Raw genomic sequence first — 115343 nt, 5'->3', positions numbered from 1 at the left:
GAGGACCTGCCGGGGCAACCGGTGGAGGTCATCGCACAGGTGCTCGCGACGAGCGCGGCGGGTGCCGCGCCGAGGCCGGCGCTCGACGGCAGCGAAGCGCTGTATGTGATCTTCACCTCGGGCACCACCGGCGAACCCAAGGGCGTGGTGATCGAGAGCCGCTCCCTGAGCAACCTCGTGGACTGGCACAACCGGCGCTTCGAGATGGACCAACGGAGCCGCACCACCCTGATGGCCGGCGTCGGCTTCGACGTTTGCCAATGGGAAATCTGGTCCACCCTGTGCGCAGGCGCCTGCCTCCACCTGGTGCCCGACGAGGTGCGCCCAGACCCGGCGGCGCTGCTGGCATTCTTCGCCGAGCAGCGGATCAGCCATGCCTTCGCGCCTACCGTGATGGTCCCTGCGCTGGTGGAGCAACCCGCTCCGCCGTCGCTGGCGCTGCGCTACCTGTTCTGCGCCGGGGAAAAACTGCCGCCGGTCGCAACCGGCGGGCTGCCCTATACCGTGGTGGATTACTACGGCCCGACCGAAGCCACGGTCTTCGCCACCTGCCGCATCGTCGACGCCGAAGCTCATCGGCGGCCCGCCTCGATCGGCACGCCCATCGACGGTTGCGAGGCATTCATTCTCGACGCCGACGACCGGCCTTGCCATGGCGACCGGCCCGGCGAGCTGAACCTGGCGGGCGTCTGCCTGGCGCGCGAATACCTGCGCGACCCGGACATGACCGCCAGGCGCTTCCACTACTCGCAGGCACTGCGGCGCCGGCTCTATCGTACCGGCGACAAGGCCCGCTGGCTGGCCGACGGCAGCCTGCAGTTCCTCGGTCGGCTGGACGATCAGGTGAAGATCCGCGGCCACCGCGTCGAACTCGGCGACGTCGAAGCCGCGCTGCTGCGCCAGCCGGCGATCCATGGCGCGGTGGTGCTGGCGCATGCCGACCCACGCTGCGGTAGCCAGCAATTGAGCGCCTTCGTGGTCCCCCGCCAGCGGGGCGGCGATGCCAGGGCCGTGCTCGCCGCCATCAAGACCGCCCTGCGCCAGGAACTGCCCGACTACATGCTGCCCAGCCGCTATCTGTCGCTGGACAGCCTGCCGACCACGGTCAACGGCAAGATCGACCGCCAGGCCCTGCGTCGACGCCTGGAGGAACAATGCCAGGAACGACTCGACGAGCAACGCTTCGGCACCCCCGGCGAACTGCAAGTGGCCCTGGCCTGGCAGGAAGTGCTGGGGCATACCGACTTCGGCCTGGACGACAGCTTCTTCGAGGTCGGCGGCCATTCCCTGCTGGCCGCCGCCCTGGTGCGCGAACTGAGCCGACGCTTCGGCAACCGTGCCTACATCCACGACATCTACCGCACCCCGAGCGTGCGCCAACTGGCGGCCAGCCTGGCGCGGCGCGCCGGCGAAGCGCCGCCGGCGCTGGACAGCGAACCGGCCCAGGAGCTGCAACGGGACGTGCGCCTGCCCGCCGACGTGGATTTCAGCCGGCCCATGGACACCGCCCAATTGCTGGCGCCACGGCACATCCTGCTCACCGGCGCCAGCGGGCTGATGGGCGCCCACCTGCTCGCCGAGCTGCTGGCCAGCCGCGAGGCCGACCTGCATTGTCCGGTCCGTGCGCAAAACGACGCCCATGCCCTCGAACGCCTGCGCCAGGCCGCCCGGCAGCACCGCATCGAACTCGCCGAGACGGACTGGCGACGGGTCAGGGCCTACGCCGCCGACCTCGCAGAACCAGGTTTCGGACTACCGGCGGAAACCTATCGCGAGCTGGCCGGCAGCGTCGACCAGGTCTTCCATTCCGCCAGCGCGGTGAACTTCATCCAGCCATACAGCTACATGAAGCGCGACAACGTCGAGGGGCTCGGCCAGGTCCTGCGCTTCTGCGCCAGCGGCCGCTGCAAGCCGCTGATGCTGCTGTCGAGCATCTCGGTGTACAGCTGGGGCCACCTGCATACCGGCAAGCGCCTGATGCGCGAGGACGACGACATCGACCAGAACCTGCCGGCGGTGGTCACCGACATGGGCTACGTGCGCAGCAAATGGGTGATGGAAAAGATCGCCGACCTCGCCGCCGAACGCGGCCTGCCGCTGATGACCTTCCGCCTCGGCTACGCCACCTGCCACAGCCGTACCGGCGCCTACGCCGACTACCAGTGGTGGAGCCGGCTGGCGCGGACCTGCCTGGAGTACCGGGCCGTGCCGCTCCTGCGCGAGCTGCGCGAGGGCCTGACCACGGTGGACTACATGGTAGAGGCGATCAGCGTCATCGCCCGCCAGCCTTCGGCGCTGGGCAAGAAATTCAACCTGGTGCCGAGCATTCCGCGCTGCCTGACCCTGGACGAGTTCTTCGGCCGTCTCGGGCGACGCGCCGGGCGTCCCCTTCGGCAGATGCCGTTCGACGACTGGGTAAGTCTCTGGGAAGACAATCGCGACGCCCCGCTCTATCCCCTGCTGAGCATGTTCCGCGACAACATGTACGCCGGCCGCAGCACCGTCGAGTTGTACCAGGACACCTATCTCTGGGACTGCACCAACGTCGAGGAACACCTGCGCGGGAGCGCCGTGCGCGAGCCGGAGTTCGACGACCGCCTGCTCGACCTGTACCTCGCCGGCCTGGGCGGCAGCGCCATGCGGTAAGGTCGAGGCCGCCGCGGCCGGTCGCCGCGGCGGTTACCGCAGCGGGACGCGCTTGGGTATCCTGTCCGCTTTATCGCCCGGAGAACCTCATGCACAACGTTCTGATCGTCGGCGCCTCGCGCGGCATCGGCCTGGGACTGGCGGATGCCTTCCTGCAACGCGGCGCACAGGTATTCGCCGTCGCCCGGCGACCGCAAGGCTCTCCCGGGCTACAGGCACTGGCGGAGCGGGCCGGGGAGCGCTTGCAAGCGGTGACCGGCGACCTCAACCAACACGATTGCGCCGAACGCATTGGCGAGATGCTGGGCGAGCGGCGGATCGATCGCCTGATCGTCAACGCCGGCATCTACGGCCCGCAGCAACAGGATGTGGCGGAAATCGACGCCGAGCAGACCGCCCAGCTATTCCTGACCAACGCCATCGCGCCGCTGCGCCTGGCCAGGGCACTGTCCGGCCGGGTTAGCCGGGGTGGCGTGGTGGCGTTCATGAGTTCGCAGATGGCCAGCCTGGCGCTGGGCCTGTCGGCCACGATGCCGCTCTACGGCGCCAGCAAGGCGGCGCTGAACAGCCTGGTACGCAGCTGGGAGGGCGAGTTCGAGGAGTTGCCGTTCAGCCTGTTGCTCCTGCATCCCGGCTGGGTGCGTACCGAAATGGGCGGCGACAGCGCGCCGCTGAGCGTCGAGGAAAGCGCCGCCGGACTGGTCGCGGCGGTGGAGGATGCCGCGGGCGTGAATGCCTGTCGCTTCGTCGATTATCGGAACCAGCCGCTGCCCTGGTGAAGCGGGCCGATCCGTCAGGGCATCCGGCAATAGCCCTCGGCCGCATACCTGATGAGGTCGGCATCGCGCTTGATGCCGAGCTTCTTCATGGCACTGACCTTCTGCGTACTGATGGTCTGCACGCTGCGATGCGAGCGCTCGGCGATTTCGGTGATGGTCAGTCCGGAGCCGAACAGACGGACGATTTCCGCCTCCCGGGGCGTCAGCCGTTCGTTGTGCGAGGAAAGCACCTGGTTGACGAAGATGTCCCTGATCGACGGCGAGAAATACTGGTTTCGCGAATAGGCCGCGCTCACCGCCGCCAGCAGGTGACTGGTCGAGTCGGACTTGCTGAGGATGCAATTGATACCCTGCTTGAGAATGGCCCGGATAAGGCCCGGATTGTTCAGCATGGTAAAGACAACCAATTGCAGATGCGGATAACGTCGCCGCAGCAATGACAACAATGCCAGTCCATCGCCATATTTCCCGCCCGGCATCGTATAGTCGACGATAACGACATCGCAGTCGCCTTCGTCGAGCCGGCCGATCAACTCGGTAGAATTGGAAACTTGACCGAGCATCTCCAAAGAACCGCACTGACTCAGTTCGTAGGAAATACCCAGCGAAATGGCGGGATGATCATCCGCAACCATTACGCGAATGCGATGTAGGGACATCCTTGCGTCTCCTTAAGCGGTACACGGCAGGCGAAAGCGTTACCAGGAAACCTGTGGTCTCGGTCATGCCTGCCGCAGGCAGGCGGCCGCCGCTCGGCCGGCAAGGAGGAAAGCGCGGTCCGGAATCCGCCGACGCCACTGCCCCGGTTCAAAGTGAACATGTGTATTTTCTAGTGAAACCGACGATATTTAATATAGTAAAACTACTATTTTTTCGCCTCGTAAACTAACAACAAAGACACTTGAAACAGCCCCCGAAAAACGTCTACGTAGACACTTATGAAAAACGATGAAATACGAAACGGACAAGCCAGAGCAGCAAAAAGTTTGAAAAAAGAGTTCCGCGACAAGCTGAAACTATCGCCTGGAAAATAGCGTTCGTTTATTTGCGCGAAATCCTACCGAGGAAACTTGCATATCCCTCAGAAAGCCTTCGCCCATACGCAATATCGGTATTCCGTGTGCGGGAATGGCATGTGCGCACGAGACCCAGGACGAGCAGCGGAGCGATATGCAGAGCGCCTTCGGCGATCTGCAACCACTGGAGGTGAGGGGCCGAGCCTTCGCGAGGGCTGGCGCGAAAGCGGCCGACGGCGCTTCCCGAGGCGGGGCGGGAAACGCCGGGGAAAGAGCGGCGGCGCCGCTCAGGGGAAGGTAAACGTGAACTCGGCGGCGCCGTCGGCGACCCCGGCCTTCAATTCGCCCTCCGCGCCGATACGGATGTAGGCGGCACTCAGCGGGAGGTCGGCGCTGTCGCCGACACGCCGCATCGGGTAGGGCGTGCCGTCGAAACGTATCCGCTGCTGGTCCAGGCCGTTCTTCACGACGATGCCGAACCCCGCCGCGCCGCCGCTCTTCAAGCTGAGGATCGTCGGGTCCGCTTGCTGCGCCGAGACATACTTGTCGCGGAAAGCGATTTCCGGCTTGGCCAGCGCCGCACACTCGCTGAGAGAGATATCGAAGGAGCGCTCCGTGGAGGTGTCGTTGACCCGCGGGAAGTTCTTCAACGCGACGCTACCCAGTTTGACGTTGATTTCCCGTCCCACCTCGACCTTGCATTTCTTCGGGATCGGCGGCGGCGGGGGACCGCCGCCGATCCCGATGGAGGCCGGGCCGATCAGCGAATAGGGCTTTCGGCAAACCCCGGTGGGGTAGTTGTCCGCAGGCACCGCCAGGACGCTGCCGATGGACGCTTCGCCCTTCAGCCTGTCCACCGCCCAGAGATTCAGGGTGGCGCTGCCGGATACGCTGGTTACCTTCAGGTCGCCGGCAGGCAACTCGCCGGGGTCGACCGTCAGGACCAGTTCCTGTAGGTAGTCGCTGGTCGTGCTTCCGGAAAAGCTCGTGACTCGCTTGTCCAGCGCATGGGGCTGGTTGTCGACCGGAATCACCCGCTTGACGCCGTCCTGGGCATCCACCGAGATCCGATAGCCGATGCCTTTGACGTCGGACGCCACCGTGCCGTAAGGCCCCGGAAAGCCCACCCCGGACCAGTTCCCCCCGATGACCAGCTCATGCGCCTCCTGGGAAGCCTGGGGCTTGTAGTTCAGGAACAGGCTCACCGGCCTGGCGAACAGCACCGTGCCTTTCGCCGTGCCGCTGGTCAGCTCGTTCACCACACGCCAGGGCAAGCCTTTGCCATTGCCGAACGAGCAGTTCAGGGCGACCTCGTTCAGGGCCCAGGCCTGGCCGCCGGTCAGGCAGCAGAGGCCGAGAACGAGCGCCTGCCGAGCCTGCGCGCCAGGCCGGCGGCGCAGGGAAACGCGGCCGGGAAATAACCTCATGCTCATGGAACTCTCCAAGATTGCGCCTGCGGAAGAGGGCCACACTCCAGGCGAGAGCGGCCCCGGCCGGGAAGGGAGGTCCGCCAGGGACCTCCCCTGCCGGCCTTACCAGATGTTGCCGTAGTCGATACCGGCAGGCGGCAGGAGCGCCGCCTCGCCGATCACGTAGTTGCCGCCCAGGACCCCATGGTTCTCGCCGACCTGCGCACCGTAGATCTGGCCGTAATGGGACTGAGGCTTGAAGTCGATCTTGCCGCTGACGCCGGAGTACTCGATCGATCCCAGGTTGACGCCGGCCAGCCCGCCCATGGAGACGTAGTAGTCGCCACTGACGGTGCCTTCCGACATGGACGAAACGATGCGTCCCTGGATCTGGTTCTCGCCGACCAGGCCGCCGATGCGGCTGCGCCCGCCGCTGTTGACGGTACTGCTGCTGCGCGCCGACAGGATCGAACCGGCGTTGCTGCCGACCAGGCCGCCAACCGACGCACTCGCAGCGGCGCTGACCCTGCCGCTGGCATCCACGTTGACCAGTTCGCCGCCGTTGTGGCCGACGAGCCCGCCCACCAGACTGTTGAACCCGCCGCTCACGTCGCCGCGCGAGATCGCATGGGCGACGGAACCGCCGAGGTTGTGTCCAATCAGCCCGCCGACGCGACTGTTGCTGCCGCCGCTGACCTTGCCCGTCGCCTCGGCGGTCTCGATGGCGCTCTGGCTATTGTTGCCGACCAGCCCGCCCAGATCCGCGCCGCCCTGGTCCGTGACGCTGCCGCTGGCTTTCAGGTTTCCGAGCATGCCGTTGCCTTCTGCCTTGCCGATCAGCCCGCCGGTCGCCAGGCCGCCCTTGCTGTACACCGACCCGCTCGCCTGCGAGCGGAATATCTCGCCGCCGGAACTCAGGCCGACCAGCCCGCCGGTATTCCCCGCGCCGCCGGCCTCCACCTGGCCGCTGGCGCTACTATCGGAGACGTGGCCGAACATGTTGTAGCCGACCAGGCCGCCGACGTTCAGGCCGGGCCGGTAGGTCTCGACCTTCCCCTGGCTGCCGGACGCCCTGATCGTGGCCTTCGCATTCAGTCCGACCAGGCCGCCGACGCCGCCCAGGCTGTTGCGCTCGGTGGACTGTGCAGCCACATGGACGTTGCTGTGGGCGTTCTCGATGACCGCCTCCGGCCCCCAGGCGGTGGTGAAGTTCTCCCCCACCAGACCGCCGACCGCCGTGCTCGCCGCATAACCGGTGACGCCGCCGCTGACGGATGCGTTCGTGATCTGCCCGTTGATATTGCGCCCGACCAGGCCGCCCAGTGCGTTGGAGCGCAGTCGGCTGCCGACGACCGAGACCCCGCTGGCGCTGACGTTGGCGATACGCCCGCTGTTGATCCCGACCAGGGCGCCGAGCGAAGACGGACCGGAGCCGTAGGTGTTATCGGATACCCGCAGGTTGTTCAGTTTCAGGTTGCTCAGGGTGCCCGAGGAGCGGGCGAACAGCCCGACATTCGGCCCGGTGTTGCTGATCGAGAGATTGCCGATGCTGTTGCCGAGACCGTCCAGGGTGCCGCTGAAGACGCCGGCGGGCCCGCCGATGGACTGCAGTGCCGTGCAGTAATAGCTGCCGCCCAGGATATTGCCGCCGAGCACGTACAGGCCGTCCAGGTTCTTGTTGATCGCCTGCAACTGCGCCAGGTTCTGCACCACCGTGTAGTAATAGCCACCGGAGACGTAGGTCGCGTTGGCCCCGGCCAGGGAGACCGACGCCGTGCCGTTCACCCGGTGGCCTTCGCCGGCATCCATGGCCAGCGCGCTGCCAGCCCCGCCGAGAACGATCTTGTCATTGATATCGATAGCGCCTTCGGCCTTCAGCTCCAGCCCAGCCTTGGCGCCACTGGCATTCAGCCTGCCATTCAGCGTCAGGTCGGCCGCGGAGCCCAGCCCCAGCCGGTTGCCCGATGCCCAGCTCACCGAGCCGTCGAGGTCCAGGTCGCCCTTGGTCGAAACCAGTTCGATATTGGTGCTCGCCAGGTTCCGCGACAGGGTGTCGGCATGAACGGTGACGCCATCCGACACCGCCGACGGGCGCACGTCGATCTTGTCGGCGGCAATCTTCCAGGTGCCGTTGAGGCCATTGCTGGCGAGCGTGTTCACCTGGGTGCCCAGGGCCACTTCCACCGCCTGCCCCCGGACCTCGACCGTGCCGCCGTGCCCTGGTCCGTTCAGCGCATTGGCGGACAAGGCTCCTCCCACCATGACCTTGCCGTCCGGGCCGCCATCGAGCACGATCCGCCCGTTACTGCCGCGCAGCGAGCGGGCCTCGATGGCACCCTGGGTGTTCACCACCGTGTTGAGCAGCGCATTGGCGGTCCTGGCCGCCATCAGGACTCGCCCCCCGTCGGCCTTGAGCAGGCCGCCGTTGCTTGCCAGCGCATTGGCGACCCCGGCGTCGACGCGGATGTCGAGCAGCTTGTTGCCGTCGAAATTCAGCGTCAGGTCGCTGCCCGCGCCGAGCCCGACACCGCCCATCTGCGCCAGGACCGTCCCGCGGTTGTCGACCTGCGCGCCCAGCAGGGCGATGCTGCCGCCTTCTGCCGCGGTGATGGCGCCCCCGTGGTTGAGGACACCGTTGGTAGAGGGCCCCGTGAAACGGTATCTGGAGGAGTTGCCGTTGAACTCGGCATCCGTGATGTCCAGCGTGGAAGCCACCAGGCCGCCGACATTGACCTGGGCGCCGCGACCGAAGAGCACGCCGTTGGGGTTGACCAGGAAGACCTGGCCGTTGGCATCGATCCGACCCTGGATATCGCTGGCCTTGGTGCCGATCACCCGATTCAGGGCGATCGAGCTACTGCTCGGCTGGTTGAAGATCACCCGCTCGCCGGCGGCAACGCTGAAGGAATCCCAGTTGGCGATGAGCTTGTCGACCTTCTGGTTGACCGACAGGCTGTTGCCGCCCGACAGGTGTATCTCCCCGTTCGCGCTCCCGCCGACCACCGTTCCCCCGCTTGGCAGCGCATAGGCCGGAGCCAGGGCCGTGGCGCCCAGCAGGGCCAGGGCGGAGGCGATCGCCGCCTTGGCGCCGGCGGGCTTGCCGCGCCTGCGACTGCCTTCGCTGACGACGTTCCAGCAGCCCTGGGATACGTTCCAGACCAGTGCATAGCATTTGTTCATGTGCTTCCTTCCTCCAGTGAAACCCCGCGACCTATTCGCAGGGCCGTGCTACGGCAGGAGCCCAACTCCCCGGGCCCTGCCGAACTCCTACGGGTATCTCTCTGCCGGCGCGTCGCCGCGCTCGATCTGGCCGTCATCCCCCACCGCATCGAAATGGACCCGCGCCGCCTCGCCGGGCACGGCCGGCAGACTCAACGGGGTAAGGGCGAAAGGCGGCAGGGTGACGCTGCCGAGGGACATGGCGAGGTCGCCCTCGCCCAGCTCCAGGCGCACCAGGGAAACGTGATAGGGACTGCGGTTGTCCGCCTCCAGCAGCGCCCGCTGCCCCGGCCGTACCGCCGGACGCAGGCGCCAGACGACCTGGCGCGCGGCGGCTCGCGGATCGCCGGCCAGACCCTGCGGACGGAACAGGAGCTTCATCCGCAGGCGGTAGCTCACCAGCAGCAGGTTGCCGCTGCCGTCCTCCCGCCCCGGCACCTCCAGCAGGTTGACCCAGAACAGCGATTCCCGGTCGTCCGGCAGCGGCTCGCCGGTATGGCGAAGCTGGAGCGCCTGGGTCTCCTGCGGGTCCATACGCAACAGCGGCGGCGACAGGATGAACGGCACCGTGACAGCGCTCGGGTCCGCCGTCTCGTCGCCGCGATCGAGCCAGGCCTGGACCAGGGCCGGGCGCGTCCCGACGTTACCGACGCGGATCGTCAGCGCGGAAACGCCCGCCGGATAGATGAAACGGGTCCCGATCACGGACAGCGAGGCGGAGGCATCGGCCACCAGCGCCACCAGCAGGACCCAGGCCGTGCCGCATCGTCCCAGGCCGACGCCGGTCACAGCGTGCGCTCCCGGTCGGCGGCCGACGCCGGGCGACATGCCAGTTGCAGGACGGGAGGCGTCGTCTCGCGCGGGCCCAGCGCATAGTCGACCAGGCACTGCTGCTGCGGCTCGTTGCCCCAGCGCACCCGAACCGAGCCGCGATCCTGCTCGACCCGCAGCACCAGGCGGCTGCCCTGGCCGACGGCGCCCACCGACTGCCCGCTGTGGGCATCGAGCACTTCCGCGGCGAACGGCAGGGGCTCGCCGCTGGGCATCCGGCTATCCACTAGCAAGGGCCTTGCCACCCGCGTCGGATAGTCGAGGCGCACCACCGCTCCGGCGGTGGGCGCCACGTTGCGCGAACTGGACCTCAGTTCGATCTCGTCGGCCATGCCGTTGGGGTCGAGGTCGACGCTGTTCAACTGGTAGGGCAGCAGGTTGGGAATCACCGCATAGCCGTGGCGGTCGATCCGGCTTCCCGCGTAGCCGGCAGCCGCGCCCCTGGCATTTGGCGCGTGGACCAGGCCGATCGTCTCGCCCAGGGTTTGTGCCGCGGTGATCCCGCCGCTGTGCGCGACCAGGCCCCCCGCGGCCTTGACCGACAACTGCCGATAGCCAGGTCCCTGCGAGAGGCTGGAGCCGAGTTCGACCTGCGGCAGTCGATAGTCGAGGCTGGCGCTCTTCGAGGTCTGCCGGCTGTCGCGGTCATGGGAGGCCGACAGCGAGTAGGAGGCCTCGCCACGCTTGCCCAGCATGCCGGAAACCCCGCTGGTGAGCTGGGTTCCGCTGTTGCTGTCGCGGGTCAGGTAGCTGCTCAGGGTCGGCGACCCGCGTCCCGCGCCGCCGAGCGGAATGGACAGGTTCAGGCTGAACAGCGTGCTGGTCTCGCCGCGCCTGTCACCGCTGGAAAAGCCTTCGTAGTGGCTGCGCAGGCGTTGCGCGGAAATGGAGTAGCTGAGGTCGCGCCACTGGTTGCTGTAGCCGACGGAGAAGTTGACCGCCCGCCCGCCGCCGCTCCAGTAGCGCTGCGAGGAGCCGTTCAGGTACAGGTTGCCGCCGTTGCCCAGTTGCTGGCTGATGTTGGCGTCGAGACGATTGCGCAAGCGCGAGAACGACTCCAGCGGCTCGCCTCGCTCTACCCGGTCCTGCATGAAGGCCGCGTCGCGCAGGCCGAGATAGCCGCCGGTGGAGTAGCGATAGGCGAGCAGCGAAAAGTTGGTGCCGGTGTTCGGCAGGTTCTTGCTGTAGGCGAGGCGGTAACTGGAGCCGCTAAGGCGGTCGCCGCCGGGAACCTCGGTACGCGCCAGCGTCACGTCACCGGAGAATCCGCCCACCGGCGTGTTCAGCGCCGCGCCCATCAATCCGGACATGTAGCTGCCGGTGAAGGCCCCGCCCGCGTATGCGGTGACGTCGTTGCCCAGGCCGCGCTGGTAGACGCCCTGCAGCATGTTCGGCCGACGCTCCAGGCTGGGATCATTGAGCCGCCCGGCCGTCAGGCTGTAGCGCGTGGTTCCGGGGCGCAGCAGTTGCACGGTGGTGGCGAACGGCACGATGAAACTGCGGACTTCCCCGCTGGCTTCGGTCACCCGCACTTCCAGGTCCCCGCCATAGCTGGCGGTCTGCAGTTCGTCGAGAGCGAACGCCCCGGGTGCCACCGTGGTTTCGTAGATGAGGTAGCCGCGCTGGTAGACCGATACCCGCGCATTGGTACTGGCGGTCCCACGGACCACCGGAGCGTAGTAGCGCAGCGAATCCGGCAGCATCCGGTCATCGCTGGAAAGCTGCACTCCACGGAAGGACACCGCATCGAAGAACTCGCTGCTGGTGGAGTTTTCTCCCAGCAATAACTGCGCACGCCAGGCCGGCAGGTCGGTCTGCACATAGGTTGCGCTACGCTGGTAATGGCTGCCCATGCGGCGCGACCAGGTGGCCGTGCCGTTGTGGCGCAGGCGCGCCCGCCCGAAATTGAAGCCGGCGTTCATCCCGGCATAGCCGCTGGTGGCGCTCCTGCCGTGGTTTTCCCTGACGTGGAGATTGCTGTTGTAGTTGAGCAAGGCGGCGGAAATGCCGCTGTCCCAGCTCGCCGGATCGACATAGGTCTTCGAAGAATCCAGGCTCAGGTAATAGCTGGGCACCGAGACATAGACCGACTGCTCGGCGATATCGAGCTTGACCCGGGCCCCCGGCACATAGCGCTCGAGCGGGTCGCAGTGCAAACCTTCGGGCAGAGGATCGCGAGCCGAGGAACGGTCCTGGCCACGCGCGCTCTTCTCCAGGTCGATGCCCGCCCGCTCCAGCAGGCCCCGGTCGTAGCAGAAGACCGCGCTTTCCCGCCCCGGCTGGCGGCGCAGCTCGACTTCCTCGACGCCACGCCATCGGCTGTTGAGCAGCAGGTCGAGGCGATAGCGGCCTGGCTCGATGACGTCGCCGCGCTCGAAACGCGACGTATCGATCGAGCGTCCGCCCGGCCCCAGGGCCAGCATCTGCGCGTCGAAGACGATCCGCCGCGACGGTGCGTCCAACCCGCCGGCCGGTGACGCAACGGCCACCGCGGGCGCCTGCGGCTGTTTCGCCGGTGCTCCCGCCCTGGCCTCCTTCGCTTTCGCCCCGGCTACGCCGGCGGCGCCGACGGAGGACCAGGACTGGCAGGAGGACAGCGAAGGAAACAGTGCCAGCAGACAGGCGAATCGCAGGGAACGAACGGCGATCCCTCCCTGTATCGCCATTCGCAACAGGGCGACCTGCCCACCGTAAGCGGGAGCGGACAAGCACCTATGAAGAGAAACTTTGGGCATATGTAATCCCTGCAGCGATTTTAAAATCGCCGCTCATATGTCGGGCCGTAAGTAGAAAGCGGGGAAACGGAGGGGTTATTTGCCGAGTGCCCTATCGAGGGTATTGCGGCCACCGTAATCGTTGATGACTTCGTATCTGACGGAAGCGGCTTCCATGTTCTTCGGATTTCCCTGCCAGTCGAACTCCTTCGTCGAGAATGGCGCGACCATTCCCTTTCCCACGGACATGACACGGCCATCGACAATCAATTCGACGCTGGCGAACGAAACGTAGTAAGGCGTCGGATTATTTACCTGTACTACGGTCTTTTTTCCTGCTCCCCCTGACTCCAGAAACTTCCATTGAAGTTTCCCGGCAGCCGAATCGACACTCTTCAACTGGCTGGGTCGAAAGAAGAGTTTGAAGCGCGAACGAAAGGAAAACTGCAATGCATTGTTTTCGTCTTCGTCCCTGGGCGGAACTTCCAGGATATTCAGCCAGAACAGCGATTCGCGATCCGTCGGCAACGGGGCCTTCAGGTAGGCGATGCGCAATACGGCGCCGCCATTGGGGTCCACTCGCGTCACGGCCGGCGTGACACTGAAGGGAACCTGCAGTTCCTCGGGGGGAACGTCCTGCCGGCCATCGTCGATCCAGGCTTGCGCCAGCACGGGAGTGCCGGAGGTATTGCTGACCCGCAAGGTGACCTCGCGCTCGCTGGCCGGAAAGACGACGCGAGTGCCCTGTGCGATCAGCCCGGCGTGAGCCGTTCCGACGCACAGGGCGATGGCCACGGCGCTTGCCGCCACGAAAGAATGAAAACGATGCATTAGCGGCGCCATGGCCTCACCTCTTCGTCCGTCGACCGCCGCTTACTCGTACGCCAGGAGGTAGCGGATATGGGACAGGCCGGTACCCGCGATCACGGTCTTCTCGGTGGACACATAGGAGGCCTTGTACTTCAGGGTCGCCGTGTTCTTGTCGATGGTTGCCTTCTGCGGGGCGGCCTCGACCAAGCCCAGCGGGATCTTCGTGGTGTTGGCCGCCGAATTGTTGAAGATCTGGATCTGCACGCCCTTGGCTTTCGACGGCCCCATCAGCATCAGGTTGCCGCTGATACGGTCGACGTTGGTGACCGTATCGAAGGCGATGGAAACCTTCTTGTCATTGGTGCAGCCGGCACCGGAGAGGACCAGGTCGAACTCCTGGAAAGTGGAGTTGGTTCCGACGGCGGTGAAATGGGTCGGCGCCACGATACCCAGGTCGACGTTGGTGACGTTGCCCGCACCCGGCGCCTGACCGTTGATATCGCACGCGACGTCGGTGATGTTGCCCGAGAAGTTGACGATCCCATCGACCGCATGGGCCACGGGGGACATCAGCGCGAGAAGGGTGCCCGACGCAACGAGGGGCGCAAGAATTGCACGTTTGAACTTGTTCATCTGATTTCCTTTGGAGTTGTGGAACATCCTGGCTGCTCCCTGAAGAGCCGATGCAGTACGAACCGGCCAAGGTAGCCAAGCCTTTGCGCGCAACCGGGACGGCCGCCTAGAGCGCCTCCGACCATTACGCGACAGCCGAAGATTGCGCCCTGATAAACGCAGACCCAAATACTAGAAAGAAAGACAGGATTTAAAAATAATAATCATACGAAAACATATGTAGTCCATTTCCGATAACAGCCAATAGGTACATAAGAATACATTCAGAAAATACTTATAGAAGAACAGGAACCCATTAACTAAAAAACAAAAAAAGAAGAAACGAAAACTCATCTAAGACTTCATCTTCGATAACTTTCCCTTCGCCGCTCCGTACTATTTCCGTGGCATATCGACCTATCAACCATCCGGTCGATATCGGGATACTCGAAGACAGGCCAGCATGGGTTTCCCACGACGAGGAGAACCCTATGTCCGCCCACTCGCATTCCGGATGGATCACCGTCGGCGCCCTGGCCGACGGCTTCGCCCCGGACAACCACGTCCTTCCCGCCTGCGGCGATCTCGCCGGGCTCGAACGGGTCCTGCACTTCGCCAACGGCTGGGTCATCGAACATGCCTTCGACTCGCAGCGCCTGCGCTGGCGCCTGGCCGACGGCAGTGCCAGCGGCGAGTCGGACTACCGCGCCAGTTCACTGCGGGAAAACCTTTACCTGGTGGATTTCCTCAAGCAGGAAAACGGCCGGCCGGTCTCGGTCAGCCTGGTGCTGGACTTCGACAACCAGGCGTTCACCGCGGTGCTCGGCCATCTGCCCGACCGCACGGCCTGCGAACAGGGTCTGTTCTCCCGGGCCCTGGCCGGCCGGGAACTGACCGGCGTGAAGGCCGAGTTCCTGCATGGCAGCCTCGACCGCCCGTGGCAGCCCGACGCCTGCCCGCACGTCCCCAGCGACGAGTTGGTCGGCTTGCGCAACCGCTACGTCTACAGCGCCAGCGAGGCCTACGAACACGTCTACCTCAATCCCGCCTTCTACACCTGGCAATGCCTGCGCGGCGCCGAGCGAGGGCTGGCCGATACCGACCGCTGCCACTGCTACCGACTGGCCGAACGCCTGTACCTGTTCGTCTGGCGCGAGAAGATCGTGCCGACCCTCGGCGTGCTGCTGATCGACCTGGAAGCCGGGCGCACCGACGGCAAGATCTTCGGCTACCAGGACGACGACTTCGCCACCCCGGTTAACTTCCCGGTCGGCGCCCTGGCCCAGGTGCTCACCCAGACCCGCCACGACCTGTGAGGACGCCCATGGACACCACCTTCGGCCTCGACCTGGCCCGCGTCGAAGCGCTGTTCAAGCGCGAGCTGCGACGCTTCGACGAACTGCATCCGCGCTCCGCCCAGGCCTACCGGGAAAACCGCCGCCACTGGCTGTACGGCGCACCGTTGCACTGGATGCAACAGTGGCCGGGCAACTGCCCGCTGCTGGTGAAGGAGGCCCAGGGCGCGCGCGTCACCGACATCGACGGCCAGCAGTACGTCGACTTCGCCCTCGGCGATAGCGGCGCCATGTTCGGCCACGCCCAACCGGCGGTGGCCGACGCCATCGCCCGCCAGGCGCGGCGCGGCTCGACCCTGATGCTGCCGACCGAGGACAGCCTGTGGGTCGGCGCCGAACTGGCGCGGCGCTTCGGCCTGCCCTATTGGCAGGTGACCACCTCGGCCACCGACGCCAACCGTTTCGTCCTGCGCCTGTGCCGGATGCTCAGCGGACGTGACAAGGTGGTGGTGTTCAACTGCAACTACCACGGCAGCGTCGACGAATCGCAGGTGGAATTCGACGCCGCCGGGCGCATGGTTCCGCGCGCGGGCGTTCACCCCAATGGCGTACGCCACGACGCCACCACCCGCCTGGTGGAGTTCAACGACCTCGACGCGCTGGAGGCCGCCCTCGCCCATGGCGACGTCGCCGCGGTGCTCACCGAACCCTTCATGACCAACGTCGGCATGGTCCCGCCGGCCGAAGGCTTCCACGCCGGCCTGCGCGAACTGACCCGCCGCCACGACGTGGCGCTGATCATCGACGAGACCCACACCATCTCCTGCGGTCCCGCCGGCTATAGCGGCGCGCATGGCCTCGAGCCGGACTTCTTCGTCCTCGGCAAATGCATCGCCGGCGGCATTCCCAGCGCCGTCTGGGGATGCAGCCAGGCGCAGGCGGAGCGGATCTGGGCGGTACTGCCGCACTTCCGACCGGGGCAGGCGATCAACCATTTCGGCTTTGGCGGCACCCTGGCCGGCAACGCGCTGCAACTGGCGGCGATGCGCGCGACCTTCGCCGAAGTGATGACGGAGGACGCCTATCGGCACATGTTCCAGCTCGCCGCGCAGCTCGAGGCGGGCGTCCGCGCGACGCTCGAGGAACTGCGCCTGCCCTGGCACGTGACGCGCATCGGCGCGCGCGTCGAGTACCTGTTCATGACCCACGCCCCGCGCAACGGCGGCGAGGCCCACCACGCACGCAACGGCCTGGTCGAGGCCTGCCTGCACCTCTACCTGCTCAACCGCGGCGTGCTCTTGACGCCATTCCACAACATGGCGCTGACCTGCCCGGCGACCCGCGCGGAGGACGTCGAACTGCACGACCGCCTGCTCCGCGATTGCCTGGGCGAACTGCTGGAGCGCCCATCGTGAGGCGCTTGGAGAACCGCGTCGCACTGGTCACCGGCGCCGGCCAGGGCATCGGCCGGGCCATCGCCGAATGCTTCGCCGCCGAAGGCGCCAGGGTTCTGCTGGCGACGCGTACCGCCAGCCGCGGCCAGGCCGTCCTGGAGGCGATCCGCCTGGGCGGAGGCACGGCCGAACTGCTGGCCGTCGACCTGAGCGAGTACGACGCCGCGAGACGAGCGGTGAGCGCGACCCTGGAGCGCTTCGGCCAGTTGGACATCCTCCTGCACAACGCCGCTGCCTTTCCCCAGTGCGCCCTCGCGGAACTGGACGAAGGCACCCTGGAACGGACCCTGGCGGTGAACCTGAAAAGCTGCTTCCGGCTGACCCAGGCCGCCCTTCCCGCCCTGCGCCGCAGCGTGGCCGGGCGCGTCCTGGTGACCTCCTCGGTGACCGGCCCGCGCACGGCGATCCCTGGACTCTCGCACTATGCGGCGAGCAAGGCCGGGGTCAACGGTTTCATCCGCGCCGCCGCGCTGGAGCTGGCCGGCGACGGCATCACCGTCAACGGCGTCGAGCCCGGCCTGGTCGCGACTCCGGCGCTGGGCAGCCTCGGCGACGCCGCCGCGCTGGCCGCGCACATCCCCCTCGGGCGTGTCGGCCAGCCGCTGGACATCGCCCAAGCCATGCTCTTCCTCGCCTCCGACGAGGCGAGCTACATCACCGGGCAGACCCTGGTTGTGGATGGCGGCGCGTTGCTGCCGGAGAACGGCGGGCTGGCCTGAAGCCGCTGGCGTTCGCCCTCTCCCTCCAGAGAGAGCGCCTTCCGACGTATCCGGCAAACACTTCCGCCGGCTCCGGTAGGGCGAATAACCGCTCGCGGTTATCCGCCAGGCGAGGTCCGGCATCTCGCTGAACATCCCGGCAGGCCTCGATGCAGCCGCCCCCAACTGGCGCTCGCCCTACCCCACGGACAAGGGCCGACCATTTGCCGGGCGATTATCGAAAGCCCCTGCAAAATGGATGAATAAGAATGACTCTCAGCAGGTTAGTATCGGAAATCCCCAACCGAGAGGATTCGCTTCATGTTCCGCTCCACCTCCCATGTCCGTACCGAATCGGCCGCACGCTACGTCAATCGCCTGTGCAAGCACTGGGGCCACAAGTTCGAAGTCGAACTCACTCCCGAGCGCGGCTTCATCGACTTCGGCGACTCCAACTGCGAGCTGCTCGCCCACCCCGACCATGTCCTGATGATTCTCAACAGCCCCGACGAGGACAGCCTCGCCCACATGCAGAACGTGGTCGCCGATCACCTGCAACGCATGGCCAACAGCGAAAGCCTGGAGATTGCCTGGCAGCCCGCCGAAAGCTGAACGCGCCGCCACCCGGCCGCCCTTCGCGGCCGGGCGCCGGGCGTCACGCGGGGCCATGGAAAGTGCAATTCATTCCCCGGAAAAGCCATTCAGCTCGCTCCGCCCCCGTCCCATCATCCCCTCCAGGCGCTCTCGCGCAGATAACAACAATGACTGGAGACGATGATGAAACCCGAAGATTTCCGTGCCTCTGCCACCCGTCCGTTCACCGGCGAGGAGTACCTCGCCAGCCTGCGCGACGACCGTGAGATCTACATCTACGGCGACCGCGTCAAGGACGTCACCAGCCACCCCGCCTTCCGCAACGCGGCCGCCTCCATGGCCCGGCTCTACGACGCCCTGCACGATCCGCAGAGCAAGGAAAAGCTCTGCTGGGAGACCGATACCGGCAACGGCGGCTATACCCACAAGTTCTTCCGCTACGCGCGCAGCGCCGACGAACTGCGCCAGCAGCGCGACGCCATCGCCGAGTGGTCGCGGCTGACCTACGGCTGGATGGGCCGCACCCCGGACTACAAGGCCGCCTTCGGCAGCGCCCTCGGCGCCAACCCGGGCTTCTACGGGCGTTTCGAGGACAACGCGAAAACCTGGTACAAGCGCATCCAGGAAGCCTGCCTGTACCTCAACCATGCCATCGTCAACCCGCCGATCGACCGCGACAAGCCGGTGGACCAGGTCAAGGACGTGTTCATCTCGGTGGACGAGGAAGTCGACGGCGGCATCGTCGTCAGCGGCGCCAAGGTGGTCGCCACGAATTCCGCGCTGACCCACTACAACTTCGTCGGCCAGGGTTCGGCGCAACTGCTCGGCGACAACACCGACTTCGCCCTGATGTTCATCGCGCCGATGAACACCCCCGGCATGAAGCTGATCTGCCGCCCCTCCTACGAACTGGTGGCGGGTATCGCCGGATCGCCGTTCGACTACCCGCTGTCCAGCCGTTTCGACGAGAACGACGCGATCCTGGTGATGGACAAGGTGTTCATCCCCTGGGAGAACGTACTGATCTACCGCGACTTCGAACGCTGCAAGCAGTGGTTCCCCCAGGGCGGCTTCGGCCGGCTGTTCCCGATGCAGGGCTGCACCCGCCTGGCGGTCAAGCTCGACTTCATCACCGGCGCCCTCTACAAGGCCCTGCAATGCACCGGCTCCCTGGAGTTCCGCGGCGTGCAGGCGCAGGTCGGCGAAGTGGTGGCCTGGCGCAACCTGTTCTGGTCGCTGACCGACGCCATGTACGGCAACGCCAGCGAATGGCACAGCGGCGCCTTCCTGCCCAGCGCCGAGGCCCTGCAGGCCTACCGCGTGCTGGCGCCGCAGGCCTACCCGGAGATCAAGAAGACCATCGAGCAGGTGGTCGCCAGCGGCCTGATCTACCTGCCCTCCGGCGTTCGCGACCTGCACAATCCGCAACTCGACAAGTACCTCTCCACCTATTGCCGCGGCTCCGGCGGCATGGGCCACCGGGAGCGGATCAAGATCCTCAAGCTGCTCTGGGACGCCATCGGCAGCGAGTTCGGCGGCCGCCACGAGCTGTACGAGATCAACTACGCCGGCAGCCAGGACGAGATCCGCATGCAGGCCCTGCGCCAGGCGATTGGCAGCGGGGCGATGAAGGGCATGCTCGGCATGGTCGAGCAGTGCATGGGCGACTACGACGAGAACGGCTGGACCGTGCCGCACCTGCACAACCCGGACGACATCAACGTGCTCGACCGCATCCGCCAATGACGCCCGCGTCGCCTCCGGAGGTTATCCCCATGTCCCAGCTCGAACCCAGGCAACAAGCCTTCCGCAACGCCATGGCGCATCTTTCGGCGGCGGTCAACGTGATCACCAGCAACGGCCCGGCCGGACGCTGCGGGATCACCGCCACCGCGGTCTGCTCGGTCACCGACAGCCCGCCGACGCTGATGCTCTGCATCAACCGCAACAGCGAGATGAACACGGTGTTCAAGGCCAACGGTCGACTCTGCGTGAACGTCCTCAGCGGCGAACACGAAGAGGTGGCCCGCCACTTCGCCGGCATGACCGAGGTCCCGATGGAACGCCGCTTCGCCCTCCACGACTGGCGCGAGGGCCTCGCCGGGTTGCCGGTGCTGCACGGCGCCCTGGCTAACCTGCAGGGACGCATCGCCGAGGTCCAGGAGATCGGCACCCACTCGGTGCTGTTGCTGGAACTGGAGGACATCCAGGTCCTCGAACAGGGCGACGGCCTGGTCTACTTCAGCCGCAGCTTCCATCGCCTGCAATGCCCCCGGCGGGCGGCCTGAACGGCGCCTCCAGGAATCCTCCGCCAGCGTTTCGCAGCCGCCGCCGAGAACCCGGCCAGGCCCTCAGCGGCGGTGCGCCGGTGGGATCGAGTAGGTGCCGACCACATGGGCGACCGGTTCCGCGTCGCCTTCGGAGAACAGCGAGACCTCGCCCATCGCCAGGGTCTTGCCGACCTTCATCAGGCGGCACTCGGCGACCACCCGGCGGTCCGCCGCCGGACGCCGCAGGAAGTTGATGGTCAGGCTGGTGGTCACCGCCAGCGGGACGATGCCGATCTCGCCCAGTACCGCCACGTACAGCGCGACATCGGCGATGGCCATCAGGGTCGGCCCGGAGACCGTGCCGCCGGGGCGCAGGTCGCTGGCGTCGACCGCCTGCCAGACCGTGGCGCTACGCTCGCCGACGGCTTCGACCACGACCCGGGTCTGGGGAAATTCGCGCTGGATGAAACGGGCGATCTGCTCTTTCTTGTCGGTCACGGAACGGGTCCTTGGCAGTAGGAGGAGGAAAGGTACGGTAGTCGGGTCTAGCGGCCACGCGTCTCGCTCGGCGTCATCCCGTAGCGCGCCTTGAAGGCCCGGGCGAAATGCGCCTGGCTGGAGAAGCCGTGGCGATAGGCGACCTCGGCGACATCCAGGCGCCGGCCCTGGGGCGAAGCGAGCAACTGGCGGGCCCGCTCCAGGCGCCGCTCCTGCAGGTAGCGCCCGGGCGAGCTGCCTTCCTGGGCGAACAGCCGCGCCAGGTGCCGGCTGGAGACGCCAGTGGCGGCGGCCACCCGCTCGCAGCTCAGGGCGGGTTCGTCGAGGTGCTGCTGGATGTACTGCTTGGCCGCCAGCAGGTAGGACGCGCCCAGGGCGCTGGCACGGTGCTCGCCGGCATGGTCGCTGATGATGCTCGCCAGCAGGTCGTAGGCTTCCTCCTGGTAGCGCTCGGCATCTTCGCCATGGGGGCTGTCGAGGAAATCCCGGGTACGCTCGCCGAGGGTCCGCACCAGCAGGCGCTGCACCGGGCTTTCCGCGCCGATCTTCAGCGGTCCCTTGAAGTCGCGCAGGCAGCGCTCGGCGAAATCGTCCTGGGGAATGTCGAAGATGAACTGCCGCATCGGTCCGGAAAAACCGAACAGGTAGGGCTTGTCGGTCCGGTAGATAACCAGCTCGCCCGGTTGCAGGAGGTTGCAGCCGTTGTCCTGGTAGAAGAACGACTGGCTGCCCTGCACCAGGGAGACGAAGATCGACTCCTTGGGCACTGCGCGGATCATCGAGCGGTCGCGCTCCACCACGTGCTCGTTGCCGCCGATGCGGGCCAGCCGCAGGCGTTCGAGGCAGAGGTTGTCCTGGGTCGCGGCGAAGCCGGCCTGGGAATACGACGAACATTTCAGGCCAACCAGGATGGAAGCGTTGTAGTCCTCCCAGAACGCCAGCCGCTGCTCCAGGGGAATGTCCTGGGTGCTGGCCCGCCGGGTTTCGAGCAAGGCATGTGCGGGCATTTTTATTCTTCTCGTCGAACGCTGCGTGGACCTCCCGGACCTCAGGCAAGGCCTCCGGGGCCAGGCGCCGGGCCGCTCCGCCGACCTGTCGCGGTCGGTCGGCGAGGCGCCTGGCACCCCGTCATTAACATCTGAATCCTTTCCTCCGTCAATCGCCCTCCAGCCGGCTCCGACGCTGGGCAGGCCAGCTTGGCGGCGCGTCGCGGGTCGCGCCAGGCCATGTCCGAAAAGCGCAAGCTTCCTGGCCGCCAGGGTCAAACCCGGAGGCCCGCCCATGGCTAGAGTCGGCTCGACGATAACAACGACAGAGGCCGCCCCATGCCCGAACTCGCCACCCGTGAATTCTGGAAAGACCTGCAACCGATTCCCGACTGCTTCAAGCCGGACGCCAAGCCCGAGGTCTACCTGCGCAACGCGCCGACCGAGGACGAGCGCCTCTACGTGCCCTTCACCGAGACCGTGAAGTCGCGTCCGCTGTGGATCTCGCCAAGCGAAAACCGCTGGTGCGACATCCTGATGGCGACGAGCGCCGGCCTGGTCAACCGCCACTACCACCCGCACGAGGTGTTCGCCTACACCATCAGCGGCAAGTGGGGCTACCTGGAGCACGACTGGACCGCCACCGCCGGCGACTTCGTCTACGAGACGCCCGGCGAGGGCCACACCCTGGTGGCCTACGAGCACGAGCAGCCGATGCGTGCATTCTTCATCGTCAAGGGACCGCTGGTCTGGCTCGACGAGAAGGGCAACGCGGACGGCATCTTCGACGTCCACGACTACATCGCGATGTGCCGTGAGCACTACGACAAGATCGGCGTCGGCGCCGCCTACATCGACTCCCTGTTCCGCTGACCCCGGGCGCGCGCCGCCCTGGCGGACGCGCGCCTCCCCGCCGGCCGGCCCGCCCGGCCTGGAGACCGACATGGCGCATAACAACAATTCCGCCAGTTACGAAAACGTCCTGCTCTGCGTGCTGTTCCTGACCTTCGGCTTCGTCTTCTTCGACCGCCTGGCGCTGTCCTTCCTGTTTCCCTTCATGGAACAGGAGCTGCAACTGAGCAACAGCCACCTGGGCATGCTCTCCTCGGTGCTGGCCCTGGCCTGGGCGGTATCCGGCGCGCTGGTCGGCGCCTGGTCCGACCGCCGCGGGCAGCGCAAGCCGCTGCTGATCGTGGCGGTGATCCTGTTCTCGCTGTGCTCGGCGCTGTCCGGGCTGGTCGGCGGCTTCCTCAGCCTGCTGCTGTTCCGTGGCATCATGGGCCTGGCCGAGGGGCCGATCCTGCCGCTCTCGCAATCGCTGATGGTCGAGGCCTCCTCGCCGCATCGCCGCGGCCTCAACATGGGCCTGCTACAGGGCTCGGCGGCCGGCCTGCTCGGCGCGGTGATCGGCCCGCCGCTGCTGGTGGCCCTGGCCGAAGCCCTCGGCTGGCGTCACGCCTTCATCGTCTCGTTGCTGCCGGGCCTGCTGATCGCCTGGCTGATCTGGCGCCATGTGCGTCCCGACCCGCCCCGTGCGCAGCGCCCGGCGCCGCGCGCAGAAGAAGCGAAAGGCAAGCGCCTGGCACTGCTGAAGAGCCGCAACATCCTGCTCTGCACCCTGATCAGTTGCGTATTCGTCACCTGGTTCATCGTGCTGATTTCCTTTACCCCGACCTTCCTGGTCAACGCCCGCGGCTTCAGCCCGGCGACCATGGGCAGGCTGATGAGCTGCCTGGGCGTCGCCTGGGTGGTCTGGGGCTTCGCCGTACCGGCGATATCCGATCGCATCGGCCGTCGACCGACCCTGGTGGCGTTCTCCCTGCTCGCCGCGTGTTGCCCGCTGGCGCTGCTTTATGCGCCGAACGCGACCAGCCTCGGCCTGCTGTTGCTGCTGACCTACACCGGGCTCGGCTGCTTCACCCTGTTCATGGCGACCATCCCGGCGGAGACCGTCTCGCGCGGCGTCATCGCCACCGCCCTCGGCCTGATCATGGGCCTCGGCGAACTGGTCGGCGGTTTCCTCGCGCCGACCGTGGCCGGCTTCGCCGCCGACCGCTTCGGCCTGTCCGTCGTCATGTGGATGTCCTGCGGCGGCGCCCTGCTCGCCGCGTTCCTCTCGCTGTTCCTGCGCGAAACCGCGCCCGCCGTGCTGGCGCGCCAGCGCAGCGCGCCTACCTCCGTCCTGCAAGGAAACCAACCATGAAAGCACTGCGCTGGCACGCTGCCCGCGACCTCCGCCTGAGCGAACTGGAACGCCAGGCGCCGCGGCCCGGCGAAGTCGAACTGGAAGTCGCCTACTGCGGCATCTGCGGCAGCGACCTGCACGAATACCAGAGCGGCCCGCACTCGATTCCCCAGGCCGAGGCGCACCCGCTGTCCGGTTGCCGCGCGCCGCTGACCCTCGGCCATGAGTTCTGCGGCGTGGTCGCCGCGCTCGGCCCTGGCGTGGAGGGACTGCGCATCGGCGACCGCGTCGCGGTGGAGCCGGAATACCGCTGCGGCGAATGCCGCTACTGCCGGGAAGGCCGCTACAACCTCTGCGAGTCGATGGGCTTCATCGGCCTGATGGGCGACGGCGGCTTCGCCGAGCGCGCGCGGGTGCCGGCCTACATGCTGCACCGCCTGCCGGACGCGGTGGGCTTCCGCCAGGCCGCCGTGCTCGAACCGGCCGCCGTGGCCCTGCACGCGCTGCGCCGCAGCAGCCTGGCGCCGGGCCAGCGCTGCGCGGTGTTCGGGCTCGGCCCGATCGGCCTGCTGCTGGTGATGCTCGCCCGCCTGCGCGGAATCGAGGACATCGTCGCGATCGACGTCAGTCCCGAGCGCCTCGCCCTGGCCGGGGAGTTCGGCGCCAGCCGGGCGCTCGACGCCCGCGACGGCGACACGGCGGCGCGCCTGCGCGAGGGCGGCGCGCTCGACTGCGCCTTCGAGGCCGCCGGCAGCCAGGCCAGCCTCGACGCCGCCCTGGCCAGCCTGCGCAAGGGTGGCGAGCTGGTGCTGGTGAGCCTGATGGGCGAGGTCCGGCTGGACGCCTTCGACCTGGTCAACCGCGAACTGCGCCTGCTCGGCAGCGTCGGCTACCGCGACGCCTACCCGGAGCTGATCGCCCTGCTCGCCGACGGCCGCCTCGACCTGGCCCGCGCAGTGACCCGCAGCGTGCCCCTGGAGCAGGCCGTCGAGCACGGTTTCGAGGCCCTGCTGCGCGACAAGTCGCAGGTCAAGGTGCTGGTCAATCCCAACCCGGCCCTGGCCGACGCCTGAAGGAACGATCGCCGATGGTTTTCCAACACGATATCTACGCCGGCCAGCAGGTGCTGGTCACTGGCGGCAGCTCCGGCATCGGCGCGGCCATCGCCATGCAGTTCGCCGAACTCGGCGCCGAAGTCGTCGCCCTCGGCCTGGACGCCGACGGCGTGCACGCACCGCGTCATCCGCGGATTCGCCGGGGAGAACTGGACATCACCGACAGCCAGCGCCTGCAACGGCTGTTCGAAGCGCTGCCGCGCCTGGATGTGCTGGTGAACAACGCCGGCATCAGCCGCGACCGCGAGGAATACGACCTGGCTACCTTCGAACGGGTGCTGCGCCTCAACCTGAGCGCCGCCATGCTCGCCAGCCAACTGGCCCGGCCGCTGCTGGCGCAGCGCGGCGGCAGCATCCTCAACATCGCCTCGATGTACAGCACCTTCGGTTCCGCCGACCGCCCGGCCTACAGCGCCAGCAAGGGCGCCATCGTCCAGCTCACCCGTTCCCTGGCCTGCGAGTATGCCGCCGAGCGCATCCGGGTCAACGCCATCGCCCCCGGCTGGATCGACACGCCGCTGGGCGCCGGGCTCAAGGCCGACGTCGAGGCCACCCGCCGGATCATGCAGCGCACGCCGCTGGCGCGCTGGGGCGAGGCGCCCGAGGTGGCCAGCGCCGCGGCCTTCCTCTGCGGTCCCGGCGCCAGCTTCGTCACCGGCGCCGTGCTGGCGGTGGACGGCGGCTATCTCTGCGCCTGAGCCGCCTTCGCTCCGGATGCACCTGTCCGCTTGGGGCGGACAGCGATTCGCACGACAGAACAACAACAAGACGAGTGCCTTGCCATGAAAACCCTCCGCACCTTGCCGGCGCTGCTCTGCGCCGGTTTCCTCGGTCTCTCCGCGCAGGCCGCCGAAGACAGCCGCAGCGGCCCGCTGGCCGGGTTCGGCGAACGACTCCAGCGCCACGGCGTGAAGACCCACGCGCAGTTCTGGAGCCTGTCGCTGAAGAACCTCGACACCGGCCCGCGCCAGCACAGCTTCGGCAACAGCGGCGACCTGTTCCTCGGCGCCGACCTCGACCTCGCCACCCTCGCCGGCCTGGACGGCGCCTCGCTGCACATCGAGGAAACCCTGTTCATCCTCGACCGCGGCACCGGTCAGCCCACCGGGCCGAGCTGGCAGGGCGCGGTGGGCAGCTACTTCGGCGGCGCGCCGCTGCACAACGACATCGGCGCCAACCAGCTGAGCCTGCTCACCTGGCAGCAGCAGTGGCTGGGCGGACGCCTCGACAGCCATCTCGGACGGACCAATGCGCGGCGCTATTTCCTGATCTACAACTGCGAGACCGTGGTCACCTGCAACGACCCGATCATCGACGCCTCCACCGGCATCCTGCCGCCGCCCTACGGCGCCTGGGGCGGCTACCTGAAGTACCGGGCGACCCCGACCCTGTACCTGCACGCCGGGGCCTTCGAGTCCAACCCGGTGGATTACCTGAAGAAGCGCCATGGCCTCGATTTCGGCACCGACGACGCCAGCGGCACCAGCCTGCTGCTGGGGATCGGCGACAAGCGCGAGGAAAGCCTCGATCCCTACCGCTCGCACTATGAACTCAACGCCTACCTGAACACCGCCAACCAGGTCGACCCGCTCACCGGCGCCAGCGACCACGGCAGCGCCGGCGGCTTCTTCAAGTTCCAGCAGCTGTTCTGGCGCGCCGACGGCGGCCGCCTCGATTCGCCGAGGGCGCTGGGGCTGTTCGGCTCGCTGTCGGTCTCGGCCGACGACAAGCAGCCGTTCCGTCATTTCGCCGAGCTGGGCCTGACCTACCATGCGCCCTTCGACCGCACGCGGGACAAGCTCAACCTCAAGGCCAGCTACCTGCGCCTGAACGATCACCAGTTGGAGTTCCAGCGCCAGGCGCGGATCGCCGCTGGCGGCGATGCGAAACTCGGCCAGCGCGACGTGTACGCCCTGGAAACCAATGCGCACATCGCACTGACCCCGCACATCGCGCTGGAGCCGTCGGTGCAGTACATCTTCAACCCGGACAACTACTACAACCCCGGCGCTCGCGAACTGAGCGGAGACGGTTTCGTCGTCGGCCTGCAACTGATGGTCGACATGGGCTCGCTGCTGGGGCTGTAGCGCGCCGCCTGGCAGCCTCGGTCAACCCCGCCGGCAGGCTGGGACAAGCGGCCGGGCGCGCTTCCCCGTCCAATGGAGTAGCGTCGCGCCCATGGGCGCGGGGCGAAAAAGAACGCCGGGCGAGGCCCGGCAGCACACCCAGAAAGGTGCCGACATGACTTCCACTGCCCGCCGCTCGTTCGACTACATCGTGGTCGGCGCCGGCTCCGCCGGTTGCGTCCTGGCCAACCGTCTTTCCGCCGATCCCGCCGTCTCGGTCTGCCTGGTCGAGGCCGGCCCCAGCGACCGCACGCCGCTCCCCGCCGCCTACATCCGCACGCCGGCCGGGATCATCCGCCTGATCGCCAACCCGAAGTGGAACTGGATGCATCGCTTCGCCGCCCAGCCCGGCACCGCCAACCAGCCGATCGCCTGCCCGCGCGGCAAGGTCTGGGGCGGCTCCAGCGCGATCAACGGGATGATCTACATCCGCGGCGACCGCCACGACTACGACCGCTGGGCATCCCTCGGCAACCGTGGCTGGAGCTACGACGAGCTGCTGCCGTACTTTCGCCGCTCGGAACATTTCGAGCCGGGCGAATCGCCCTGGCACGGGCGCGGCGGCGAATTGAACGTCGCCGCGCAGCGCAGCCCGGGCCCGATCAACCAGGTGTTCTTCCAGGCCGCCGAGGAAATGGGCTGGCCGTACAACGCCGACTTCAACGGCGAGCGCCAGGAAGGCATCGGCCCGTTCCACGTCACCCAGGTCAACGGCGAACGCTGTAGCGCGGCGCGCGCCTTCCTGTACCCGGCCCTGGCGCGGCCCAACCTCACCGTGCTCAGCTCGGCGCTGACCCTGCGCGTGCTACTGGAAGGTACCCGCGCCACCGGCGTGGAGATCAGCCAGGCTGGCGAGGTCGTGCAATTGCAGGCACGCCGCGAAGTGATCCTCAGCGCCGGCTCGATCAACTCGCCGCAGCTCCTGTTGCTCTCCGGCATCGGCCCGGCGGCGGAACTGGCGCGCCACGGCATCGTCCAGCGCCATGAGTTGCCTGGGGTCGGCGAGAACCTGCAGGACCACCAGGACATCGTGCTGATGTACCGCACCGAGGCCAAGCTCGGCTACGGCCTGGGCTTCTCGCCGAAGGGCTGGCTGCCGCTGCTGCGCTCGCCCTGGCAGTACCTGTTCGGCCGGCGCGGGGCGCTGACCTCGAACACCGTCGAGTCCGGTGGCTTCCTCCGCCTCGACCCGCAGGCAGAGACCCCGGAGCTGGGTCTGATCGTCGCCCCCGCGCTGAAGAACCAGCCGCAGCGCCTGGTCCCCTTCGGCCACGGGGTCAGCCTGCACGTCGCGGTGATGCACCCGCAGAGCCGCGGGCGGGTCCGCCTGAACTCGCCGGACCCGCACGACCGGCCGCTGATCGAAGCCAACTTCCTCAGCCACCCTGCCGACCTCGATACCCTGGTCCGGGGTTTCCAACTGGTCCGCAAACTGGCCGCCAGCCGCAGCTTCGCCCGTCACCTCAAGGGCGAGCTGGTACCGGGCCCGCAGGTTTCCAGCCGCGGCCAGATCGAGGCCTGGATCCGCGCCAACCTGGGCACCGTGTTCCATCCGGTGGGCACCTGCAAGATGGGCCACGACCAGCTCGCGGTGGTCGACGACCAGTTGCGCGTGCACGGCCTGCAAGGCCTGCGGGTGGCCGATGCGTCGATCATGCCGACGCTGATCACCGGCAATACCAACGCCCCGGCGATCATGATCGGCGAGAAGGCCGCCGACCTGATCCTCGGCAAGCCGGCGCCCCATGCACCGCCCGCGCGACAACCGGCCGTGCAGGCTCTGGCCGGCGCCTGACTAGCCGCCCTGGCTGCAGGCGCTGGCGTACTTGCGGTAGGCCAGCGAATGCAGCTTGCCGGCGGAGTCTAGGTAGTCCATCCGTGCATCGACGATCTCGCAGGTGGTCGACGCCTGTTCCTGGGTCGCCACCACCTTGTGCACATCCAGCGGCATGCCGTAGCGGTAGCTTTCGGTCGGTACCGGTGCGGCGGCCTGGGCGGCGAACGCGGGAAGCGCAAGCGCGGCGAGCAGGGTGGTGGCGAGCAGGGTGCGAGTCATGGGGGATCTCCTGGCGGCAGGACCGCGTCGGTGGAAGGCGACATGCCTTCGTCGAGGCCTATTCCAGGCCGCGGAGTTGTCCCGGATGTGTCGCTGGAATGCCCGATTCGTCAGCCGCTGTATCGCCGCTGCCGGCCGATACATGGCCGTACATTCGCCGCCCCGCTCCCGCCGGACGAATCGCGCCCGGCGCCATCCGTCGTCTCCCCCGTTCGCGACAGCGACAACCGGGCTTTTTTGCACGCCCCGGTATTCGCCCCGGCTCCGGATACAGTGCAATACAAACCCCGGCAGGCAAGCGCCGCGGGCGCGGATACACTGCTTGCAAGCACACCAACCGCCACGGGAGCCAGGCAATGGAGCATGTCGATCACATCCTGATCGTCGACGATGACCGCGAGATTCGCGAGCTGGTAGGCAACTACCTGAAGAAGAACGGCCTGCGCACCACCATCGTCGCCGATGGCCGGCAGATGCGCGCGTTCCTCGAAGCCAACACGGTGGACCTGATCGTCCTCGACATCATGATGCCCGGCGACGACGGCCTGCTGCTCTGCCGCGAGCTGCGCGTCGGCAAGCACAAGGCCACGCCGGTGCTGATGCTCACCGCGCGCAACGACGAGACCGACCGCATCATCGGCCTGGAGATGGGCGCCGACGACTACCTGACCAAGCCCTTCTCCGCCCGCGAACTGCTTGCCCGGATCAACGCCGTGCTGCGGCGTACGCGGATGCTGCCGCCGAACCTCACCGTGAGCGAGAGCAGCCGGCTGATCGGCTTCGGCCAGTGGCAACTGGACACCAGCGCCCGCCACCTGCTCGACGACGCCGGCACCGTGGTCGCCCTCAGCGGCGCCGAGTACCGCCTGCTGCGGGTGTTCCTCGATCATCCGCAACGGGTACTCAGTCGCGACCAGTTGCTCAACCTGACCCAGGGCCGCGAGGCGGACATCTTCGACCGTTCCATCGACCTGCTGGTCAGCCGCCTGCGCCAACGCCTCGGCGACGACGCCCGCGAACCGGAGTACATCAAGACCGTGCGCAGCGAGGGCTATGTGTTCTCGCTGCCGGTGCGACTGGTCGAGGCCCATCCATGAAGCTCGCCGTGCCGCGCCCGCGCAGCCTCGCCGCGCGCCTGGCGCTGATCCTCTTCGCCGGGCTGGTGCTGGCCTACGGGCTGTCCTTCGCCTCGCAGTTCTACGAGCGCTACCAGACCGCGAAGCACATGATGCTCGACAGCCTCGAACAGGACGTGGCGATCTCGGTAGCCATGCTCGACCGCCTGACGCCCGCCGAGCGCGAGGCCTGGCTGCCGCGCCTGGAACGACGCACCTACCGCTATCGCCTCGACGCCGGCGAGCCCGGCCAGCCGCTGGCGCTGGCCGACGCGCCGGTTGCCGCGCACTCCATCGAACGCGCCCTCGACGGTCAATACCCGCTGACCCTGCGCACGGTGGCCGACAGCCGTCCGCACTTCCAGGTCCTCCTGCGCCTGCGCGACGGCAGCCCGCTGACCATCGACGTCACGCCGGCCCCGGTGCCGCTGTCCGGCTGGCTGCCGCTGGTACTGCTGGTGCAGTTGCTCCTGCTGCTGCTCTGCACCGGCCTCGCGGTGCGCACCGCCATCGGCCCGCTGACCCGGCTGGTGAAGGCCGTGGAACATCTCGATCCGAATCGTCCGGCACAGCCTCTCGCGGAAACCGGCCCACGCGAAGTGGCGCATGCGGCGGCGGCCTTCAATGCCATGCAGGCGCGCATCGCCGACTACCTCAAGGAGCGCATGCAGTTGCTCGCGGCGATTTCCCACGACCTGCAGACGCCGATCACGCGGATGAAGCTGCGCGTCGAGTTCATGGACGCCTCCAGCGACAGGGACAAGCTGTGGAACGATCTCGAAGAGATGCAGCACCTGGTCCGCGAAGGCGTGGCCTATGCCCGCAGCATGCACGGCAGCACCGAAACCAGTTGCCGGGTGGACCTCGACGCCTTCCTCGACAGCCTGGTCTTCGACTACCAGGACAGCGGCAAGCAGGTACAACTCGACGGCCGTACCGGCGCGGTGATCGACACCCGTCCGCACGCCCTGCGCCGGGTGCTGGTGAACCTGGTCGACAATGCGCTGAAGTTCGCCGGCGCCGCGCGCCTGGAAGTGGAACGCCGTACCGATGGCGGCACGCGAATCCAGGTGCTGGACAATGGCCCGGGGATTCCCGCCGAGGAACTCGACGAGGTGCTCAAGCCCTTCTACCGGGTGGAAAACTCGCGCAATCGCGACACCGGTGGCACCGGCCTCGGCCTGGCCATCGCGCAGCAGCTGAGCCTGGCCCTCGGCGGCCGCCTGACCCTGGCCAACCGCGCCGGCGGCGGGCTTTGCGCGCGCATCGAGCTGGACCCCTGAGGCGCCCGTACAGAGCGATACATAACCGCCCTCGGCGGACACACTGCGGATAAACCCGCTTGCAACACTCCTGGCCACGGGAAGCGGCGGCACATCGCCGAGCCGCTCCCGGCAACCAGGAGCCCCACCATGACCGTCCCAACCTCTCAATCCGCCTGGCACGGCTGGCGACTGTTCGCCGTCCTCGCCGTCGCCGTGCTGTGCATGACCGCCCTCGTCCTGGCTCTCCAGGCGCAACCGGTGGAGGGCCTGCGCAGCGCCATCCGCGCCACCGCGCGCAGTTCCTTCGCGCTGTTCCTCGCCGCTTTCCTCGCGTCCTCGCTGGCGACCCTGGTGCCCGGCCCGGGGACCCGCGCGCTGCTCCGTGAAAGGCGCTATCTGGGCCTGGCCTTCGCCTTCTCCCACGCAGTACACGCCTTGCTGATCCTGGCCTACTGGAAGCTGTTCCCCGAGACATTCTGGAGCGGCCGCTCGGTCGCGGCGAACATCCCCGGCTCGATCGGCTACCTGTTCATCCTGCTGCTCACCCTCACCTCCTTCCGCACCCCGGCCCGACTGCTCGGCCCACGCGCCTGGAAAGCCCTGCACTCGACCGGCACCTGGGTGCTGGCGGGCATCTTCTGTCTGTCGTTCTTCAAACGCATCCCCATGGGCGGCTGGTACGTACTGGCGTTCGCCACGATCTTCTCCGCCATCGTCCTCAAGCTCACCGCCAAGCTCGCCGTGCGCTTGCGTCGTCGCGACGTACAGCCGGCCTGACCCATCCACCGCCCTCAACGAGACATCGATCATGCAAGCATCCGACCTGCGCGCCTGGCGCCGACCCTTCGCCCTGCTCGACCGCTGCGGCGGCTGGAGCGCCGACCTGTCCCTGCGACTGTTCCTGGCCTGGGAGTTCTTCGAGTCCGGTTGGGAAAAGTGGAACGGCGAGAACTGGTTCGGCGATATCCAGTCGGCTTTCCCCTTTCCCTTCGACCGCCTGCCCGCCGCCTTCAACTGGGAACTGTCGCTGTGGGCCGAACTGCTCGGCGCGCTGTTCCTCCTGCTCGGCCTCGGTACCCGCCTGACCGCCCTGGTGCTGATCGTCGTCACCCTGGTGGCGACCGCCGCCGTACACTGGCCGGCGGAGTGGTCGAGCCTGGCGGAACTGGCCCGCGGCTACTCGATCACCGACCACGGCTTCGGCAATTTCAAGCTCCCGGCGATCTACCTGGCGGCGCTGCTGCCGCTGCTGTTGGCGGGAGCGGGGAAGCTGAGCCTGGACCACTGGCTCGGGCGGCGCCTGGGCCTGTCCCGCTAGGATTCGGCCAGCCACGGAAAAACCCCGGAACGCGATCGCCTCCGGGGTTTTTCACAGCAAGCCAGAACCATCCCACCCACCGCGTAGGGCGAATAGCGCCAAAGGCGCTATCCGCCGATGCATCGACTCCACAAGGGCTGCGTCGTCATCCGCCCGCCCAATCGCGTTCCAGGGTTCCGAGCACGACACCCTGGGTCCGCAACGCTGCCAGCAACTCCAGCCCCGCCGCGTCGAGCGCTCCGGGCGCACTCCGCGCCTCGAGCGCCAGCGCCGCCAGGTGCTCGCGCCCGCTCAGGCGCCGTCTCGCCAGCGACTCCAGCAGGCGGTAGGCCAGCGGAGTCAGGCGCGCGGTATGCACGCGATGCGAGGAATCGCGGTGCATCAACAGCAGGGTCGGTTCCGCAGGCGCTTCGGCGAGCGCGACGTCCTCTTCGAGCCGATGCACCGGCCAGCGATAGCCCAGCGGCAGCGCCAGGCTCGACAGCAGCGGCACCCCGTCGAGCAGGTCGCCTTCACGCCGATACGGCGGATCGTCGGGCTCGGCCAGGTAGAGGCGCGTTTCGCTCCATTCGAAGTGGGCCAACTCGGCTTGCCACGCCGGCCGATACTCGCCCCGCTGCCGCAGGTAGTCGACGAAGACCCCGGCGATACGGGTGAACAGGGGGGTATGGCTTCTCTCCTCGCGATAGAACTCGCGCACCAGGCCATGCCACTGCTGCTCGCCAAGCAGCCCGCGCAAGCGTGGGAAGCCGCTGGCAAGGAGGCCTTCGATGGCGTTGTAGAACAGCTCGCGGTAGACCCGCAGGCGACGTTCTTCGATGTCCGGCGGCGGCGCATTGCCAAGCGGGTCGCGCAGGTGCCGGGCGAGGCTGAACTGCTGTTGGCGCAGGCGCTCATCCATGACGGCGTCCCTCGTCGCGTTGCCATTGGCGGATCTGCTCCACTTCCAGCAGCAGTTCGCCCAGCGGCGGATAGTTGAAGTCCCGCTCGAGCAGGGTCGGGCGCACGCCGAAGCGACGATAGGCGGCTCCGAGCAAGGCCCAGACGCCGGGCTTCACGGCGGCACCATGGGTGTCGATCTTCAGGTCCGGCGCCTCGTCGTAGTGCCCCGCCACATGGTAGGCGGCGACCCGCCCGGGCGGCAGCCGGGCGAGGAAGTCGAGGGCGTCGTAGCCGTGGTTGCAGGCGTTGACGAACAGGTTGTTGACGTCCAGCAACAGGTCGCAGTCGGCCTCGTCGAGTACCGCGTTGACGAACTCGATCTCGCTCATCTCCCGGTACGGCGCTGCATAGTAGGAAATGTTCTCCACCGCGATGCGCCGCTCCAGGCGTTCCTGCGCCTCGCGGATGCGCGCCGCGACGTGACGCACCGCGGCCTCGGTGAACGGCAGCGGCAACAGATCATAGAGATGGCCATCGTCGGAACAGTAACTGAGGTGCTCGCTGTACAACGCGACCCGGTGGCGGACGAGGAAGCGTCGGGTCTGCTCGATGAAGGCGGCATCCAGCGGTGTGGAGCCGCCGAGGGACAGCGAGAGACCGTGGCAGGTCAGTGGAAAGCGCTCCACCAGGCGCTCCAGGTCGGCACCGAAGGCACCGCCGACGCCGATCCAGTTGTCCGGCGCGCATTCGAGGAAGTCCACCGCGCCGGGCGCCATCGCCAGCAGTTGCGGAAGCAGGCCGCGCCTCAGGCCGAGGCCGGCGGCGTTGTCGATCAGGGTCATGGGATAGCTCCGGAAACGGCGACGCCCCCGCTTTCCCAGGGGAAAGAGAGGGCGCCGCCAGGGTGTGGAAAGGCTCAGTGCCGGCCTTGCTCCAGCTTGCTGAACAGCCCGGCGGGCATCGGCTTGCCGTTGGCCTCGTAGGTCTTGCGCAGGTGTTCGTAGGCCTCGGCTTCGGAAATGAAGCCGTCATGGTCGCTATCGATGCTGTCGAACTCACCGGCACGGTCCTTGGCCACCGCGAGGAACTCGGCGCGCGAGACCTTGCCATCGTGATCGGTGTCGGTTCGGGCAAAGGAGGCGTCGCCGCACTTGCCCTCCCCGCACTTGCCCTCGGCGCCGGCCTTGGCCGGGGTCTTCGCGGAGCCGCCGCTACCACACTTGCCTTCTCCGCACTTGCCTTCGCCGGCGCTCGCCGCCGCCACTTGCAGCCCCTGGCCCAGCGGCTCGACGGCGAACGCCGAACCGCCGAGCAGCATTCCCCCCACCAGTACGGCACCGAGCAGGCTGGCGGAAGTCTTTTGACGCGAATCGAAAACGGACATGCTTCTTCTCCACAGTAAACGCGGCCGGGCCGCAGGCGCGGCGCTGGTGGGCGCCGGTACGAACCGGGCGGCGGGACCTTCTGGGGTCGTCCCGGGCGCCGCGGTTCGGATGTGGCCATTTCGCCTGGGAGATGTATCGGGGGTGTATCGCCCGACACGTGGATTTGTACGCCGGAGGTATCGAAACCGCGCATGGATACAAAGCGATACGCAATCGAGCGCGGGCATGCCGACGAAGTGCCGGGCATCTCTCACTCCCGCCGGCCCATCTCGGCTACCGTTAGGAGACAGCAACCTGGCCCAGTCTCGAGGTCGAGCCCATCGTGCTGAAACGCATTCCGGTAACCCAGCTTCGCCTCGGTATGTTCGTCCAGAGCCTTTGCGGCTCGTGGCTGGACCACCCGTTCTGGAAAAGAGGTGGCTTCCTGCTCGACAGCCAGGCCGACCTGCAGCGCCTGCGCGAAAGCGCCGTGAAGGAAGTCTGGATCGATGCCAGCAAGGGCCTCGACCTCCCGGAGGAAGCGGCGGTCTCGGCCGCTGCGGTCCTGCCGGTCACCATGCCGGCCGGCCCTTCGCCGGCGCGGGTCGCCCTGGAGGAGGAAATCCGCCACGCCGCCCTGCTCTGCAGCCGTGCCAAGGCCGCCGTGGTCAGCATGTTCCGCGACGCGCGCATGGGCCAGGCCATCGATACCGCGCATGCATCGGACCTGGTGGACGAAATCTCCGCCTCGGTGCTGCGCCATCCCAACGCGCTACTCAGCCTGGTACGGCTGAAGACCTCGGATGAATACACCTACATGCATTCGGTGGCGGTCTGTGCGCTGATGATCGCCCTCGCCCGCCAGCTCGAACTGCCCGACCCGCTGGTACGCGAGGCGGGGCTGGCCGGACTGCTGCACGACATCGGCAAGATGGCGGTGCCCGATCCGATCCTGAACAAGCCCGGCAAGCTCACCGACCAGGAGTTCGGCCTGGTTCGCCGGCATCCGCAGAACGGCGCGCGGATGCTGCTCGATTGCCGCCAGGTCAGCGCCCTGGTGGTGGATGTCTGCCTGCACCACCACGAGCGCATCGACGGCACCGGCTACCCCTTCGGCCTGGCGCAGGAGCAGATCAGCCTGCTGGCGCGAATGGGCGCGGTGTGCGACGTCTACGACGCGATCACCTCCGACCGTCCCTACAAGAAGGGCTGGAACGCCGCCGAGGCGATCCGACGCATGGCCGAATGGAACGGGCACTTCGACCCGCAGGTGTTCCGCGCCTTCGTCAAGGCGGTGGGCATCTACCCGGTCGGCGCGCTGGTCAGGCTGGAAAGCGGGCGCCTCGGCGTGGTCCTCGAACAACACGGCCGCTCGCTGCTGACGCCACGGGTCAAGGTATTCTTCTCGGCCCGCTCGAAGGTGCCGATCCCGCAGCAGGTGGTAGACCTGGGTAGGGCCGGACAGACCGACCGAATCGTCGGCTTCGAGCCGGCGGAAGCCTGGAACTTCCGCAATCTCGACGAGATGTGGACGGGACTGGCCAAGTCCACGGGCTCTTATTTCGACGCGGGAACCGGAAATCCGTAGACGCCTTCCGCCGGCAAGCCGAGCACCGCTCCCGTAGGGCGCATAACGCGAAGCGTTATCCGCCGCTTCGCCGCAATCTCCGCCTGCTCCGCGTTGCTTTAAGCGCACCATCGTCGATACTGCTGGCAATCCGCCGACAGTTTTCAAGAGGCCATATGAGTCCGCTCCTGGAGACAATCGAAGAGCACAGCAGAAATGGCTGTGCTCCATCCAAAGCGTTGATTGCCCTGTGGTCCGCAGGCGCCGACCTGAGGGTTTCCCCGAGGAAGGCTGGCCGCCTATGCGAACTTGCCGTCGTTGCCGCAGCAGGGAAAGCAGGCATGCTCGAGAGCGAGATCGTTGCGGCACGCCGGGCCTATGCCGCCAGCCTGGGAGTGACGCTTAGCGGAGCGATCAGCAACGCCGACGAGCCGGTCCATATCCGCCACGCCGTCAGCAATTCCAATCACAACCCCAACGCCTCAAACCGTATCAACCTTGGGAGGGCCCGAGCGTATAAAAAAAGGCGCGAGGAAGGTGATTACTTCTTCATCGACACTTGAATCGCCTGCATAACCGTTATCTCCCCCGCGCCTCAACGGCAGCCATCTCCAGCAACCACCCCCGGAACGCCAGCATCGCGCTGGTCTCCCCCCGCGACTGCAAGCGCGTCAGCCAGTAGCTGCCGGTACTCACTTCGGTGGCGAACGGACGCCGGATGCTCTCGCTGGCCAGTTGCCGGGCAAACATCGCCGCCGGCGCCAGGGCCACGCCGACACCCTGGCGGGCCGCCTCGAGCATGGCCAGCGAGGTGTCGAAGACGATGCTCCGGGTCAGTGGCGCGTGCGCCGGCAGTCCGGCCGCCTGGAACCACAGCGGCCACTCGTCGGCGCGGTAGGAGCGCAGCAGGGTGTGCTGCAGCAGGTCGGCGGGACTGTGCAACTGGGCGGCGACCTCCGGGCAGCAGAGCACCGTCAGCGGCGCCTCGAACAACGCCAGCGCCTCGGTGCCGTGCCAGGCGCCGCCGCCGAAGCGGATCGCGTAGTCGAGCCCCTCGGCGGCGATGTCGACGCGGTTGTTGTGGGTGGACAGGCGCAGATCGATGAAGGGATGGCGCGCCTGGAAGTCCTCCAGCCGCGGCAGCAGCCAACCGACCGTGAAGGTTCCGACCGCGCCGACGGTGAGCACGTCCCGGTAGTGGCCACCCTCGAAACGTTCCAGCAGGCCGGCGATGCGGTCGAAGGAGTCACACAGCACCGGCAGCAGGCTCTCGCCCTCGTGGGTCAGCATGAGGCCGCGCGGCAGACGCTTGAACAGGGCCACGCCGAGACGCTCCTCGAGGCTCTTCACCTGGTGGCTGACCGCCGCCTGGGTCACGCACAGCTCGATGGCCGCGCGGGTGAAGCTCAGGTGCCGGGCCGAAGCTTCGAAGGCGCGCAGGGCGTTCAGCGGCAAATGGGGTCGAACCAATCTCTGCTCCAAATTTTTCTAATGGCTGCCGCGAGTATTCGTCGTTTGCCGCAAATCCTGCGCAAGCCTAGATTTTCCCCGCCCGCCGATCAAGGAGCGCTCCCGGGGCGGTTTCTCATGCAGCCAACGACAAAGGACGCCAATCCTCATGCGCGATACCAGATTCCCCTGCCTGTGCGGCATCGCCGCTTCCACACTGCTGTTCGCCACCACCCCGGCCATTGCCGGCGAGGCCCCGGCGGATCGCCTGAAGGCACTGGTCGACGCCGCCGTACAACCGGTGATGAAGGCCAATGACATTCCGGGCCTGGCCGTAGCCATCAGCCTGAAAGGAGAACCGCATTACTTCAGCTATGGGCTGGCCTCGAAAGAGGACGGCCGCCGGGTGACGCCGGAGACCCTGTTCGAGATCGGCTCGGTGAGCAAGACCTTCACCGCCACCCTCGCCGGCTATGCCCTGACCCAGGACAAGATGCGCCTCGACGACCGCGCCAGCCAGCACTGGCCGGCACTGCAGGGCAGCCGCTTCGACGGCATCAGCCTGCTCGACCTCGCGACCTATACCGCCGGCGGCTTGCCGCTGCAGTTCCCCGACTCGGTGCAGAAGGACCAGGCACAGATCCGCGACTACTACCGCCAGTGGCAGCCGACCTACGCGCCGGGCAGCCAGCGCCTCTATTCCAACCCGAGCATCGGCCTGTTCGGCTATCTCGCCGCGCGCAGCCTGGGCCAGCCGTTCGAACGGCTCATGGAGCAGCAAGTGTTCCCGGCACTGGGCCTCGAACAGACCCACCTCGACGTGCCCGAGGCGGCGCTGGCGCAGTACGCCCAGGGCTACGGCAAGGACGACCGCCCGCTACGGGTCGGTCCCGGCCCGCTGGATGCCGGAGGCTACGGGGTGAAGACCAGCGCGGCCGACCTGCTGCGCTTCGTCGATGCCAACCTGCATCCGGAGCGCCTGGACAGGCCCTGGGCGCAGGCGCTCGATGCCACCCATCGCGGTTACTACAAGGTCGGCGACATGACCCAGGGCCTGGGCTGGGAAGCCTACGACTGGCCGATCTCCCTGAAGCGCCTGCAGGCCGGCAACTCGACGCCGATGGCACTGCAACCGCACAGGATCGCCAGGCTGCCCGCGCCACAGGCGCTGGAGGGCCAGCGCCTGCTGAACAAGACCGGTTCCACCAACGGCTTCGGCGCCTACGTGGCGTTCGTCCCGGGCCGCGACCTGGGACTGGTGATCCTGGCCAACCGCAACTATCCCAATGCCGAGCGGGTGAAGATCGCCTACGCCATCCTCAGCGGCCTGGAGCAGCAGGGCAAGGTGCCGCTGAAGCGCTGAAGCGCGCTCGCGAGGGCGACGGAGCGTAGCGGCGCGGGACGCCGGTCCTGGCTATGATGGTGCCATGAGCGCTTCCCCGCCCCTCCGCCAGCCCTGCCCGCCCGGCGCCTGCGTCTGCGAACGCGAGCGCCTGGAGGCGCCCGGCGCGGACCGTCGCATCCTCCTCCTGACCCGCCAGGAAGAGCAGCGCCTGGCCGCCCGCCTGGAAGCCCTGCGCAGCCTGGAAGACCTGGAACACCTGCTGCGGCGCATGGAGGAACAACTGGGCATCCGCCTGCGGATCGCCCCGGCCTTCGGCGAGGTGCGCAGCATGCGCGGCATCCGCATGCGCTTCGAGGAGCAGCCGGGGCTCTGCCGCAAGACCCGCCAGGCGATTCCCGCCGCCATCCGCCGCGGCCTGGAGAAGCGCCCGGAAGTCGCCTACGCCCTGCTCAACGCCCACGACCTGCTGCGCGACGCCTGAAGGCACTGAACGACAGGAAGAGGATGTCGCTCAAGACCTGGGCGGGCTTCAGGAGTATCGGCGGATAACACCCATGGCGTTATTCGCCCTACAGGCCGCAGCGGATGCAGGCGAGCCCCGGGTCCGCCTGAATCCTTGGCGGGACTGGCCACCGCGCCGGGGTTCAGCTCGCCGACTCCGCCTGCACGTCGCCGAACATCGCCTGCAGGCGGAGCAGGCAGGCATCGCACAGGGTGCGCAGTTCGTCGAGGCGGATGCCGGCGAGGATTTCCATGCCGCGCAGCGGATCGGCGCGGCGCAGGGCCTGCTCCAGCTCGCTGGCACGGCCGGCCAGGGCGTTGGCGCCAACGGTGGAAGCGCTGCCCTTGATGGTATGCAGGGTCGCGGCGCTGCCCTGGACATCGCCCTCGCCGAGCTGGCGTTCGAGCTGGGCGAAGAGGTCCTGCATGTCCGGAACGAAGCGCCGCAACACCTGGACGATCAGCTCCAGGCTGCCGCCGAAACGCCCGACGATATCGCCCCGCGCCTCGACCAGTTCGCCCGCGTCCGCTGCCGTTGCCGGCGCGCCCCTGGCGCCGCTCCTGCCGAGATGACCGAGCAGGCAAAGCACCAGGCGCTCCTTGTCGATCGGCTTCGCCACATGGTCGTTCATGCCCGCCGCCAGGCAGGCTTCGCGGTCGGCCAGCGAGGCGTTGGCGGTCATGGCCAGGATCGGCAGCCCGGCGAAGCGCCCGTCGGCGCGGATTCTCCGGGTCGCCTCGAGACCATCGATATCCGGCATCTGCATGTCCATCAGCACCGCGTCGAACGGCACGCTCGCCTCCAGCACCTGCTGAACGCCCGCCAGCCCGCCGTCGGCGAGGGCCACCCGGGCGCCCTCGCTGCTCAACAGCTCGGCGGCGACCTGGCGGTTCAGCGCGTTGTCCTCCACTACCAGCAGACGCACGCCCCGCAACCGCTGGGTGCGCTCCACCGGGCGCGGCGGCGGGTTGGCCGGGGCGCCCTGTTCGCCGTGCAACGCATGCAGCACCGAGTCGGCCAGTTGCTTGGGCGTGACCGGCTTGGTGAGAAAATCGACGAAGGGCGGCGTGCTGTGGTCGCGCGCATCGGCCAGCACCTCGCGGCCATAGGCGGTGATCATGATCACCATGGGCGGTGGCAGGTCGCCCTGCAACTGGCGGATCAGTTGCGCCGCGCTGAGGCCGTCGAGATCGGGCATGCGCCAATCCATCAGCACCACGTCGTAGCGACGGCCCTCGGCCATCGCCGCCTGGACCCGCGCCACCGCCTCGCTGCCGCTGCCGACGCAGTCGGCGCGCCAGCCGAGGGCGCCGACCGTGCGTTCGAGCAGCTCGCCGGCCACCAGGTTGTCGTCCGCCACCAGCAGCCGCAGCGGTTCGCCGGCCCCGGGGCAGGCCGCACGCAGCGGTTGGTCGTGGGCGACGTCGAGGTCCAGGTCGAACCAGAACCGGCTACCGCTGCCCGGCGCGCTCTCGACCCGCAATTCACCGCCCATCAGGTCGACCAGGCGTTTGCATATGAACAGGCCGAGGCCGGTGCCGCCGAAGCGTCGCGAGGTGGACGCCTCGGCCTGGGTGAAACCTTCGAAGATGCGCTGCTGCTGTTCCGCGCTGATGCCGATGCCGGTGTCCGCCACCAGCACCCGCAGGCGCACCAGGTGGGCGTCGTGCGCCAAACGCCGCAAGCTCACCAGGACGTGCCCGCGGGCGGTGAACTTCAGTGCGTTGCCGGCCAGGTTGATGAGGATCTGCTGCAGGCGCAGGCGGTCGCCGACCACCGCGCTGGGCAGCTCGGGATCGATGTCGAAGATCACCTCGACGTCCTTGTCGCCCTGGTTGCCGGAGAGCACCACGGCCAGGTCCTGCATCAGCGGCTCCAGCTCGAAGGGGAGCATTTCCAGGACCAGTTTGCCGGCCTCGATCTTCGAGTAGTCGAGGATGTCGTTGAGCAGGCCGAGCAACGAGGTTGCCGCCGAGCTGGCCTTGTCCAGGTAGTCGCGCTGGCGTTCGTTGAGATCGGTCTGCCGGGCCAGTTGCAGCATGCCCAGCACGGCATTCATCGGCGTGCGGATCTCGTGGCTCATGTTCGCCAGGAACGACGACTTCGCCGCGCTGGCGGCGTCCGCCTGCTCCTTGGCCTCGCGCAGGCGCGCCTGCAGTTGCTGGTCGCTGGTGATATCGATATTGATCCCGGTGACCTGCAGCGGGTTGCCGTCGGCGTCGCGCTCGACCTGCGCGCCGGCCTGGATGAAGCGGATGCCGCCGTCGGGCAGCACCACGCGGAAGATCACATCGTAGTTGCCGCGCCCCTCCACCGCCGCGCGCAGGCTGGCCTCGGTGCGCTCGAGGTCTTCCGGATGCAGGCGGCTGCGCCAATGCTCGTAGACCAGGCCGCCGTCGCGCAACGCCAGCGGCTGGCCATACAGCTCGCACATGCGCTCGTTCCACTGCAGGCTGTCGTCGGCCAGGTTCCAGCGCCAGATGCCCAGGCGCGCCACGTCGGCGGCCATTTGCAACTGGTCGCGCGCCGCGGCCATCTCGCGCTCGGCGTTGCGCCATTCGGTGACATCGACGGCGATGCCCAGGTAGCCGTTGATCGCCCCAGCCTCGTCGCGCAGGACGGTAACCGAAAGCGTCACGCTGAGCGGCGAGCCGTCCTTGCGCAGATAGGTCCATTCGCGGGTCTCGGCGCCCTCCTGTTCGGCCCGCGCCACCAGCACGCGGAAACCCTCCTCGCCCAGCTCCTGGCCGCGGGCGAGCAACTCCCGCTCGCTGTGCAGCAGGGTCGGCGAGGCCTTGCCGACCACCTCGTCGGCGCGGTAGCCGAGCATCCGCTCGGCACCGAGATTGAAGCCGCTGATGATGCCGTCGCGGTCGAGGGTGATGATCGACACCTCGGACGCCGCCTGCAGCACGCTGCCGAGCAGTACGTTCAACCGACGCAGTTCGGCGGTACGCTCGGCGATCTGGTGCTCCAGGCCGGTATTGAGTTCGCGGATGCGGGCCTCGGCGGCCTTCTTCGCGGAGATGTCGCGTACGGTCTTCGAGGCGCCGACCACGCCGCCGTCCGGACCGAGGATCGGCGAGACGGTCACCGCCACATCGAGCAGGTGGCCGTCCTGGTGCCGGCGCACGGTATCGAAGCTGACCACCTGTTCTTTACGGGCGATGCGGGCGAGGATGTCGAGTTCCTCGTTCTCCTTGGATGGCGGCACCAGCAGGTCCACCACCCGCCGCCCAACCGCCTGCTCCTCGCGGTAGCCGAACAACGCCTCGGCCCCGCGATTCCAGTCGCTGATGACGCCGTCGAGGCCGACGCCGATGATGCCGTCCGCCGAATTGCCGACGATCGCCGCCAGTCGCGCCTGGGTCGCCGCCTCCCGATGCCGGCGCTGGCGGCCGAGGGCGCTGGCGTTGACCAGCGCCGCCAGCAACAGGCTGACCAGGCTGCCGGCCAGGAACAGGATGCGCGGCGAAGGCTGGTGCAGGCGCTGGACGAACAGCGGCAGTGCGCTGAACACCATCTGCCAGTGCCGACCGTAGATCTCCCGCCGCAGCATGTGGCCGAACAGGCGTTGAGCCGGCGCCGCGGCGCCGTTGACGAAGAAGGGCACGGCAGCGCCGTCGCCGGTGACGTCGCTGAGTTCGAGGTGGATCGCCGCGTTGTCGATGGGCAACCCGGCCAGCACCTCGCCGGTCAGCAGCGGCGCATAGCTCCAGCCGAAGCCTTCGAGTTCGCGCTGGGGCCCCGGTGGTGGAGTGATGCCGCTGCGGTAGATCGGCATCAGGATGAGGAACGATTGCTGGCGCAAGCCGCTGGCCTGGACCAGGGTGATCGGCCCCGTCAGGCGCACCTGCCCGGTCTCCAGGGCGGCGCGGGCGGCCTCCCGGCGATTGGCTTCCGAGGCGATGTCCAGGCCCAGCGCCTGGCCGTTGCGCGCCACCGGCTCGATGTACTGGATGACGTAGCGCTCGCCATCGTGCGGAGTCAGTTGCTGGATGCGGAACTCCGGCTGGCCGTCGGCCCGCGCCTGGCGCAGGAACCCGGCCTCGTCGGCGGCCGCCACCCGGCGGATGAAGCCGAAGCCGCGGGCGCCGGGAAACTCGCGGTCGATGTCGCGGGTCAGGCTGTAGCGGCGGAACAGTTCGCGGTCGATGTGCGCCTCGCCCGCCGTCAGCAAGGCACCGCGCACCCCACGCAAGCCATACTGGTAGAGTTCCACGCGGCGGGTCACCGCCTCGGCCAGCAGTTCCGCCTCGCGTTCCAGCGCCATCCGCGCCTGTTGCTCGTTGACCAGCGCCAGCCCCCAGGCGCCCAGCCCGGACAGCAGCAGTCCGAGCGCCAGTGTCGCGCCCGCCCAGCGGCTCAGCCTGAACTTGCTCTGTTGTACGTTCACCCGATATTCCGTCCCTGCGCCGGCCCGGCGCGGGGCAATCCCGCACTCCCTGCGCCTTTTCGTCACAGAAGACTAGATCAAGCGGGCGGATTCCTCCGCCGAATCATCCGGGCCAGTGAATGAGCACTCACAACGACGTGGTTTTCAGCGCCTCCGCGTAGCGCAGTGCGGCGAACAGGGCGAGCAGCAGGCCGGCCAGCGCCAGCGCGGCGCCGACGTTGCCGATCGAGGCCAGGCCCATGCGTTCGCTGACCACGCTGCCGAGCAGCGCGCCGGCGCCGATGCCGACGTTGTACAGGCCGGAGAACAGCGCCATGGCCACGTCGGTGGCGTCCGAGGCGAGGCGCAGGACGCGGGACTGCTGGGCCAGGCCGAAGCACATGATCGACATGCCCCAGAGCAGGCTGAGCGCCATCAGCCAGGTCGGCTGCGCGGACAGCGGCAACAGCAGCGCCAGGCTGCTGCCCAAGGCGAGGATCGCGGCCAGCAGGAAGCCTCGCGGGAAAGCCTCGCTGTAGCGGCTGAAGAGGATCGAACCGAAGATCCCGGCGCCGCCGAACAACAGCAACAGCAGGGTGGTCGCCTCGCCGCTCATCTGCGCCACCTGCTTGGCGAAGGGCTCGATGTAGCTGTAGGCGGTGAACTGGGCGCTGATCACCACCACGGTCAGCACGTACAGGCAAACCAGCGCCGGGCGTCGGAACAGCATCGGCAGGCTGCGCAGGGAACCGGAGTTCTGGCTTGGCAGCAGCGGCAGGGAGCGCGCCAGGTAGAGCAAGGTCAGCACCGAGAGTCCGGCGATGGCCATGAAGGTGGTACGCCAGCCCAGGGCCTCGCCAACCACCCGCCCCAGCGGGATGCCCAGGACCATCGCCAGGGTGGTGCCGGTGGCCAGCAGCCCTAGCGCCTTGGCCTGCTGTCCCGGCGGCGCCACGCGCACCGCCAGCGAAGCGGTGATGGCCCAGAACACCGCGTGGGCGAAGGCAATGCCGATCCGGCTGAGCATCAGCACCTGGAAGCTCCAGGCCAGCCCGGACAGCACGTGGCTGGCGATGAACAGCAGGAATACCCCGACCAGCAGCTTGCGCCGCTCGATATTGCGGGTCAGCAGCATCATCGGCAACGAGGCCAGCGACACCACCCAGGCATAGATGGTCAACATCAGGCCGACCTGCGAGGTGGGCATCTCGAAGCTGTGGCCGATGTCGCTGAGCAGGCCGACCGGGACGAACTCCGTGGTGTTGAAGATGAAGGCGGCCAGGGCCAGGGCGATCACGCTCAGCCAGCTGCCGCTGCGGGTTTCGGAGGTGCTGTCCATGGGGCGTTCGGTTCCGGAGCAGGGGGCGGACGGGCAGGTCCCGCGACCCTCGCCACGCACGACGGAAAACGCCCCGGACGCAAGGGTCCGGGGCGGCGATGTGCGTTGGATGGTCGTTATAGGTATTGGAGGGAACTGCCGAATCCCGCGATTCTACGCCGGGACGCCGTGCGCTGCACGCCCGCCCGGCGCTCCGGCGACCGTCCCGGAGCGATGGGACGGCTCCGGCAGCATCAGACAGGCCATCGTCTCGCCCCAGGGCGCGAGGCCCTGTTCGACGAAGCCGGCGTCCCGATAAAGCTGGCGGGCCACGTCGTTGTCGACGGCGTAGGCGACCATCAGGCGATCGCTGCGCCGCCTCGTCCGGCGCACGCTGGCGATGATCCGTTGCAGGGCGGCGCGGCCATGCCCCTTGCCCTGGTAGCGGCGGTCGATCATCAGGCGGTAGAGCCAGTAGTGGCCGTCGTCGGCGTCGGGGCCGTAGAGGGCGAAGCCGACCATGCGCCCGCCGTGGTGGATGCCGACCGCGCGGAACCCCGGCAGGAAGCGGCTCTGGGCCAGCGAATAGAGGTTGGAAGCGACGAAGTGCGCCTGGTGGCGGGCGACCTTCAGGTCAATGCAGGTTTCCCAGTCGTCGCGGGTGATGGTTCTGAGTTCGATCATGGATGACAGGCTCTTGGAAAAAGGAGGAAAGAAAGTCGCTAGGTACGCTGCTGGACTGTTCATACGACATGCTTCGTTCCTCCCTTCGACTGGCCGAGCATCCGGCGGAAACGCAACGATATCAGGAGAAGAGTCGATTATCCCAGCCGATGCCGGATTTTTTCGCCCATGGCTAGTGGCAGGATTTCCCCGGTGCCAGGCCGGCGACAGATAAATTCGAGATTTTCCTTGTCAGATCAGTCAGGTTCTCGCTATTACATTTAACCAAGACCCTGGAGCCAAGCCCCAGCGCACGGTTGCCTCGTCGCCCCACTCCGACGGCTGATCGCCCTCTCCCCCGGCACGCAACCTGCCCGGCGCTCCCTTATCCGGATGCGGCGGTTCTTCTACGCCGCCGCGTCCCCTGCATGGAATCGCACATGTCTCATCGCCCTGTGATCAACGCCTCGGTCAGTCCGAAAGGCACGCTGGAAACCCTCTCCCAACGCGAAGTGCAACAACTGAGCGAAACCGCCAACGGCAAGACCTACCAACTGTTCCGCCAGTGCGCCCTGGCGATCCTCAATACCGGCGCCCACAGCGACAACGCCAAGACCATCCTCGACGCCTACAAGGACTTCGAGGTGCGTATCCACCAGCAGGACCGAGGCGTGCGCCTGGAGCTGATCAACGCGCCGGCCGACGCCTTCGTCGATGGCGAGATGATCGCCAGCACCCGCGAGATGCTGTTCAGCGCCCTGCGCGACATCGTCTACACCCAGAGCGGGCTGGACAGCCAGCACGTCGACCTGGACAGCTCCCAGGGCCTCACCGACTACGTCTTCCAGCTGCTGCGCAACGCCCGTACGCTGCGCCCCGGCGTCGAGCCGAAGATCGTCGTGTGCTGGGGCGGCCACTCGATCAGCAGCGAGGAATACAAGTACACCAAGAGGGTCGGCCACGAACTCGGCCTGCGCAGCCTGGATGTCTGCACCGGCTGCGGACCGGGGGTGATGAAGGGGCCGATGAAGGGCGCCACCATCAGCCACGCCAAGCAGCGCATCGTCGGCGGCCGCTACCTGGGCCTGACCGAGCCGGGGATCATCGCCGCCGAGGCGCCGAACCCGATCGTCAACGAACTGGTGATCCTGCCGGACATCGAGAAGCGCCTGGAAGCCTTCGTCCGCGTCGGCCACGGGGTCATCATCTTCCCCGGCGGCGCCGGGACCGCGGAGGAGTTCCTCTACCTGCTGGGCATCCTCATGCACCCGGACAACCAGGACCTGCCCTTCCCGGTCATCCTCACCGGTCCCCGCAGCGCCGAAGCCTACCTGCAGCAGCTCCATGAATTCGTCGGGGCGACCCTCGGCCATGCGGCGCAGCGCCACTACCGGATCGTCATCGACGACCCGGCCGAGGTGGCCAAGCAGATGGCCCAGGGCCTGAAGGAAGTGAAGCAGTTCCGCCGCGAGCGCAACGACGCCTTCCACTTCAACTGGATGCTGAAGATCGATGAAAGCTTCCAGCGCCCGTTCGAGCCGACCCACGAGAACATGGCCAGCCTCCAGCTCAGCCGCAGCCTGCCGCCCCACGAGTTGGCGGCCAACCTGCGCCGCGCGTTTTCCGGGATCGTCGCCGGCAACGTCAAGGACAACGGCATCCGCATGATCGAGCAATACGGGCCCTACGAGATCCACGGCGACCCGGCGGTGATGCTGCCGCTGGACCGCCTGCTGCAGGCCTTCGTCAAGCAGCACCGGATGAAGCTGCCCGGCGGCGCGGCCTACGTCCCCTGCTACCGGGTGGTGCAGACCGAGGCGGCCTGAGCGCGCCCGCTCCGGCATCCCTGCGCCGCGCGCGGGGATGCCCATTTATTCCGAGCCGGGCGTACGGCTTCCTGCTACTCTTTTCCGTTCATGCCTCGAATCGCTGGCCCTGACCTCATGTCCCCATCTCCATCGCCAGCCCTCGCCGCACTCCGCGACGCCACCCGTGACCTGCACGCAGAACTGGACCGCCGTTCGCCGTTGGGCGACGACGATCTCGACGACCGCGCCTACCTCGACCATGCCGGACGCATCCTTGGCTGGCTCGAACCCCTGGAGCGCGCGCTGCGCGACAACCGCAGCGGCTGGCCGGCGGCGCTGCGGGCCGACGCGCGGCTGGTCAAGAGCACCTGGCTGGAAAGCGACCTGCTGGCCGGCGGCATGAGCCGCGCGCAGGTGGAGGCGCTACCGCGCTGCGCCGACCTGCCGAATGCGACACGGGCCGCGGAGGTCTTCGGGGTGGCCTACGTGATGGAAGGCGCGACGCTGGGCGGCGCGTATCTCTACAAACGACTAGCTCCACGCCTGCCCGGTCTGCCGCTACAGTGGTTGCAGGGCTACGGCCAGGCAACCGGGGTGCGCTGGCAGGAGTTTCTCGAACAGCTCGCCCGGCAGATCGACAGCCCCGAAGCCATCGGCCTTGCGCAGGATGCGGCACAGGCTACATTCCTTTCGTTTCGTCGATGGGTTCTCGACGAAGCCTGACTGCCTGGAGACCAGGCTGGACGATAGATGACGAGCATCACCCCGGTTACCCTGGCGAACTGCGAGGACGAACCCATCCACGTGCCTGGCGCGATCCAGCCGCACGGGGCGCTGGTCACCCTGCGCGCGGACGGCATGGTCCTCGCGGCAAGCGAGAACATCCAGGCGCTACTGGGGTTCGTCGCCTCGCCGGGTTCCTACCTGACGCAGGAGCAGGTGGGGCCGGAGGTCCTGCGCATGCTCGAAGAGGGACTGACCGGCAACGGCCCATGGTCGAACAGCGTCGAGACGCGGATCGGCGAACACCTGTTCGACGTGATCGGCCACAGCTACAAGGAAGTGTTCTACCTGGAGTTCGAGATCCGCACCGCGGACACGCTGTCGATCACCTCCTTCACCCTCAACGCCCAGCGCATCATCGCCCAGGTCCAGTTGCACAACGACACCGCCAGCCTGCTCAGCAACGTCACCGACGAACTGCGCCGGATGACCGGCTACGACCGGGTGATGGCCTACCGTTTCCGCCATGACGACTCCGGCGAGGTGGTCGCCGAGAGCCGTCGCGAAGACCTCGAAAGCTACCTGGGGCAACGCTACCCGGCCTCGGACATCCCGGCCCAGGCGCGTCGCCTGTACATCCAGAACCCGATCAGGCTGATCGCCGACGTGGCCTATACGCCGATGCGCGTGTTTCCCGCGCTGAACCCGGAGACCAACGAATCGTTCGATCTCAGCTACAGCGTGCTGCGCAGCGTTTCGCCGATCCACTGCGAATACCTGACCAACATGGGCGTGCGCGCCTCGATGAGCATCTCCATCGTGGTCGGCGGCAAGCTCTGGGGACTGTTCTCCTGCCATCACATGTCGCCCAAACTGATTCCCTACCCGGTGCGCATGTCGTTCCAGATCTTCTCCCAGGTCTGCAGCGCCATCGTCGAGCGCCTGGAGCAGGGGCGTATCGCCGAACTGCTGCGCGTGTCCACCGAGCGCAGGCTGGCCCTGGCTCGCCGCGCGCGGGACGCCGACGACCTGTTCGGCGCACTGGCCCACCCGGACGATGGCATCGCCGCACTGATTCCCTGCGACGGCGCCCTGGTCATGCTCGGCGGCCGCACCCTGAGCATCCGCGGCGACTTCGAGCGCCAGGCCGGGAATGTCCTGCAACGCCTGCAGCGCGACCCGGAACGGGACATCTACCACACCGACAACTGGCCGCAGCCCAGCGAGGACTCTCCGGACGGCGGCGACTGCTGCGGTGTGCTGGCGATCCGTTTCCACCGCCAGGAATCGGGCTGGATCTTCTGGTTCCGCCACGAGGAAGTGCACCGCATCCGCTGGGGCGGCAAGCCGGAAAAGCTGTTGACCATCGGCCCCTCCGGCCCGCGGCTGACCCCGCGCGGCTCGTTCGAGGCCTGGGAGGAAGTGGTCCGCGGCCACTCCACGCCCTGGAGCGAAACCGACCTGGCGATCGCCGAAAAGCTGCGCCTGGACCTGATGGAACTGTGCCTCAACCATGCGGCCGAGGTCGACCGCATGCGCCAGCGCCTGATCGCGGTGCTCGGCCACGACCTGCGCAACCCGTTGCAGTCGATCTCCATGGCGGCGGCCCTGCTGTCCTCCAGCGACACCCGCACCACCGAACTGCGCCAACACATTTCCGCGTCCAGCAGCCGCATGGAGCGGCTGGTCAGCCAGATCCTCGACATGAGCCGCCTGCAATCGGGCATCGGCCTCACCGTGAACCCGGTCGACACCGACGTCTCGCAACTGGTGCGGCAGATCGTCTGCGAAACCGACGTCGCCTATCCCGGCCTGGTGATCGAGATCGCCATCGACCCGCAGGTTCGTGCCGTGGTCGACCCGGACCGCTACGCCCAGGTCGCCGCCAACCTGCTGAGCAACGCCCGTCATCACGGCCTGCCCGGCCGGCCGGTGCTGGTCACCCTGACCCGCCAGGGCGACGAGGTGTGCCTGAGCGTGCTCAACGAAACCAGCGGCCTCTCCGAAGCGCAACTGGCCAACCTGTTCGAACCGTTCAAGCGCGAGTCGGCGGACAACCAGCGCAACCGCAACGGCCTCGGTATCGGCCTGTACATCTCCCAGGCCATCGCCCAGGCCCACCAGGGGCGTATCGACGTGGACTGCCGCGACGACGTCATCACCTTCTGCCTGCGCCTGCCGGTGCGCCAGGCGGAGACCGGCTCCTCGTCCTGACGACGAGGACCGTGCACAATGCAACGCTTGCAGGTATCTTCGGCAGCCATCGCCGTCTGACAGGATCGCCCCGTTCCATGCCCCGCCTCCGCCTCCGGACCGTCCTCGCCTGCCTCGCCGTGTTCTGCGCGACTCCCGCACTGGCCAGGGTCGAAGTGCATTCGCTGCAACACAAGAGCATGGGGCGGGTGCTGACGGTCCGCGTCTCGGAGGAGATCGCGCCGGGCGACTACGAGACGCTGCTCAAGGGTTTGCGCAACAATCCGGGAACCTACTCGCGTAAGCTGCTCCTGCTGAACAGCATCGGCGGCAGCGTGCCGGAGGCGATCCGCATGGGCCGCCTGCTGCGCGAATCCGGCTTCGACGCGCTGGTGCCGTCGAGCAGCGTCTGCCAAGGCACCTGCGTCTACCTGCTGGCGGCCGGCAAGCGCAAGACCGTACGCGGCTACGTCGGCCTGCACCGTCCCTACTACGCCCACGGCGACTCGCTGCACTCGCGCTCGGCCAACGGCATGCGCTACGACTCCGCCGCCTACTTCCGCGAAATGGATATCCCCAGCACCTTGGTACAGGCCATGCAAAGCACCGATCCCAAACGGATGCGCGTGCTTTCGGCGAAGGAACTGGCGCAGTACCGGCTGAACTGAACCGGCGACTCCGCGGAACGAGCGAGGGCGCGCGGTGGCGTTGGCGATAGTGGCCGATGCCGTTGTACCTCGTTTTCGTGCAACGGCAGGCCGAATCCAGTCCGGATCCGAACCGGCCCTACTCTAGAAGAACTCGTCCAATAGCCTGAAGTACGCCAGCCGTTCGCCGTCGATATCGCCGCCGTATTCGACGAGGAAGGCCTCGGCCCAGGCCGCGCCGAGTTCGGCCTCGATGTCCCGCGCGGCCAGGGCCAGGTCCTGGTGCCGGTCGGCGACGCCGAGCCGCCCGCAATCGATGAAGCCGCTGAAGCGCCGCCCCTCCGCCAGCAGATTTGGCAGGCAGGCGTCGCCATGGGCGACCACCAGGTCTTCGACCGCCGGACGCCGGTCGAGCAGCAGGCGGTACAGCTCCGTGGCGCTGCGACCGCGATGGTCGTCGTCGAAGTCCGCCTCGTCCACCAGCCCGGCCTCGACCCGCTGGCGCACGGTGTCCAGACGCCGTTCCAGGCGATGGTCGAAGGGACAGGCGGCCGGATCGAGATCGTGCAGCCGGCGCAGGGCGGCGGCCACCAGGCGCACCAGGCGCTCGGGCTCCAGCTCGCCGCGCTGCGCCAGCGCGGACAGCGTGTCCCCCGGCACTGCGCTCATCAGCAGCCATTGCCGGCCGTCGCTCTGGGTTTCGTTCAGCACCTGCGGGCAATCGATGCCGGCACCGTGCAGCCAGCGCAGGCGGGCGATTTCGGCGGGCAGCTCGGCATGTGCGGACAGCACTTCCTGCTTGACGAACAGGGTCGGCCGCCGCGCAGCCTCCAGGCGGTGGACCGTGGCCGCGGAACATCCTTCGCCCTGCCCTCGCCAGCGGTAGCCGGCAAGGTAGTCGGCCCAGGTTGAGGGAGCCTGCGGCGGCATGGAGGTGGCTGCATCATGCATGGAGAAACGCTTCCTGTTCGAGTGGGAGCGCGAGTATACCCGCCCACCCGCTCAGCGACGGGACTCCCCGTCGGCCTGTCGCTGGCGGTAAGCGCTGGGGGTAAGCCCTGCGTAACGCACGAAGAAACGACTGAAGTAGGCCGGGTCCTTGAAGCCGAGCTGGTAGCAGATCTCGTTCACCGAGCCGCCGGTGAACAGCAGCAGGCGCTTGGACTCCTGCATAAGCCGTTCGTACACCAGGCGCTTCGACGGCAGGTCGGCGATGCGCCGGCAGACGTCGTTGAGGCGCGCCTCGGTGACGCCGATGCGGCTGGCGTAGAGCGACAGCGGCCAGTGCTCGGCATAGCGCTCCTCGATCAGCGCGTTGAAGCGCTGGAAGATCTGCAGGTCTTCGTGGCGCATCGGCCGCGCAGCCACCGAATTGGCCGAGAGACGCAGCAGGCTGATCATGACCAGGCGGGTCAGCGCCAGCAGCGTCTGCTGGCGGCCGGGACGGCTGGCCATCGACTCGCTGCGCAACTGCTCGAAGAGCAGCGCCAGGCGCGCCGCCTCCTCGGCCGCGCCGCCCTCCAGGTTGCCCAGCGCCACACAGGCCGGCGCCACCTGCGGGCCGGGCGCCAGGCCCGGCTCGGCCTCGGTGAGGCTCCACACCAGTTGCTGGCGCACGGTCAGCACATGGCCATCGGCGTCCGCCTCGGTGACGAAGGCGTGCGGCACGGTCGGCGGGGTGAGGAAGAACATCGGCCCCGACTCCAGGTACTGGCGCTCGTCAAGATAGACCCGCACCGCGCCGTTCTTCACGTAGTGCACCTGGAAGAAGCGGTCGTGCCGGTGCGCCGGCATGTTGCGACCGAAGAATCCGGCCAGGTTGCCCAGCGCATCGTAGTGCACCTCGGCGTCGGCATAGCGCTGGTCGTAGACCTGCCCGATGTTGATGTTGGGGATCGGCTGGCGCTCTGGCATGGCGATCTTCTCTTTGTTGTTCTTCCCGGCTGCGCACGCAAGCCGTCGCGGGCTTCCGTATACCGCAGACGGCGCCTCTTGCCACCTCCCCGGGACGAATGGCGCAGCAACCGGGGTTGACGATCATTAACATGTTAAATATAACGTTAACACATTAACGAGTTTTCGCCAGGACGGCCCCCTCGCCGTTCGCTTATCGCGCCAGGAGACACCACCACAATGAGCCGCGCACTGAATGACGTCGCCGCCGGCACCCTGTTCGGCGTCGCGCTGAACTACAAGGGCCTGCTCGACAGCCGCCTGCCGGAGTTCCAGCAGCCGCCCTACCAGAAGCCGCCGGTGAAGCCGGTGTTGTTCATCAAGACACCGAATACCCGCAACGAGCACGACGCCCCGGTGCTCTTCCCGCGCGGCGTCGAGCGCCTGCAACCGGGCCCGGCGCTGGGCGTGGTGATCGCTCGCGACGCCAGCCGGGTGAAGGAGGAAGAGGCCATGGCGCATGTCGCCGGCTACGTGATCGTCAACGAGTTCAGCCTGCCGGAAGACAGCTACTACCGCCCGGCGGTGAAAGCCAAGTGCCGCGACGGCTTCTGCCCGTTCGGTCCGCAACTGGTGCCGACGCAGGAGATCGCCGATCCCCATGCGCTGGAGCTGAAGCTGTACGTCAACGGCGAACTGCGCCAACGCAACAACACCGCCAACCTGGTGCGCGACATCCCGCGGCTGATCGCCGAGATCAGCGAGTTCATGACCCTGCACGCCGGCGACGTGCTGATCACCGGCACCCCCGAAGGGCGCGTCGACGTGCATCCCGGCGACCGCGTCGAGGTCGAGATCGACGGCCTCGGCCGCCTCGCCAACAGCATCGTCGCGGAATGAGGAACCGACCATGAAACACGCACGCATCCGCTACCAGGGCCGGGTTCACCAGGTCACCGTGGAAGACGCCAACGCCGTCCGCCTGGCCGACGGCACCCTGCTCGCCGAGGACCGGGTGGAGTGGCTGCCGCCGGCCACCGGGAGCATGTTCGCCCTCGGCCTGAACTACGCCGACCATGCCGCCGAACTGTCGTTCAAGGCGCCCAGCGAACCGCTGGCGTTCATCAAGTCGCCGGGCACCTACACCGGCCACCGCCAGGTCAGCTGGCGTCCGGACAACGTCGACTACATGCACTACGAGTGCGAACTGGTGGCGGTGATCGGCAAGCCGGCGCGCAACGTCCGCCGCGAGGACGCCCTCGGCTACCTGGCCGGCTACACGGTGTGCAACGACTACGCGATCCGCGACTACCTGGAGAACTACTACCGGCCCAACCTGCGGGTGAAGAACCGCGACGCCACCACCCCGGTGGGGCCGTGGATCGTCGACGCGGCCGAGGTTCCCGAGCCGAACCGGCTGACCCTGCGCACCTGGGTCAACGGCGAGCTGCGCCAGGAAGGCAGCACCGCGGACATGATCTTCGACATCCCCTACCTGATCGAATACTTCTCCAGCTTCATGACCCTGCAGCCGGGCGACATGATCGCCACCGGCACACCGGAAGGCCTGTCCGACGTGGTCCCCGGCGACGAAGTGGTGGTGGAGGTGGAAGGCGTCGGTCGCCTGGTCAACCGAATCGTCAGCGAGGCCGAATTCTTCCGCGCCCGCGCACAGGAGCACGCAGAATGATCAAACACTGGATCAATGGCCGCGAGGTCGAAAGCAAGGACGTCTTCGAGAACTACAACCCGGCCACCGGCGAGCTGATCGGCGAGGTCGCCAGCGGCGGCGCGGCGGAAATCGACGCGGCGGTGGCGGCGGCCCGGGAAGCCTTCCCGAAATGGGCCAATACCCCGGCCAAGGAGCGCGCGCGCCTGATGCGCCGGCTCGGCGAGCTGATCGACCGGAACGTGCCGCACCTGGCGGAACTGGAGACCCTCGACACCGGCCTGCCGATCCACCAGACGAAGAACGTGCTGATCCCGCGCGCCTCGCACAACTTCGAGTTCTTCGCCGAAGTCTGCACGCGGATGAACGGGCACAGCTATCCGGTCGACGACCAGATGCTCAACTACACCCTGTACCAGCCGGTGGGCGTCTGTGGACTGGTCTCGCCGTGGAACGTACCGTTCATGACCGCCACCTGGAAGACCGCGCCGTGCCTGGCGCTGGGCAACACGGCGGTGCTGAAGATGTCCGAGCTGTCGCCGCTGACCGCCAACGAGCTGGGCCGCCTGGTGCACGAGGCGGGCATTCCGCCGGGGGTGTTCAACGTGGTTCAGGGCTACGGCGCCAGCGCCGGCGACGCGCTGGTCCGCCACCGCGACGTGCGCGCGGTGTCCTTCACCGGCGGCACCGCCACCGGGCGACGGATCATGGAGGCGGCCGGGATCAAGAAATACTCGATGGAACTGGGCGGCAAGTCGCCGGTGCTGGTCTTCGAAGACGCCGACCTCGAGCGGGCGCTGGACGCCGCGCTGTTCACCATCTTCTCGCTGAACGGCGAGCGCTGCACCGCCGGCAGTCGCATCTTCGTCCAGGAGAGCGTCTACCCGCAGTTCGTCGCCGAGTTCGCCGCGCGCGCCAGGCGCCTGATCGTCGGCGATCCGCAGGACCCGAAGACCCAGGTCGGCTCGATGATCACCCAGGCCCACTACGACAAGGTCACCGGCTACATCCGCATCGGCCTCGAGGAAGGCGCCACCCTGGTGGCCGGCGGCCTGGAGCGTCCGACCGGCCTGCCGGCGCACCTGAGCAAGGGGCAGTTCATCCAGCCCACGGTGTTCGCCGACGTGGACAACCGCATGCGCATCGCCCAGGAGGAGATCTTCGGCCCGGTGGTCTGCCTGATCCCGTTCAAGGACGAAGCCGAGGCGCTGCGCCTGGCCAACGACGTGGAATACGGCCTGGCCTCCTACATCTGGACCCAGGACATCGGCAAGGCCCATCGCCTGGCACGCGGCATCGAGGCCGGGATGGTCTTCATCAACAGCCAGAACGTGCGCGACCTGCGCCAGCCGTTCGGCGGGGTGAAGGCCTCGGGCACCGGACGCGAAGGCGGGGAATACAGCTTCGAGGTATTCGCCGAGATCAAGAACGTGTGTATATCCATGGGCAGCCATCACATCCCCCGCTGGGGCGTGTAGGGCGCGCTCGTTCAGAGCGGCCGCCCGAGGCCGCCAGCAGCGCCGGCGTGCAGACACAATCAGAAGAATCCGGGCGAGCCGCCAGCGGCCGCGCCCGCTGCCAGGCCCAACGGGCCACCAGGAGAATCGTCATGGGCAAAGTCGCTCTGGCTGCCAAGATCACCCACGTACCCTCGCTGTACCTGTCCGAGCTGCCCGGCCCGCGCCACGGCTGCCGCCAGCCGGCGATCGACGGGCACCGCGAGATCGGCCGGCGCTGCCGCGAACTGGGGGTCGACACCATCGTGGTGTTCGACACCCACTGGCTGGTCAACGCCGGCTACCACATCAACTGCGCGCCGCACTTCGAGGGGCTCTACACCAGCAACGAGTTGCCGCACTTCATCGCCAACATGGAGTACGGCTTCCCCGGCAACCCGGAGCTGGGCCGCATCCTCGCCGAGGGCTGCAACGCGCTCGGCGTGGAGACCCTGGCCCACGACGCCACCACCCTCGGCCCGGAGTACGGCACCCTGGTACCGATGCGCTACATGAACCAGGACCGCCACTTCAAGGTGGTCTCGGTCTCCGCCCTGTGCACCGTGCATTACCTGAACGACAGCGCGCGCCTGGGCTGGGCCATGCGCAAGGCGGTGGAAGAGCACTACGACGGCACGGTGGCGTTCCTCGCCAGCGGCTCACTGTCCCACCGCTTCGCCCAGAACGGCCAGGCGCCGGACTTCTCCGACCGCATCTGGAGCCCGTTCCTCGAGGTTCTCGATCATGAAGTCGTGCAGATGTGGCAGGAGGGCCGCTGGGCCGAGTTCTGCGGGATGCTCCCCGAGTACGCCTCCAAGGGCCATGGCGAAGGCTTCATGCACGACACCGCGATGCTCCTCGGCGCCCTCGGCTGGTCGGCCTACGACGGCAAGGCGGAGGTCGTGACGCCCTACTTCGGCTCCTCCGGCACCGGGCAGATCAACGCGGTATTCCCGGTCACCGCCCAGGACGGCTCGGCGATCCCCGCCGCCCAGGCCGGCAACCCGGCCGGCGCCAGTTGCGCCAGCCGCCTCTGAGGACGCCACCATGCCGCACTTCATCGCCGAATACACCGACAACATCGAAGCCGAAGCCGACCTGCCCGGCCTGTTCGAGAAGGTCCACGCCTGCCTCGGCGCCAGCGGCGTTTTCCCGCTCGGCGGCATCCGCAGCCGCGGCGTGCGCCTGGACACCTGGCGCATGGCCGACGGCAGGCACGACTACGCCTTCGTCCACATGACCCTGAAAGTCGGCGCCGGTCGCGACCTGGAGACTCGCCGGCAAGTCGCCGAGGCACTTTTCGAGGTGATCACCGCGCACTTCGCCGAGCTCCAGGCGCGACGCCTGCTGGCGCTGTCCTTCGAACTCACCGAACTGGACGCGGAGCTGAACTACAAGCGCAACAACGTGCATGAATTCCTGAACAACCCGGCGGACTGACCAGCCCGCCATAACGCTGCACTCACCCAGCTCGCCTCCCGGCCACCGACAGGTCGCCGGGACGTCCGGGCGCTCACAAAAAGTACAAGATCATGAGCACAGCCAGCACCCTGAACAGCACCACCCTGCCTCTCAGCGACAGCACCCACGACCGCGTCACCTGGCGGCTGATGCCGCTGCTGCTGGTGTGCTACGTCTTCGCCCATCTGGACCGCATCAACATCGGTTTCGCCAAATTGCAGATGAGCGCCGACCTGCACTTCAGCGACACCGTCTACGGTCTCGGCGCCAGGCTATTCTTCATCGCCTATGCGCTGTTCGGCCTGCCCAGCAACCTGATGCTGGAACGGATCGGCCCGCGCCGCTGGATCGCCTGCCTGATGCTGGTCTGGGGCTGTCTCTCCACCGCCATGCTGCTGGTGGAGACCGCGCGCGGCTTCTACCTGCTGCGCTTTCTCCTGGGGGTCGCCGAGGCCGGCTTCTTCCCCGGTATCCTGGTCTACCTGAACCGTTGGTTCCCGGCGCGCCGACGCGGGCAGATCACCGCCCTGTTCGCCATCGCCGTGCCCATGGCCGGGGTGATCGGCGGACCGCTTTCGGGCTGGATCCTAGAAGGCTTCCATGACGCCCTCGGACTGCGCGGCTGGCAGTGGATGTTCCTGATCGAAGGCCTGCCGGTTGTGTTGCTCGGCGTGGTGGTCTGGTGCTCGCTGCCGGAAAGCTTCGAACGGGTGACGTGGCTCAGCGACGAACAGAAGCACCTGCTGCGCGAGGAACTGGCCGGCGAGGAGCAGCGCAAGACCATCACCTCCTTCTCCGGCATCTTCAGCAATCCGCAGGTGTGGCTGCTGGTGGCGATCTATTTCGCGGTGATGCTGGCGGTGAACACCATCGCGTTCTGGATGCCGAGCCTGATTCATGGCGCCGGCATCGCCCAGGACAGCCGCATCGGCATGCTCAGCGCGGTGCCCTATCTCGCCGGCTGCGCCTTCATGATCTTCATCGGCCGTTCCTCCGACCGCCTGCGCGAGCGCCGCTGGCACCTGGGCATTCCGTTGCTGATGGCCGCCGCCGGGCTCAGCCTGGCGGCCCTGGCACCGACCAGCGCCTGGCTGGTGATGGGCGGCCTGGTGATCGCCGGGATGGGCGCCAGCGCCGCCCTGCCGATGTTCTGGCAACTGCCGCCGGCCTTCCTTTCCAGCGCCACCCTGGCCGCCGGAATCGCCCTGATCAGTTCCTTCGGCAGCATCGCCGCCTTCCTCGCGCCCTACCTGATCGGCTGGATGCGCGACACCACCCAGAGCGCCAGCCTGGCCCTGTACCTGCTGGCCATCCTCATCGCCCTCGGCGCCGGCCTGGTCCTGCGGACCCCCGCCGCCGTGGTCAACCCACGCTGAACCGAGAGACCCCGACCATGCTCGATCCCCGTCTGATCCAGGAAGCCGCCAACCGCCTCGACGCCGCCGAACGCTCGCGCCAGCAGGTAAGGCAGTTCTCCCTCGACTACCCGGACATCGCCATCGAGGACGCCTACGCCATCCAGCGCGCCTGGGTCGAGCGCAAGATCGCCGACGGGCGCGTGCTCAAGGGCCACAAGATCGGCCTGACCTCGCGCGCCATGCAGGTCTCGTCGAACATCAGCGAGCCGGACTACGGCGCCTTGCTCGACGACATGTTCTTCGAGGAGGGCAGCGACATCCCCTTCCAGCGCTTCATCGTGCCGCGGGTCGAGGTGGAGCTGGCGTTCATCCTCGGCAAGCCGCTGAAGGGACCGGGCTGCACCCTGTTCGACGTGCTCGAGGCCACCGAGTGGGTGATCCCGGCGCTGGAGATCATCGATGCGCGCATCCAGCAGGTCGACCCGCAAACGAAAGTCACGCGCAAGGTCTTCGACACCATCTCCGACAACGCCGCCAACGCCGGCGTGGTGATGGGCGGCCGGGCCGTACGGCCAGGCGATATCGACCTGCGGCGGGTACCGGCGATCCTCTACCGCAATGGCGTGATCGAGGAGTCTGGCGTCTCCGCCGCGGTGCTCAACCACCCGGCCAAGGGCGTCGCCTGGCTGGCCAACAAGCTGGCGCCCTACGGCGTCTGCCTGGAGGCCGGCCAGGTGATCCTCGGCGGCTCCTTCACCCGCCCGGTGGCGGCCGCGCCGGGGGACACCTTCCACGTCGACTACGACCTGCTCGGCAGCATCTCCTGCCGTTTCGTCTGAGGAGGCATTTCCATGGACCTGCCCGTCAATCGCTTCAAGCAACGCCTGCGCAGCGGCGAGGCGCAGATCGGCCTGTGGCTCGGCCTGGCCGATCCCTACTGCGCGGAGCTGGCCGCCAACGCCGGCTTCGACTGGCTGCTGCTGGACGGCGAGCACGCGCCCAACGACCTGCGCAGCCTGCTCGGCCAGTTGCAGGCGCTGGCGCCCTACCCCGGCCAGCCGGTGATCCGCCCGGTGCAGGGCGACACTGCGCTGATCAAGCAATTGCTCGACATCGGCGCGCAGACCCTGCTGGTACCTATGGTCGACAGCGCCGCCCAGGCCGAAGGGCTGGTGCGCGCCGTGCGCTATCCGCCGGCGGGCGTACGCGGGGTCGGCAGTGCGCTGGCCCGGGCCTCGCGCTGGAACAGCGTGGCGGAGTACCTGAACCACGCCGACGAGCAGATGTGCCTGCTGGTCCAGGTGGAAAACCTGGAGGGCCTGGCCAACCTCGACGCGATCGCCGCCGTCGAGGGCGTCGACGGCGTGTTCATCGGTCCGGCCGACCTCAGCGCAGCCATGGGCCATCGCGGCAATCCAGGCCATCCCGAGGTGCAGGCGGCCATAGAGGACGCCATCCACCGCATCCGCACGGCCGGCAAGGCCGCCGGCATCCTCTCCGCCGACGAGACACTGGCGCGGCGCTACCTGGAGCTGGGCTGCGCGTTCGTCGCGGTGGGCGTGGACACCAGCCTGCTGATGCGTTCGCTGCGCGAGCTGGCGGGGCGCTTCAAGGGCGGCGCGCCGGCGCCGTCCGCCAGTTCCTCGGTCTACGGCTGAGGGGTGCGCCCCGCTCCCGCTGCGGGAGAGGGGCCAGGTCGGCGTTGCGGCAGGTATCGGCGTCGGTCCGGGGGCGTATGCCTAGCGTCGGCGGAACAACGGTCGCGGCTCGATCGCCGAGCGGCCGTAGAGCACGCTCAAGCCCGCCAGCCCCTTGAGCGCGTCCTCGACGTTCTTGTCCTCGCGCACCGCGAAGGCATCGAAGCCGCACTGGCGCATATGGCTGAGCTGGTCGCGCAACACGTCGCCCACTGCGCGCAACTCGCCGCTCCACCCCAGGCGCACGCGCAGCAGGTAGGCCAGGCTGTAGCCACGACCGTCGCGGAAGCTGGGGAAATCGACGGCGACCAGCGGCAGCTCGGCGAAGTGCGGCAGCAAGGCCTCCACCTCATCGTCCGGCGCCAGCCAGGGCGCGGCGGCTCCGGCCTCGCCGCGGCGCTCCAGCCAGGCCGCCAGAGGCAGCAGCAACGGCCCCGGCGGCAGCGCGTCGGGCAACTCGCGCAGGAGTTGCCAGGGATCGTCGCGGCAGACCTCGGCGACGCCATCGCGCAAACGGATCAGGTTGTTCATGCCGGTTCCTCCATCCTGGCGTAGACCCGGGCCTTGAACGGCTCCAGGCCGACCCGGTTGAAGGTGTCGATGAAACGTTCCGGGCCGACCCGCAGGTCGGTGAAGGTTTCGACGATCCGTTCGATCACCGCCGGCACCTCGGCAGCGCTGAACGATGGCCCGATCACCTTGCCCAGCGCGCTGTCCTTGCCCTGGGCGCCGCCGAGGGTGACCTGGTACCACTCGCTGCCGTTCTTGTCGACGCCGAGGATGCCGATGTTGCCGATGTGGTGGTGGCCGCAGGCGTTCATGCAGCCGGAGATGTTCAGGCTAAGCTCGCCGATGTCGTGCAGGTGGTCGAGGTCCTCGAAGCGCTGCTGGATACCCTGGGCGATGGGGATCGACTTGGCGTTGGCCAGCGCGCAGTAGTCGCCGCCGGGACAGGCGATGATGTCGCTGAGCAGGCCTTGGTTAGGCGTGCCGAGGCCGGCTGCGCAGGCCTCGCGCCACAGCGCGTGGAGGTTCTCCAGGCGCACGTCGGGGAGCACCAGGTTCTGTTCGTGGGCCACACGGATCTCGCCGAAACCGTAGCGCTCGGCCCAGTCGGCGACGCGTTCCATCTGCTCCGCGGTGACGTCGCCCGGCGGCGCGCTGGCGCCGGGCTTGGTCGACAGCACCACCGAGGCGTAGCCCGGCACCTTGTGCGCCTGGACGTTGCGCGAGGCCCAGCGGGCGAAGGCCGGATCGGCCGCACGGGCGCTGCCGTAGGCCAGCTCGCCGTCGGCCGGCGGCAGGTAGCGCGGCAATACGAAGCGCTCGGCGACCCGCTGGCACTCCTCGGCAGTCAGTTGCGCCGGGCCGTCGCGCAGGTGCTGCCACTCTTCCTCCACCTCGCGGGCGAAAGCCTCGATGCCCAGCGCCTTGACCAGGATCTTGATCCGCGCCTTGTACTTGTTGTCGCGCCGGCCGTAGCGGTTGTAGACCCGCAGGATCGCCTCGACGTAGGACAACAGGTGCTGCCAGGGCAGGTCGTCGCGGATCACCTGGCCGAGCATCGGCGTGCGTCCCAGGCCGCCGCCGACCAGGACCCGCAGGCGCAACTCGCCGGCGTCGGGGTGGCGGTAAAGGTACAGGCCGATGTCGTGCATCTGCACCGCGGCGCGGTCTTCCACCGCCGAACTGAGGGCGATCTTGAACTTGCGCGGGAGGAACAGGAACTCCGGGTTCACCGTCGACCACTGGCGCAGGATCTCGGCCAGCGGCCGGGGGTCGGTCCATTCGTCCGCGGCGACCCCGGCGAAGGCTTCGGTGGTGATGTTGCGCACGCAGTTGCCGGAGGTCTGGATCGCATGCATCTGCGCGCCGGCGAGGTGTTCGAGGATGTCGCCGACCTGCTCCAGTTCGATCCAGTTGAACTGGATGTTCTGCCGCGTGGTGAAGTGCCCGTAGCCGCGGTCGTAGTGCCGGGCGACATGCGCCAGCGCGCGCAGTTGCGGCGACGAGAGGGTGCCGTAGGGAATCGCCACGCGCAGCATGTAGGCGTGCTTCTGCAGGTACAGGCCGTTCTGCAGGCGCAGCGGGAGGAACTCCTCCTCGCTCAGTTCGCCGTCGAGGCGGCGGGCGATCTGGTCGCGGAACTGCGCCACCCGCTCGCTCACCAGCGCCTGGTCGTATTCGTCGTACTGGTACATCGCAAAGCCCTCATCGACAGGGTTTCTCCACCGATGACGGGCAGGGTGGGTGGCGAAGAAACCGGGGACCGGCTGCGCCCCTGTTTCTGGCGACAGGATGGGCCGGTGTTCACTGGCACCCACTATCGCCCGCGTACAGACAGCGAAACAGCGGCAGATTCCGCCGAAAAAAACACATCAGATGGCCGACGGCGGCGAATTCGTGCCGCCTGCGACCGGTTGCCACGGGGCGCATATCTGTACTGCCCGAGGTCGCCCGGCAACCCGCGGCAATGCTGGGCCGCTGCTTTCCGGAGGCATCTGATACGGTTTTTCCCGCTCGATCTGCCGCTGTTTCGCCCATCAGCCGGTTCCTATAGTCGCAACCGCCTCTCCAGCCTGATGGGCCTACGAAAAATGAGCGAAAGAATTCCCGCGATCCAGGTCGAGCCCGCCGCACCGGCCGCTCCGTCGAAACAGCCGCCCGCGCCCGGCAAGCTGCCGTCGGCGGTGAACGGCCCGATCTACACCCGCAGCTTCACCGGTCTGTTCCGCAACTTCCGCCGCCTCGGCGGCGGCCTGCTGTTCCTGCTGTTCTTCGGCACCCTGTGGCTGAACTGGAACGGCCGCCAGGCGGTGCTCTGGGACCTGCCCGAACGCAAGTTCTACATTTTCGGCGCGACCTTCTGGCCGCAGGACTTCATCCTGCTCTCGGCGCTGCTGATCATCGCCGCCTTCGGCCTGTTCTTCATCACCGTGTTCGCCGGCCGCGTCTGGTGCGGCTATACCTGCCCGCAGAGCGTGTGGACCTGGGTGTTCATGTGGTGCGAGAAGGTCACCGAGGGCGACCGCAATGCGCGGATCAAGCTCGACCAGGGTCCGGCGAGCGCCGCCAAGCTCTTGCGCAAAACGGCCAAGCACGCGCTGTGGCTGGGTGTGAGCCTGGTCACGGCGATCACCTTCATCGGCTACTTCACTCCGGTGCGGCCGCTGGTGGCCGACCTGTTCAGCTTCCAGCTGGACCTGGAAAGCCTGTTCTGGGTGCTGTTCTTCACCGCCGCCACCTATGTCAACGCCGGCTGGCTGCGCGAGCAGGTGTGCATCCACATGTGCCCCTACTCGCGCTTCCAGAGCGTGATGTTCGACAAGGACACCCTGATCGTGTCCTACGATGCCGCCCGCGGCGAGTCCCGCGGCGCCCGCAAGAAAGGCAGCGATCCGCGCGCCCAGGGGCTCGGCGACTGCATCGACTGCCAGCAGTGCGTGCAGGTCTGCCCCACCGGCATCGACATCCGCGACGGCCTGCAGATCGCCTGCATCGGCTGCGCCGCCTGCGTCGACGCCTGCGACTCGATCATGGACAAGATGGGCTATGAACGCGGCCTGGTGCGCTACACCTCGGAACGCGCCCTGGAAGGTGGCCAGACCCGCTTCCTGCGTCCACGCCTGGTCGGCTACGCGGCGGTGATGCTGGCGATGATCGGCGCCTTCGTCGTCGCCCTTGATGCCCGCCCGCTGGCCTCGCTGGACGTGACCCGCGACCGTGGGCTGTTCCGCGAGAACGCCGCCGGGCAGATCGAGAACATCTACACCCTCAAGGTCATCAACAAGACCCAGCAGCCGCAGCGCTATCGCCTGCAACTCGACGACGCGCCGGAGTTCCGCCTGCAGGGCGAGCACACCCTGAGCCTGAAGCCCGGCGAGATCCTCGACTTCCCGGTGTCGGTGGCCTCTACCGCCGAACGCGCCAGGGCCGGCTCGCAACCGCTGGCGTTCAGCCTGCGCGGCATCGACGACCCGAGCCTGGCGGTCGGCAGCACCAGCACCTTCGTTTCGCCGGCGCGCTGAGGAGGCCGCGATGAGGCATGACAACACGGTCCCGGCGCGCATAGAGTGGGCGCCAGCGGCCGTGCCCACGGCCAGCCAGGACAGCGGCCAGGACAAGATGAAGCGCTACGAGAAATTCGCCGACGAGATTGCCGAGCTGATCCGCACCGGCGTCCTCGCCCCCGGGCAGAAGGTGCCCTCGGTACGGCACGCCAGCCGTACCTACGGGGTCAGCGCTTCCACCGTGTTCCAGGCCTACTACCTGCTGGAAAGCCGTGGGCTGATCATGGCCCGCGCACGCTCCGGCTACTTCGTCTGCCAGCACGTGCAGCGGCCGCTGCCAGAACCGGAGATCAGCCCGCGCCAGGCCGACGCCACCGAGGTCGACGTCAGCGAGCTGGTGTTCTCCGTACTCAGTTCGATCAAGGACCCGGACACCGTACCCTTCGGCTCGGCGTTCCCCAGTCCGCAACTGTTTCCCCTGCCGCGCCTGGCGCGCTCGATGGCCCACGCGGTGCGCGACATGGACCCGCAATCGGTGGTCGCCGACATGACGCCGGGCAACCATGGCCTGCGCCGGCAGATCGCCCTGCGCTACATGGTCGGCGGCCTGCTGCTGCCGGTGGAAGAACTGGTCATCAGCAACGGCGCGCTGGAGGCACTCAACCTCTGCCTGCAGGTGGTCACCCGTCCCGGCGACCTGGTGGCCATCGAGGCGCCGGCGTTCTACGCCACCCTGCAGGTGCTGGAACGGTTGAAGCTGAAGGCGGTGGAAATCCCCGTGCATCCGCGCGAAGGCATCGACCTGGAAGTGCTCGCCGACAGCCTGGAGCGCCTGCCGATCAAGGCCTGCTGGTTCATGAGCAACTTCCAGAACCCGATGGGCGCGAGCATGGACGACGAGAAGAAACGCGCCCTCGCCGAGCTGCTGGCGCGCCACCAGGTGCCGATGATCGAGGATGACGTCTACGCCGAGCTGTACTTCGGCCAGCAGGCGCCGAAACCGGTCAAGGCCTACGACCAGGAAGACCTGGTGATGCACTGCAGTTCCTTCTCCAAGAGCCTGGCGCCGGGCTACCGGGTCGGCTGGGTGGCCGGCGGACGCTACGCCGAGCAGATCGAGCGACTGAAGCTGATGACCAGCCTGTCGGCGTCGATCCCGGCCCAGGCGGCCATCGCCGACTATCTCCAGCACGGCGGCTACGACCGCCACCTGCGCAAGCTGCGCTACGCCCTGGAGACCCAGCAGAACGCCATGCTCGCGGCGGTGGCGCGTTACTTCCCCGAGCAGACCCGGGTCAGCCGTCCCAGCGGCGGCTACTTCCTCTGGCTGGAGTTGCCCGAGGCGGTCGACTCGCTGCGCCTGTTCCAACTGGCCCTGGCCCAGGGCATCAGCCTCGCCCCGGGGCCGATCTTCTCCGCCACCCGCCGCTTCGCCCATTGCGCCCGGCTCAACTACGGGCACCCGTGGAGCGCGCGGCAGGAGAAGGCGATGGAGACACTCGGGCGGATCGCCCAGTCGCTGGCGGGATGACGCCCCGCAGACGGAAAGCCACCCCGGCGTAGGGCGGATAACCGCGCGCGGTCATCCGCCATGATCGGCTCGCGTCCCCCATCCCGGTATGCGCCGCCGCCCTGCACGACCGCCTTCCCCCGCCCCATCTGATACCCAAATTCCATATCGACCTGAAGCTGTTTTACCCCCGCCCCAGCCCTTAGATTGCAGGCTCCGGCCGGCGCCCCGTCTCCCCCCTCGACGGCGGTCGCCGGCTGTTCATTTCTTTCGGGACTGTACAGATGAACAAAGCAACGACGGAACCTGCCTACAACTACAAGGTGGTTCGCCAGTTCGCCATCATGACCGTGGTATGGGGCGTGATCGGCATGGGGTTGGGCGTACTGATCGCCTCGCAACTGGTCTGGCCCCAGATGAACTTCGACCTGCCCTGGACCAGCTTCGGCCGCCTGCGGCCGCTGCATACCAACCTGGTGATCTTCGCCTTCGGCGGCTGCGCGCTGTTCGCCACCAGCTACTACACGGTGCAGCGTACCTGCCAGGTGCGACTGTTCTCCGACACCCTGGCCGCCTTCACCTTCTGGGGCTGGCAGGCGGTGGCGGTGATCCTGCTGGTCAGCCTGCCGCTGGGCAACACCACCACCAAGGAATACGCCGAGATCGAGTTCACCGGCGCGATCTGGCTGGCGATCGTCTGGGTCGCCTACGCGGTGGTGTTCTTCGGCACCCTGATCAAGCGCAAGGTCAAGCACATCTATGTCGGCAACTGGTTCTTCGGCTCGTTCATCCTGACCACCGCGATGCTGCACATCGTCAACCACATGTCGCTGCCGGTGAGCTGGTTCAAGTCCTACTCGATGTACTCCGGCGCCACCGATGCCATGGTCCAGTGGTGGTACGGGCACAACGCCGTAGGCTTCTTCCTGACCACCGGCTTCCTCGGCATGATGTACTACTTCGTGCCCAAGCAAGCCGGGCGCCCGGTCTACTCCTACCGGCTGTCCATCGTCCACTTCTGGGCGCTGATCACCCTGTACATCTGGGCCGGCCCGCACCACCTGCACTACACCGCGCTGCCGGACTGGGCGCAGTCGCTGGGCATGGTGATGTCGCTGATCCTCCTGGCGCCGAGCTGGGGCGGCATGATCAACGGCATGATGACCCTCTCCGGGGCCTGGCATAAGCTGCGCGACGACCCGATACTGCGCTTCCTGGTGGTGTCCCTGGCGTTCTACGGCATGTCCACCTTCGAAGGCCCGATGATGGCGATCAAGACCGTCAACGCCCTCTCCCACTACACCGACTGGACCATCGGCCACGTCCACGCCGGCGCCCTCGGCTGGGTCGCGATGATCACCATCGGCTCGCTCTACCACCTGATTCCCAAGGTCTACGGGGTCGAGAAGATGCACAGCGTCGGCCTGATCAATGCGCACTTCTGGCTGGCCACCATCGGCACCGTGCTGTACATCGCCTCGCTGTGGGTCAACGGCATTACCCAGGGCCTGATGTGGCGCGCGGTCAACGAGGACGGCACGCTGACCTACTCCTTCGTCGAGTCGCTGGTGGCCAGCCATCCGGGCTTCATCGTGCGCCTGGTCGGTGGCGGGTTCTTCCTCACCGGCATGCTGCTGATGAGCTACAACACCTGGCGCACGGTACGCCAGGCGCGCCCGGAAGGAATCCTCGCGGCGGCCCGCATGGCCTGAGCCGCGACAGCGCGTCCCTTCCCGAGCCTCGCCCGCCACGCTGCGGGCAAGGCTCGACAGCCGACGAGGAGAATCATCATGGAATTCAGCTGGAGCGAGATCCTGCTGGAGCTGCTGGCGGTCGCCGTGCTGTTCTTCGGCGTGCATTGGAGCCTGCGCCACGCCAAGACCCTGGACCAGGCGAGCATGCTGCCGTTCGCCGACGACGAGGAGGTGGCCCGCCGGGTCGAGCGGGAAACCGGCAGGAGCCGCACCGGCTGCGGCTGTCCCGGTCGCTGCCAGGGCGACTGCCGGCACTGGGACAAGAATTGGCCGGCATGACGCCGGCCAGTCGCTTCAGGGCTTTATCTTCTTCAGCTCGTTGAGCAGTTCCAGCAACTGCGCGAGCTTTTCCTCGCCGAACCGCTCCTGGATGCGCTGGTAGTTCTTCTCCATGTCGCCGCTCATGGAGACGAAGCACTGCTGGCCCTTTTCCGTCAGGTTCACGTAGACCCGCCGCTGGTCCTTGGGCGCCTTCCAGCGCCGGACGATGCCGTCGCGCTCCAGGCGCGCCAGCACGCCGGTCATGCTCGGGCGCAGGATGCAGGCCTGGTTGGCCAACTGGTAGCTCTCCATCTCGCCCTGCTGGCGCAGGATGCGGATCACCCGCCACTGCTGCTCGGTGAGGCCGTGCTGGTTGAGGGAGGGGCGGAAGAAACTCATCGCGGCTTCGCGAGCCTGCAACAGGGTCAGGGTCAGGGAGGGTCTTGGCGTTGACATAGGGTCCGAGCTTGGATGACTGGTTTCGAAAGTGCAGAAGAGTAGCGGAAAAAACACAGGCTGCATGCGGGTATGCAGAAGGAAATCAACGGTTTCCGCCGTGCAGGGCCAAGCCCAGCGCGAGCAGGCTGCCGACGCCGCAGACGGCCATCACCAGCGCCATCGGCAGCACGCCGGGCAGCGCCAGCCAGCCGACCGCCAGGCTGGCCAGGCAGCCGAGGCCGAACTGCCCGGACACCGCCACCGCCGAAGCCGCCCCGGCCTGTCCGGGATACAACGCCAGCAGGCTGGCGATGCAGTTGGCGCCGAGCAGGCCGGTGACGCTGACGAAGCACAGCAGGCCGGGCACCAGCGCCCACAACCCGCCCCGCTCGCCGAGCGCCGCATAGCCGAGGAGGAACAGCCCGGACACGCAGCCCAGCAGGCTGCCGGCCCGCAGCAGCGGCCGCGGACCGTGGCGGCGCACCAGGCGCGCGCTGCACCAGGTGGCGAGCATCACGCCGAGGATGTTCAGTCCGAAGAACCAGCCGAAGCGCTCCGCGCGCACGCCGAAATGCTCGATGAACACGAAGGGCGCGGCGCTGATGTAGGCGAACATCCCGGCGAACGCCAGCCCCATGCACAGCACGTAGCCCAGCGCGCGACGGTCGCCGAGCAGCCGCCCATAGGCGAGAAAGGCCTGGGCCAGGCTGCCGCCGCGGCGCTCCGGCGGGTGGCTTTCGGCGACCCGCCAGACCGCCAGCAGGCAGAGCCCGGCGAACAGCGCCAGGACCACGAACAACGCGCGCCAGCCGGCCCAGAGCATCAGGTAGCCGCCGAGCAGCGGCGCGGCCAGCGGTGCCAGCATGGTCACCATGTGCATCAATGCCAGCATCCGGGCGGCCTCGCCCAACGGATAGAGGTCGCGCACCATGGCCCGCGCCAGCACCGACGCGGCGCCGCCGCCGAGGGCCTGGAGCACCCTCAGCAGGACCAGTTGCCCCGCGCTGTCGGCCAGCGCGCAGGCCAGGCTGCTGAACAGGTACAAGGCGATACCGGCCAGCAGCACCGGGCGCCGGCCGAAACGGTCGGACAAGGGGCCGTAGAACAGCATGCCGACGCAGAAGCCGACCAGGAAGCCGCTGATGCTCCGCTGCACCTGGGCATCGCTGGCGCCGAGATCGGCGGCGATCGCCGGCAGGCTCGGCAGGTACATGTCGATCGACAGCGGGCCGAACGCCACCAGCGCCGACAACAGCAGCAACAGGCGTCGTTCGCCGCTTCCGACCTGAATCCTCGATGCACTCGCAGGCACGCTCGCCCTCCTCTTCTTCGCCTTTCGGTCCAGACGACACCGCCGTGCACGCGGATGCAAGTTCGCCGTCCGGGAAATCCTCGCGCCGCGACCTCGTTCACCCTGGCAGCGCGCGGGCCTGGCTCCTTTCGCGGGCCGACAACGTTAACAGATTAACCAAATGCGCAGAAGGCGAAAGATTCCAGGCTGGCTTCGCTCTCCAGCGCCTTACCGTCAATGCTCGATGAGCATGGAAAGGGGCAGAGGCTAGCGAAGCTTCCGGGAGGATCGCCAACACTTCATTAACAAGTTAACAATATGCTAAAACTCACCGTGCAATCGGCGTCACCCATACCTACAAGAACAACAACCAAGGGAAGAATCGATGATCACGGCATGCCCCCGCCCGTGCGCCTGGCGCAGCTATGCGCTTGGCCTCGGCCTCCTGCCCCTCGCCGCGCAAGCGGAATTCCTCGCGGACAGCAGCGCCCACCTCGACCTCCGCAACTTCTACCAGTTGCGCGACTACCGCCAGCACGATGCGCCCCAATCGCAGGCCGGCAACTGGTCGCAGGGCTTCGTCCTGCGCCTGCAATCCGGTTTCACCGACGGCCCGCTCGGCTTCGGCCTGGATGCTACCGGGCTGCTCGGCGTCAAGCTCGACTCGGGACGCGGGCGTAGCAACGATGGCACGCTGCCGTTCGGAGCGAATTCGAAGGAGCCGGTGGACGACTACAGTCACCTCGGCCTGACCGCCAAGCTGCGCTATTCGCAGACCCAGCTACAGGTCGGCATCCTCATGCCGCAACTGCCGGTGGCGTTCCGCGACGACGTGCGCCTGTTGCCGCAGACCTTCGACGGCGCGCTGCTGACCTCCAGCGAGATCGAGGGTCTCACCCTCACCGCGGGGCAATTGTGGAAGTCGCGCACTCGCGAGTCGGCCGGCAGCGACGACATGTACATCATGGGCCGCGACAAGGCCCACGCCAGCGACGAGTTCAATCTCGCCGGCGCGACCTACGCCTTCACCCCTCGGCTCAGCGCCAGCTATTACTACGGCCAGCTCAAGGACATCTACCGGCAGCACTATCTCGGCCTGCTGCACACCCTGCCGCTGGGCGAAGGGCTGTCGCTGCGCAGCGACCTGCGCTACTTCGACAGCGGCGAAGACGGCGCGGCGATCTCCGGGCCGGTGGACAATCGCAACCTCAACGCCATGCTCACCCTGCGCGCCGGCGCCCACGCCTTCGGCATCGGTGTCCAGAAGATGATCGGCAACGACGCCTTTCCGGTGCTCAACGGCTACACCACGCCCTACGTGGCCAACCTCATGGCCTACCAGACCTTCACCCGACCGCAGGAGAAATCCTGGCAACTGCGCTACGACTACGACTTCGCCGGCCTCGGCCTGCCCGGCCTGAACCTCATGACCCGCTATGTACAGGGCCGCGACATCGACCGCGGCGCCGGCCGTGCCGACGACAGCGAATGGGAGCGCAACACCGACCTGTCCTACGTGATCCAGAGCGGACCGCTGAAGAGCGTCGCCTTGAAATGGCGCAACATCACCTACCGCAGCCGCTACGGTGCGGACCTGGACGAGAACCGCTTCATCGTCAATTACACGCTAAAGCTCTGGTGAAGCGCGGCCCCTTGGGGCCGCAGGCACCTCAATCCTCGAGTCGCAGGTGCAAATGCTGCTTCTTGCCCAGGCTCAAGCGCAGCCCGTCGACCTCGCCCGCCAGCGGCGCGTCCGGATCGCTGACCGGCGTGCCGTCCAGGCGCAGGCCGCCGCCGGCGGCGAGGCGGCGGACCGCGCTGCGGGAGGGCTGGATCGCGTGTTCCAGCAGCAGGTCGGTCAGCGACAGTCCCTGCGCCAGGCGCGCGCGGGATAGCTTCATCACCGGCAGGCCGCTGTCCCGCGTACCGTCGGCGAACACCCCGCGCGCGGCATCGGCGGCGGATCGCGCGGCGTGCTCGCCGTGCGCCAGGGCGGTGGCGGCATTGGCCAGGACCACCTTCGCTTCGTTCAGCTCGGCGCCCTGCAAGGCGCCCAGGCGGCGCACCTCATCCATCGGCAGTTCGCTGAACAGGGCGAGGAAGCGACCGACGTCGCGATCATCGCAGTTGCGCCAGAACTGCCAGAAGTCGAACGGCGCCAGGCGCTCGGCGTTGAGCCATACCGCACCCTGCGCCGACTTGCCCATCTTGCGCCCGTCACTGGTGGCCAGCAGCGGCATGGTCAGGCCGAACAGCTGGGCGCCGCCCTGGCGTCGCGACAGCTCCACGCCGTTGATGATGTTCGCCCACTGGTCGGCGCCGCCGAGTTGCAGGGTGCAGCCGCGCCGGCGCGACAGTTCGACGAAATCGTAGGCCTGCAGCAGGGTGTAGCCGAACTCGAGGAACGACAGCGAATGCTCGCGGTCCAGGCGCTGCCTGATGGCGTCGAAGGTCAGCAGGCGGTTGATCGAGAAGTGCCGGCCGACCCGGTCGAGGAACTCCAGGTAGCCGACGCCGTCCAGCCATTCGGCGTTGTTCACCAGGCTGTCGTCGTGCAGTTCGACGTAGCGCGAGAAAACCCGGGCGATGCCGTCGATATTGGCCTGGATCTGCGCCTCGGTGAGGATCGGCCGGCTCGAATCGCGGAAGCTCGGATCGCCGATCCGGGTGGTCGCGCCACCGATCAGCAGCAACGGGCGGTGCCCGGCCTTCTGTAGCCAGCGCATCAGCATCAGGCCCTGCAGGTGGCCGACGTGCAGGCTGTCGGCGGTGGCGTCGAAGCCCAGGTAGGCGGTTGCCGGACCGGCGGCCAGGTGCGCGGCGAGGCCGTCGCGGTCGGTGCACTGGTGGACGAAGCCACGCTCTTCGAGCAGGGCGATCAGGTCTTGCTGATGGGTCGGGACGGACACGGGTATCTCCTTTGGCACGGTGGATGCCCGAGGAGACAGGTTGGGAGGGAGTTCACCGGACCGCCGCCTCGGGCGGTTCGGGAATGCAGCGACGCATCTACCGCCTCAATGAGGGAGCAGATAGGCGTAATAGCGCTTGAAGGTCAGGGCTGCACGATTCATGCGCGGCACTCTACGCGCCTGTGCCGGGCTGTCAAGACTGGAAAGCGCCTCGACACGAACCGAAGCACTTCCCCGCAACAGAAGCGCAGCCTGGGAAAGTTTGCCCGCCAGTTATCCGCACAAATTTATGACGCCGGTTTCTCTACTTTGAAAAACAACGCAAGACCGGACATGGACTTCAATAACTCGACCGGAAGAAACCTATCAGCAAGGCAGTTGAATTTTTTCCGAAAGCAATAATTCGATACTTTTCTGGATTGGCGCATCATCTCGTAAAAATAGCGAACCGCTTCCCAGTACCCACGAATATCAATGGATCAGCAATATCCAGATGCTTATCGCGGCATTCGAAAAAACATCGACCAATTCCACTGACAGAATATCGGCGTCATTTGCCTAGCATGGATATTCCAAGTTCACCCTATCAACTTCCCAGATTGACACTCTCGCCGGCAGATCAGTAATTTTCAGCGACCAGCCGGCAAAGTACTTTTCCAGAGCGGCTGGCAACCGATAGTCACTCTATCTTCGCAAACCGATGTTTATGCGAGAGGGCCGGCTATCGCTCAAAACTTGATTGATGAAGGAATAGCGCCATGCAACTCGCCACACTTCAGGAACTGAGCTTCGATGAAATCGACCAGGTATCGGGCGCCGGACTCTTCAGCTTCGTCGGCGATGCCATCGTCGATGTGGTCAAGGTGTCCAACGACCTGCTCAACACGTCGGTCATCTCTTCGGTCGGCAAGGTGTTCAACGCCGTCGGCCTGACCCCCATCCATCAACTGGCCGACACCCTCGGCTACGGCGTGTTCAAGGGCGTCGCCGCGGTCGGCGGCCTGCTCGGCGGCGACACCAGCCGCATCGATTACCACTACGACACTGAGTGGACCTGATCCCAGGACCTCGGCCCGCTCCCGTCGCGGAGCGGGCCTCCACCGTCGCCGGAGACCCGGACGCCCCCGGCGGCGACCTAGGACCCGGCAACCGGGAAGGGGCGACCAGCGCCCCGATCAGGAGAACCGCCATGCACGACCTCATCCAGCACGCCGACGCCTTCGTCGGCGATCCCGACCAGGAATCCGGCGGCCTGTCGCGCCGCAGCTTCCTCGGCAAGAGTGCCACGCTCGGCGCGGTCGGCCTGGTGGCCGGCTGGACCCCGGCCTTCGTCATCCAGCCCGCCGAAGCCGCCGCCAGCAGTTGTCCGGCGCCGGCAGGCTTTCCGGCCGGCCTCGAACTTTATCGGCGGGCGTTCCGCAACTGGTCGGGGGAAATCGCCGCCGACGACCTCTGGAGCTGCGCCCCGCGCACCAACGAAGAGGTTCTCGCGGTGGTCAACTGGGCCTGGCAGAACGGCTTCAAGGTGCGCCCGCGCGGCATGGGTCACAACTGGTCCCCGCTGCTGCTGAAAGGCGGCGAGAACTGCGAGAGCCGCATCGTGCTGGTGGAAACCAGCCGTTACCTGACCCGCGTACGGATCGACGCCCAAGGCGAGTTCGGCCTGTTCAGCGCGCAGACCGGCGTCACCATGGAAGCCCTGCTGAAACAACTGGAGCGGGTCAAGCTCGGCTTCGTCGCCACGCCGGCGCCGGGTGACCTGACCCTCGGCGGGGTGCTCGCCATCGACGGCCACGGCACCGGCATCCCGGCGCAGGGCGAAAGCCGCCTGCCGGGGCAGAGCTACGGCTCCCTGAGCAACAGCATCGTGGCGCTGACCGCGGTGGTCTGGGACGGCGCCGCCGGACAATACGTGCTGAAGACCTTCCGCCGCGACGATCCGGCCTGCGCGCCGTTCCTCGTCCACCTCGGACGCGCCTTCATCGTCGAGGCGACCCTCCAGGCCGGGGTCAACAAGCGCATGCGCTGCCAGAGCTACGTGAACATCCCGGCGAGCGAGATGTTCGCCGCGGCCGGCAGCGGCGGAAGGACCTTCGACAGCTTCCTGCAGAAAAGCGGACGCGCCGAGGCCATCTGGTTCCCCTTCACCGACAAGCCCTGGCTGAAGGTCTGGACGCCGACCCCGCGCTGCCCGTTCGGCGCCCGCGCGGTCAACGGCCCGTTCAACTACCCCTTCTCCGACAACATTCCCAAGGCGCTGTCCGACCTGCTGGCGGCGATCAACACCGGCCACCCGGAACTCACCCCGCTGCTCGGCAAGCTGCAGTACGACCTGGTAGTGGGCGGCATGGCGCTGACCCTGGGCTACGACCTGTGGGGCTGGAGCAAGGACCTGCTGCTGTACATCAAGCCCAGCACGCTGCGCGTCACCGCCAACGGCTACGCGGTGCTGACCCGGCGTCGCGACGTGCAGCGGGTGATCAACGAGTTCTACCTGCAGTACCAGACGATGGTCGCCGCCTACCGCGCCAACGGCCACTACCCCATGAACGGCCCGGTGGAGATTCGCGTCAGCGGGCTCGACCAGCCCGGCGAGTCGATCGTTCCCGGCGCCCAGGTGCCCAGCCTGTCGGCGATCCGTCCGCGCCCCGACCAACCGGAGTGGGACACGGCGATCTGGCTGGACATCCTCAGCCTGCCCGGTACCCCGCAGGCCAATGCCTTCTACCACGAGTTCGAGGCCTGGCTGTTCGACCACTTCAGCGGCGACTACGCCTCGCTGCGGGTGGAGTGGAGCAAGGGCTGGGGCTACAGCCCCGCCGCCGCCTGGGACGAGCCGACGGTGGTCGACCAGTTGGTGGCGCAGTCGCTACGCCAGGGCCTGGTCGCAGACAACGATTGGGACAGCGCGGTGCGCCAGTTGAACGAAGCCGATCCGCATCGGCTGTTCAGCTCGCCGCTGCTCGACCGGCTGATGCCATGAAATGCCGCTATGCGAGGCCGTACTGACTCGGACGAAGAGCGGTTGGCCGGAGCCGATATGAATGAGCCCTCGATACGGCGTTGACTTGTTCAACAGGTCTTATCGAGGTGTCGCACGAACCGGCCTTAATCATTCGCAAAGTTTACCCGGAGTGGCAAACCTTCATCCGCCGAATATTGAAACTCATTGTCAAACGAATTATCGAGCCCATGAAAAACCGCTAATCCTGGCAGTTCATCCCACTCTTTCGGATTAGTACCATTGAATGGCTTTCCAGACTCATGGGAAGCCTAAAGGAGATATATGAAATGAAAGAACTCAATGACATTGAAGTCACCTGCGTTTCGGGTGGAACTCTTTCCGGCATGATCGTAGGCGCCGTCGACGGCGCCGCGACGGGCATGGCAATCGGCGGGAAATGGGGCGGTGCCGGCGGCTTCGGCTTCGGCGCTCTTTCCCAGTTGGTCGGCCTGATCGTGCCAACCGCAATGGGCGCTATTGCCGGGGGCACGGTCGGTCTCTTCACCAATGCAGAGACGGCTGTCGGTTACTTGGGCCAATACCGGGAAAACTTCGGTCCCGGTGATGTAGGCCGCACCACCATCTAATTAGAAAAGTCGCACTCCGGCACTTCATGCGTTTGAACTTTCGCAAGGGTGTCGGAGTGTCATGCAAGTATTATTCGAATCCAGGATCCAGCCACCATGTTTCGCCAGGAAGCCCTCGACGCCCAGCATGCCGGCGGCCTGGGCGAGATCGTGCTGATCCGCCCGGTCTCCTTCACTTTTCTCACCCTGCTGGCCGCGGCGATGGCGCTGCTGGTGGTGGGCTTCTTCCTGTTCGGCAGCTACACCAAGCGCAGCACCGTCAGCGGCCAATTGGTGCCCGCCAGCGGCCAGGTCAAGGTGCACGCGCCGCAGGCCGGCATCGTGCTGCGCAAGTTCGTCCAGGAAGGCCAGGCGGTACGACGCGGCGAGCGCCTGATGGTGCTTTCCAGCGAACGCTACGGCAGCGATGCCGGGCCGGTGCAGGCCGGCATCAGCAGGCGCCTGGAACAACGCCGCGACTCCCTGCGCGACGAACTGGAAAAGCTTCGCCGCCTGCAAGACGACGAGCGCGACAGCCTGACCAGCAAGGTCGCCAGCCTGCAGCGCGAACTCACCACCCTCGCCGCCCAGACCGACAGCCAGCAACGCCTGCTGGCGCTGGCCAGCGACGCCGCCGCGCGCTACCAGGGGCTGATGGACAAGGGCTACATCTCCATGGACCAGTTGCAGCAGCGCCAGGCCGAGCTGCTCGGCCAGCGCCAGACCCTGCAAGGCCTGGAGCGCGAACGCACGTCGCTGCGGCAGCAGTTGACCGAGCGCCGCAACGAACTCGCCGGGCTTTCCGCGCGCCAGGCCAACCAGCTCGCGGAAACCCGCCGCCAGCTCAGCGCGGTGGAGCAGGACCTGGCCGAAAGCGAAGCCAAGCGCACCTTGCTGGTCACCGCGCCGGAGAGCGGCATCGCCACCGCCGTGCTCGCCGAAGCCGGGCAGACCGTCGACAGCTCGCGTCCGCTGCTGAGCATCGTTCCCGCCGACACCCCGTTGCAGGCCGAACTCTACGCGCCGAGCAAGTCCATCGGTTTCATCCGGCCGGGCGACGCGGTGCTGATCCGCTACCAGGCCTATCCGTACCAGAAGTTCGGCCAGTACCACGGCAAGGTGCAGTCGATCTCCCGCGCCAGCGTCTCCTATGCCGAGCTTTCCAGCATGGTCGGCGGCGTACCGGGGCTCGGCCAGGATGGCGAGCAGCTGTACCGGCTGCGGGTAACCCTCGACGACCAGGCGGTGACCGCCTACGGCCAGCCGCGTCCGCTGCAGAGCGGCATGCTGCTGGACGCCGACATCCTCCAGGACACCCGGCGCCTCTACGAATGGGTGCTGGAACCGCTCTACAGCCTGACCGGCAAACTCTAGGAACGACCCATGGCCTTTCTCGACGCTCTCGCCCTGCGCCTGGGCCGCCGCCTGCCGCTGGTGCTGCAGACCGAAGCCACCGAATGCGGCCTGGCCTGCCTGGCGATGATCGCCGGCTACCACGGCCACCATACCGGCCTGATGGAACTGCGCCGGCGCTTCTCCGTATCGCTCAAGGGCATCTCCCTCAAGCAACTGATCCAGACCGCCCACCGCCTCGGCCTGGGTACCCGCGCGGTGAAGCTCGACCTCGGCGACCTCGGCAAGCTCAAGCTGCCCTGCGTGCTGCACTGGAACTTCAACCACTTCGTCGTGCTCAAGGCGGTCGACGGGCGCGGCGCGGTGCTCCACGACCCCGCCCACGGCCAGCGCCGGCTGGGCCTGGAGGAAGTCTCGCGGAGCTTCACCGGGGTAGCCCTGGAACTCTGGCCGGAGAGCGGCTTCGAGAAACAGGAGGCGCCGCCGCGGATCAAGCTGCTGGGCATGCTCGGCAAGGTCACCGGGCTGTACCGCTCGCTGGCCCAGGTGCTGCTGCTCGCCGGCGCGCTGGAAGTGTTCTCGCTGATCAGTCCGTTCTTCCTGCAATGGACCATCGACAACGTCATCGTCAGCGAAGACCGTGACCTGCTCAGCACCCTGGCCATCGGCTTCGGCCTGTTGCTGCTGATGCAGCAGGCGGTCAGCGGGGTGCGCGCCTGGGTGATGATGCACATGAGCACCCTGCTCGGCGTGCAGTGGCAGGCCAACGTCTTCAGCCACCTGCTGCGGCTGCCCGCGCAGTATTTCGAGAAGCGCCACCTGGGCGACGTGGTGTCGCGCTTCGGCGCGGTGAACAGCATCCAGCAGACCCTCACCGCGGCCTTCCTCTCGGCGGTGCTGGACGGCCTGATGACCGTCGCCACCCTCGGCATGATGCTGCTCTACAGTCCGCCACTGGCGGCCATCGCCATCGCCGCCATGAGCCTCTACGCCCTCGGCCGCTGGATCTGGTACCGGCCGTTGCGCAACGCCACCGAGGAGCAGATCGTCCACGCCGCGCGCCAGCAGAGCCACTTCCTCGAGACGGTGCGCGGCATCCGCCCGTTGAAGCTGTTCCAGCGCCAGGACGAGCGCCGCTCGGTATGGCTCGGCCTGCTGGTGGAACAGATCAACGCCGGCCTGCGTACGCAGAAGCTGCAACTGTTCTACCAGCAGCTCAACGGCCTGCTGTTCGGCGTGGAGAACCTGCTGGTGATCTGGCTCGGCGCGACCATGGTGATGGACGGCCAGTTCAGCGTCGGCATCCTGATGGCCTTCAACGCTTACAAGTCGCAGTTCGACAGCCGCGTCGGCAGCCTGATCGACAAGTTCTTCGAGCTGCGCATGCTCCAGTTGCAGGGCGAGCGCCTGGCCGACATCGTGCTCCAGGCCCCGGAGGTCAGCCACGGCGACATCCTCCCGGAGAACCTTCGCGAGCGCGAGGCGAGCATCGAGATCCAGGGCCTGCGCTACCGCTACGCGGAACAGGAGCCCTGGGTCCTCGACGGCCTCGACCTGCGCATCGCCGGCGGCGAGTCGGTGGCCATCGTCGGCCCCTCGGGCTGCGGCAAGAGCACCCTGTTCAACGTCCTGCTGGGCATCCTCCCGCCAGTGGAGGGACAGATCCGCATGGCCGGCCTGGACCTTGCGCAACTGGGCCTGGACGGCCTGCGCGAACTGGTCGGCACGGTGCTGCAGGACGACGTGCTGTTCGCCGGTTCGCTCAGCGACAACATCAGTTTCTTCGACCCGCAACCGGACATGCCCTGGCTGCTGCAGTGCGCGCAGATGGCTGCCATCCACGATGACATCCAGGCCATGCCGATGGGCTACAACACCCTGGTCGGCGACATGGGCACGGTGCTCTCCGGCGGCCAGAAGCAGCGGGTGATGCTGGCCCGGGCGCTGTACAAGAAGCCGCGCATCCTGTTCCTCGACGAAGCCACCAGCCACCTCGACGTACACTGCGAACAGCGGGTCAACGCCGCCATTCGAGCGCTGCGCATCACCCGCATCATGGTCGCCCATCGGCCCGAGACCATCGCCTCGGCGGACCGCGTGATAGTCCTCGGCCAGGGCAAGGTAAGCCTCGACGAAAGCACCGCGCGCCTGGCCGAACGCCAGGCCGCCGCGGCGCGGGAGCAGGCCTGATGCGTGCCCTCGCCGGCCTGTTGTGCGGCCTGCTCGGCCTGGTTCCCGGCGCCGCCGCCTACGAGCCGGACGTGTTCGGCACCACCGGCCAGGTCGCCGGCCAGGCGGTCTACGACCTCGGCGGCAGCGGTTTGCCCTGCCGCGGCGGGCCGCCACCGACCGAGCTGAGCCTGGAGGAAGCCATCGAGCGGATCCTCTGCCACGACCCGCAGACCCGCCTCGCCTGGGCCAATGCCAAGGCCCAGGCGGCCCAGGTCGGGATCGGCAAGTCCGCCTACCTGCCGCGCCTGGACGGCCGTCTCGACGCCAGTCGCGGCTACAGCGACATGGATTATCGCGATGCCCCCTACCTCTCCGGCGACGGCCATCGCCACCGGCGCGGCGCCAGCCTCCAATTGAGCTGGGTGCTGTTCGACTTCGGCCGCCGCAGCGCCGCCCTGCGCAACGCCCAGCAGTTGCTGCTGGCGGCCAACGCCAGCCAGGACGCGACCCTGCAGAACACCTTCGCCCTCGCCGCCCAGGCCTACTACGACGCCCTCGCCGCCCAGCGCAGCCTGGCCGCCTCGCGGCAGGTCGCGGAGCTGGCGGCGCAGAACCTGGAAGCCGCCGACGCCAAGTACCGGGCCGGCGCCGCCGCCCTTTCCGATCGCCTGCAGGCGCAGACCGCGCTGTCCCAGGCGAGCCTCGCCCAGGTCCGCGACGAAGGCGCCCTGAGCAACGCCCTCGGCGTCATCGCCCTGCGCATGGGCCTGGCGCCGGATACCCCGCTGCGCCTCTCCGGCGAGCTGGAGGCGCAACCCGACACCGGCTTCGTCAAGGCCATCGACGAGATGCTCGCCGAAGCCCGCCGCGAGCATCCGGCGCTGCTCGCCGCCCAGGCGCGGCTGAAAGCCGCCGCCGCCTCGGTGGAGGAAAGCCGCGCCGCCGGCCGGCCGAGCCTGGCGCTGAGCGCCAACCTGGCACGCAGCCATAGCGACCAGGCGATGGCGTTCAACGGCGATACCCGCGAACGCGACCGCAGCATCGGCCTGCAACTGAACATCCCGTTGTTCGAAGGCTTCGAACGCACCTACCAGGTCCGCAACGCCCTGGCCCGCCGCGAAGCCAGCGAAGCGGAGCTGGCCGACACCGAGCAGCAGGTTTCGCTGGAGGTGTGGAACAACTACCAGTCGCTCAGCGTCGAGACCCGCAGCCTGGCGCGCACCCGCGAACTGGTCGAACAGTCGCGGCAAAGCCTGGAGGTGGTGCAGGGCCGCTACCGCTCAGGGGTCGGCAGCATGATCGAGCTGCTCAACGCCCTGACCGCCTACGCCAGCGCCGAGGACCAGCACATCCGCGCCCTCGGCAACTGGCAGACCTCGCGCCTGCGACTGGCGGCGAGCCTCGGTCGCCTGGGCTTCTGGAGCCTGCGCTGAAAAGCCCGGGAAGCGCCGCCGCTCTCTACCTCTCGCGCTTGTCCGGCTGGCCGCCATCGCGCAGGATGCACCCAGCCCCTGCGACGAGAGACCGCATGATCGACGACATCCGCTACCTGATCGTATTCGCCAAGATCGCCGAGACCGGCTCCGTCTCCGGCGGCGCCGAGGCGCTGGGCCTGAGCGCCGCGACCGCCAGCCTGCACCTGTCCAGGCTGGAACGGAACCTGGGCCGTGCACTGCTCTACCGCAATAGCCGCAAGCTGTCGCTGACCCAGGACGGCACGCAGTTGCTGGACACCGCCCGCTCCATGCTGGAACTCTACGAGAAGGGCTTCATCGAGTTCCGCCAGCGCGCCGTCTCGACCCGCAACAGCCTGCGCATCTCGATGCCCGCGGTGTTCGTCAACGGCGACTTCACCCGTCACCTGGCAGCCTTCATCGAGGAGCATCCCGACCTCGACCTCGGCATCGCCTGCGACGACAGCCGCCACGACATCATCGGCGACGGCATCGACATCGCCTTCCGCATCGGCGACCTGCCGGACAGCTCGCTGAAGGCCCGTCACCTGTTCCTGCTGCCGCGCCAGGTAGTGGCGGCACCGGCATTCCTGGCCCGGCACGCGCCGCTGGAACACCCGCGCGACCTGCAGCGGCTGGAATGGATCGGGCTCGGCATGCGCCCCGACAGCCGGCTATTCCGTCATGCGCGGGACGACGAGGAGGTACGCGTCGACTACACCCCGCGGGTGCGCGTCGACAGCGTCGAAGCCTCCTGCCGCCTGGCCCGCCTCGGCGTCGGCCTGGCCGCGCCGCCGACCTACCTGAGCGACGAGCCGATCCGCCGCGGCGAGTTGCGCGCGGTGCTGCCGGAATGGCGCCTGGAGCCGTTGAAGGTGTATGCGGTGTGGCCGCCCAACGTACCCGCCAGCAGCATCGCCTATACCCTCATCAATCGCCTCTACGAGGCCTTCAATCCGGGCTAGCGGCGAGCTGCAGGTAGAGCATGTAGCCAGCGGTCAGCACCAGGGTGCCGCCCATCGCCCGATTGAACAGGCGCACCCGCCGGGGGCTGTCGAGCAGCAGCGCCACGCGGTCACCGAGCAGTGCCCAGGCGGCCAGCGAGAGGTAGCAGACCACCAGGTAGATGGCCATGAAGACCAGCAGCGGCGCGTGCGTGCTCGGGCTGGCGAACAAGGCCACGCCGGAAGCGCAGGCGATCCAGGCCTTGGGATTGAGCCATTGCAGGAGCACGCCCTGGAAGAACCCGGGGACCCCGTTTTCCTCCAGGGCCAGGCGTGGATCCGCGGTGGCGATGCGGTAGCCCACATGAGCGATGAACGCCGCGCCGGCCATCCCCAGGTAGTCGAAGAAGCGCGGGTAGGCCTCGATCGCGCGGACGAACCAGAAGCCGACGAAGGCCAGCAGCAGGACGAAGCCGAGGGTGGCGCCGGTGACGAACGGCAGGGTCCGGCGGAAACCATGGTTGGCGCCGGAAGCGACGATGGTCAGGTTCACCGGACCGGGGGAAATCGACAGGCTCAGGGAGAACGCGCCCATGGCGAGCAGCAGGGCTAGCGGCATGGGTCGAACTCCCCGGTCGGATTGCGGGCTGGCTGGTGCGGGGCGGGCATGGGTTTCCTCCGTAGGCTCCTGGCGGGGCGCGACCGAACGGGTTGCGCCGCTGCCCGGAACGCTACAGGGAAAGCCCACCGGCATTAACGGGGCAAGGCTCAAGGCTGGTTTTGATTTTCCGCGCTTGACGACTGCGCCGGCCGCCGGCGCACCTCAGTCGTCCGCCTGGCCCGGCATGCGGATGCCATGCCGGCGCACCCGCCGATACAGGGTCGCTCGCGAGATACCCAGTTCCCGCGCCGCGGCCATGGGTTTCCAGCGATGCCGCACGAGGGCGTCGAGCAGGGCGTCGCGCTCCGGACCGCCGCCGCTCTCGCACGCACTGGCCGGTGTCCGGCCTTCGCCACGCAGCTCTGCCGGAAGGTCGGCGAGTTGCAGGGTGGCGCCGCCGCACAGCGCGCAGGCGTAGCGCAACACATGCCGCAACTGGCGGACATTGCCCGGCCAGCGATAGCCGAGCAGGCATTCCAGGGCTGCCTCGCCGAGTTCGATGCGTACGCCGCAGTGCGCGGTTTCCTCGTCGAGGATGCGCCGGATCAGCGCCAGCCGGTCGCTGCGTTCGCGTAGCGGCGGCAGTTCGAAGCGGGCGCCGCCGAGGCGGAAGTAGAGATCCTCGCGGAAGCCGCCGGCCGCCACCAGCGCCGCCAGGTCGCGGTGGGTGGCGCAGATCACCTGGATATCCACAGCCTGCCGGCGCGCAGCCCCCAGCGGCGCCACCTCGCCCTCGGCCAGCACGCGCAGCAGGCGGGTCTGCAGGCCCAGCGGCATGTCACCGATCTCGTCGAGGAACAGGGTACCGCCATCGGCCTGCTGCAGCAGGCCGCGCATCCCTTTCGCCGCCGCGCCGGTAAAGGCTCCGCCAACGTAGCCGAACAGCTCGCTCTCGATCAGGCTTTCGGGAATCGCCGCGCAGTTGAGCGCGACGAAGGGTTTGTCGCGACGGGCGCTGGCCTGGTGCAGCTGGCGGGCGAAAACCTCCTTGCCGGCGCCGGTCTCGCCCTGGATCAGCACCGGCAGGTTGCGGTCCTTGACCCGCACCGCCAGGCGCAGGCTTTCGGCGATGCGCGGGTCGAGCGCAGCGTCGTCGGGCACCTCGCGCTCCAGCCGCCGCGCCTTGGCCCGCGGCGCGCTGAGACGCACGTGCAGCTCGCCGGCCTGGCCGCGCAGCAGGCACGGCGCCTGGTCGGCGGCGGCGTGCAGGGCGTCGAGGTCGAACACCTCGCCGATGTGGCTCGGCACCTGCCCCAGGCGCTGCCGCAGGTAGTGCCGCGCCGCCGGGTTCAACGCCAGCAGGCGCCCATCGGCGTCCCAGGCGAACAGGTAGTCCGGCTGGCTGTCGACGTAGCCCGGCGCACGGTGCGCGCGCAGCACCCAATGGCCCTGGGCGCTGTGCATGAAGAAGGCGTTTTCGATCTCCCGCGCGCTCTGCGCCACCATCTGCCGGATCAGATGCTGGCTGCGGCGGTCGTCCGGCGATTGCACGGCGGAAACGTCGAGCACACCGAGCAACTCGCCCTGCGGATCGAAGACCGGCGCCGCGGAACAGGTCAGGTCGATGAAGGCGGCGCGGAAGTGATCGCGCTTGTGCACCGTCACCGCAGTCCTGTCGGTGAGTACGGCGGCCACCCCGCAGGTGCCCTCCTCGCCTTCCGACCAGCAGGTGCCGAGGTACAGCCCGGCCTTGCGGCAGTCGTTGCGGATGGTCGACTCGACACGGTAGTCGATGGTCCGCCCCTGGGCATCGGTGAGCAGTACGCAGTAGTCGGCATCGCGCACCCGTCCATGCAGTCGCGCCACCTCTTCGCTGGCGATGCGCAGGAACAGTTCGGAACGCTCGCGACATTCGTCGAGGAGGGTCTGCGAGAGAATCCGCGGCCCTTGCAGGGACCCCGGGTCGAGACGGTGCTGCTCCATGGAGCGGCGCCAGGAGTCGAGGATCGGCGTCGGCACCGGCGCCTGCGGCAGGCGCGCGGCGTTCCTCAGGACACGGCTGACACAGTCCACATGGTCCTTCGAGTGTGCGGAAAGCATGGGGCCTCCGTTGCTCGGCATCTTGTTGTTGTGCCGCCCATTAAGCGCCCATCGGCGACCCTCGACAAGCGCCGGGCCGCCACAGCCGACGACTGAGACGGAGCGTCTCAGCGTCTCGCCGGGAACCCGTGCGCGATGACATGGGTTGTCTCGCCGGACGTCGCCCCGGCGGTCGCCGGCCTTCCCATGCCGGCGCTCTACGACGGGCCTTCCGGCCGCCACGCCGCAACCTGGCATCGGCCTTGCTCCAGCCACGGCGACGGCAGGGCGGACTGTCCGCTCCTCCCAACGCCCTGCCGCATACACCTACAAGAACAATCAGAGGTGAAGCATGCACGCTACGTCGTCCGACGATTTCTCCCTGTCTTCCCGGGTCGCGCTGGTGACCGGCGCCGGACGCGGCATCGGCCGGGGCATCGCCCTCGCCCTGGCGCGCGCCGGCGCCGACGTGGCGGTGGCCGACCTCGATCCGCAGGTCGCCGAGGAAACCGCCGCCGCGATCCGCAGCCTCGGTCGCCGCAGCCTGGCCCTTGGGGTCGACGTCAGCGACGGCGACAGCGTCCGGGCGATGGTCGAGCGGGTCGCCACGGAGTTCGGCCGGCTCGACGTGGCGGTGAACAATGCCGGGGTGATCAGCATCCGCAAGGTCGCCGAACTCAGCCTCGCCGACTGGGACCGGGTGATGAACGTCAACGCCCGCGGCGTGTTCCTCTGCTGCCAGGCCGAACTGCCGCTGATGCAGGCGCAGCGCTGGGGGCGGATCGTCAACCTGTCATCGATCGCCGGCAAGGTCGGTCTCCCCGACCTCGCCCACTACTGTGCCTCGAAGTTTGCCGTGATCGGTTTCAGCAATGCCCTGGCCAAGGAGGTCGCGCGCGACGGGGTGACGGTCAACGCGCTCTGCCCGGGAATCGTCGGCACCGGAATGTGGCGCGGCGAGGACGGCTTGTCGGGCCGCTGGCGGCAGGCCGGCGAAAGCGAGGCGCAGTCCTGGGAACGCCACCAGGCCAGCCTGCTGCCCCAGGGCGAGGCGCAGACCGTCGAAGACATGGGCCAGCTCGTCGTCTACCTGGCCTGCGCGCCGCACGTCACCGGCCAGGCCATCGCCGTCGACGGCGGATTCTCGCTATGACCCCGCCCTCGCCGATCGTCGGCATCATCGCCAACCCGGCCTCCGGTCGCGACCTGCGTCGCCTCACCGCCCATGCCGGGCTGCACTCCAGCACCGACAAGGCATCGGTGGTGCAACGCCTGCTCGCCGCCTTCGGCGCCACCGGCATCCGCCATGCGTTGCTGCCGCCGGACATGACCGGCATCGCCGCCGCCGTGCTCCGGGCCAGCCAGACCCGCCAGGCCCGCGACGGCCACTGGCCGTTCCTGGAGTTCCTCGACATGCCGCTGCGCCAGAGCGTCGAGGATACCCGCCTGGCGGCGCGGCGCATGGTCGAGCGCGGCGTGGCGCTGATCGCCGTGCTCGGCGGCGACGGCACGCACAAGGCAGTGGCCGCCGAGGTCGGCGACGTCCCCCTGCTGGCGCTGTCCACCGGGACCAACAACGCCTTCCCGGAGCTGCGCGAAGCCACCGGCGCGGGGCTCGCCGGCGGCCTCTGCGCCAGCAACCGGGTGCCGCCGGAGATCGGCCTGCGACGCAACAAGCGCCTGCTGGTGCGCGAGCCGCGCCGCGGGTTCTGCGAGTGGGCGCTGGTGGACGTCGCGGTGTCGCCGCAGCCGTTCATCGGCGCCCGCGCCATCAGTCGCGCCGAAGACCTCGCCGAAGTCTTCGTCAGCTTCGCCGAACCCCACGCCATCGGCCTTTCGGCGCTTTGCGGACTGTGGTCGCCGGTGAGCCGCGAGGAGCCCCACGGCGCCTGGATGCGCCTGCATCCGGACGCCCGCGAGAGCCTGCTGGTGCCGCTGGCGCCGGGCCTGCTGGTGGGCTGCGGGGTCTCTGCCGCCGGCTACCTGCAACCCGGCGTGGCCCACGCACCGAGCCTGTCCAGCGGGACCCTGGCGCTGGACGGAGAGCGCGAGATCGAGTTCAGCGCCACCGACCGCCCGAGCATCACCCTCGACCCTTCCGGCCCGTTCAGCGTCGATGTGCCGGCCACCCTCGCCTACGCCGCCCGCCATCGCCTGCTGGCCGGCCAGCGAACCCCGATGACCCCGTGAAGACAACCTGGAGAACAACAAGATGTCCACTCTGAGCACCGACCAACTGCTCCATGCCTACCGCGTGATGCGCACCATCCGCGCCTTCGAGGAACGCCTGCACGTCGAGTTCGCCACGGGCGAGATACCCGGCTTCGTCCACCTCTACGCCGGCGAGGAAGCCTCCGCCGCCGGCGTGATGGCGCACCTGCGCGACGACGACTGCATCGCCTCCACCCATCGCGGCCACGGCCACTGCATCGCCAAGGGCGTAGACGTGCACGGCATGATGGCGGAAATCTATGGCAAGAAGACCGGGGTCTGCCAGGGCAAGGGCGGCTCCATGCATATCGCCGACCTGGAGAAAGGCATGCTCGGCGCCAACGGAATCGTCGGCGCCGGCGCGCCGCTGGCCGCCGGCGCCGCGCTGGCGGCCAAGCTGAAAGGCAGCGATGCGGTGGCGGTGGCCTTCTTCGGCGATGGCGGCTCCAACGAAGGCGCGGTGTTCGAGGCGATGAACCTGGCCGCGGTGTGGAACCTGCCGTGCCTGTTCGTCGCCGAGAACAACGGCTATGCCGAGGCCACCGCGGCCAACTGGTCGGTGGCCTGCGACCACATCGCCGACCGCGCCGCCGGTTTCGGCATGCCCGGGGTGACCGTCGACGGCTTCGACTTCTTCGCCGTCCACGAGGCTGCCGGCGCCGCCATCGAGCGCGCCCGCGCCGGCGAGGGGCCGTCGCTGATCGAAGTCAAGCTGACCCGCTACTACGGACACTTCGAGGGCGACGCACAGACCTACCGCGATCCCGACGAAGTAAAGCACTACCGGGAAACCCGCGACTGCCTCAAGCAGTTCCGCGAACGCACCTGCCACGCCGGCCTGCTCTCCGCCAGCGACCTGGACGCCATCGACGCCGAGGTCGAGGCGCGCATCGAGGATGCCGTGCAGCGCGCGAAGAACGATCCCAAGCCGGAGCCGGACGACCTGCTGCGCGACGTCTACGTGTCCTATCCCTGAGCCGCCCGAAAACAAGAACGAGGAGAACCATCATGGCGAGAAAGATCAGCTACCAGCAGGCCATCAACGAGGCGCTGGCCCAGGAAATGCGCCGCGACCCGAGCGTCTTCATCATGGGCGAAGACAATGCCGGCGGCGCCGGCGCGCCCGGCGAGGACGACGCCTGGGGCGGCGTGCTGGGGGTCACCAAGGGCCTCTACCACCAGTTCCCCGGCCGTGTGCTGGATACCCCGTTGTCAGAGATCGGCTATGTCGGCGCCGCGGTCGGCGCCGCCACCCGCGGCATGCGCCCGGTGTGCGAACTGATGTTCGTCGACTTCGCCGGTTGCTGCCTGGACCAGATCCTCAACCAGGCCGCCAAGTTCCGCTACATGTTCGGCGGCAAGGCGGTCACCCCGCTGGTGATCCGTACCATGGTCGGCGCCGGCCTGCGCGCCGCCGCCCAGCATTCGCAGATGCTCACTTCGCTATGGACCCACATCCCCGGCCTCAAGGTGGTCTGCCCGTCGTCGCCCTACGACGCCAAGGGCCTGCTGGTCCAGGCGATCCGCGACAACGACCCGGTGATCTTCTGCGAGCACAAGCTGCTCTATTCGATGCAGGGCGAGGTACCCGAGGAGCTGTACAGCGTACCCTTCGGCGAGGCGAACTTCCTCCGCGACGGCGACGACGTCACCCTGGTGACCTACGGCCGCATGGTCCACCTGGCGCTGGACGCCGCCGCCAGCCTGGCGCGCCAGGGCATCTCCTGCGAAGTACTGGACCTGCGCAGCACCAGCCCGCTGGACGAGGACAGCATTCTCGAAAGCGTGGAAAAGACCGGCCGCCTGGTAGTGGTCGACGAAGCCAACCCACGCTGCTCGATGGCCACCGACATCGCCGCGCTGGTCGCCGAACGGGCCTTCTCCGCGCTGCGCGCGCCGATCCGCCGGGTCACCGCGCCCCATACGCCGGTGCCTTTCTCCGACGCCCTGGAAGACCTCTACATCCCCGACGCGGCGAAGATCGAGGCAGCCGTGCGCCAGGCCCTGGAAGGGAGGGACGCGGCATGAGCCGGATCCATACACTGACCATGCCCAAGTGGGGCCTGTCGATGACCGAGGGTCGGGTGGACGCCTGGCTCAAGGAAGAGGGCGCGCATATCGAGAAAGGCGACGAGGTGCTCGACGTGGAGACCGACAAGATCTCCAGCAGCGTCGAGGCGCCCTTCTCGGGCGTGCTGCGGCGCAAGGTGGCGCGCGAGGACGAGACCCTGGCGGTCGGCGCGCTGCTCGGCGTGGTGGTCGAGGGCGAGGCGAGCGACGAGGAGATCGACGCACTGGTGCAACGCTTCCAGGCCGAATTCGTACCCGCCGACGAGGACGCTGGGGATAGCGGACCGGCACCGCGGAAAGTCGAGCTGGACGGGCGCCTCCTGCGCTATTTCGACCGCGGCGAGGGCGATCCGGCGCTACTGCTGATCCACGGTTTCGGTGGCGACCTGAACAACTGGTTGTTCAACCACGAGGCGCTGGCCGCCGAGCGGCGGGTGATCGCTCTAGACCTGCCGGGCCACGGCGAGTCCGGCAAGGCCCTGGTGCGCGGCGACCTCGATGAACTCAGCGGCAGCGTGCTGGCCCTGCTCGACCACCTCGACCTGGAACAGGTACACCTGGCCGGTCACTCCATGGGGGGAGCGGTGGCGCTGAACTGCGCGCGCCTGGCGCCGCAGCGGGTGCTGTCGCTGAGCCTGATCGGCAGCGCCGGCCTCGGCGAGGAGATCAACGGCGACTACCTGCGCGGCTTCGTCGAGGCGGCCAACCGCAACGCGTTGAAGCCGCAACTGGTGCAGTTGTTCTCCGACCCCGCGCTGGTCACCCGGCAGATGCTCGAGGACATGCTCCGCTACAAGCGCCTGGAAGGCGTCGATGCGGCCCTGCGCCAGTTGCTGGACAACCTGTTCGCCGACGGTCGCCAGCGCAACGACCTGCGTGCCGTGGCGAGCGAGGGCCGCCAGCCGGTCCTGGCGATCTGGGGCAGCGATGACGCGATCATCCCGGCGCGGCATGCCGAGGGCCTGCCAGCCCAGGTGGAGATCATTCCCGGACAGGCGCACATGGTGCAGATGGAAGCCGCCGAGCAGGTCAACCGCCTGCTGCTCGACTTCCTCCGCCAGCATTGAGGAGACGACCGACATGAACAGTTCCCCGCAAGCCAACGCGGCGATGCGCGCCGCCGTCTGGCACGGCCGCCACGATATCCGCGTGGAAGACGTGCCGCTCCCGGCCGAGCCGCCGCCCGGCTGGGTGCAGATCCGCGTGCACTGGTGCGGCATCTGCGGCTCCGACCTGCACGAATACCTGGCCGGCCCGGTATTCATCCCCGTGGAGGCGCCGCACCCGCTCACCGGCCTCAAGGATCGGTGCATCCTCGGCCACGAGTTCAGCGGCGAAATCGTCCGCCTCGGCAACGGCGTGACCGGCTTCGCCCTCGGCCAGGCGGTCGCCGCAGACGCCTGCCAGCATTGCGGCACCTGCTACTACTGCCGGCATGGGCTGTACAACATCTGCGAGAACCTGGCCTTCACCGGGCTGATGAACAACGGCGCCTTCGCCGAATACGTCAACGTACCGGCCAACCTGCTCTACGCCCTGCCGGCCGGATTTCCCAGCGAGGCCGGCGCGCTGATCGAGCCGCTGGCGGTGGGCATGCACGCGGTGAAGAAGGCCGGCAGCCTGCTCGGGCAGAACGTGGTGGTGGTCGGCGCCGGCACCATCGGCCTGTGCACCATCATGTGCGCGCGCGCCGCCGGCGCGGCACAGGTGATCGCCCTGGAGATGTCCTCGGCGCGCAAGGCCAAGGCCCTGGAGGTCGGCGCCAGCCAGGTGCTCGACCCCTCGCGGTGCGACGCCCTAGGCGAAATCCGCGCCCTCACCGGCGGGCTTGGCGCCGACGTCAGCTTCGAATGCATCGGCAACAAGCACACCGCCAAGCTGGCCATCGATGCCATCCGCAAGGCCGGCAAATGCGTGCTTGTGGGAATCTTCGAGGAGCCCAGTGAATTCAATTTCTTCGAGCTGGTTTCCACCGAGAAGCAGTTGCTCGGGGCCCTCGCCTACAACGGCGAGTTCGCCGACGTGATCGCCTTCATAGCCGACGGCCGCCTCGACATCGCACCGCTGGTGACCGGTCGCATCGGCCTGGAAGAAATCGTCGAGCGCGGTTTCGAAGAGTTGGTGAACAACAAGGAGCACAACGTGAAGATCATCGTCTCGCCGGGCGGCTGACGCTTCAGCCCTTGTCGCGCTTGCGACACAGCCCCGCGGCCGGCGGGGCTTGCTTTACGAAACGCAGAGACGCGGGCGGAGGCTCAGAACCACTTGTCGTTGCGCTTGCGCCGCACCCTCAGCAGCGACGGCAGGATCAGCCCGGCGAACAGGCCGGCGCCGGCGATGCTGCCGCCGTAGACCATGTAGCGCATCAGCACCTGCTTGTTCTCGTCGCCCAGTTGCGCCTGCACCGCACGCAGGTCGGAGCGGGCCTTGCCGAGCTCGGCGTCCAGGTTGCTGCGCGCCGCCTGCAATTCGTCGATCAACTTCTTGCGCGTGTCGAGGGTTTCCTGCATGCCCTGCACGCGGGTCTTCCAGGTGTCGTTGATGCCGTCCAGCTCGGCGGTCAGGGCGGCCACCTTCTGTTCCAGTTGCGGCAGGCGCTCGGCCTGGCCGGGAACCTCCTGCAAGTCGCGGCTGGGAATCCACACGGTGCTGCCGTTCTCGCCGCGCACCTGGCTGTAGTTGCCCTGGGTGCCAAGCAGCTCGACCTTCTGCCCGGAGGTGAGGGTGCCGACGATGCGATAGCCATCGGTGGGGCCGCTGCGCACGAAAGTGGTCAGGCTGTCGCTCACCCAGCGCGCGTTGCCGGTCGCCTCCTCGGCCTGCGCCGGGGCGCCGGCCGCCAGCAGGCCGCCGAGCAGGCAGGCTCCGATGACGCGGTTCTGGAACGGGGAAAGAGCGGCGGGGATGCGACGGGATAGGGACATGGCAATCTTCACATGGCGAGAGAACGAAACCCGCAAAGGGGAGCGAAAAAGCCGGCCAGTCGAATTGTTATGGACAAGCGCGCGACCGGGGCGGGGCTACCGCATGGCCAAGGGCCATGCGCCCGGCCCGGTTGGGCCGACGGCTGACAGACAGCGCTCGGGGCGATTGAGTTCACTCGTTTCCGCAGGAATGGATGGATGGTTGTAACAGCAGAATGCCAGGCCTGCCGACGGCCAGCGCTGCCCAGGCTGCGACCTGTCCGGATGATCCCCGGGGTACGACGGTATCTACGCCAAGGCAGAGGCTCCCTCGCCTGTACCACGCCCCACCGGTCGGATGGCGTGCTGCGATACAGCGGGCCCGTCAGGCGGCCAACCGCAGGCGGTCACTCGCTCGCCATCGCCGCCAGGACGCGGCCGTCGCCGGCCCTTTCCATCATTCCTCTGCCAGGTGCCCGGCGAAGGTAGTGGCGCTGTAGCGCTCGCGGAACAGCCCCTTTTCCACCAGGCGCGGCACCACCTGTTCGAGGAACAGCCGCAGCGAGCCGACCGAGCCTCCCGGCGCGGCGATGAAACCGTCCATGGCGCCGGCGGCGGCCCAGTCGACGATCTGCTCGACGGCATCGTCCACCGTACCGATGACCTGCCAGTGCGCCGCGGAAACCACCTCGGGGCGCAGCAGCAACTGGTCCAGGCGTAACGTCTCGCGCTCGATCAGGCGCCGCAGCAGGTCGGTGTGGGTGCGGCTGCCGGGGTTGGCCACCGGCGGCGGCAGGTCGGCCGCGGAAATCGGCCGGTCCAGCGGCCAGTCGCTGAGGTCGAGGCCGAGCATCTGCCTGATCGTGGCGAACTTGCGCGCGCGGTCCAGGCGCGCGTGGGTCTGCATGAAGATTTCCCGCGCCTCCTCGCGGCTCTCCGCCAGGTACAGGCTGAAGCCCGGCAGCAGGCGCACGTCGCGCGGCGAGCGACCGTGGCGTTCGGCGCGGCGGGAAAGGTCGCGGCGCAGTTCCAGGGCAGCCTCCTTGTCCGGGGTCGGCGCGAACACCAGGTCGGCCACCGAGGCGGCGAAGTCGCGCCCGCTCTCGGAGGCGCCGGCCTGCACCAGGGGAATCCGCGCCTCGCCGAAGGCCGGCAGGTTGAGCGGTCCCTTGACCTTGAGGAATTCGCCGTCGTGGTCGACCGGGTGCACCCGGGAAACGTCGGCGTAGCGGCCGCTCTCGCGGTCGACCAGGAGTGCCTCGCGGGGGAAGCTGTCCCACAGGTCGTGCACCAGCCGGGTGAACTCGGCGGCGCGCGCGTAGCGCTGCTCCGCATCGGGCATCGCGTCCAGGCCGAAGTTCTCGTGGCCCTGCAGCGCGGTGACGATGTTCCAGCCGGCGCGGCCGTTGCTGATCCAGTGCAGCGATTGCAGCTGCCGGGCCACCACGTAGGGCGGATAGAACGTGGTGGAGACCGTCGACACCAGGCCGATCCGCGAGGTTTCGCGGGCGACCGCGGCAAGCAGTACGGTGGGATCCAGGCTGGCGAAGCCGGAGCCGGTCTCCAGCACGTCCAGTGGCAGGCTGCTGACGTCCGGGCGAAACACGAAGTCGAGGTGGGCGGCTTCGGAGCGCCTGGCGATGTCGACGGCGAAATCGCTGCCGAAGATGCCTTCGATATTGCTGTCGGGGCGCCGCCAGGCATCGCCGCTGAGCCAGGTGGGGGCCAGCGACATGCCGATGTGCAGGCGTTTCGGGGTACTCATCGTGCCAATCTCCTGTATGGGCTCTGGGGCTGGGCCGGCCCTGCGCGGGGCCGGCTTCTCGGGGCGCCTAGAAGGTGCCCTTGATGCCGATGCCGAGGGTCCGCGGCTGCGTCATGCTCGCCTCGATGCCGCCGATCCCCCGGTTTTCCTGCATGTAGGTGGGCGAGCGGTCGTCGAACACGTTCTTCACGTAGCCATAGAGCTGCACCTGGTCGTTGAAGCGGTAGCTGGCGCGGGCGTCGGTGAGGGTGTAGGCCTTGATCGAGTAGGCCTTGGTGTTGGCGGTGTCCGAGTAGTAGCCGTCCAGGTAGCGCACCTGGGCGTTCAGGTTGAGGCGCTCGGTGACATCCCAGCTCGGTCCGAAGCTGAGGGTATAGCCCGGCGAGCGGGCGAACTCGTTGTGCTCGTAGCCGGTATTGCCGGACATCTCGTCGATCCGGGTGCGTAGCACGCCGGCGCTGGCCTTCAGCCGCAGGTCGTCGCGCAGGCGATAGTCGAGGTCCAGCTCCATGCCGTAGGCGTGGGCCTTCTCGGCGTTGATGGTGTACGACTGCGCCACCCCCGGCGAAACCACCACCGGGATGTTGTACTGGGCGTCCTTGAAATCCATGAAGAACAGGTTGCCGTTCAGCAGCAGGCGGCCGTCGAGCAGGCTGGCGCGGGTGAACAGTTCGTAGTTCCAGATGGTTTCTTCCTTGAAGTAGGCCCAGTTGCGGGTGGTCAGGTTGAGCGACACGCCGCCGGGGTTGTAGCCGCGGCTGACCAGGCCGCCGACGGTCCAGTCCGGGGTCGCGGCGAAGGCCAGGGAGACTTTCGGCAGGAAGGCCGAGAAGGTCTTCTGGTAGTCCAGCGGACGCGGCGCCAGCACCGAGTTGCCGCTGCGCTCGATGCGATCCTCCTGGTAGCGCAGGCCGGTGGTCAGGGTCCAGCGGTCGCTCAGGCGGTAGTTCAGCTCGCCGAACACACCGAGGTTCTTCTTCGTGTCGTCGAAGGCCGACAGCCCGCGCAGGTGCAGTGTCTCGTCGGTGCGGGTGCGGGCGTAGTAGACCCCGCCCATGCCGCTGATCCGGTCCTCCTGCTCGCCGAAGCTGATCCGCGATTCGTTGGAGGCGTTCTTCTGGCGGATATCGGCGTCGCCCTCGCCGCCCGCGCCGGTGGTGCGGTGCACCGAGGACAGCGAGTACTGCGCCTGGTTGAACAGGCGGATGCCGTTGTCGAGGTCATAGGCGACGTCAAGGATGCTGGTGTTGGTGTCCTGCTCCCAGCTGGGCATGGTGGTCGAGCGATGGTCGAGCTTGTCGAACGGGCGGGTCGCCGCTTCCTGGGTCGGGCGGTTGCTGTCGTTGTGGGAGAAGGTGAACTTGCTCTCCAGGCCCGGAATTCCGCTGGGCAGCCAGAGCAGCTTGGCGCGCGCGTTGAGGGCGCGGAAGTCCTGGTCGGTGCCGCTGTCCTGGAACTTCGGGTTGTCGTAGTCGATGAAGGTGTCGCGGCCCGCGTAGTCCACCGCCAGGCGCCCGGCGAAGTCCTGCGCCAGCGGGCCGGACACTGCGATCGAGCTGCGCCGCGAATGGTAGCTGCCGATCTCCGCCTGGTAGGCAGCCTCGGGGCTGAAGGTCGGGTCCTTGGTGTTGACGATGATCGCCCCGGCGATGGCGTTGGCGCCCTGGGAGGTGGTCTGCGGGCCGCGGAACACCTCGATGCTGTCGACGTCCCAGACCGAGGTCGCGCCGAAGAACATCTCGTTGTAGTTCAGGTAGTGGCCATCGAGGTTGATCGTCGCCCGCGGCACTGTGCCGCCCCAGAACACGTTCTGCCCGTTGTTCGGGCCCTGGGTGTCCTGGCCGCGGATGATCGGCGCGCCCACCGAGTCGGTGTAGACCACGTTGGGACTGCCATTGATCACCTCGGCGACCGAGGCGTTGCCGGTCTGCTTGCGGTCGATGTCGCGGGCGCTGGTGAGCGATACCGAGGACGCCGTGTCCTTCAGCGAGCGTTCACGTTTCTCGCCGGTCACGACCAGCGCCTCGAGGGCGGCGGGTTCGTCCTCGGCGGGCGGGTTTTCCCGGGCCAGTGCCGATGGCGAGGCGAGCAGGGTGGACAGCGTGACGACGCCGATTCCCCGGTTGAGCGTGCGGTGCGTGCGGGCGTTCAAGGATCTTCTCCAAATGGGAATGACTCTCTTTTCCATTCAGGCTATCACGCCGCCAGATAATTCCTCAATGGGGAATACATTCCTCATTGCGAAATATGAAATCTCCTACGCCCGTCCCTTCCGCGGCGCCCCACCGCCCCGGGGAATCGGTATCATGGGCGCCGCCCGCGCCACCGCAGCGCGGACCGAAGCCTATGGATCAACCGTGGTGAGGAGACCGAGCCGTTGAATACTTCGCAGCCCCCGGCGGACGAGATGCCGGACGCCCCGGGCGAAAAGCGCTCCGGCACCATCCAGTCGGTGTCCATCGCCGCGCGCTTCCTGAAGACCCTGGCCAACGCCGAAGGCGAACTGGCCCTCGGCGAAGTGGCCCGGCGCACCGGCACCGGCGGCTCCACCGCGCACCGCTACCTGCAGAGCCTGGTGAAGGAAGGCCTGGCCCGCCAGGACCCGCTCAGCGGTCTCTACGACCTCGGGCCGGCGGCGCTGAGCATCGGCATAGGCGCGCTGAAGCGGATCGACGCGGTGGATATCGCCGCCCGCCACATGAAGGCCCTGGCCCGACGGCATGCCGCCAGCGGCGGGGTGGCGATCTGGACCGAGCGCGGCCCGACCCTGGTGCGCTGGTACCGCAGCGCCTATTTCTCGATCAACCCGCTGGCCCTGGGCGATATCCTGCCCATCGACAATACCGCTTGCGGCCTGGTGTTCCAGGCCTTCCTGCCGAAGGCCGTGGTCGACGCCGCGCGCAAGCAGCAACCGGCGCACTTCCGCGGCAGCCCGCCGAGCCGCGCGCTGCTCGACGAGGTGCGTGAGCGCTGCTGGGCCGAACTGACCAGCCACCTGCTGTCGAATGTCACCGGCCAGGCGGCGCCGGTGTTCGACGCCCAGCAGGAGATCGTCTGCGCGATGACCACGGTGACCGATCTCGGCCAGTTGCAGTCGGCGGAAGACCGCGACGCGCTGTTCCACGAGGCGCTGCAGGTCAACCAGTCCACCGGCGGCCTGGTCCTCCATCCCGGCATGCGGCCGCCGCCGCGCTGAGCCACCTCAGCCCGGCGCGTCGGCGGCGATCCCGCGCGGCACCAGCAGCGGCGTGCCGCTGACCGGGTCGGCGATGATCAACGAGCGCAAGCCGAACACCTCCTCCACCAGACGCTCGGTGAAGATATGCGCCGGCGCGCCCTCGGCGAGGATCGCGCCGTCACGCATGGCGATCAGGTGCGAGGCATAGCGGCAGGCCTGGTTGAGGTCGTGCAGCACGGCGACGATGGTGCGCCCCTGGCGATTCAGCTCGGCGAGCAGTTCGAGCAATTCGATCTGGTGGACGATATCCAGGTAGGTGGTCGGCTCGTCGAGCAGCAGCAACGGGGTTTCCTGCGCCAGCACCATGGCGATCCACACGCGTTGCCGCTGGCCGCCGGAGAGCGCGTCGAGCGGTCGCTCGGCCAGGCCGTCGACCCGCGTGGCGCGTAGCGCCGCCGCTACCGCGCGCTCATCCGCCGGCGACCACTGGCGCAGGAACGACTGGTGCGGATAGCGTCCGCGCGCCACCAGCTCGGCCACCGTGATGCCATCCGGCGCCAGCGCGCTCTGCGGCAGCAGGCCGAGACGCCGCGCCACTTCCCGCCCCGGCAGGCTGTGGATATCCCTGCCATCCAGCACCACCCGGCCCTCGGCCGGCGCCAACAGACGCGACAATGCCGCCAGCAGGGTCGACTTGCCGCAGGCGTTGGGCCCGACGATCACACTGAACGAACCCTCGGGGATGGCCAGCGAGAGATTCCGCGAAACGGTCCGCGCGTCGCGACGCAAGGTCACGGCGTCCGCGTGCAGGCGATGGGTCATGGGAGGTTCCTGGATGAGATGGCTCGAATATGTGGAATCGATTCTACATTATGGAATAGACTGCATGAGAAGCATTATCATATGAATCCGTCCGCCCGGCTTCCCCTACAGCGAAAACAGCCTTCATGCCGACCCGCCGCCGCTCCGCCCTGCCATTACTCGCCCTCGCCCTGAGCCTGTTCGCCACCCTCGCCGCGGCCGGGGAGCCGAAGCCGGCGCGGATCGTCTCCACCACCCCGAGCGTCACCGGCATCCTGCTGGCGATGGACGCGCCGCTGGTGGCCAGCGCCGCCACCACGCCAAGTCGCCTGACCGACGCCAAGGGCTTCTTCTCGCAATGGGCGAAGGTCGCCGACCAGCGTGGCGTCGAGGTGCTCTACCGCAACCTGCGCTTCGACATCGAAGCGGTGATCGCCCAGGATCCGGACCTGCTGGTCGCCTCCGCCACCGGCGCCGACAGCGCCGCGCCATACCGTGCGGAGCTGGAGGCGCAGGGCGTACCGACGCTGGTGGTCGACTACTCGAAACACAGCTGGCAGGAACTGGCTACCGAGCTGGGCCGGCACACCGGCCTGGAACGCCAGGCGCAGGCCGCCATCCAGCGCTTCGACGCCTACACCGCCGAAGTCGCCGCGGCCATCGCGCCGCCGCAGGGCCCGGTCAGTGTGGTCGGCTACAACATCGCCGGCAGCTATTCCATCGGCCGCCAGGCCAGCCCCCAGGCACGCCTGCTCGAAGCCCTCGGCTTCCAGGTGGCGGAACTACCGGAGGCGCTGGCGGGCAAGGTGACGCGCGCCTCGGACTTCCAGTTCATCTCGCGGGAAAACCTGCCCGCCGCCATCGCCGGCGACAGCGTGTTCCTGCTCGGCGCCAGCGACGACGACGTGCAGGCGTTCCTCGCCGACCCGGTGCTGGCCAACCTGTCGGCGGTGCGCGAAAAGCGCGTGTACGCTCTGGGCCCCAGTTCCTTCCGCATCGACTACTACTCGGGGCGGCAGATGATCGACAACGTCGCCCGCCATTTCCGCTGAGCCATGCGCCCGTTCGCAGGAAGTCCGCTTATGCAAGCGTCCCCGATGCGCCGCCGGCGCCTGCGCGCCTGGGGCCTGCTCGCCGGCGCGCTGCTGCTCGCGCTGGCGGCCCTGGCCAGCCTGGCGCTGGGCTCGCGGCCGGTGCCCCTGGCGGTCACCCTGGATGCCCTGCAAGCCGTCGATCCGCACGATGATCGCCACCTGGTGGTACGCGAACTGCGCCTGCCGCGCACCCTGGTGGCGCTGCTGGCCGGTGCGGCACTGGGAGTGGCCGGCGCGCTGATGCAGGCGCTGACGCGCAATCCGCTGGCCGAACCCGGCCTGCTGGGAATCAACGCCGGCGCGGCGCTGGCGGTGATCGTCGGGGTCGCGCTGTTCGACCTGGCGAGCATGGGCCAGTACCTCGGTTGCGCCTTCCTCGGCGCCGGCCTGGCCGGCATCGCCGTATTCCTTCTCGGCCAGGCCCGCGAGACCGGCACCAACCCGGTGCGCCTGGTGCTGGCGGGTGCCGGCTTGTCGGTGATGCTCGCCTCGCTGACCGGGATCATCGTGCTGAACGCCCCGCCGGAAGTCTTCGACCGCTTCCGCCACTGGGCCGCCGGCTCGCTTTCCGGCAGCGGCTTCGCCCTGCTCGGATGGCCGGGCCTGGCCATCGGCGCCGGGCTGGCCGCCGCCTTCGCCCTCGCCGCCAGGCTCAATGCCCTGGCCCTGGGCCAGGAGATTGGCCAGGCGCTCGGCGTCGACCTGCGCCTGACCTGGTTGCTCGCCTGCCTGGCGGTGATGCTGCTGGCCGGCGCGGCGACCGCCCTGGCCGGGCCGATCGCCTTCGTCGGCCTGGTCGCCCCGCACCTCGCGCGACTGCTGGCCGGACCGGACCAGCGCTGGATCCTGCCTTTCTCGGCGCTGATCGCCGCCGGCCTGCTGCTCGGCGCCGACATCCTCGGGCGGCTGCTGGCGGCGCCGACGGAGATCGCCGCCGGAATCGTCGCTTTGCTGCTCGGCGGACCGGCCTTCATCGTCCTGGTCAGGCGCTTCCGCCTGAGCCGCCTGTGAACGGTCTCCACGCCCTGCGCCAGGGTTCCCTGTCGCTGCGTTGGCGGCCACGGGCGGCGCTGGCCTGCCTGGTCCTCGCGGGGATCGGGCTGGCGCTGGCGGCGGCCCTGCTGGGGACCGGCAGCCTGGCGCTGGGCCCGGCAGAGGTGTTCGCCAGCCTACTCGGCCAGGGCCAGGACCCCACCGCCCAGCGCATCGTCCAGCGCGTGCGCCTGCCACGGGTGCTCACCGCCTGCCTGGTCGGCGCCGCGCTGGGCATGGCCGGGGCGATCTTCCAGTCGATCTCGCGCAATCCGCTGGGCTCGCCCGACGTCATCGGTTTCACCACCGGCGCCGCCAGCGGCGCCATCGTGCAGATCATCCTGTTCGATGCCGGCCCGCTGGCCACCTCGCTGGCGGCGCTGGCCGCCGGCCTCTGCACGGCGCTGGCGGTGGTGCTGCTGGCGCGCCGGGGCGCCACCGCCGGCGGCTACCGCCTGGTGCTGGTGGGCATCGGTGTCGGCGCCAGCCTGTCGGGCCTGAACAGCCTGCTGCTGGTCACCGGCAACCTCGACCAGGCGATGTACGCCCAGCTCTGGCTGGCCGGCTCGCTGAACACCCGGACCTGGTCGCACGTCGTCCCGGCAGCGCTGGGCCTGCTCGCCAGCGTGCCGCTGGCGCTGTACCACGGTCGTCGCCTGGAAGTGCTGGAGCTGGGCGATGCCAGCGCCGCCCAGCTCGGCGTGGCGGTGGAGCGCGTGCGCTTGCAGATGGTCCTGGTCGCCGTCGGCATGACCGCCATCGCCACCGCCGCGGCCGGCCCCATCGCCTTCATCGCCCTGGCCGGCCCGCAACTGGCCCGGCGCCTGACCCGCTCGGCCGGGGTGCCGTTGCTGTCCGGCGCATTGATGGGCGCGGTCCTGCTGCTGGCCGCCGACCTGCTCGGCCAGCGCCTGGCATACGTCGCCAACCTGCCGATCGGCCTGATGACCGGCCTGCTCGGCGGTTTCTACCTGCTCTGGCTACTGCTGCGCAGCCGCCGGATCTGAAGCCCCGGCCTCAACGACCGCCCAGGCTGCCGCCGCCGTCGACACCGATCACCTGGCCGGTGACGAACGAAGCGCCCTCGCTGAGCAGGAACTCGATCAGCGCGGCCACTTCGTCCGGCCGCCCGAGCCGCTGCATGGGGATGGTCGAGAGAATCCGCCGTTCCTCCTCGCCGCCGACCGGGCGGGTCTGGCGGAACAGCTCGGTCTCGATCGGCCCGGGCGCCACCGCGTTGACCGTGATGCCCAGCGGCGCCAGCTCCAGCGCCCAGGTGCGAGTCACCCCGACCAGCGCGCTCTTCGCCGCGGCGTAGGCGGTGCGTTCGCGGGCGCCGTGGATCGCCCGGCTGCACAGGTTGACGATGCGGCCCGCCGGCGAACGCTTGAGCCCCGGCAGGCAGGCCTGGGCAAGCTGCACGGCGACCCGCACGTTGAGGTCGAAGACCTGTTGCAGAGCGGCCAGGTCGAGGTTCTCCAGGCTTTGCGGCAAGGCGATCCCGGCGTTGTTGACCAAGGCATCCACGGCGCTTTCCGAGAGCAATCCGCGCAGCGTCTCGGCGGTTTGCGCAGGATCGGCCAGGTCGCAGCACAGCAGACGTCCAGGAAAGTCGTCGCTCGCATGGCGGGCGATGCCCACTACACTCCAGCCGGAGGCCGCCAAGCGCCTGGCCAGGGCCAGGCCGATGCCACGGGTGGCGCCGGTGACCAGCGCGGTACGATGATTCGTCATGACGATTCCCCTGTGTGAAATGGTCCCCCCGACGCCGCACCTTACGCCTCGCCGGCGGCCGGCGACAGCCCGCGGACTTTCTCCGACGCCGCGCTTCGGCGGCAACCCCAGACACTGGCCAGGACCTGCGAGGCCGTTGCCGCGCCCCGCCAGGGAAGCCGCGAGCGCCGGCCAGGATGTACACTGCATCCCCTGTATCGACCCGGCCGCCTCGCGGCCCCCGTCGCAGCAAGCAGAGAACAAGAGGAACGATGATGAGCGTCGCTAACGGTCTCCCCGTCTCCATTCGCCAGGCGGTGACAGCATGATCGAGGTCACCGAGGTTTCCATCGCCGAGCTGCGTGACGCGCTCGAGTCCGGTCGTACCACGGCGGTCGAACTGGTCCAGGCCTACCTGGCGCGGATCGACGCCTACGATGCACCCGGCACGCCCACCGCGCTGAACGCGGTGGTGGTGCGCAATCCCGATGCGCTGGCCGAAGCGCAGGCCTCCGACGCCCGCCGGGCGCGTGGCGAGCCCCTCGGTCCGCTGGACGGCATTCCCTACACTGCCAAGGACAGCTACCTGGTCAAGGGCCTCACCGCGGCTTCCGGCAGCCCGGCGTTCAAGGACCTGGTGGCCCAGCGCGATGCCTTCACCGTCGAGCGCCTGCGCGCCGCCGGGGCGATCTGCCTGGGCAAGACCAACATGCCGCCCATGGCCAACGGCGGCATGCAGCGCGGCGTCTACGGCCGCGCGGAGAGCCCGTACAATGCCGCCTACCTCACCGCGCCCTTCGCCTCGGGGTCCTCCAATGGCGCCGGCACCGCCACCGCGGCCAGCTTCGCCGCCTTCGGCCTGGCCGAGGAAACCTGGTCGAGCGGGCGCGGCCCGGCGTCGAACAACGGCCTGTGCGCCTACACCCCTTCGCGCGGGGTGATCTCGGTGCGCGGCAACTGGCCGCTGACGCCGACCATGGACGTGGTGGTGCCCTATGCGCGGAGCATGGCCGACCTGCTGGAAATCCTCGACGTAGTGGTCGCCGACGATCCCGATACCCGCGGCGACCTCTGGCGCATGCAGCCCTGGGTGCCGATCCCCAAGGCCTCCGAGGTACGCCCGGCGAGCTACCCGGCCCTGGCCGCAGGCGCCGAGGCCCTGGCCGGCAAGCGCTTCGGCGTGCCGCGCATGTTCATCAACGCCGACCCCGATGCGGGCACCAGCGAGTCCCCCGGGATCGGCGGCCCGACCGGCCAGCGCATCCATACCCGGCCCTCGGTCATCGCCCTCTGGGAACAGGCGCGCAAGGCCCTGGAAGCCGCCGGCGCCGAAGTGATCGAGGTGGACTTCCCGCTGGTGTCGAACTGCGAGGGCGACCGACCCGGCGCGCCCACCGTGTTCAACCGCGGCCTGGTGTCGAAGGAATTCCTCCACGACGAGCTGTGGGAACTCTCGGCCTGGGGCTTCGACGACTTCCTGCGCGCCAATGGCGATCCGAAGCTGAACCGCCTGGCGGATGTCGACGGCCCGCAGATCTTCCCCCACGACCCCGGCACCCTGCCCAACCGCGAGGGCGACCTGGCCGCCGGCATGGACGAATACGTGCGGATGGCCGAGCGCGGCATCAAGCCCTGGGACCGGATCGCGACCCTCCCCGATGGCCTGCGCGGCCTCGAGGAAACCCGGCGGATCGACCTCGAGGAGTGGATGCGACGCCTGCGCCTGGACGCCGTGCTCTTCCCCACCGTCGCCGACGTCGGCCCGGCGGACGCCGACGTCAACCCGGCCTCGGCCGACATCGCCTGGAGCAACGGTGTCTGGGTCGCCAACGGCAACCTCGCCATCCGCCACCTCGGCGTGCCGACGGTCACCGTACCGATGGGGGTGATGGCCGACATCGGCATGCCGGTGGGCCTGACCTTCGCCGGCCGCGCCTACGACGACTCGGCGCTGCTGCGCTTCGCCGCGGCCTTCGAGTCGACCGGCTCGCGGCGTATCGTGCCGCCGCGTACTCCACCGCTGGCAAGCAAGTGAAAGGCGCGGGCGGAAGGCTTCGCGTCTTGCGCCCACGCTCTTCCGTTCAAGGGAGTTATCGATGCAGCGACTCTTCGTCTACGGCAGCCTCGGCCCCGGCCGTCCCAACGAACACCTGATGCAGAAGATCGGCGGGCAATGGCAGGCGGCCAGCCTCCGCGGTCGCCTGCTGGAAAAGGGCTGGGGTGCCGGGATGGGCTTTCCGGGCCTGGCGATCGACGCCGACGGCGAGGAAATCCACGGCCATGTGTTCGTCTCCGACCGCCTCGCCGAGCACTGGCCCGCGCTGGATGAATTCGAAGGCAGCGAATACCGGCGCGTGGCGACCCGGGTAACGCTGGCCGACGGCGCCCAGGTCGATGCCTACGTCTACGCCCTGCGCGACTGAGCGCTTGCCGGCGGCCTAGGGATTCGCACGCAAACCGCGCAGGGTCTTCGCGAGGACCCCGACCGCCGCCTCCAGCTCGTCCGTGGTGTAGGCGGCGAAGCCCATCAGGAAACCCGCTCGCGGTGGCGCGGCGAGATGCAGGGCGCTGAGCCCGACCAGCTCGACACCGGCGCGGTATGCCGCCGCGATGGCGCGCGTTTCGTCGATTCCCGCGCAAAGCAGCCCGGGCATCTGTAGCCCGCCGGCCGGCACGCGCGGCTCGACCAGGCCGCCCAGACGCTTGCCCACCCGCTCCGCGAGGAATCCCAGGCGCTCGCCGTAGAGATTGCGCATGCCGCGCACGTAGGCGCCGAAGTGGCCGCCGGCGATGAAGCGCGCCAGGGTCAGTTGCGCCAGCGAGGCGTTGTGCCCGTCCTGCAGGGAGCGGGCGACGGTCATCGGCGCCACCAGCGCCGGCGGCAGGACCATGTAGCCGATGCGCAGGCCGGGAAACAGCGACTTGGTGAACGTGCCGATGTAGAGCGTCCGCTCGTGGGCGTCCAGGCCTTGCACGCAGGCGGTGGGCCGGCCGGCGTAGTGGAACTCGCTGTCGTAGTCGTCCTCGATGATCCATGCCTGCTGCCGCTGCGCCCATTCGATCAGCGCCAGGCGGCGCTCCAGCGACAGGGTCACGCCGGTCGGGTAATGGTGCGACGGGGTCAGGCACAGCGCCCGCGCCGCCTGCGGCTGGGCGAGGATCGGCTCGGGCCGCAGGCCCTGTTCGTCGACCGGGACCGGCAGGCACTCCAGGCCTGCGGCCTCGAAGGCCTTGCGCGCGCCGTAGTAGGCCGGGTCCTCGACGAATATCCGCTCGCCGGCGTCGAGCAGCACGCTGGCGCAAAGACCCAGCGCCTGTTGCGAACTGGTCAGCACCAGTACCCGGTCGGCCGTGGCCCGTGCGCCACGCTCCAGGTTGACGTAGTCGGCGATCGCCTGGCGCAGCGGTTCGGCACCCTGCGGGTCGCCATGGGTCAGGGCGCGCGCGCCGTATTCCTTGAGGACCTGGCGCTGCAGGCGCTCCCAGGTCGCCAGGGGAAAGGTGCGGGTCTCCGGCACGCCGGGAGCGAAGGGGCGCGGGACGAGCTGCTCGCGAACCCCGCCGCCAGCCTGCATCGCCTCGCCACGCCGGCTCAGTCGCGGCGCGCCGCCGCCCCGTCGTGGAGCGCCCGCGCCGCGCCGGCCGGGGGACAGCCGGGTAGCCGCGGCGACCACGCTGCCGCTGCCGACCCGACGCTCGATGAAGCCCTCGGCATGCAGGTGCGAATAGGCCGCTTCGACGGTGTCGCGGGATACCCCCAACGACTGCGCCAGCGCCCGCGAGGCCGGCAACGGATTGCCCGGCGCCAGCGCACCGTCGAGGATCAGTTGGCGGATCGCGCGCTGGATTCGCGCATGCAGCGGCAGGGCCTGGAGCTGTGGATGGAGGAGGCGCGCCTTGACCGACTCGAGCAGTGACTGCCTGAACAAATGGTCTGCCCTCGATTATCTAATTGGTGGGGTATGGCAAGCCATTAGGCGGCTATAAAAACAGCCGGGTCAAGACCCTCGGTCCCGGCCTCCGCCGGATCGCCCCATCAAGCCAAAGAAGGAAGCACTGGATGCAATCCCTGCACACACTGGTATCGGTACGCCCCGTGGCACACGAGGACTTCGAGCAGTGGCTCGAATACTGGAAGGCCTACCAGGCGTTCTATGAAGTCGAACTCTCGGCACAGGCCACCGAGGCCACCTGGCGGCGCTTCTTCGACGAGGGCGAACCGATGCACTGCGCCGTGGCCAGCGACGGTAGCCGCCTGCATGGCATCGTCAACTTCCTCTACCACCGCTCGACCTGGGCGGCACAGGACGTCTGCTACCTGGAAGACCTCTATGTCTCGCCCGACGTGCGCGGCCAGCAGATCGGCAAGCAGTTGATCGAGTACGTCCGCCGGCAGGCCGAGGAACGTCGCTGCGCGCGGCTCTACTGGCATACCCAGGAAAGCAACCACAGGGCACAGCGCCTGTACGACTGGGTAGCGGACAAGCCGGGTGTGATCGAATACCGCATCGAGCTCTGAACCGGCCGCGCGACCGGAGCCTCGGCGCGGCGGACCCTCGACGCGGTTCTCAGTCCCAGGCCGGCGCCAGGCCCTGCGGACTGACCTCGCGGCCGTTACGCTCGAGGCCGGCGATGCGCGCCATGTCCTCGGCGTCCAGGCGCAGGTCGCGCGCCAGCAGGTTGCTGGCGAGGTTCTCGCGGCGGGTCGAGGACGGAATCACCGCGTAGCCCAGTTGCATCGCCCAGGCCAGCGCCACCTGGGCGACCGTGGCCCGGTGCCTGGCGGCTATCCCGGCCAGCGTCGGGTCCTTCAGCACCTTGCCGTAGGCCAGGGTCATGTACGAGGTGACCGCGATGCCCTGCTCCTCGAGGTAGGCGGTCAGCGCGCGGTTCTGCAAGTAAGGGCTGAGTTCGATCTGGTTGGTGGATATCTCGCCCGCACCGACCGCGGCGATGGCCTGGCGGGTCAGTTCGATGTTGAAGTTGGAGACGCCGATCCGCCGGGTCAGGCCCAGGGACTTGGCTTCCGCCAGCGCCGCCATGTACTCCCCCAGCTCGACGCCGTTGCCGGGTGCCGGCCAATGGATCAGGACCAGGTCCAACCGGTCGGTGCGCAGTTTCTCCAGACTCTCGCGCAGGCTGGCGAGCAGCTTTTCGCGGGCGTAGTTGTCGACCCAGACCTTGGTGGTGAGGAACAGCTCGGAACGCGGTACGCCGCTCTCGGCGATCGCGCGGCCGATATCCGCCTCGTTGCCGTAGATCTGCGCGGTATCGATGGCGCGATAGCCCAGTTCGAGGGCGCTGCGCACCGAGTCGACGACGACCTGGCCAGTAAGGCGGAAGGTGCCGAGACCGAAGGACGGGAGGGGGTGGATGGTGGACGACATGGCTGCGCTCCGTGGGCGGGATGGCTCGAATGAAGCGCAGTGTGGCGGCTTACTTCTCTTCGATTAAGACCCGAATCGAGCAAATTCATTTGCGCTGGAGTCACGAATCCAGACGGCCTTCACGGGAGATATCCAGCGGAAATCCCCGTCAGCCGCTGGCAGGACGCAGTTCATCGGATTCCTGCGAATACTACTGATAACGATAATCTCTATCATTTACTCCATTTTTACATTTACATACACTTGCCCCGCCGCGAATTCCTACGCCGGTTTCCCACATAAACAAGAAACGCAGCCGGTCGCGCCAACGGCCTGCCTGCGCCGCCATCCAGGACACTGCAGATGAAACACGTCGTTTCCAGTGCGTTATTGCTCGGTCTCTCCTCGCTTTCCCTGGCCGCCCAGGCCGCTCCCATCGCCCTTGACCTTCCCGCCCAGCCCCTGGCCGCATCCCTCGAGCAATTGCAGGGCGCCAGCGGCCTGCGCATCCGTTTCGACCGCGCGGCCGTGGCCGACCGGCGCGCACCGGCCCTACGCGGCACGCTGGAGCCAAGCGAGGCACTGCAGCGTCTGCTCGCAGGTTCCGGACTGAGCGGGGAGGTTCGGGGCGGCGACGCCTGGGTCGAGGCCGCGGCGACAGGTGCCGGCATCGCCCCCGGCGACAGCGTCGACCTCGGCGCGCTCAGCGTGGTCGCCACCCAGGACCCGGCCACCGCCGCCATCACCGAAGACAGCGGCTCCTACACCACGCGGGCGATGCGCACCTCGACCAAGCTGGCGATGTCGATCCGCGAGACCCCTCAGTCGGTCAGCGTGGTCACCCGCCAGCGCATGGACGACCAGGGCATGCGCGACCTCAACGACGCGGTGAAGGGCGTCACCGGCCTCACCGTGCAACAGTACGGGCCGGCCCGGGTGAAGTACGCGGCGCGCGGCTTCGACGTCGACAACATCATGTACGACGGCCTGCCGACGAGCATTTCCACCTATACCCAGGACGTCATTTCCGCCGCCGACCTGGCCATGTTCGACCGCGTCGAAGTGGTGCGCGGCGCCACCGGACTGATGCAGGGCGCAGGCAACCCGGCGGCGGCGATCAACATGGTGCGCAAGCGTCCGACCCAGGAGTTCCGCGCCTCCCTGCAAGGCAGCGTCGGCACCTGGGACCGCTATCGCAGCGAGGCCGACGTTTCCGGCCCGCTGAACAGCGAAGGAACCCTGCGCGGCCGCGCGGTGGTCGCCTACCAGAAAGGCAACAGCTTCCAGGACCACGTCAGCAGCGAACGCGGCGTGTTCTACGGGATCGCCGAAGCCGACCTGAGCCCGGACACCACCTTCGCCATCGGCGCCTCGAACCAGAACGACAACCGCAACGACAACTGGGTAGGCCTGCCCAGCCCGCTGGGCGGCCGCCACCTGGACCTCAAGCGCTCGTCCTATTACGGCGCCGACTGGTCCTACTGGGATACCGACACCACCCACCTGTTCAGCGACCTGACCCACCGCTTCGCCAACGGTTGGCAGATGAAGCTGGCCGCCGACAAGCTGTGGGCGCGAATCAACATGCTCGGGCTGTACAACGACTGCTACTACTCGACCACCGGCTGCGCCAGCATGACCCAGAACCCCGGCGACTACAGCTACACCGACGACCACGACAGCTATGACGCCTATGCCAACGGTCCCTTCCAGTTGCTCGGCCGCGAGCACGAGCTGGTGGTCGGCGCCAGCTATCGCCAGGAACGCTTCGACGGCCACGGCGGCTGGGGCAGCCTGTTCAACAAGGACGGCACCCCCACCGGGCCGATGGACCCGACCCAGTGGGACCCGAGCTCGACTCTCAAGCCGAGGCTGAACACCAGCCTGTGGGGCATGAAGCTCGACCAGGAACAGAAAGGCGCCTACCTCACCACCCGGTTGAACCTCGCCGACCCGCTGAAAGTGATCCTCGGCGGGCGCCTGGACTGGTACAAGGCCGACGCCGATACCGACAGCTACAAGGTCACCCGCAACGTCACCCGCTATGCCGGGGTGATCTACGACCTGAACCAGACCTACTCGGTCTACGCCAGCTATACCGACATCTTCAAGCCGCAGAGCAACTTCGACGCCGGCGGCGGCCTGCTCGACCCGATCACCGGCAAGAACTACGAGATCGGCCTGAAGGGCGAACACTTCGGCGGCGCGCTCAATTCGCAGATCGCGCTGTTCCAGATCGACCAGGAAAACCGCGCCACCGAGGACGTCGGCGGCCCCTCGCCATGCCCCTTCAGCCCCACCTCGCGCTATTGCTCGCGCGCTTCGGGCAAGGTCCGCAGCCAGGGCGTCGACCTGGAGCTGAGCGGTGCGCTGAGCGACGACTGGCAGATGATGGCCGGCTATACCTACGTCGACGCCAAGTACAAGCACGACAGCAACAAGGCCAACGAGGGCAAGCCATTCGACGCGGCCAAGCCACGCCACCTGTTCAAGCTCGCCACCAGCTATACGCTACCCGGCGAACTGCACAAATGGCGCGTCGGCGGCGACCTGGCCACCCAGAGCAAGACCGAGGACAGCAGCACCGGTTTCCAGCAGGGCGGCTACACCGTGGTCAACGCCATGCTCGGCTACAAGGTCAACGAACGGATCGACACGCGGCTGAACTTCAACAACCTGTTCGACAAGTACTATTACAGCGGCATCGACTTCGGCAACCTCAACTACGGCGAGCCGCGCAACCTGATGTTCACGGTGAAGTACTCGCTCTGATCCCGGACCGCCGGCGTGCCTCCGCAGGCGCGGCGGCGGTGTCCGAACGGCCCTTCGAGGCGCCTCAGCAGGGCCGATAGCGGCGCTCGAACTCGCTCGCCAACTGCTCCAGCGTGACGCTCCCCAGGCGCTCCAGGAGCAACGCCTGCGCCGCCTCGAACGCCTCGCCGAGCGCTTCGTTGACCGCCTGCTCGACCAGGCATTCCGGATGATCGGTAGACAGGCCGATGGCGAAGATCGAGGACGCTCCCAGCGCCTGGTGGATATCCAGCAAGGTGATGTCCGCCAACGGCTTGGCCAGCCGCCAACCGCCGCGATGGCCCTTCTCCGAACTCACGTAGCCTTCGTTCTTCAGCAGCGCCATGGTCCGTCGCACCACCACCGGGTTGGTGCCGAGCATCTGCCCGATGGCTTCGGACGTCGCCGGCCCTTCGTGGCGGGCCATATGGATCAGCACATGGAGCATGCGCGAGAGGCGGGTGTCGTTTCTCATGAACGGCGGGCTCGTGACGGAAAGACCATGAGTATGTCTCGCTACAGAAAAAGTTACGAGAGCGTTGACAAGCGCATCTCATGAAACTTACGTTGTTTCGTGACTATCCGAATGGGAGATACGCCATGACTTTCGACGTGATCATCGTGGGTGGCAGCTACGCCGGCATCTCCGCGGGCATGCAACTGGCGCGGGCGCGGCGCAGGGTGCTGGTGATGGATACGGGACTGCGACGCAACCGCTTCGCCCGGGCCTCCCACGGCTTTCTCGGCCAGGACGGCCGCGATCCGGCGGCCATCGCCGATGACGCCCGCGCCCAGTTGCTGGCCTATCCCAGCGTCGAGTGGCTGTCCGAAGCCGCCGTCGCGGCGAAGAAGGAGGCGGACGGTTTCGTGGTGAAGGCCGCCAACGGAGAACGTTTCACCGCGCGCCGGCTGATCCTCGCCAGCGGGGTCGCCGACGAGCTGCCGGAGATCCCCGGTCTTGCCGAGCGCTGGGGACGGCACGTGTTCCATTGCCCGTATTGCCACGGCTACGAACTGGACGGCGGGCCGATTGGCGTACTGGCGGCCTCACCGCTGGCCATCCACCACGCCCTGATGTTGCCCGACTGGGGAGCGACCACCTTTTTCCTCAACGGCGTCTTCGAACCGGATGCCGAGCAAATGTCCAGGCTGGACCGGCGCGGCGTGACGATCGAGCGCGAAGCCGTGGTCGCGCTGGGCGGCGCGCGCGCCGACGTGACCCTGGCCAGTGGCCGCACGATTACGCTCGCGGGGTTGTTCACCCAGCCGCGTACGCGCATGGCCAGCCCGCTGGCGGCGTTGCTCGGCTGCGAGTTCGAGGACGGCCCGAGCGGGCCGTTCATCAGGACCGACGGCATGCGCGAAACCAGCGTTCCCGGCGTCTTCGCCTGCGGCGACGCGGCGCTGGCGGCCGGCAACGTCGCCATCGCGGTGGGCGACGGCGCGCGCACCGGTGGCGCGGCGCATCATTCGCTGCTGTTCCGCTGACGCCGGAGGCTGACAGGCCAAGGATCCGGCCCACCGCCCGGCAAATCTTTCGAACTCCCCGGCGCTCCAGCTTTCCACTCTCCTGCATGTCACGCCACGGCGACCGCCACGGGCGCCCCAGCAGAGGAGAAAACCATGAGCGCGAAGCTGCAAGGCAAGAACGTCCTGGTCATCACCGCCAACACCGGCATCGAGCGCGACGAGCTGCTCGAACCGCTGAAGACCCTGAAGCAACAGGGCGCCACGGTCACCCACGCGACCATCGAGGGCGGCGAAGCGCAGACCTGGGTGCACGACAGCGAGAAGGACCTGATCGTCAATTCCGACGCCAGGCTGCAAGGCCTGCGCGCCGAGGACTACGACTTGCTGCTGGTCCCCGGCGGCACGGTGAATGCCGACACCCTACGCCAGGACAGCGAGGCCCGGCGCCTGGTCAGGGAATTCAGCGACGCAGGCAAGACGGTCGCCGCCATCTGCCACGGCCCCTGGCTGCTGATCGACGCGGGTGTCGCCCGCGGCAAGACCCTGACCTCCTATTCCAGCGTGCGTATCGACCTGACCAACGCCGGCGCGGACTGGGTCGACACGCGGGTGAAAGTCTGCCCGGCGAACGGCTGGACCCTGATCACCTCGCGCAACCCGGGTGACTTGCAGGCGTTCAACGAAGCCATCGGCGAAGCCCTGCAGGCGGCCGCCTGATCGTCATTCGCGGAGGCGACCGGTGGACACCCTGAAGATCGCCACCTTCAACGTCAACGGCATCCAGACCCGGCTGGCCGCGCTGCTGGCCTGGCTGGAGCGGGAAGCGCCGGACATCGTCTGCCTGCAGGAACTGAAAACGCCCGACGCGCGCTTCCCCGCCGCGGCGCTGGAGAAGGCCGGATACGGCGCGATCTGGCAGGGCCAGTCGGCGTGGAACGGCGTCGCCATCCTCGCCCGCGACAGCCAGCCGCTGGAGGTACGCCGCGGCCTGCCGGGCAACGCCAGCGATCCCCACAGCCGCTACCTCGAAGCGGCCGTCGACGGCCTGCTGGTGGCCAGCCTGTACCTGCCCAATGGCAATCCCCAGCCGGGACCGAAGTTCGACTACAAGCTGGCCTGGTTCGAGCACCTCATCCGACACGCCGCCGAGCTGATGGAGAGCGGCCATCCGGTGGTGCTGGCCGGCGACTTCAACGTGGTGCCCAGCGACTTCGATATCTACGACACCCGCTCCTGGAAAAAGGACGCCCTGCTCCAGCCGGAGTCCCGCGAGTGCTTCGAGCGCCTCCTGCGGCAGGGCTGGGTGGACGCGCTACGCCAGCGTTTCCCCGACCGGCGCCTCTATACCTTCTGGGACTACTTCCGCCAGCACTGGCAACGCGACGCCGGGCTGCGCATCGACCACCTGCTGCTCAGCGCCAGCCTGGCGGACCACCTGGAAGACGCCGGGGTGGATCGCTGGGTGCGCGGCGAGGAGCACGCCAGCGACCACGCGCCGGCCTGGGTAAACCTGCGGCGTCCCTCAGAGCCCCGGCGCTAGCCGAGCTGGCCCCGGCACTGCGCATCGGCTCTCACCGCCCCTCCGGCAACCTCGCCACCACCTTGATCTCGAAGCTGAAGCCATACAGCCAGTTCACCCCCACCGCCGTCAGCGTGGGGTACGGCGCCTCGCCCCAGTACTCCGGGACGATCTTCCAGATGCGCTCGAAGTTGGCCTCGGCGTCGACCATGAACACGGTGACGTCGAGCACATCGTCGAACCCGCAACCGGCCGCGGCGAGCACCGCATTCAGATTGTCGAAGGCGCGGCGGACCTGGGTCTCCAGCTCGGGTTCGGGAGAGCCGTCGTCGCGGCTGCCGACCTGGCCGGAGACGAACAGCAGGCCGTCGCTGCGGACCGCCGGGGAATAGCGGTTGCGCTCGTAGAGGGCCTGGCGGCCGGCGGGGAAAACCACGTCGCGTACAGTCATGCGATACCTCCATCCTGGGGCTCCCGGCCCCGTCATCGTCGATGGAAGAACGGTAAGGTCGTGCGCGCCGTGGATAAACGCGCAACCCTGGCCATGACTGTTTGTAGAATCCAAACAATTCCCGACGACCCGGAGTCCCGATGGACCGTTTCGATGCGATGCAGGCCTTTGCCCGTGTGGTGGATACCGGCAGCTTCACCAAGGCGGCGGAGACGCTGCACATGAGCCGCACCAGCGTCACCCAGTTGGTCCAGCAACTGGAAGCGCGGCTGCGGGTACGCCTGCTCAACCGCACCACGCGCAAGCTCAACCTGACCGCCGACGGCGCCGCCTACTACGAGCGGGTGGTACGTCTGCTGGCGGAACTGGACGATGCCGAGACCAGCCTCTCCAGCGCCGCCCTGGCGCCCCGCGGGCGTCTCCGGATCGACGTACCGAGCCCGCTGGCGCGGCTGCTGCTGATCCCGGCGTTGCCCGAGTTCCATGCGCGCTATCCGGAGATCCAGATCGACCTGGGCGTGAGCGATCGGCTCGTCGACCTGATCGACGAGAACGTCGATTGCGTCATCCGCGGCGGCGAACTGCGCGACCAGTCGCTGATGGCGCGGCGGGTCGGCGACCTGCAACTGGGGGTCTACGCGGCACCGGCCTACTTGCAGCGCGCCGGCGTGCCGAGCCACCCGCGCGAACTGGAGGACAGCCACCAGCGTATCGTCGGCTTCCTCTGGGCGCGCACCGGCAAGGCCCTGCCCTACGCCATGCGCAGGGGCGAGGAATGCCTGCGGGTGGCGGGCCGTCATGTGCTGGCGGTGGACGACGGCAACGCCTACCTGGCGGCCGGGCTGGCCGGCCTGGGCATCCTCTGGCTGCCGCACTACATGGCGCGCGAGCCCCTCGCCCGCGGCGAGCTGCTGCCGCTGTTCGAGGACTGGAGCCTGGAGCCGATGCCGCTGTACCTGGCGTTCCCGCCGAACCGCCACGTCAGCGGCAAGCTGCGGGTGTTCATCGAGTGTAAGCGTTCATTCCACGACGTACTGGACTTACTTTACGTCCCGAAGGGGCCTTAGCAATTCCGGTGAGACCTTGTACTGTTTCGTGCCGTTCTCGGCCAGGACGATCACGCTCTTGCGGTTGATCTTGGTGACGATCCCCATAGTCAAGCCAGTTCGGCTTTCGAAGGTCACCTTCAGCCCCACGTGCAGCCGACTCAGCG

Annotated in this window: 100 protein-coding genes (2 of these 100 only partly in view); 64 read left to right on the top strand and 36 right to left on the bottom strand. The window is 67.9% G+C overall.

Going from position 1 to position 115343, the window contains the following annotated elements:
* Both LE197_RS33490 and LE197_RS33485 read left to right on the top strand, forming a co-directional pair.
* Positions 1–2646, top strand: partial view of a non-ribosomal peptide synthetase gene (locus LE197_RS33490; protein WP_073666641.1) — the 3' portion only. It extends 330 nt beyond the left edge of the window; only the last 2646 of its 2976 coding nucleotides appear in the window; the start codon falls outside the window, past its left edge; the stop codon is at positions 2644–2646.
* 89 nt (positions 2647–2735) lie between these two features.
* Entirely contained in the window at positions 2736–3425 is a 690-nt protein-coding gene (locus LE197_RS33485; RefSeq protein ID WP_003113039.1) for an SDR family oxidoreductase, read from the top strand.
* A 14-nt stretch (positions 3426–3439) separates the two neighbouring features.
* On the opposite strand, the gene LE197_RS33480 is transcribed toward LE197_RS33485, so the two are convergent.
* The 7 genes from LE197_RS33480 to LE197_RS33450 form a co-directional block, all read right to left on the bottom strand.
* Positions 3440–4084 (bottom strand): response regulator transcription factor, encoded by a 645-nt coding sequence (locus LE197_RS33480; RefSeq protein WP_003093364.1) that lies wholly within the window; start codon positions 4082–4084, stop codon positions 3440–3442.
* 644 nt (positions 4085–4728) lie between these two features.
* Positions 4729–5874 carry a fimbrial protein gene (locus LE197_RS33475; protein WP_003158814.1) on the bottom strand — a complete coding sequence of 382 codons (1146 nt, stop codon included), beginning with the start codon at positions 5872–5874 and terminating at the stop codon, positions 4729–4731.
* 99 nt (positions 5875–5973) lie between these two features.
* Positions 5974–9030, bottom strand: a complete 3057-nt coding sequence (locus tag LE197_RS33470; RefSeq protein ID WP_033983477.1) for a GLUG motif-containing protein — start codon at positions 9028–9030, stop codon at positions 5974–5976.
* 87 nt (positions 9031–9117) lie between these two features.
* Positions 9118–9858 carry a molecular chaperone gene (locus LE197_RS33465; RefSeq protein WP_012613602.1) on the bottom strand — a complete coding sequence of 247 codons (741 nt, stop codon included), beginning with the start codon at positions 9856–9858 and terminating at the stop codon, positions 9118–9120.
* Entirely contained in the window at positions 9855–12389 is a 2535-nt protein-coding gene (gene cupB3, locus LE197_RS33460) for a fimbrial biogenesis outer membrane usher protein CupB3 (RefSeq protein ID WP_073666643.1), read from the bottom strand. The genes LE197_RS33465 and cupB3 overlap by 4 nt, the downstream gene beginning before the upstream one ends.
* 321 nt (positions 12390–12710) lie before the next feature.
* Positions 12711–13457, bottom strand: a complete 747-nt coding sequence (gene cupB2, locus LE197_RS33455; protein WP_003161710.1) for a molecular chaperone CupB2 — start codon at positions 13455–13457, stop codon at positions 12711–12713.
* Positions 13458–13487: 30 nt separating this feature from the next.
* The gene (locus tag LE197_RS33450) at positions 13488–14057 is read right to left on the bottom strand and encodes a fimbrial protein (RefSeq protein ID WP_003111034.1); all 570 of its coding nucleotides are present in this window, start codon (positions 14055–14057) and stop codon (positions 13488–13490) included.
* Positions 14058–14527: 470 nt separating this feature from the next.
* On the opposite strand from LE197_RS33450, the gene LE197_RS33445 reads away from it, so the two are divergent.
* The 6 genes from LE197_RS33445 to hpaC all read left to right on the top strand — a co-directional run bounded on the left by LE197_RS33445 (position 14528) and on the right by hpaC (position 20365).
* Complete coding sequence (locus tag LE197_RS33445) at positions 14528–15352, top strand: molybdenum cofactor biosynthesis F family protein (RefSeq protein WP_058180986.1); 825 nt, start codon at positions 14528–14530, stop codon at positions 15350–15352.
* 8 nt (positions 15353–15360) lie between these two features.
* Positions 15361–16746, top strand: a complete 1386-nt coding sequence (locus LE197_RS33440; RefSeq protein WP_003093384.1) for an aspartate aminotransferase family protein — start codon at positions 15361–15363, stop codon at positions 16744–16746.
* Entirely contained in the window at positions 16743–17504 is a 762-nt protein-coding gene (locus LE197_RS33435; RefSeq protein ID WP_023088060.1) for an SDR family oxidoreductase, read from the top strand. Before LE197_RS33440 ends, LE197_RS33435 begins: the two co-directional genes overlap by 4 nt.
* Positions 17505–17804: 300 nt before the next feature.
* On the top strand, positions 17805–18095 hold the full coding sequence (locus LE197_RS33430) for a DUF2218 domain-containing protein (RefSeq protein ID WP_003093387.1): 291 nt from the start codon (positions 17805–17807) through the stop codon (positions 18093–18095).
* A gap of 165 nt (positions 18096–18260) precedes the next feature.
* Complete coding sequence (gene hpaB / locus LE197_RS33425; protein WP_010793433.1) at positions 18261–19823, top strand: 4-hydroxyphenylacetate 3-monooxygenase, oxygenase component; 1563 nt, start codon at positions 18261–18263, stop codon at positions 19821–19823.
* A gap of 29 nt (positions 19824–19852) precedes the next feature.
* Positions 19853–20365, top strand: coding sequence for a 4-hydroxyphenylacetate 3-monooxygenase, reductase component (hpaC, locus tag LE197_RS33420; protein WP_003104531.1), 513 nt, complete (start codon positions 19853–19855; stop codon positions 20363–20365).
* Positions 20366–20428: 63 nt separating this feature from the next.
* On the opposite strand, the gene LE197_RS33415 is transcribed toward hpaC, so the two are convergent.
* Positions 20429–20845 (bottom strand): PaaI family thioesterase, encoded by a 417-nt coding sequence (locus LE197_RS33415; protein ID WP_003104529.1) that lies wholly within the window; start codon positions 20843–20845, stop codon positions 20429–20431.
* A 47-nt stretch (positions 20846–20892) separates the two neighbouring features.
* Entirely contained in the window at positions 20893–21852 is a 960-nt protein-coding gene (locus tag LE197_RS33410) for a helix-turn-helix domain-containing protein (RefSeq protein WP_034069224.1), read from the bottom strand.
* A gap of 318 nt (positions 21853–22170) precedes the next feature.
* Between LE197_RS33410 and LE197_RS33405 the strand changes: the two genes are divergently transcribed.
* The 6 genes from LE197_RS33405 to LE197_RS33380 all read left to right on the top strand — a co-directional run bounded on the left by LE197_RS33405 (position 22171) and on the right by LE197_RS33380 (position 29052).
* The gene (locus LE197_RS33405; protein WP_003113028.1) at positions 22171–22704 is read left to right on the top strand and encodes a 2,4'-dihydroxyacetophenone dioxygenase family protein; all 534 of its coding nucleotides are present in this window, start codon (positions 22171–22173) and stop codon (positions 22702–22704) included.
* A gap of 70 nt (positions 22705–22774) precedes the next feature.
* A complete protein-coding gene (locus LE197_RS33400) occupies positions 22775–24034 on the top strand; it encodes an MFS transporter (protein ID WP_196752398.1) in 1260 nt (419 codons plus the stop codon).
* A complete protein-coding gene (locus LE197_RS33395) occupies positions 24031–25089 on the top strand; it encodes a 2,3-butanediol dehydrogenase (protein ID WP_003118211.1) in 1059 nt (352 codons plus the stop codon). The genes LE197_RS33400 and LE197_RS33395 overlap by 4 nt, the downstream gene beginning before the upstream one ends.
* A gap of 14 nt (positions 25090–25103) precedes the next feature.
* Positions 25104–25829 carry an SDR family NAD(P)-dependent oxidoreductase gene (locus tag LE197_RS33390; protein ID WP_073666436.1) on the top strand — a complete coding sequence of 242 codons (726 nt, stop codon included), beginning with the start codon at positions 25104–25106 and terminating at the stop codon, positions 25827–25829.
* Between the two features lie 84 nt (positions 25830–25913).
* Positions 25914–27218, top strand: a complete 1305-nt coding sequence (locus LE197_RS33385) for a carbohydrate porin (protein WP_003093407.1) — start codon at positions 25914–25916, stop codon at positions 27216–27218.
* Between the two features lie 154 nt (positions 27219–27372).
* Positions 27373–29052 (top strand): GMC family oxidoreductase, encoded by a 1680-nt coding sequence (locus tag LE197_RS33380; protein WP_073666435.1) that lies wholly within the window; start codon positions 27373–27375, stop codon positions 29050–29052.
* Here the strand turns inward: LE197_RS33380 and LE197_RS33375 are convergent, their stop codons facing one another.
* Positions 29053–29313 carry a DUF2790 domain-containing protein gene (locus LE197_RS33375; protein ID WP_003113024.1) on the bottom strand — a complete coding sequence of 87 codons (261 nt, stop codon included), beginning with the start codon at positions 29311–29313 and terminating at the stop codon, positions 29053–29055.
* Positions 29314–29669: 356 nt separating this feature from the next.
* On the opposite strand from LE197_RS33375, the gene bfmR reads away from it, so the two are divergent.
* The 4 genes from bfmR (at position 29670) to LE197_RS33355 (ending at position 33011) form a co-directional block, all read left to right on the top strand.
* The gene (gene bfmR, locus LE197_RS33370; protein ID WP_003113023.1) at positions 29670–30410 is read left to right on the top strand and encodes a two-component system response regulator BfmR; all 741 of its coding nucleotides are present in this window, start codon (positions 29670–29672) and stop codon (positions 30408–30410) included.
* On the top strand, positions 30407–31711 hold the full coding sequence (locus tag LE197_RS33365; RefSeq protein ID WP_003113022.1) for a sensor histidine kinase: 1305 nt from the start codon (positions 30407–30409) through the stop codon (positions 31709–31711). Before bfmR ends, LE197_RS33365 begins: the two co-directional genes overlap by 4 nt.
* Before the next feature lie 129 nt (positions 31712–31840).
* Positions 31841–32470: a ferric reductase-like transmembrane domain-containing protein gene (locus LE197_RS33360; RefSeq protein WP_003113021.1), complete on the top strand. Its 630-nt coding sequence runs from the start codon at positions 31841–31843 to the stop codon at positions 32468–32470.
* A 31-nt stretch (positions 32471–32501) separates the two neighbouring features.
* Positions 32502–33011 (top strand): DoxX family protein, encoded by a 510-nt coding sequence (locus tag LE197_RS33355; protein WP_003113020.1) that lies wholly within the window; start codon positions 32502–32504, stop codon positions 33009–33011.
* Between the two features lie 145 nt (positions 33012–33156).
* On the opposite strand, the gene LE197_RS33350 is transcribed toward LE197_RS33355, so the two are convergent.
* The 3 genes from LE197_RS33350 to LE197_RS33340 form a co-directional block, all read right to left on the bottom strand.
* Positions 33157–33912 (bottom strand): DUF2063 domain-containing protein, encoded by a 756-nt coding sequence (locus tag LE197_RS33350; RefSeq protein WP_003118207.1) that lies wholly within the window; start codon positions 33910–33912, stop codon positions 33157–33159.
* Positions 33905–34735 carry a DUF692 domain-containing protein gene (locus LE197_RS33345; protein ID WP_003118206.1) on the bottom strand — a complete coding sequence of 277 codons (831 nt, stop codon included), beginning with the start codon at positions 34733–34735 and terminating at the stop codon, positions 33905–33907. Before LE197_RS33345 ends, LE197_RS33350 begins: the two co-directional genes overlap by 8 nt.
* Before the next feature lie 74 nt (positions 34736–34809).
* Positions 34810–35277 carry a hypothetical protein gene (locus LE197_RS33340; RefSeq protein ID WP_003121936.1) on the bottom strand — a complete coding sequence of 156 codons (468 nt, stop codon included), beginning with the start codon at positions 35275–35277 and terminating at the stop codon, positions 34810–34812.
* Positions 35278–35600: 323 nt separating this feature from the next.
* Between LE197_RS33340 and LE197_RS33335 the strand changes: the two genes are divergently transcribed.
* Together LE197_RS33335 and LE197_RS33330 are read left to right on the top strand one after the other, a co-directional pair.
* A complete protein-coding gene (locus tag LE197_RS33335) occupies positions 35601–36845 on the top strand; it encodes a cyclic di-GMP phosphodiesterase (RefSeq protein WP_003101295.1) in 1245 nt (414 codons plus the stop codon).
* A gap of 155 nt (positions 36846–37000) precedes the next feature.
* Positions 37001–37387, top strand: coding sequence for a hypothetical protein (locus LE197_RS33330; RefSeq protein ID WP_169917315.1), 387 nt, complete (start codon positions 37001–37003; stop codon positions 37385–37387).
* Positions 37388–37403: 16 nt separating this feature from the next.
* Here the strand turns inward: LE197_RS33330 and ampR are convergent, their stop codons facing one another.
* Positions 37404–38294 carry a LysR family transcriptional regulator AmpR gene (ampR, locus tag LE197_RS33325; RefSeq protein WP_003101291.1) on the bottom strand — a complete coding sequence of 297 codons (891 nt, stop codon included), beginning with the start codon at positions 38292–38294 and terminating at the stop codon, positions 37404–37406.
* A 148-nt stretch (positions 38295–38442) separates the two neighbouring features.
* Between ampR and LE197_RS33320 the strand changes: the two genes are divergently transcribed.
* Both LE197_RS33320 and LE197_RS33315 read left to right on the top strand, forming a co-directional pair.
* Complete coding sequence (locus tag LE197_RS33320; protein WP_058169253.1) at positions 38443–39636, top strand: inhibitor-resistant extended-spectrum class C beta-lactamase PDC-80; 1194 nt, start codon at positions 38443–38445, stop codon at positions 39634–39636.
* 64 nt (positions 39637–39700) lie between these two features.
* Positions 39701–40099 (top strand): hypothetical protein, encoded by a 399-nt coding sequence (locus tag LE197_RS33315; protein ID WP_003093424.1) that lies wholly within the window; start codon positions 39701–39703, stop codon positions 40097–40099.
* A 163-nt stretch (positions 40100–40262) separates the two neighbouring features.
* Here LE197_RS33315 and LE197_RS33310 read toward each other — a convergent pair whose 3' ends face one another.
* The 3 genes from LE197_RS33310 to LE197_RS33300 all read right to left on the bottom strand — a co-directional run bounded on the left by LE197_RS33310 (position 40263) and on the right by LE197_RS33300 (position 46497).
* Positions 40263–44516, bottom strand: coding sequence for a CHASE domain-containing protein (locus LE197_RS33310; protein WP_073666438.1), 4254 nt, complete (start codon positions 44514–44516; stop codon positions 40263–40265).
* A 127-nt stretch (positions 44517–44643) separates the two neighbouring features.
* Positions 44644–45834 (bottom strand): sugar transporter, encoded by a 1191-nt coding sequence (locus tag LE197_RS33305; RefSeq protein WP_003101284.1) that lies wholly within the window; start codon positions 45832–45834, stop codon positions 44644–44646.
* A gap of 153 nt (positions 45835–45987) precedes the next feature.
* Positions 45988–46497, bottom strand: coding sequence for a GNAT family N-acetyltransferase (locus tag LE197_RS33300; protein WP_003118200.1), 510 nt, complete (start codon positions 46495–46497; stop codon positions 45988–45990).
* A 419-nt stretch (positions 46498–46916) separates the two neighbouring features.
* Here LE197_RS33300 and ppnN point away from each other — a divergent pair, with 419 nt between their 5' ends.
* The 4 genes from ppnN to LE197_RS33280 all read left to right on the top strand — a co-directional run bounded on the left by ppnN (position 46917) and on the right by LE197_RS33280 (position 51868).
* Complete coding sequence (gene ppnN / locus LE197_RS33295) at positions 46917–48302, top strand: nucleotide 5'-monophosphate nucleosidase PpnN (protein ID WP_003093432.1); 1386 nt, start codon at positions 46917–46919, stop codon at positions 48300–48302.
* A 117-nt stretch (positions 48303–48419) separates the two neighbouring features.
* Positions 48420–49007, top strand: a complete 588-nt coding sequence (locus LE197_RS33290; RefSeq protein WP_003159301.1) for a biliverdin-producing heme oxygenase — start codon at positions 48420–48422, stop codon at positions 49005–49007.
* Between the two features lie 27 nt (positions 49008–49034).
* Positions 49035–51221: a bacteriophytochrome BphP gene (gene bphP / locus LE197_RS33285; protein WP_003101278.1), complete on the top strand. Its 2187-nt coding sequence runs from the start codon at positions 49035–49037 to the stop codon at positions 51219–51221.
* A 77-nt stretch (positions 51222–51298) separates the two neighbouring features.
* The gene (locus tag LE197_RS33280; protein ID WP_003093439.1) at positions 51299–51868 is read left to right on the top strand and encodes a hypothetical protein; all 570 of its coding nucleotides are present in this window, start codon (positions 51299–51301) and stop codon (positions 51866–51868) included.
* Positions 51869–51991: 123 nt separating this feature from the next.
* On the opposite strand, the gene LE197_RS33275 is transcribed toward LE197_RS33280, so the two are convergent.
* Positions 51992–52798: an aminoglycoside O-phosphotransferase APH(3')-IIb gene (locus LE197_RS33275; protein ID WP_003113011.1), complete on the bottom strand. Its 807-nt coding sequence runs from the start codon at positions 52796–52798 to the stop codon at positions 51992–51994.
* A gap of 51 nt (positions 52799–52849) precedes the next feature.
* On the bottom strand, positions 52850–53761 hold the full coding sequence (gene hpaA / locus LE197_RS33270) for a 4-hydroxyphenylacetate catabolism regulatory protein HpaA (protein WP_003093443.1): 912 nt from the start codon (positions 53759–53761) through the stop codon (positions 52850–52852).
* 219 nt (positions 53762–53980) lie between these two features.
* Between hpaA and LE197_RS33265 the strand changes: the two genes are divergently transcribed.
* The 8 genes from LE197_RS33265 (at position 53981) to hpaI (ending at position 61382) form a co-directional block, all read left to right on the top strand.
* Entirely contained in the window at positions 53981–54640 is a 660-nt protein-coding gene (locus tag LE197_RS33265; RefSeq protein WP_003110133.1) for a fumarylacetoacetate hydrolase family protein, read from the top strand.
* 10 nt (positions 54641–54650) lie between these two features.
* A complete protein-coding gene (locus LE197_RS33260; RefSeq protein WP_003110132.1) occupies positions 54651–55430 on the top strand; it encodes a fumarylacetoacetate hydrolase family protein in 780 nt (259 codons plus the stop codon).
* Complete coding sequence (hpaE, locus tag LE197_RS33255) at positions 55427–56887, top strand: 5-carboxymethyl-2-hydroxymuconate semialdehyde dehydrogenase (RefSeq protein ID WP_003093448.1); 1461 nt, start codon at positions 55427–55429, stop codon at positions 56885–56887. The genes LE197_RS33260 and hpaE overlap by 4 nt, the downstream gene beginning before the upstream one ends.
* 131 nt (positions 56888–57018) lie before the next feature.
* Complete coding sequence (gene hpaD / locus LE197_RS33250) at positions 57019–57942, top strand: 3,4-dihydroxyphenylacetate 2,3-dioxygenase (protein WP_003093449.1); 924 nt, start codon at positions 57019–57021, stop codon at positions 57940–57942.
* Positions 57943–57952: 10 nt separating this feature from the next.
* Positions 57953–58345 carry a 5-carboxymethyl-2-hydroxymuconate Delta-isomerase gene (locus LE197_RS33245; RefSeq protein ID WP_003101265.1) on the top strand — a complete coding sequence of 131 codons (393 nt, stop codon included), beginning with the start codon at positions 57953–57955 and terminating at the stop codon, positions 58343–58345.
* Between the two features lie 92 nt (positions 58346–58437).
* Positions 58438–59742 carry an MFS transporter gene (locus LE197_RS33240; RefSeq protein ID WP_226033799.1) on the top strand — a complete coding sequence of 435 codons (1305 nt, stop codon included), beginning with the start codon at positions 58438–58440 and terminating at the stop codon, positions 59740–59742.
* A gap of 17 nt (positions 59743–59759) precedes the next feature.
* The gene (gene hpaH / locus LE197_RS33235; protein ID WP_003101261.1) at positions 59760–60563 is read left to right on the top strand and encodes a 2-oxo-hept-4-ene-1,7-dioate hydratase; all 804 of its coding nucleotides are present in this window, start codon (positions 59760–59762) and stop codon (positions 60561–60563) included.
* Between the two features lie 12 nt (positions 60564–60575).
* Positions 60576–61382, top strand: coding sequence for a 4-hydroxy-2-oxoheptanedioate aldolase (gene hpaI, locus LE197_RS33230; protein WP_003113007.1), 807 nt, complete (start codon positions 60576–60578; stop codon positions 61380–61382).
* Between the two features lie 81 nt (positions 61383–61463).
* On the opposite strand, the gene LE197_RS33225 is transcribed toward hpaI, so the two are convergent.
* Together LE197_RS33225 and LE197_RS33220 are read right to left on the bottom strand one after the other, a co-directional pair.
* Positions 61464–61952: a DUF934 domain-containing protein gene (locus LE197_RS33225; RefSeq protein WP_003101258.1), complete on the bottom strand. Its 489-nt coding sequence runs from the start codon at positions 61950–61952 to the stop codon at positions 61464–61466.
* Positions 61949–63622 (bottom strand): nitrite/sulfite reductase, encoded by a 1674-nt coding sequence (locus LE197_RS33220; RefSeq protein WP_016263085.1) that lies wholly within the window; start codon positions 63620–63622, stop codon positions 61949–61951. The genes LE197_RS33225 and LE197_RS33220 overlap by 4 nt, the downstream gene beginning before the upstream one ends.
* Before the next feature lie 105 nt (positions 63623–63727).
* Between LE197_RS33220 and ccoG the strand changes: the two genes are divergently transcribed.
* The 4 genes from ccoG (at position 63728) to LE197_RS33200 (ending at position 68974) form a co-directional block, all read left to right on the top strand.
* The gene (gene ccoG, locus LE197_RS33215) at positions 63728–65449 is read left to right on the top strand and encodes a cytochrome c oxidase accessory protein CcoG (protein ID WP_003137552.1); all 1722 of its coding nucleotides are present in this window, start codon (positions 63728–63730) and stop codon (positions 65447–65449) included.
* Positions 65450–65546: 97 nt separating this feature from the next.
* Complete coding sequence (mapR, locus tag LE197_RS33210) at positions 65547–66962, top strand: GntR family transcriptional regulator MpaR (protein ID WP_073666437.1); 1416 nt, start codon at positions 65547–65549, stop codon at positions 66960–66962.
* A gap of 263 nt (positions 66963–67225) precedes the next feature.
* Positions 67226–68653 carry a cytochrome-c oxidase, cbb3-type subunit I gene (gene ccoN / locus LE197_RS33205; RefSeq protein ID WP_003093467.1) on the top strand — a complete coding sequence of 476 codons (1428 nt, stop codon included), beginning with the start codon at positions 67226–67228 and terminating at the stop codon, positions 68651–68653.
* Positions 68654–68731: 78 nt separating this feature from the next.
* Positions 68732–68974, top strand: coding sequence for a hypothetical protein (locus LE197_RS33200; protein ID WP_003093468.1), 243 nt, complete (start codon positions 68732–68734; stop codon positions 68972–68974).
* Positions 68975–68989: 15 nt separating this feature from the next.
* Here LE197_RS33200 and hpaR read toward each other — a convergent pair whose 3' ends face one another.
* The gene (hpaR, locus tag LE197_RS33195) at positions 68990–69412 is read right to left on the bottom strand and encodes a homoprotocatechuate degradation operon regulator HpaR (protein ID WP_003093470.1); all 423 of its coding nucleotides are present in this window, start codon (positions 69410–69412) and stop codon (positions 68990–68992) included.
* An 85-nt stretch (positions 69413–69497) separates the two neighbouring features.
* Positions 69498–70706 carry a Bcr/CflA family multidrug efflux MFS transporter gene (locus LE197_RS33190; RefSeq protein WP_010793444.1) on the bottom strand — a complete coding sequence of 403 codons (1209 nt, stop codon included), beginning with the start codon at positions 70704–70706 and terminating at the stop codon, positions 69498–69500.
* 364 nt (positions 70707–71070) lie between these two features.
* Here LE197_RS33190 and LE197_RS33185 point away from each other — a divergent pair, with 364 nt between their 5' ends.
* Positions 71071–72327, top strand: coding sequence for an OprD family porin (locus tag LE197_RS33185; RefSeq protein ID WP_003118192.1), 1257 nt, complete (start codon positions 71071–71073; stop codon positions 72325–72327).
* A gap of 28 nt (positions 72328–72355) precedes the next feature.
* Here LE197_RS33185 and tyrS read toward each other — a convergent pair whose 3' ends face one another.
* The gene (gene tyrS, locus LE197_RS33180) at positions 72356–73594 is read right to left on the bottom strand and encodes a tyrosine--tRNA ligase (protein ID WP_003105684.1); all 1239 of its coding nucleotides are present in this window, start codon (positions 73592–73594) and stop codon (positions 72356–72358) included.
* A 758-nt stretch (positions 73595–74352) separates the two neighbouring features.
* Between tyrS and LE197_RS33175 the strand changes: the two genes are divergently transcribed.
* The 7 genes from LE197_RS33175 to LE197_RS33145 all read left to right on the top strand — a co-directional run bounded on the left by LE197_RS33175 (position 74353) and on the right by LE197_RS33145 (position 83108).
* Complete coding sequence (locus tag LE197_RS33175; RefSeq protein ID WP_003093477.1) at positions 74353–74652, top strand: hypothetical protein; 300 nt, start codon at positions 74353–74355, stop codon at positions 74650–74652.
* Between the two features lie 131 nt (positions 74653–74783).
* Positions 74784–76577, top strand: a complete 1794-nt coding sequence (locus tag LE197_RS33170; protein ID WP_003113002.1) for a cholesterol oxidase substrate-binding domain-containing protein — start codon at positions 74784–74786, stop codon at positions 76575–76577.
* Between the two features lie 308 nt (positions 76578–76885).
* Positions 76886–77185 carry a hypothetical protein gene (locus LE197_RS33165; protein WP_003093484.1) on the top strand — a complete coding sequence of 100 codons (300 nt, stop codon included), beginning with the start codon at positions 76886–76888 and terminating at the stop codon, positions 77183–77185.
* A gap of 96 nt (positions 77186–77281) precedes the next feature.
* Positions 77282–78538, top strand: coding sequence for an HlyD family secretion protein (locus LE197_RS33160; RefSeq protein ID WP_003093492.1), 1257 nt, complete (start codon positions 77282–77284; stop codon positions 78536–78538).
* A 9-nt stretch (positions 78539–78547) separates the two neighbouring features.
* Positions 78548–80707, top strand: a complete 2160-nt coding sequence (locus LE197_RS33155; protein WP_003105688.1) for a peptidase domain-containing ABC transporter — start codon at positions 78548–78550, stop codon at positions 80705–80707.
* A complete protein-coding gene (locus tag LE197_RS33150) occupies positions 80707–82122 on the top strand; it encodes a TolC family protein (RefSeq protein WP_003113001.1) in 1416 nt (471 codons plus the stop codon). The genes LE197_RS33155 and LE197_RS33150 overlap by 1 nt, the downstream gene beginning before the upstream one ends.
* Before the next feature lie 95 nt (positions 82123–82217).
* Positions 82218–83108 carry a LysR family transcriptional regulator gene (locus LE197_RS33145; RefSeq protein ID WP_003093500.1) on the top strand — a complete coding sequence of 297 codons (891 nt, stop codon included), beginning with the start codon at positions 82218–82220 and terminating at the stop codon, positions 83106–83108.
* Here the strand turns inward: LE197_RS33145 and LE197_RS33140 are convergent.
* Together LE197_RS33140 and LE197_RS33135 are read right to left on the bottom strand one after the other, a co-directional pair.
* Positions 83095–83706 (bottom strand): LysE family translocator, encoded by a 612-nt coding sequence (locus LE197_RS33140; protein ID WP_003104796.1) that lies wholly within the window; start codon positions 83704–83706, stop codon positions 83095–83097. The genes LE197_RS33145 and LE197_RS33140 overlap by 14 nt on opposite strands.
* A 204-nt stretch (positions 83707–83910) precedes the next feature.
* The gene (locus tag LE197_RS33135) at positions 83911–85788 is read right to left on the bottom strand and encodes a sigma-54-dependent Fis family transcriptional regulator (RefSeq protein WP_003104795.1); all 1878 of its coding nucleotides are present in this window, start codon (positions 85786–85788) and stop codon (positions 83911–83913) included.
* A 331-nt stretch (positions 85789–86119) separates the two neighbouring features.
* Here LE197_RS33135 and LE197_RS33130 point away from each other — a divergent pair, with 331 nt between their 5' ends.
* The 6 genes from LE197_RS33130 to LE197_RS33105 are packed head-to-tail and all read left to right on the top strand — an operon-like array spanning position 86120 to position 92220.
* Positions 86120–86920: an SDR family NAD(P)-dependent oxidoreductase gene (locus LE197_RS33130; RefSeq protein WP_003104791.1), complete on the top strand. Its 801-nt coding sequence runs from the start codon at positions 86120–86122 to the stop codon at positions 86918–86920.
* Positions 86917–87957: an ATP-NAD kinase family protein gene (locus tag LE197_RS33125; RefSeq protein WP_034009933.1), complete on the top strand. Its 1041-nt coding sequence runs from the start codon at positions 86917–86919 to the stop codon at positions 87955–87957. Before LE197_RS33130 ends, LE197_RS33125 begins: the two co-directional genes overlap by 4 nt.
* Positions 87958–87979: 22 nt before the next feature.
* The gene (locus LE197_RS33120) at positions 87980–88954 is read left to right on the top strand and encodes a thiamine pyrophosphate-dependent dehydrogenase E1 component subunit alpha (protein WP_003093507.1); all 975 of its coding nucleotides are present in this window, start codon (positions 87980–87982) and stop codon (positions 88952–88954) included.
* Between the two features lie 32 nt (positions 88955–88986).
* Positions 88987–90006: an alpha-ketoacid dehydrogenase subunit beta gene (locus tag LE197_RS33115; RefSeq protein WP_003104786.1), complete on the top strand. Its 1020-nt coding sequence runs from the start codon at positions 88987–88989 to the stop codon at positions 90004–90006.
* Positions 90003–91115, top strand: a complete 1113-nt coding sequence (locus LE197_RS33110; RefSeq protein WP_003093511.1) for an acetoin dehydrogenase dihydrolipoyllysine-residue acetyltransferase subunit — start codon at positions 90003–90005, stop codon at positions 91113–91115. Before LE197_RS33115 ends, LE197_RS33110 begins: the two co-directional genes overlap by 4 nt.
* Positions 91116–91158: 43 nt before the next feature.
* The gene (locus tag LE197_RS33105) at positions 91159–92220 is read left to right on the top strand and encodes a 2,3-butanediol dehydrogenase (protein ID WP_223681893.1); all 1062 of its coding nucleotides are present in this window, start codon (positions 91159–91161) and stop codon (positions 92218–92220) included.
* Between the two features lie 83 nt (positions 92221–92303).
* Here the strand turns inward: LE197_RS33105 and LE197_RS33100 are convergent, their stop codons facing one another.
* From LE197_RS33100 to LE197_RS33090, 3 genes are all read right to left on the bottom strand, one after another.
* Entirely contained in the window at positions 92304–92972 is a 669-nt protein-coding gene (locus LE197_RS33100; RefSeq protein ID WP_003104779.1) for a TIGR04211 family SH3 domain-containing protein, read from the bottom strand.
* Positions 92973–93408: 436 nt separating this feature from the next.
* Entirely contained in the window at positions 93409–94716 is a 1308-nt protein-coding gene (locus tag LE197_RS33095) for an NtaA/DmoA family FMN-dependent monooxygenase (protein ID WP_003104777.1), read from the bottom strand.
* A 67-nt stretch (positions 94717–94783) separates the two neighbouring features.
* Positions 94784–96868: a TonB-dependent receptor gene (locus tag LE197_RS33090; RefSeq protein WP_003093526.1), complete on the bottom strand. Its 2085-nt coding sequence runs from the start codon at positions 96866–96868 to the stop codon at positions 94784–94786.
* A gap of 255 nt (positions 96869–97123) precedes the next feature.
* On the opposite strand from LE197_RS33090, the gene LE197_RS33085 reads away from it, so the two are divergent.
* A complete protein-coding gene (locus tag LE197_RS33085) occupies positions 97124–97912 on the top strand; it encodes an IclR family transcriptional regulator (protein WP_073666442.1) in 789 nt (262 codons plus the stop codon).
* A 6-nt stretch (positions 97913–97918) separates the two neighbouring features.
* On the opposite strand, the gene LE197_RS33080 is transcribed toward LE197_RS33085, so the two are convergent.
* On the bottom strand, positions 97919–98716 hold the full coding sequence (locus LE197_RS33080; RefSeq protein WP_003093530.1) for an ABC transporter ATP-binding protein: 798 nt from the start codon (positions 98714–98716) through the stop codon (positions 97919–97921).
* Between the two features lie 125 nt (positions 98717–98841).
* Here LE197_RS33080 and fepB point away from each other — a divergent pair, with 125 nt between their 5' ends.
* The 3 genes from fepB to LE197_RS33065 are packed head-to-tail and all read left to right on the top strand — an operon-like array spanning position 98842 to position 101828.
* Positions 98842–99747, top strand: coding sequence for a Fe2+-enterobactin ABC transporter substrate-binding protein (fepB, locus tag LE197_RS33075; RefSeq protein ID WP_003093531.1), 906 nt, complete (start codon positions 98842–98844; stop codon positions 99745–99747).
* A gap of 30 nt (positions 99748–99777) precedes the next feature.
* Positions 99778–100800, top strand: coding sequence for a FecCD family ABC transporter permease (locus tag LE197_RS33070; protein ID WP_003112993.1), 1023 nt, complete (start codon positions 99778–99780; stop codon positions 100798–100800).
* Positions 100797–101828, top strand: a complete 1032-nt coding sequence (locus tag LE197_RS33065) for a FecCD family ABC transporter permease (protein ID WP_003112992.1) — start codon at positions 100797–100799, stop codon at positions 101826–101828. The genes LE197_RS33070 and LE197_RS33065 overlap by 4 nt, the downstream gene beginning before the upstream one ends.
* Before the next feature lie 10 nt (positions 101829–101838).
* On the opposite strand, the gene LE197_RS33060 is transcribed toward LE197_RS33065, so the two are convergent.
* Entirely contained in the window at positions 101839–102555 is a 717-nt protein-coding gene (locus LE197_RS33060) for an SDR family oxidoreductase (RefSeq protein WP_003101310.1), read from the bottom strand.
* A gap of 304 nt (positions 102556–102859) precedes the next feature.
* Here LE197_RS33060 and LE197_RS33055 point away from each other — a divergent pair, with 304 nt between their 5' ends.
* Complete coding sequence (locus tag LE197_RS33055) at positions 102860–104569, top strand: amidase (protein ID WP_003101313.1); 1710 nt, start codon at positions 102860–102862, stop codon at positions 104567–104569.
* Positions 104570–104630: 61 nt separating this feature from the next.
* Positions 104631–104957, top strand: coding sequence for a gamma-glutamylcyclotransferase (locus tag LE197_RS33050; RefSeq protein WP_003112991.1), 327 nt, complete (start codon positions 104631–104633; stop codon positions 104955–104957).
* A gap of 15 nt (positions 104958–104972) precedes the next feature.
* On the opposite strand, the gene LE197_RS33045 is transcribed toward LE197_RS33050, so the two are convergent.
* Positions 104973–106463: a PLP-dependent aminotransferase family protein gene (locus LE197_RS33045; protein WP_003101316.1), complete on the bottom strand. Its 1491-nt coding sequence runs from the start codon at positions 106461–106463 to the stop codon at positions 104973–104975.
* 131 nt (positions 106464–106594) lie between these two features.
* Between LE197_RS33045 and LE197_RS33040 the strand changes: the two genes are divergently transcribed.
* The gene (locus tag LE197_RS33040) at positions 106595–107053 is read left to right on the top strand and encodes a GNAT family N-acetyltransferase (RefSeq protein ID WP_003101319.1); all 459 of its coding nucleotides are present in this window, start codon (positions 106595–106597) and stop codon (positions 107051–107053) included.
* Positions 107054–107102: 49 nt separating this feature from the next.
* Here LE197_RS33040 and dkgB read toward each other — a convergent pair whose 3' ends face one another.
* Entirely contained in the window at positions 107103–107921 is an 819-nt protein-coding gene (dkgB, locus tag LE197_RS33035) for a 2,5-didehydrogluconate reductase DkgB (RefSeq protein ID WP_003112990.1), read from the bottom strand.
* A 342-nt stretch (positions 107922–108263) separates the two neighbouring features.
* Between dkgB and LE197_RS33030 the strand changes: the two genes are divergently transcribed.
* Positions 108264–110672, top strand: a complete 2409-nt coding sequence (locus tag LE197_RS33030; protein WP_003112989.1) for a TonB-dependent siderophore receptor — start codon at positions 108264–108266, stop codon at positions 110670–110672.
* A gap of 64 nt (positions 110673–110736) precedes the next feature.
* Here LE197_RS33030 and LE197_RS33025 read toward each other — a convergent pair whose 3' ends face one another.
* The gene (locus tag LE197_RS33025) at positions 110737–111165 is read right to left on the bottom strand and encodes an Rrf2 family transcriptional regulator (protein WP_003115857.1); all 429 of its coding nucleotides are present in this window, start codon (positions 111163–111165) and stop codon (positions 110737–110739) included.
* A gap of 80 nt (positions 111166–111245) precedes the next feature.
* On the opposite strand from LE197_RS33025, the gene LE197_RS33020 reads away from it, so the two are divergent.
* From LE197_RS33020 to xth, 3 genes are all read left to right on the top strand, one after another.
* Positions 111246–112178, top strand: coding sequence for an NAD(P)/FAD-dependent oxidoreductase (locus tag LE197_RS33020; RefSeq protein ID WP_003118999.1), 933 nt, complete (start codon positions 111246–111248; stop codon positions 112176–112178).
* A gap of 135 nt (positions 112179–112313) precedes the next feature.
* Positions 112314–112877: a type 1 glutamine amidotransferase gene (locus LE197_RS33015; RefSeq protein ID WP_003118177.1), complete on the top strand. Its 564-nt coding sequence runs from the start codon at positions 112314–112316 to the stop codon at positions 112875–112877.
* A 22-nt stretch (positions 112878–112899) separates the two neighbouring features.
* The gene (xth, locus tag LE197_RS33010) at positions 112900–113700 is read left to right on the top strand and encodes an exodeoxyribonuclease III (protein WP_019682297.1); all 801 of its coding nucleotides are present in this window, start codon (positions 112900–112902) and stop codon (positions 113698–113700) included.
* A gap of 31 nt (positions 113701–113731) precedes the next feature.
* Here xth and LE197_RS33005 read toward each other — a convergent pair whose 3' ends face one another.
* Entirely contained in the window at positions 113732–114130 is a 399-nt protein-coding gene (locus LE197_RS33005; RefSeq protein WP_003101334.1) for a RidA family protein, read from the bottom strand.
* 140 nt (positions 114131–114270) lie between these two features.
* Between LE197_RS33005 and LE197_RS33000 the strand changes: the two genes are divergently transcribed.
* Positions 114271–115197, top strand: coding sequence for a LysR family transcriptional regulator (locus LE197_RS33000; RefSeq protein ID WP_226033798.1), 927 nt, complete (start codon positions 114271–114273; stop codon positions 115195–115197).
* Here the strand turns inward: LE197_RS33000 and LE197_RS32995 are convergent.
* Positions 115171–115343: the 3' portion of a hypothetical protein gene (locus LE197_RS32995; RefSeq protein ID WP_003458515.1), read on the bottom strand. 97 nt of this gene lie beyond the right edge of the window; only the last 173 of its 270 coding nucleotides appear in the window; its start codon lies beyond the right edge, outside the window; the stop codon is at positions 115171–115173. The genes LE197_RS33000 and LE197_RS32995 overlap by 27 nt on opposite strands.

Origin of the sequence: Pseudomonas sp. PS1(2021) (assembly GCF_020405165.1) — a bacterium.
Lineage (GTDB): Bacteria > Pseudomonadota > Gammaproteobacteria > Pseudomonadales > Pseudomonadaceae > Pseudomonas > Pseudomonas aeruginosa.
Note: the sequence above shows the minus strand (reverse complement) of the source record. Positions and strands in the feature narration are given on the sequence as shown.

Bases quoted from the DNA above. Each gene is read 5' to 3' on its own strand.
- LE197_RS33025 (WP_003115857.1), bottom strand. From the start codon at position 111,165: ATGAGAAACGACACCCGCCTCTCGCGCATGCTCCATGTGCTGATCCAT.
- LE197_RS33070 (WP_003112993.1), top strand. From the start codon at position 99,778: ATGCAAGCGTCCCCGATGCGCCGCCGGCGCCTGCGCGCCTGGGGCCTG.
- LE197_RS33160 (WP_003093492.1), top strand. From the start codon at position 77,282: ATGTTTCGCCAGGAAGCCCTCGACGCCCAGCATGCCGGCGGCCTGGGC.
- LE197_RS33135 (WP_003104795.1), bottom strand. From the start codon at position 85,788: ATGCTTTCCGCACACTCGAAGGACCATGTGGACTGTGTCAGCCGTGTC.
- LE197_RS33440 (WP_003093384.1), top strand. From the start codon at position 15,361: ATGGACACCACCTTCGGCCTCGACCTGGCCCGCGTCGAAGCGCTGTTC.
- LE197_RS33290 (WP_003159301.1), top strand. From the start codon at position 48,420: ATGTCCCCATCTCCATCGCCAGCCCTCGCCGCACTCCGCGACGCCACC.
- LE197_RS33265 (WP_003110133.1), top strand. From the start codon at position 53,981: ATGAGCCGCGCACTGAATGACGTCGCCGCCGGCACCCTGTTCGGCGTC.
- LE197_RS33015 (WP_003118177.1), top strand. From the start codon at position 112,314: ATGAGCGCGAAGCTGCAAGGCAAGAACGTCCTGGTCATCACCGCCAAC.
- hpaR (WP_003093470.1), bottom strand. From the start codon at position 69,412: ATGTCAACGCCAAGACCCTCCCTGACCCTGACCCTGTTGCAGGCTCGC.
- hpaE (WP_003093448.1), top strand. From the start codon at position 55,427: ATGATCAAACACTGGATCAATGGCCGCGAGGTCGAAAGCAAGGACGTC.
- LE197_RS33360 (WP_003113021.1), top strand. From the start codon at position 31,841: ATGACCGTCCCAACCTCTCAATCCGCCTGGCACGGCTGGCGACTGTTC.
- LE197_RS33030 (WP_003112989.1), top strand. From the start codon at position 108,264: ATGAAACACGTCGTTTCCAGTGCGTTATTGCTCGGTCTCTCCTCGCTT.
- LE197_RS33330 (WP_169917315.1), top strand. From the start codon at position 37,001: ATGAGTCCGCTCCTGGAGACAATCGAAGAGCACAGCAGAAATGGCTGT.
- LE197_RS33120 (WP_003093507.1), top strand. From the start codon at position 87,980: ATGTCCACTCTGAGCACCGACCAACTGCTCCATGCCTACCGCGTGATG.
- LE197_RS33175 (WP_003093477.1), top strand. From the start codon at position 74,353: ATGCAACTCGCCACACTTCAGGAACTGAGCTTCGATGAAATCGACCAG.
- hpaH (WP_003101261.1), top strand. From the start codon at position 59,760: ATGCTCGATCCCCGTCTGATCCAGGAAGCCGCCAACCGCCTCGACGCC.
- LE197_RS33305 (WP_003101284.1), bottom strand. From the start codon at position 45,834: ATGGACAGCACCTCCGAAACCCGCAGCGGCAGCTGGCTGAGCGTGATC.
- LE197_RS33040 (WP_003101319.1), top strand. From the start codon at position 106,595: ATGCAATCCCTGCACACACTGGTATCGGTACGCCCCGTGGCACACGAG.
- LE197_RS33375 (WP_003113024.1), bottom strand. From the start codon at position 29,313: ATGACTCGCACCCTGCTCGCCACCACCCTGCTCGCCGCGCTTGCGCTT.
- LE197_RS33395 (WP_003118211.1), top strand. From the start codon at position 24,031: ATGAAAGCACTGCGCTGGCACGCTGCCCGCGACCTCCGCCTGAGCGAA.
- LE197_RS33080 (WP_003093530.1), bottom strand. From the start codon at position 98,716: ATGACCCATCGCCTGCACGCGGACGCCGTGACCTTGCGTCGCGACGCG.
- LE197_RS33150 (WP_003113001.1), top strand. From the start codon at position 80,707: ATGCGTGCCCTCGCCGGCCTGTTGTGCGGCCTGCTCGGCCTGGTTCCC.
- LE197_RS33110 (WP_003093511.1), top strand. From the start codon at position 90,003: ATGAGCCGGATCCATACACTGACCATGCCCAAGTGGGGCCTGTCGATG.
- LE197_RS33345 (WP_003118206.1), bottom strand. From the start codon at position 34,735: ATGACCCTGATCGACAACGCCGCCGGCCTCGGCCTGAGGCGCGGCCTG.
- LE197_RS33450 (WP_003111034.1), bottom strand. From the start codon at position 14,057: ATGAACAAGTTCAAACGTGCAATTCTTGCGCCCCTCGTTGCGTCGGGC.
- LE197_RS33020 (WP_003118999.1), top strand. From the start codon at position 111,246: ATGAAACTTACGTTGTTTCGTGACTATCCGAATGGGAGATACGCCATG.
- LE197_RS33100 (WP_003104779.1), bottom strand. From the start codon at position 92,972: ATGTCCCTATCCCGTCGCATCCCCGCCGCTCTTTCCCCGTTCCAGAAC.
- LE197_RS33365 (WP_003113022.1), top strand. From the start codon at position 30,407: ATGAAGCTCGCCGTGCCGCGCCCGCGCAGCCTCGCCGCGCGCCTGGCG.
- LE197_RS33320 (WP_058169253.1), top strand. From the start codon at position 38,443: ATGCGCGATACCAGATTCCCCTGCCTGTGCGGCATCGCCGCTTCCACA.
- LE197_RS33260 (WP_003110132.1), top strand. From the start codon at position 54,651: ATGAAACACGCACGCATCCGCTACCAGGGCCGGGTTCACCAGGTCACC.
- LE197_RS33140 (WP_003104796.1), bottom strand. From the start codon at position 83,706: ATGCCGCTAGCCCTGCTGCTCGCCATGGGCGCGTTCTCCCTGAGCCTG.
- LE197_RS33400 (WP_196752398.1), top strand. From the start codon at position 22,775: ATGGCGCATAACAACAATTCCGCCAGTTACGAAAACGTCCTGCTCTGC.
- LE197_RS33485 (WP_003113039.1), top strand. From the start codon at position 2,736: ATGCACAACGTTCTGATCGTCGGCGCCTCGCGCGGCATCGGCCTGGGA.
- LE197_RS33185 (WP_003118192.1), top strand. From the start codon at position 71,071: ATGATCACGGCATGCCCCCGCCCGTGCGCCTGGCGCAGCTATGCGCTT.
- LE197_RS33275 (WP_003113011.1), bottom strand. From the start codon at position 52,798: ATGCATGATGCAGCCACCTCCATGCCGCCGCAGGCTCCCTCAACCTGG.
- ccoN (WP_003093467.1), top strand. From the start codon at position 67,226: ATGAACAAAGCAACGACGGAACCTGCCTACAACTACAAGGTGGTTCGC.
- LE197_RS33125 (WP_034009933.1), top strand. From the start codon at position 86,917: ATGACCCCGCCCTCGCCGATCGTCGGCATCATCGCCAACCCGGCCTCC.
- LE197_RS33085 (WP_073666442.1), top strand. From the start codon at position 97,124: ATGCCGGACGCCCCGGGCGAAAAGCGCTCCGGCACCATCCAGTCGGTG.
- LE197_RS33155 (WP_003105688.1), top strand. From the start codon at position 78,548: ATGGCCTTTCTCGACGCTCTCGCCCTGCGCCTGGGCCGCCGCCTGCCG.
- LE197_RS33225 (WP_003101258.1), bottom strand. From the start codon at position 61,952: ATGAACAACCTGATCCGTTTGCGCGATGGCGTCGCCGAGGTCTGCCGC.
- fepB (WP_003093531.1), top strand. From the start codon at position 98,842: ATGCCGACCCGCCGCCGCTCCGCCCTGCCATTACTCGCCCTCGCCCTG.
- LE197_RS33280 (WP_003093439.1), top strand. From the start codon at position 51,299: ATGCCCCGCCTCCGCCTCCGGACCGTCCTCGCCTGCCTCGCCGTGTTC.
- LE197_RS33170 (WP_003113002.1), top strand. From the start codon at position 74,784: ATGCACGACCTCATCCAGCACGCCGACGCCTTCGTCGGCGATCCCGAC.
- hpaI (WP_003113007.1), top strand. From the start codon at position 60,576: ATGGACCTGCCCGTCAATCGCTTCAAGCAACGCCTGCGCAGCGGCGAG.
- LE197_RS33060 (WP_003101310.1), bottom strand. From the start codon at position 102,555: ATGACGAATCATCGTACCGCGCTGGTCACCGGCGCCACCCGTGGCATC.
- LE197_RS33480 (WP_003093364.1), bottom strand. From the start codon at position 4,084: ATGTCCCTACATCGCATTCGCGTAATGGTTGCGGATGATCATCCCGCC.
- LE197_RS33445 (WP_058180986.1), top strand. From the start codon at position 14,528: ATGTCCGCCCACTCGCATTCCGGATGGATCACCGTCGGCGCCCTGGCC.
- LE197_RS33430 (WP_003093387.1), top strand. From the start codon at position 17,805: ATGTTCCGCTCCACCTCCCATGTCCGTACCGAATCGGCCGCACGCTAC.
- hpaA (WP_003093443.1), bottom strand. From the start codon at position 53,761: ATGCCAGAGCGCCAGCCGATCCCCAACATCAACATCGGGCAGGTCTAC.
- LE197_RS33220 (WP_016263085.1), bottom strand. From the start codon at position 63,622: ATGTACCAGTACGACGAATACGACCAGGCGCTGGTGAGCGAGCGGGTG.
- LE197_RS33405 (WP_003113028.1), top strand. From the start codon at position 22,171: ATGCCCGAACTCGCCACCCGTGAATTCTGGAAAGACCTGCAACCGATT.
- LE197_RS33130 (WP_003104791.1), top strand. From the start codon at position 86,120: ATGCACGCTACGTCGTCCGACGATTTCTCCCTGTCTTCCCGGGTCGCG.
- LE197_RS33315 (WP_003093424.1), top strand. From the start codon at position 39,701: ATGAGCGCTTCCCCGCCCCTCCGCCAGCCCTGCCCGCCCGGCGCCTGC.
- bphP (WP_003101278.1), top strand. From the start codon at position 49,035: ATGACGAGCATCACCCCGGTTACCCTGGCGAACTGCGAGGACGAACCC.
- LE197_RS33410 (WP_034069224.1), bottom strand. From the start codon at position 21,852: ATGCCCGCACATGCCTTGCTCGAAACCCGGCGGGCCAGCACCCAGGAC.
- LE197_RS33050 (WP_003112991.1), top strand. From the start codon at position 104,631: ATGCAGCGACTCTTCGTCTACGGCAGCCTCGGCCCCGGCCGTCCCAAC.
- LE197_RS33000 (WP_226033798.1), top strand. From the start codon at position 114,271: ATGGACCGTTTCGATGCGATGCAGGCCTTTGCCCGTGTGGTGGATACC.
- LE197_RS33245 (WP_003101265.1), top strand. From the start codon at position 57,953: ATGCCGCACTTCATCGCCGAATACACCGACAACATCGAAGCCGAAGCC.
- LE197_RS33200 (WP_003093468.1), top strand. From the start codon at position 68,732: ATGGAATTCAGCTGGAGCGAGATCCTGCTGGAGCTGCTGGCGGTCGCC.
- hpaC (WP_003104531.1), top strand. From the start codon at position 19,853: ATGTCCCAGCTCGAACCCAGGCAACAAGCCTTCCGCAACGCCATGGCG.
- LE197_RS33475 (WP_003158814.1), bottom strand. From the start codon at position 5,874: ATGAGCATGAGGTTATTTCCCGGCCGCGTTTCCCTGCGCCGCCGGCCT.
- dkgB (WP_003112990.1), bottom strand. From the start codon at position 107,921: ATGTCGTCCACCATCCACCCCCTCCCGTCCTTCGGTCTCGGCACCTTC.
- LE197_RS33340 (WP_003121936.1), bottom strand. From the start codon at position 35,277: ATGTCCGTTTTCGATTCGCGTCAAAAGACTTCCGCCAGCCTGCTCGGT.
- cupB2 (WP_003161710.1), bottom strand. From the start codon at position 13,457: ATGGCGCCGCTAATGCATCGTTTTCATTCTTTCGTGGCGGCAAGCGCC.
- LE197_RS33005 (WP_003101334.1), bottom strand. From the start codon at position 114,130: ATGACTGTACGCGACGTGGTTTTCCCCGCCGGCCGCCAGGCCCTCTAC.
- LE197_RS33165 (WP_003093484.1), top strand. From the start codon at position 76,886: ATGAAAGAACTCAATGACATTGAAGTCACCTGCGTTTCGGGTGGAACT.
- bfmR (WP_003113023.1), top strand. From the start codon at position 29,670: ATGGAGCATGTCGATCACATCCTGATCGTCGACGATGACCGCGAGATT.
- LE197_RS33115 (WP_003104786.1), top strand. From the start codon at position 88,987: ATGGCGAGAAAGATCAGCTACCAGCAGGCCATCAACGAGGCGCTGGCC.
- LE197_RS33095 (WP_003104777.1), bottom strand. From the start codon at position 94,716: ATGAGTACCCCGAAACGCCTGCACATCGGCATGTCGCTGGCCCCCACC.
- LE197_RS33240 (WP_226033799.1), top strand. From the start codon at position 58,438: ATGAGCACAGCCAGCACCCTGAACAGCACCACCCTGCCTCTCAGCGAC.
- ppnN (WP_003093432.1), top strand. From the start codon at position 46,917: ATGTCTCATCGCCCTGTGATCAACGCCTCGGTCAGTCCGAAAGGCACG.
- LE197_RS33105 (WP_223681893.1), top strand. From the start codon at position 91,159: ATGCGCGCCGCCGTCTGGCACGGCCGCCACGATATCCGCGTGGAAGAC.
- hpaB (WP_010793433.1), top strand. From the start codon at position 18,261: ATGAAACCCGAAGATTTCCGTGCCTCTGCCACCCGTCCGTTCACCGGC.
- LE197_RS33470 (WP_033983477.1), bottom strand. From the start codon at position 9,030: ATGAACAAATGCTATGCACTGGTCTGGAACGTATCCCAGGGCTGCTGG.
- LE197_RS33385 (WP_003093407.1), top strand. From the start codon at position 25,914: ATGAAAACCCTCCGCACCTTGCCGGCGCTGCTCTGCGCCGGTTTCCTC.
- LE197_RS33350 (WP_003118207.1), bottom strand. From the start codon at position 33,912: ATGGATGAGCGCCTGCGCCAACAGCAGTTCAGCCTCGCCCGGCACCTG.
- LE197_RS33380 (WP_073666435.1), top strand. From the start codon at position 27,373: ATGACTTCCACTGCCCGCCGCTCGTTCGACTACATCGTGGTCGGCGCC.
- LE197_RS33145 (WP_003093500.1), top strand. From the start codon at position 82,218: ATGATCGACGACATCCGCTACCTGATCGTATTCGCCAAGATCGCCGAG.
- LE197_RS33300 (WP_003118200.1), bottom strand. From the start codon at position 46,497: ATGATCGAACTCAGAACCATCACCCGCGACGACTGGGAAACCTGCATT.
- LE197_RS33355 (WP_003113020.1), top strand. From the start codon at position 32,502: ATGCAAGCATCCGACCTGCGCGCCTGGCGCCGACCCTTCGCCCTGCTC.
- LE197_RS33390 (WP_073666436.1), top strand. From the start codon at position 25,104: ATGGTTTTCCAACACGATATCTACGCCGGCCAGCAGGTGCTGGTCACT.
- mapR (WP_073666437.1), top strand. From the start codon at position 65,547: ATGAAGCGCTACGAGAAATTCGCCGACGAGATTGCCGAGCTGATCCGC.
- hpaD (WP_003093449.1), top strand. From the start codon at position 57,019: ATGGGCAAAGTCGCTCTGGCTGCCAAGATCACCCACGTACCCTCGCTG.
- LE197_RS33055 (WP_003101313.1), top strand. From the start codon at position 102,860: ATGATCGAGGTCACCGAGGTTTCCATCGCCGAGCTGCGTGACGCGCTC.